A 111,212-nucleotide genomic window follows, 5' to 3' on the forward strand; every position below is an offset into this window, starting at 1 on the left:
GCCAGCTCCCGCGAAACAGGGTCAGTCAAAAACACCGGAATATCTGGCACCGAAATTGCCACCTCATGGGGATAGGCCGAGCTGGTATCGCCTGCGGCACCGGTGGTGTAGCCGGTGGTGGTGGCACTGTAGCTCCCTATCCCCTCAAGGCAGGTGCCCAGATCGGCGCTATCGGCCTGCGACATGTTCGGCAGGCCGGTGAGTTCCGGTGCCAGGATCGGATCACTGTTAGCGGTACCGGCAGCCACCAGCCCGGAGATCGCAAGTTCCACATCAGTGATCGCGCTGCCGGCCATGGTGTCGTAATGCTCGACCAGGCGTGCCACCTTGCCGATAGCCAACATATCGACACTATTCAATGTCACGCCCAGGTCCACATCCAGCAGTGGATTGCTTTGCGCTTTGAATTGCACTCGGGTGGTCCGATGCGAGGCCAGAATCTGGCGACGGGCGATGGCCGCCAGTGTCTGCAGGGCAAGGTTGGCATCTTCGCGGCTGGCCCCAGCCAGTGAGGTCAGGTCCGTGGTCGTAGTGCCGATATCAGGCAGCATGGTGGTCGAGCTAATCCAGCTGCTCGCATCAAACAGGCCAGAGGCATCCATGCTGACTGTCTGGCCCTGGCGCTTCAGCATACCCAGTGCCGCTACGCTATCTGGAGCATGGACCGTAATGCGCCAGCGTTCAGTCATGGACTGCACCACACGCCTGGCAAGTTGCAGGACTGCGCCGGCACAGCGCGGGTCGTCGGCAGCGGGGCCGGTGTAGTCATTGCGGAAGGTCAGGATGGCGACGGCGCTGGAAGACGGGTTGCCTTCAATGATTGCTCCAGAGGCATCCACATAGCCAACGTACTGGGTGCCCTGCAGTGGCGCGGTCCAGGCCTCAGAGCGCAGTTTCCAGCCGCTACTCTCCACAGCTGAACGGAACAGGCTCTTTTCGGGCAGCTTGAACGGCTTGCCATTACGTCCCCGTACAAACTCACCATAGGACAGGCCCATACTCCAGTTGATGACGCGCCGGTACTCATGCAGGCGCGGGTAGCGATACTGCAGGCTGCAATCCACAACCTGCTCCATTGCAGACTCGCTGGTCACCGCACTGCCTTTACCATCTCGTGCCACCTGGAACGGTGTGCCCCACATGATGCATGAGGCTGCGCCAGCACTGAGTGTCACCTGGGGCGTGTAACGGCCATCAGCCAGAACTCTGGTGGTAACGGACCAGGAGCCGGTACTGCCCGCCACGGTGGTTAGCACCTGGCCAGCAATGTCCACACGGATATCCATGCCTGGCACGGCAATACCGGCCAGCGTCGGCTGGGAATTGGTGGTCAGGGTGGTGTTGTCAGCCAGATGGCAAATCGGGGTGGTACTGACTGGCTGGACGCCAATATTGTCATTGGTGACTAGGTTAACCACGGACTGCCGGGCAGCCGGCTGGATAGCAAGCGACCCGTCTGCCAGATCATCGTCCGTCAACGTCAGCCGGGAGGCCAGACCAGCCCACGGCGTCAGCCGGGGTGCGCCATACACATCCAGATCATAGGCGGCGGGCAGCGTGGAGAGCCGGTCCTGGGCGTACTGCAGGCTGTCGGCATAGCGGGCAAACACATGGGGCGACCAGAAGCCACCCAGCAAGGCATCCAGCTCGGTGCGGGTGGCCAAGGCCAGCGAGTCGCGCCGGCCATCGGTACCGTGCAAGGTGGCAATGCCGGTTTCAGCATCAATCTCCGGCAGCGCGACCCGCCCGGTAAACCGCCGTACCCATGCACTAAGGAGCGTGTGTTGCACATCAATGGCCAGGACTGCACTAGACAGGCTGGCAAACGACTCACCCGCGACCAAGAATAGCCTGACCGAGGCAATACGGGCCGTATCTTCTTCGGCTTCGATAGTGACTTCACCGGCAATGCGGTCAGAGACATCGACCCCACCCAGCGTCACCCTGACATCCCATGCCTCCGATGGCAGAGACTGGGCATGTGCTACGGTAATCACTAGCGGCAAGGAAACAGTTTGTCCGGCGTGAACCGTTGAACCCGCTGCAGCCGACGAGAGACCGATTGGGGTCTCACCAAACGGAGACAAACCGAACATCATGATGGCGTGCCGCCACCGTTATTGATGATGGCTGGCATATCAAACCAGTTCAGCTCACCCGTCAGCTTTTGTTCCTGGATGACGACATAGCCACGGCTGGTAAATGCGCAGAGCAATACCAAGCCCTTATCTCCATCCACAATATTGGGGAAAACGTATCTTCTCCCATTGGGGCCGTATGGCTTATTGAAGTGGTAAGTAGTTGCGGAAACCCATGCGTTGTCCTGCACCGTATAAGGCAGCAATACCGGAGAGAAATTAACTAGGAACTGAATGTCAGCGGCCATGAGTGGCATATAAACCCTGGCACCCTTTGGCATCGCCGCACTAGCGCTATCGGTGGCCGGTGCATTGGTCGCCATTCCACTGCCAACCTTTTCTCCATACACACGGCCATCTGCAGCATAGACGACGGCTGGTTGGCGATAGGTCACACCATCAACAGCCCACTCAAGCACGATATTTGCAAAGGCATTGGGAAACTGTAGCAGTACCGTATCCAGGTTGATCCAGCTTTCAAACTGGGGCACTCCCGTTCCACTCCACTCCGCAGCCAATGTGGTTTCCCAGCCATCTAGATAAACGGCCTGACCAGGATTCGGTGCAACACCTGGGAAATAGCTAGTATTCGGGATTGCCATCATTGCTCCTCAAAATGCAGGTTCCAGCCCCAGCTTGCGGAGCGGATATCGGTGTTCTCGGTGATCGTGATAAAGCCGGTCATGCGCGGCCAGTAGTAATACATGCCATTGCGGACCACGCCTGGAATGTCCAGGCGCTCACTGACGACCGTGCCAATTGGCACCGCCCTGGGCGCAGCGCAGTCCAGAATGTGGGGGATTGTTTGATCCAGGGCAGCCAGCGGGGCTGGCATCCAGCCAGTCGCGGCGATATCGGAACGGATCTTCTCCCAGCGGGACTGCATCACGCCCCGACCGGAGCGCATGCGCAGCAGGTTGCGCCCGCCTGCACGGTCATAGGTCTGCGTTAATTTCACGACGGCTTTGACGGGAATTAACGTGCCATCAATGCCCAGCGTCAGTGCGTATTCGTGGACGTTTGCCATGTTCAGCCTTGTTTCAGATTCATCAGGGTCGCGGCCTTCACCAGCTGCTGGACGGCATCGTCATCGCCATAGAGCGGCACGGGGGCGGCCTGGCCTGGCAGATAGATATTGAGCGGGGTCTTTTGGCTGGCCGGGCTGGCGGTCGCAACTGCCTGCATGGTCGGGATGCCCGCCATGGCACGGCTCACTGCCGGCAACTGGCCAACGGCACCGCCTATAGCAAAGCGTGGCAGGCGCATCTGGTTGATGGCCTGCAGCAGGCCGGGACCGTAGTAGCTGGTGGCTGCGGCCTTGACCACAAATTCCCCATCACTCAGCCAGCTGAGGATGCTGTCCGAGGTGCCGGTACCGGGGCCGGAAATGGCACCGCCTTCTGCATTGGACTGGATTTCAGACAAGGGCCGGTCCGCCAGACCCAGTGTGCTGCGGGCATCGGTACGGTACTTGCCATCTGGCCCTACCAGCTCCACGGCAATCTTGATCGGTTTGGCTGTCGCCGCCTGCTGGATACGGTTCATCATGCTGTCCATATCCTGCAGGGCCTGTTGGTCGTTGATGCTGACCGAGATATCCAGCTTTTGTACCGCAGCAGCAGCGGCCTTGATGGCTTCGATCTGCTCAATGGCCTTTTGCATGGTGGACTTGGCCGTTTTCTCCATGCCGGCATCGGCGCTGTCCTGGGAGCGGCCTGCCTGGTCATTCATGAGGTTGAATTCGCCCTCAGTGATCTTGCCGTTCGTGCGCAGCTGGTTGATCACCTCCATTACCCGGCTGAATGCTGTTTCGGCGGCAGCGGCATCCCGTGCAGCTTTCTGGAAGTCACTGTCCAATCCAGTATTGCCTGCCGTCTGCTGGCTGGTGGCGGCTTTACGGGCCAACTCGTTGGCTTTGCGCAGGCTTTCGTAGTAGTCGGTGACACCCTGTGGTTCTGCAGCTTTGGCGGCAGGATCGACTGCCTTGTTGTTGGCCCACACGTCCTGGTGCTTCCTGCGATCAGCAACAGCAGCCTGCAGCTGCTCGTTGGCCTTGTCGTACAGCTTCTGTTCCTTGGCCAGCGCAACTGCCAGCGTCTCCAGTTGGCCGGCCTTAATGGCCTTCACCTGGTTGCCGTAGGTCGTCTCCTGTTTCAGCCGCTGTGCTTGGTAATCGTCCAGCGCCTTGAGCGCTTTCTTGTAGGTGACAGCCTCGGCCAGGTACTTCTGGTATTCGGGGTCTTGGTCAGACCTACCACCGGCACGCGTCACGTCCTGGGCGCGCAGGTTAGCCTGGTCGATCTGGATCTGGTGAGCACGGTCGAGGTTCTCGCGGTAAGTCTTGAGCTGGGCGGTAGTCGCGCTGGCCAGCTCTTCTGCCGTGTAGACCCGCGTTACCGCACCGGTCCCACCAGAGCGGGCTGCCTGCTGCTGCAGACGGTTGATTTCCTCCAGCTTCTGCCGCTTTTGTTCCAGTGCGTCGACTTCCATCTGGTGCAGGTCGACTGCGGCGGGAATAACCTTGGTGACTACGTCGTAGCCCAGCAGCAAGGCCGATGTCACCAGACCAAGTCGGGCGGCAACCGCACCGAACACCGATATCAGACGAGTACCACCAACTGTCATTTCAGCAGACAACCCACCCCATGCCTTACTAGCGGCCTGAGATGCAACTTGCACGGTTTTGCTGGCAGCTTGACCAACCTTGCTGGCGGCATCAGCCGTTTTTGCGCCACCGGCTGCAGCACCAATAGCTGCAACCGTTCCCGTTGCCTCAATTGTGCTGGTCGTGGTTGCTGCTTTAATGGCAGGTGCAGCCTTTTTAACACCACCTTTGCCAACCACCGTGTTAACGATATCGCCCACGGTCTGGGCTTCTTTCAGTGTCCGCAGTGCGGTAGCAGCTTTGGTAGCAGCAGTAGCAAAGGTCACTAGATCGGTAGCCAGTCCAGCAAACAGTTTCTTTGCAGCCAGCGCACCATAAACCGCAGCCACCGCGATGATTGCATCGTGATGCGCAGTAAGGAACTTGGCGGTGCCGATGGCAATCTTGCCCAGGGCCTGCAGCGCGTCTGCGATGTCGTGGGCGATCTGGGATAGCTCGCCGGTTTCCTTCATCTTCTGCAGGGCAGCCGTCAGCTGGTTGATGCTGTCCTTGGCAAACTGCAACAGCCCGGCCTGGCCAATGCTGTCCAGGAACTCCTGCCACAGGTCGGTGGCATTTGACACCACCCCGTTCCAGGTCTGCATCTGGGAGGCGGCCGCACCAGCTGCATCGTTCTCCATCGCCTGCATCAGCGCAGTGATGGCCTCCCGGCCAAGCTGGCCGTTTTCGGACATCTTCATCAGCTCGGCGGCGGACTTGTTCATGGCCTTGGACAGCAGATCCCACACTGGGACACCGGCCTCGTTGAGCTGCATGATCTCTTCGCCCTGCAGCTTCTGCTTGGTCCAGGCTTGGCCCAGTGCCAGGGTGATGCGCTCCAGCATTTCCTGGGACGCACCCAGTTTGGCCGCCTGGTCGATGATGGCCTGCATGCTGCCGGCAGTCGGGTCCAGCCCGTAATTGCGCAACCGGATATAGGTCTGGGTCAGGTTAGTGACCTGAAATGGGGTATTGATCGCCTGCTGCTTGATATAAGCGAAGGCCTCACCACCCTTTGTGGCAGACTTTTCAACGGCGTTTAACTGGGTGCGCAGGGTTTCAAACTGGCCAGCCGTGGACAGAATGCTCCGGGTCAGCGCCAGCGCGGCATTCAGCGATACCACTGCGCTGGCCATGGCCACCAGCTTGCCGGCACCTGTCATCAGGAAGCTGCTGGCGGGCATATTGCCTTGCAGCTCAGCGCGCAGTTCGGCAATCCTGGCCTTGGCAGCCGTGGCCGCCCTGGACAGCTCGGCCATGCTGATAGCCGGGTTCTGGGTCAGGCGCGTGAATGCAGCCGACACCTGCTGGATTTCACGCTGGATATCAGTCTGGGAGCGAATACCCAGCACGTCACGAGCAGCGCTGGTGCGCTGGGCTTGTTTGACTGGTGCTGCAGGAGCTGTAAACAGCTTGACCTCTTCGGCACCGCCACGCAGTTCCTGGCGCAAGGACGCGATCCGGGCCTTGGTCGCAGCAGCCGCCCGGTCCAGCTCGTTATGCGAAACCGTACCGGTGGCAGCAAGGCGGTCATACGCTGCTTGCACCTGGCTGATTTCGCGGGTGATATCCAGCTCGGAGCGGATACCCAGGACATCGCGGGCGGCACCAGTGCGGCGCACCTGGTTGACCGATGCAGATGGGGCTGCAAACAGCTTGACCTCCTCGGCACCGCCGCGCAGCTCCTGGCGCAGTGCGGCAATGCGGGCCTTGGTCGCAGCGGCGGCTCGGTCCAGCTCGTTATGCGAAACCGTCCCGGTGGCTGCGAGGCGGTCATACGCTGCCTGCACCAGGTTAATTTCGCGGGTGATATCCAGCTCGGAGCGGATGCCCAGCACATCACGGGCAGCATTAGTGCGGCGGTTCTGGATGACGCTTGCTGATGCTTTTGCAATCGCGCTGGCCATCTTGCCCTGTTCGACGGCCAGATTGCGGGTATCCACACCGGCAGCGGCCAACGCCTGGCGCATGGTGACCACCGCTGCCACTTGGCCACGCATGGCCGCCTCTGTCTTGCTGATAGCCGCCTCAGTTTGGGCCAGCGTCTGGCTTTGCTGCAGGGTGCCGCCACTATCACCCAGTGCCTTGCGTACCTGCTCAGCCGTGGTCTTCAGCTTGACCAGGGCGGTACCGGTGCTGTCAGCATCGTCCTTGGCCTGTTTAAACAGGCTGATCTGCTTGGCCTTGTCCGCCATGCCCTTGAGTGCCTGGCCATAGATGGTTTCCGCCTTGGTCACCGCAGTGACAAAGTCGGAGCTGTTGGCCTTGATCAGGTATTCCAGGGTTTTCATGTGGTGTTTCGGCTATTCAGATCATCAATGACGGCGGCAAAGAAGCGCAGCGGGTACTGGGCGGCATTGGGGTGGCCCGCTTCAATCAGCCGGCCCAGATTGGTTTCTAGTTGGCGTAGCTGCTCAGCTTGGTCAGGGCAGTTATCTCCGCCCGGTCCTTCGCCTGTTCCAGCCGCGCCTTCATGCCGAAAAAAAGTGGGTTCAGCTCCCGACACTTGGCGCGCAGCTCCTGCAGTTCAGAGTCGGCCAGGCTGTCCAGTACGTCCTGCGCCATCGGAGCCATAACACGCAATTCATCAAGGCGAACATCCGGTAGCAGCATGGTGTTCAAGACAAGGTCAGCCTGCTCCGGGATCAGCACGACATCACCATACTGCTGTATGGATTCCACCAACATGGCGCGAATATCCGCGACGGTCAGTTCGCGGATGGTGATGACGTGGTCACCGATAGGGGTGGATTTTTCGATACGCATGACAAGCTCCAGGGCGCAGCCAAGCTGCGCCCATCGGTGATGGTGGTGGTTTAGCTGAGCAGGGTTTCGCGCACCCACTGCGAGATACCGTCACCGGTCTGCAGCGGGTCTGCCAGTACCTCGAACTTCAGGCCGGCACTGCGGAAATCCTTGCCCAGGATGGAGTACTTGTCGGCAAAGCCGAACTTGCCCCGGAACACCTCCATCACCACCTGCTTGCGGCTGGCCTTGTTCACGCCATGGAAGATCAGGCTGCGCTCTTTCTGGGAGCCGGCCAGCCACTCGACCACATTGGCCTGCAGTGCCTTGTAGCTGACCTTGATCTTTGTGCCGTCCGCGATAGCGCCACCGGCCAGCGGGATGATGCCGGCTGCAGTCGGGAAGTAGTCCTTACCGGCGATATATGGCTGGCCACCGGCATTGGGAGCGACAACAAAATCACCGGCACCGATATTTTCCAGCGGCACCAGCGCGCCCTGGTAAGCGGTCTGGACTTCGTCCGTAATTGCCAACTCAGCACGCTTGTTAGCAACGCCCATGGTCATTTCGGCAATGATTTCCGGCTGGAAGGTAGTCACCTTCAGATCCAGAGATACCGACTTCACCGAGTACAGCTTGTCGTAGTTGCCCTGGCCGGTGTAGGAGTCCGGCAGCTCCTGAGTTTCCTGCTCAATGGTCAGGTCAGCGGTTTCGACCATGGCAAACGGGGTGTATTTGGGGACACCATACTCAGCCATCAGGATCTGGCCGGAGACCGAGTAAGAGTGTTTTTCAGGGGTTAGAATGACTGGTGCGTAGCTCATGCTTCAGGCTCCGAGAGAGTGGATATGGACTGCTTGGCCGTTGCCGGCTTAGCAATGTTGTTGCGGTACAGCCAGGCGGCCGTGCTGGGTGATACGTCCAGCTTTTCGCCGGCTGGGTAGGTCGTGCCAGCGTTCTTGTGCTCCTGGAGCAGTTCGACTTGCTCCTTCTGGGGCGATGCCATGGGGTCTCCTTTCATGCATAGAAATCAGCGGTAAACAGCAGCGGGAAATAGCCCCAATCGCTCACATAAAGGGCGGCGGGTGGCGTGGACGCCTGCAGTGGGTCATACAGCCCGGCATCCGGGGTCCATCCCAGCAGGGCATCGCGCACCCCAGCCAACAGTTCTCCAGCCTCGGCCAGCATCTGATCCGGATCACCCTGAAGAGCCGCCACGACCATCCACTGCTGCAGGATGTGGTTCTGGGCTTCTTGCGACTGACCATCACCCGGCAGCACATCCCGCACGTAGATCACATACAGGGACGGCGAGACTTGCTCGCCACTGGTCACATCGCTCAGCTCACCGCGCTGTACGATCTGGCGGACGTCATTGATCTGGCTTTTGAGCTGGGTGACGATGTGCTTGCCCAGGGCGAGGTGGTCGGGACGCATCAGTAGTCCCTCATGCTGCGGCGGGTAAACTTGCGGCGCGGGCCAGACATGACCACCTTGCCGGTGGAGCTAGCCGGGGTCTCCGGTACTGGCAACCCCAGCGATACCACGCCATTGGCCACATCCTTGAGCCACTTCACCCCGTCGTCGTAGCGCTTGGTCACTTCTTCACCAGGCTGGCTGGAATACAGGAAGTAGCGCACCAAGTCGGCAGCAACACGCTCTAGCGCACCAGGAACAAACGGCACCGGCAGGGTGTAGCGCTTGCCCAGGTAGGAATTAATCAGCTCGGTGGCATCACTGATGGCACGCGTGACCTTGCCCTGGTCGACCTCCCCGGTTTTGGTCGGGTCGGTAACGCGCAGCAGGAACTCCCGCCCGAAGCGGTCTTCCAGTCCTTGCTGGGTGATGTAAGGGGTAGAAGTAGTCATGCCCGCATTGTGCGGGCATGGGGAGTGCAAAAAAGGCGGGAAAGGGTTCGGTAGTAGTCAGTTCTCTGGGTAGAACCAAGTCGGGATAGCTACTGATCTGTCGAAGTAAGTGCCCATGCCATTGTGATAGTATGGCTACTGTCGGCTAGAAGCAGTGATTGCCGAGATATGGGACCGAAGCCTAAAGATCGGCCTCAGCCGTCTATCGCACACCAGATAGAAGAAGGCTGCTGTCATGTTGAAAGCAGCCTAAAACATCTCTATTAAAGCGGGGCCGATTCAGAAGGAAGTCGAGAAGTCTTTCTCCACGAGGCCAATGAGGCCCAACCCTGCGCAATAAAGCCGCGCAGCGCCCCTGGCCTTGGACGTTGGGCATCACCATTACGAGTACTGAGATCACAGGAGTTCTTATGAGCAAGCTTTCCAAAACCAAAGTTCAAGTATTGGATCAATTCGAGGCAAGGACTGATGAATGGTCCTTCGGCGCTTTTGAAAAGGCGCTCGAACAGGCAATGGGTGCCAGATACGGAAATTATCAAACGGCAAAATCGACGATCGCGGAAGCTGATCATGATGGTCGGTGGCCTAATACGGTAAAGAGATACGTATTGTCCAACTACCGAGCTTTCGGAAATTCTCCACTTGTAAGCATTGCCAACCGTATCCTTGCCGGTCTGACTGAGGAAGAGAAGTCATATTGGAAGCCCGCCGCCAACAAGTGATGCCCAACCCATCATTTTTTAGTCCCTCGTAATGGATACCGAAGAACTTCCGCTCCTTGATGCACTGCGCGGCTTGGCCATGCTCCAGCAGGAATTTCTTCGTCTCGCGCTTTTCGTCGCGTCGGAGGGCCCAGCAACCTTCGAAGGGGAAAAGCTAACTTGTACGCTTGGTGACGGACAACGGCGCACAAGCACGTTTCTGGCGATGGCTGCAGGCCAGTCATTTGAAACGTTGCTGCATGTGGCGAAGCTTCGCGGCATCCCGGTTCGAGATGCGTATCCGGTCGCTAGATCGGCAATCGAGTCCTTCGTAAACGCTAGCTATCTCTTGGCCGAATCGGACAATGTTGCCGCACGAGCCATCCGGTACATCGACTTTGCTGCTTGGCGTCACCATAATCGGAAATTTGGGAGCGGTGAGTTCTCGATTGAAGTTCTCTCCGACCCTGATCCCCAGGCCACGCTCACGCAGGAGTATCCCGAGTTCAGTGGTAAGGGTAACGGCTCGTGGACTAAGCTAGATGTGCCTAGCCGCATAAGGAGAGTTGGCGAATTAGCGGGACGGCGGTCTGGGTCACGCCTACTTGCAGCTTATGGTCTGATCTACTCTCTTTCATCCGAGATCATTCACGGTTCTCCCTTCGGTGCAAGCTACTTCTACTCCGCGCATTTGAAGGGCGAAAGAACTACTGAGGCATTTCAAGCTGCGACCGTGCGTCATCTGGAAGAGATATTCATCGGCGTGCTGCACGCTGGTTGCGGCTACCTTGCTGCGTTCTTTGGGCAACAGAACATGCAAGCACCATTGAACGCAGAGGAAAAGATATTTGCGCGGCTCCTAGAGCTGAGTACAAAGCCATCGTCTTCATTTCCGCCTGCCATGCCACAGGCAGCCGACACAGACAGCGAAGGATGAAATGCTGCCCAACTCATCATTCCACCGGACCTGCGAGAAAAGCCGTGCAGGTCCGGTGAATTCAAACGTTAGTGTCCACTTTCTCATAAAGACATCGACTGCTTCGGGTCGTTTTAAGACATTGGGGGTGGGGGCTCTCGGCCTGGAGCAGCCGATCGTCACTCTTCATGACTGGATGGTGTTGGAGGGAGAAGTAGTCATGCCCCCATTGTGTGGGCATGGGGAGTGCAAAAAATGCGGGAAAGGGGCCGGTAGCTGGCGCTAGAAGCCCATATCATTGAGTCGCTTCTGCAGACGGCGCTCCAACCCTTCTCGGTAGAGAATGCCGCCGACTTCAACGAGCAGAGTCATATCATCCTCAGATAACAAGCTCTGGCTCAAGTAAAGCCACGTGGCCAGCTTGACAGTAGCATCATCAATGTTCGTTTGCTGGCCACTGGCATCCAGCATCTGCGCTTGTGCTTCAAATAGGGCAATTATGGGATTCGTATCCATCACCTGCCTCCTGAAGACTACTTAAGGATGATTGTTTTTAAGTGGATCTGCTGTACATGCAGACACACCATCTTTGCGAACTGCCGTGGATAAATAGCGCTTACCTTGAGAATCTTTGCGCAGACAAAATCGTACGTTATGACGGCCATACTGGCCATCCATATCGAAGGATAGTGGCGTATCCAATGGTAGGGATTTGGCTGGGTGGCGGGTTACATCAGACTGCGCTTCCCCATAGGGCACACAGGTAGAGGCTGAGTCCGGTAAGGGTTTTCTCCATACTTTGAACCATGCATCCCAGAGGTATCCTGGTGCGCTTGGAGACTCGCTGAAAACACGGAACGCTAGTCCCATATCCTTCATGTAGTCTTCCGGTTTCTGGGGAAGTGGTCCCTGCGAGAAGATGCACGGCTTACCACTTTGAAGAGTGAGACCAGCCACTGCATCATAGGGTTTGGACATTGCGGTCGCCCATGTCGATATGCTCCCTAGCAACATCAAGAATGCCATTTTTTTTAATGTCATGGCTTTGGCTCCACTTTAGTCGTCTGTGGTAACAAGGTTGGATCTTTCGGAGTATTGATGAAGCGTGTCAATGCAGCTCGTAGACCGGGCAGTCTGTTGGCATACAATGACATACTCAACGCAGTAGCGCCAAAGTAATGGGAAACCAGCTGGGCCTGCTGCTCCATATTGAAATCGGGCATTGTCTTGCCTTTATCCTCGCCATCAAGGTTGTAACGATACGCAGGTGCAGGCTGACCTTTTACGCCATCGTCCGAGTATCCCCCTCTAGTGCTTAGCTTGATGCCCGCCCAAACGACTGAATAGCCAAGCTGGTATTGCCAAACGTGAGTCATCTCATGAATGAACCAGACTTGAGTACCAGGCTCGACGGAAGGAGCAGAAAAATCTGGCTCATACGCGCTCGAGGGGAAGTGAATCTCCCCTTTCGGCGTCATGGCGTTGTCAGAGCGGTCCGGCTGGCCGAAGAGACCACCCTTGTGGATTTTGACCAAGCTATAGTCGATGGCGTCTTTAAAGACTGTCTTCGCCATCGCGATCTCACCTGCTGTCATTGGCCGCACATCAGGTGCGGGCAGGGTGTGATTGACCACGGATGATCCAATCGCTTGCGAGTTGGTCTTAATGCCTTTTAACTCAACCTTCATCGCGGGTGCTGGCGCGCGCCCACCTGCCTCGCACATGTGGTCGGCAGCACAGTCACAGCCATAAAACATGTCCTGATAAAATTCGGCACTGACAATATCTTGCGCACTGTCTGTTTCGATCCGCTGCGTTTTTCCTTCCGCATCAGTCGAGCCCTTGATGACGGAACCATCTGCCAGCGTCAATGCATATGCGGTATTCGCCAAAGCACTATTATTGGGAAGGTCGAATTTGATTTGTTCATCAAATGACGGTGTGGAAGCTGCTGCCTTCTGCAGTACGGATGCGATTAGAGAACCAGCCATCATCGCCTGCCCGCCAGAAGTGACGTCGATAGTCGCTTGACTCTGCGTTGCAATCAAGGTTGCACCACAAGATGTCATCATCCCCTCAACCGCGACGTTTTTACCGAAGTAAGTCACATTCTGCGCGCCAGCAACAATGACGAAGTCCCGCTTGCATTGGGGGCAATGGCCTTTGTGGCCAACACCGGCTGCATTTTTTCCATAGACGGACAGGTGAGGAAATGCTTCCAGCACCGTACCGCCGTGTGATGTTGGATCACCCTCTCGGATAATTGCTTTTCCCATCGCCTGCTCCAGCATGATTCATTGAAGCGAATGATTTTACCATGCCAAGGGCATGATAAAAATTGACCATGGTTCAAGCTGGCTACCAGCTACAAATGACCAGCTCCGCGCTGGCCTTCCCCCTGTTCTGGTTCACGCTGTACTGGATGGCCACTTGCTCCATCCTGAAACCCGCGAACACGTCACGCATATCCAGGTGGTCGTTGATGCTCAAGATCACCTTGCCCTTGCAGCTGCGCATCACCTCGGCCAGCGCCTGATACTCTTCAAACGGAAACGGCACCCCATAGCCTGCGGTCTTCCAGTACGGTGGATCAGCATAGAACAGGGTGTGGGGGCGGTCGTATTTCTGGATACAGGTTTTCCAGTCCAGGTGCTCGACGTAGGTCCGGGCCAGGCGCAAGTGCGCAGCCGACAGTTCCTCCTCAATGCGCAGCAGGTTCATCCGGGGCGGACTGGTGGAGGCGGTGCCGAAGGTCTGGCCACTGACCTTGCCGCCAAAGGCCATCTTCTGCAGGTAGTAAAAGCGGGCTGCCCGCTGGATATCCGTGAGGATGACCTCCGGCGTGATCTGCAGCCATTTGTACATTTCCCGCGAGATCAGCGCCCACTTGAACTGGCGTACAAACTCCTCCAGGTGGTGCTGCACCACCCGGTAGAGGTTCACCAGTTCGCCCGAGATGTCGTTCAACACCTCGACCTTGGCGGGCTTCTTCATGAAGTACAGGGCCGCTGCCCCGCAGAACGGTTCCACATAGCAGGTATGCGCTGGGAACAGCGGCAGGATGTGTTTGGCCAGGCGGCGCTTACCGCCTATCCAGGGAATGATCGGAAAGGTTTGCATCAGGCGATGTCCTGTCTGGCACGCCCTGGTGCACTGGTGGATGGCTCGTGGCCGTGAAATGATTGAGTGTCCGGCAGCGCGGACACTTGATACTGAGGGTAATGTACTGGCCTTCGGCCATTTTCCGGCCGCAATGGCCACAGCGAATATCGGTGTTCATGTCTCTGCAAGGTCGTTAAAACCCGTTAGAATTGCCAGGCTTTCGTGCACGAAAGTGGCAGCCTCGGGTTGGCCTGCAGGTCAGTTCTGCGGTCAGCTGTCCGGGTAGGTGTTAGTAGCACCCACCCGGTCGCTGTCTCTCTATTGCCTTACGGCGTCATCAGGACAGTTTCAATTCCACTAGCACGCCCGGACGGGCGCACAGCGGCAGCGGATTGGACTGGGTATGGACATCAACACCACGGTCAAAATCGGTGTTCTTGATCTTGGCGTAGTACGGCTGTCCCAGGGTGCCGACGGCTTCCATGAAATCACCCGGTGCGTCGTACATCAGGAAGGTCTGGCGGGTGCCCTGCGGATAAGCGTGGCCGGTGCCTGCACTGATCAGCGACACGGTGCTCTTGCCATCAGCCTTCGGCACTTCACCGGTGTATTCCGCAAAAGTCACACCACCGAACTTGAAGCCGGCGCGCACGTCGCCACCAATGTTCTCCTGGGCGGCCATCCAGCCTTGAAATGCCTTTTCCACGTTCGGGTGGGTGGTGAAAGCATCCATAAAGTTGGCATCGACAAATGCTCCAACACCAGTGGAAACATCGCCCAGCAGGTTCTTTTCAACGTGGCGGCATACATCCATGCAGGCTTTTTTCACATTGAATTTCGGGTCAGACAGCTTGAATTCGATCACCGCTTTCTGGATGCCGAACTCTTTGTACAGGTCGTACATCACGTCGCCGTCACCATCCAGAATGATGCCTTTCAGCGCACCCAGCATCATCCATTCCTGGGTCAGGTCGTGGCGAACCTTCATGTCCTGCAGATGGTTGTTCACCACGTTGGCGACGTCTGCTACCGTCAGGGTGTCGTTGCCGCCAAAGACGCGGGAACCCATGATCTCGGCTGCCAGAATGGTGTCGTCGTGCGGAATATGCGGCACCCCGAAGAACCGCACGTTCTTCTTGTCACGCTTGGTGCGCTGGCCCGGACTACCCACGTCCTGATTGGACAGCAGGTGAAGTCGGCCACCGGCATATTCCAGCGCGACGGTGCGGGAATTTACGCCCTTGCGTACAAAGATGCCGGACTGGCCTACCTTGGAATAGGTGTTCGGCAGCAGCTTGGTCGACTCGGTCAGGCTGGCGATGGAGAACGCGGGATCTTTCAACAGATCAGCGATAGATTGAGGCATGGCTCAGTTTTCCTTTGCTTGAAGTCGTGACGGCTGGTGACGCTTAGTCGCCGGCACGCTCGGTGATGCGAATGCCACGGGCCGACAGCTGGCGGTAAACGTGGCGATAGTGGGCGGCGGCAGAGGTTTGTGCAGCCAGCAGCTCCGGTAGCGTGTCGAGCGCGACCAGGCAATCACCGGCTACCGTGCCCACCTCACGGGAGGTGACACCGGCATCGGCTGCCGGCAGTGCATGGCGGGTCACGCCCAGCACGAAAGCCAGCGGGTCATCACCGGCATGCCAGGGAACAGACAGCTCATCGTCCAGCGTGGCCACGCCCAGGATGGTGCCTGCGGGCAATGCTGCCGGGCCGACTGCCAGGGTTTCGCAGCATTCATCCGGCTCACCAACCAGCGGGATCTGAGGCGGCAGGGTCTGATTGATCGTCAGGGAGTCCATGACTTTCCTTTTCTGGCCAAGGGCCGGGTTGGGTTATTTGGTGCCTGCGCGGGCCTTGGCGTTGGCAATCAGCGGGTTTTCGCCAGCCTGCTGGTTTTCATGCTTGCTATTGGCGGCTCGCGTGGTGGTTTCGGTACCGGGCTGGACCACAACCGGGGCCGACTTCACAAAGTCCTGAAAGGCCTTCATGTCGGTACTGCACATGGCTTGGTAGAAGTTGCGACTTGCCGGCGTGATCTTGCCGGCAGCAATCGCTTCATCCAGTACCTTGTCGACTGCGGCGGCAGCGGTACCGGCTTGCAGCTGATGCAGCGAGTTGGCCACGCGCTCGTACTCGGCCTTGGGCACAAAGCCGGTCATGATGCTGTTGGCCACCGTCTTGAGGTCGGCATCGGCCGCAGCACCGGTTGCCTGGCGCAAACTGTTCATGGCGGTCTGGGTGTCGGTACTCGCTGATTTCAGCGCCTTGACCGAGTTGATGGCAGTTGCGGTATCTGCTGCCGGGTCTAGCCCCAGCAGCTCAATCAGTTGTTTCAGCAAGTCCACAGAGGTCTCCATAGTGTTGAGGGCACGTAAAAACAGGTTGGGTTGGTTGGTCAGTCCCACGGCGACCAGGCGGACCACGCGGCCGCTGGCATCAAAATCGAAGACGGGTGACAGGTAGCGCCACTTCTTGTCCGTGATCCGCTGGATGGCATCGGCATTCCATTCAATGCGTGCCCAGGTCTCGCCATCCCGGATTTCCAGCTGCTTGATCCAGCCAGCAGCTTCTGCTTTCTGGCCAGTCTGCAGGCACACCATGCTGAGGTGGTCGTAATCGACCACCGGCTCAATGCCCCGCGTCTGGTTTGCTGCAAAGTCAGTCAGTACGGCGGCAGTGTCGGTATGCCACGGTCCACGGCCATCGCGGCCCATGAACGTGCCAGCCGGAATGACTGGGCACCACTCTGGCGGCTCACCATTCGGTCCCAGCGCCAGGGCGATGGAGAGCGCGATGGCGCAGCTCGCCCGCTGCAGGCCATCAGGCTGCAGACTGTTGAGTGCGCGGATAACGTCGTCGGGAATGAGCTTCATGGGCTGCATTGTGCGCAGCCTGGTGAAGACAAAAACGGAGGAAGGGATTCGGTGAAATGAAAAAGGCACACGGTGATGTGTGCCTTTGAGGTCGAGAGCTATGGTTTATTTTTTTCGGCGTACATCCGTGCTGCATCAGGAGATGATGATTTCCACAAATGTCCACAGCTACGGCATTTGCATTGAAATTTTGCACCTGGCAGCGGAGCAACAACCTCTACATCCCTGAAGCAATCATCAGCCGCTTTATGTCGGGCTCGAGCTTGGCCTGAGTTATCACGGCATTTACTGCAGTAAAGCATGGTCATGACATTCCTCTCTATGAAAGTGACCAGTGACTAGCTTCCCAGAAGTGATTTCTGAAGACAATCACGAAATCCACACCCGCCCATTGTCTTTGCCTCACGAATTAACACGCGTTAACGGGGGTAGACGGCGTTTTACCCCATTGCTACCAACCCTTGCGGTCTTCCTGCACTGCGCATGCGCCAAGGGCGGTTTATGGGGAAAGTCAGGTTTGCTGGAAATGAGTGGCCAGTATGCCCAGCAACTTGGCTTCTGCAGGATCGGCCAGCGTGCCATCGACATCGACCGGCAAGTACTGACGCATCGGAATGGTGACTTTGAGGCCTCGGCCCGCCTGGCCACCAAAGTTCTGGATGGCGGCATAGGCGTCCAGCCCATTGCCCCAAGGACCAAAGCGCAGGCTATCGCTGGTGGCGTCGTAGCTGAAGGCGGCCCGGCGCAGCGTGCCGTCCACCTGCAGGATACGTTTAGCCGCCAGCCGCCTGGTACCTGCCGCACTCAGCTTGCCGTCCTTTTTGTAATTCTTGCTGCCGCCATGGTTGCGCAGATAGTTGGCCAGCGTCAGCTCGGCATTGGGTGCCCAGGGCTGGCCATGCCAGTCCGCCTGGTCGGCAAAGCGCTGGTCCGTCTCGGCCTTGGCCCACTCGGCAAAATCCAGCAGTGCCGGTCGTAGGTTGTGGGCTTGGGCCAACAGTTGGCCCAGTGCCTGGCCGACACTGTCGTTGATGACTTGGATTTCAAAGCTGTTGTCACTCATAATGAATACAAGCCGTGCAGAAGTACGTGAAACAGCGCATTACGTACTGCAACCCCGAAAGGGCGTGCACACGCAGGGGGTGGCGTCCTGCCTGCATGGCTATCCTCCTCATATGATCCGCCGATACATCGCCGGATTATTCAAATCCCGCAAATCCACATAGCCCAAAGTCGTCAGCGTATTGGTCTGTAGTGGTACCCGTTTCCCGGTCTGATCTTTGTCTTTCACGCGGTAATTTGCATTGATCACCGCTTTCATATAGCGCTGGCCATCCTGGGCTTTCCACACGACTAGGTAAACAGGCTCAGGCTGATCATTATTAACCTGCTGATAAACGCGTTCCGGCTCCCACATGCCCACGACGGTCTGCATGGCATCGTCCAGGGCAATCCGCTTGTCAGCCTTGGCCCCGGTATCGCGCAGGGCATGCTTGACCTCTGCATCATCGACCGACACCACCGCCGTGGCCAACGGCTCGCCCGTGGCCTGCTCAATCTTGTCGACCAGTTGCGGTGAGAGCGCACCGATGTGGAAGCGCTGCTTGGTCGGGCGGTAGCTGGCCGGGTCCGGGTAGATCTGCTGCACCAGCGGCTGCCAGCGTTCCTGGATGACCTTGTCCAGGGCATCGATATTGTTGACCGCACTCTGGATGGCATCGGCACCGATCCGGGCCGAGGTGGTCGCCGCTTTGTCCAGTAACAGCTTGCCGACGTAGGACTGACCAGGGGCGTAGTCCCAGCCGAAGTCGATGCCATCCGGCACATAGACCACGCTGCCATCATCCTGCTCAACGCGGCGCGTCTGAATGACCGGTGCCGTATCCGGGCCGTCCTTGCCGTACTTGTCACGCAGCTCCTGCAGCGAAACCGCATGCACGGTGCACTGGCAGCCCCAGCCATTCGGTGGGTAATGGGTCTGCCACCACGGATCATCGGCGCGCAGGATCAGTCCATTCCACGCCTGGTGCTGCGGCCTGGGGCGCAGTACCGAGTCGGAATGCACATAGCGCCAGTACGGCCTCACCTTCAACATGTCCGGGTCGGTCAGTTGCTGGTAGCGGCCAGCGGCATAGCTAGTCTGCAGATTGGTCTGGTAAATGACGCGGGTACGCCAGTTGCGGCCACCTTTGAAGTCCCAGCCATGCGTGGCCACGATCTGGTCAAAGTCGCGCCGGAAGTCAGCCAGCGTGCTGTCGCCTTCAATGGCCTTACCCACCGCCTGGCGCAGATCCTCCAGCAGGTCGCTGGCCATGGCCCCGGCCACCACAAAGGAGCGGTCATGCTGCGCCGTCATGATGTCGGTCCACTGCTCCGTTGGCAGGTTCAGCTTCTGCTGGAAATAGTCCAGCTGCGTCTGCCATGGCTGTTTGAAGACCGCGCTCAGTGGTGCCGCATTATCGGCCATTGCTCACCTCATAGCGCCCGGACAGCTCAGCCAGGCTGAACGCGGTATTCATCACCCGCTGCAGCTGGCTCACCGGCAAGTCACCAAACGCACCGGTCAGCCACGCATGGAAGGACTCAAGATCCGGAGCATCAGCCAGCGCCTGCCGAATCACCTGCAGCATGGCCTCCATCGGGTCGGCGGTCTGGCTGGTTAGTTGTTCCAGGAGCGGTGCCATCGGGTCTGCAGTCTGACCGGGCTGCAGCGCATTCATCGCACGATAGCGATTCATCGCCTGCTGGACTGGGGCATCAACCGGCACCAGTATCGCCTCGCCCGGCTTTGGACGTGCCAGACCGAAGCGGGTGTAAATTGACTCCTGACTAACTGGCAAACCTGCACGTACCAGCTTGTCCACTACCCCAGTCAGGGCAGTCAGGTCTTCTGGTTTGTTGATACGCAGCTTGATGGTGGGATAAGCCGACTGCACGCCTAGATTGAGGTCCACCACCGGCTTGACGTAGTCACGGCTGAGGGTGGCTTCCAGCTGCTGGACATCGGCTTCCAGGATGTCCTCTCGCACCTCGTTGTGAACCTTGCCCAAGGCATAGGCACCGCCGCCATCTGCGCCACCGGTATTGGTCGACAAGGTCTGACCCAGCACGATCTTGCTGGTCTGTTTATCGAAGTACTCCGTCAGCCTGGCATAGATATCAACCGAGGCAGTCTTGTTGCCAGCGTCGACAAAGTCGATCTCCATGTTCTTGGGGATCGCTGCAGCCGCATCGGTACCGAGGCTGCGCAGGGCCATCAGCAGGGTTTCAATGTCATCCGGCGTGGCTGACACATCGTACTTGCCCACGCGCAGCGGCTGGCCATAGGCCTCGGCAAAGGTCACCCAGTCCTTGATTGCGTAATTGCTGAACAGGAATGCCCAGCAGGCCATGCGCGCCAGACCGCCCCGGATCAGCACCCCCGACTTGGCCTTCACCTTGTGGGTGATGAATTTGTACGGGGCCAGCGTCTCACCGTAGATATTGCTGTCCGAGCGCAGGTAGAGCGTTTCCGGCTCCTCGCGCCGGATTTGCAGCCAGTATGGCTGCAGGTAGGACAGGCCGACCGGCATCCACTGCTTGGCGCTGGTTTCCCAGTCAATTTCATGGACGCTGAAACCCTTGCCGATGGCGTCCAGGATATCGAACAGGTTTTCTTTGATCGGGGCCAGTGCATGCTCCACCAGCTCGGCAGCACGCTGGCTGACGGCATCGTCGCCGGCAGGCTCTACATACAGTTCCAGTCCGACCAGGGCGCGCTTACGGGTGGACAGTTCCGAGCCGTAATGCAGGTACTTCTCTTCCATGTCCTCAGCCAGGCGCAGGTATGCGCTGGCATCCCCATTCACAGCCTGGCGCAGCATGTGGCCCAGCAGCTCCGGGTCCAGCCCATGGCTGGCCGAGGCGATGATCTGACGCACCCCGGTGGTGGTTGGGGTAGCGATGGTTGTTTTAAGCAGGCCGGTGTTAATCGGCTGCCCGTTGTGATCCACAATTTGCGGCATGTTTTGCACTCCGTATGGTTACCAGGTACCGCGCCCGAATCGGGCCGACATGGCCATGCTCCCGCGTGGAATGGACTTGTAGCCCCTGGTGGCTAGCGGCGCGGCATCAATCACACGGGACGCATACACGGCCAGGGCTACGCCGACCGCCACGTCACCGTGGCGCTTGCCCTTGTCTTCACCGGTTGTGCGAGTGTCTGGGATACGCGGTACCCCCTTGATGATCTGCACGGCGCGCATATCGGCCAGCACATCCTTGTCCTTCGGCAGCCCGTCCAGGTCGCCGTCTTCCAGGGCGGCTTTGACCGGGGGCATGTGTTCGCGGTACCAGCTTTCAGACAACATCACCTGGTGGATGCGATCCGCCCCGTAGCGCTGCATGGCAACCTCGGCAAGATACTGGCCATTCCCACGCGCATCGAATGCACCACCGGCAAAGCCCGGCAGGTTATCCAGCAGATGGAAGGTGATTTGTTCTTGCTGGCGGAATGGCACGTTGCGCATTTCCAGGATGAAGGGCACGCGCTTGACCAGGTTTTGCATCTCAATCAAGGGGACATGGACCGATAAGTCACCACTGCGGGCAAAGTCCTCACCGTCAAAGCTGCGGACACCCTTGGGCAGCTTGTCCAGCTCCGGCTGCAGCACAGAATCAATCCAGTCCTGGCAGTGGCTGGCACGGACATGATCCGCCTCCAGCTCAAAGCCCAGCGGGCACTCATAGCGCAGCACCGGGGTGTCGGGTGACATGCGCTTTTCAATCAGCATGCTGCTGAGCCAGTTGCCGCCACTGTTCTTGGGGACGCAGCCGTACTCTTCGTCTGCTGACTCAGGGTTCGGGGCATTCTTGTATAGATCGGCCCGCCACTTCGCCTCGGCCTCTGCTGACCATTCCTTATTCGTGACGTAGCAAATACGCTTATACAGGCCATCGGCAATGGCATCGTCAAGCGTGATCCGATGGATGCTGTAGTCACGCTTGCCAGCACGGGCTTCCAGGATCAGCGCATTGAACAGGTTTTCGACCCCGTTATGCGTGCTGATCAGCCGCACCTTGTTGCCCCACATAGTCAGGGCCAGCGCGGCCTTGAGCAGCTCCTCGAGGGACTCATGAAATGCCGCTTCATCAATCACCACGTCACCCTGCAGGCCGCGCAGGTTGGAAGGCCGGCTGGACAGTGCCTGGATTTTGAAACCGGACTTGGGGAAGCGAATCATGTAGGAGAGGATTTCGTCCTGCTTGCCTTCGTCCCAAAAGGTCTGCTCGTATACATCGGCCTTAGCCAGCTCATTGAAGGCCCTAGCGAACAGTGCACAGGCGGCGATGTACTCCAGCGCCATCTCCTTCTTAGAGCCGACATAAAAGGTATTGCAGCCTTGGCGGCGGCGTGGGCGGGCAGCCTTCAATACATTGCGCCCAGCTTCTGCCCAGGTCAGACCGGTACGGCGCGACTTCTCCGCGATCATGATCTGGGACTCGTCATCAAACCAACGCTGTTGGTACGGCAGGAATACCGGCTGATTTTCCGGGATCGCGTCGGCCACTTCCTGCGGTACTACCACCCCGGCCAGCTCCAGCTCCTCGGCCAGGTTAATCTTGCGTGGACTGCCCAGGGCTTTTAACGGGGTTTGCTGCTGTACGGTCTCGGTCATCACTCTTTACCCAGCAGGATACGGCGGATGCTGCTTTCCATCTCTTCGCTCATGCCATCCGCGCCACGTAGTTCTTGCAGCTTCTGCTCCTGTTCGTCCAGCAGCGCAGCACGGGCCTTCTGCTCGATGCGCGCTTGCTCTTCCAGACGGAATTTCTTCTGGTTCACGCTGGCTCGGCTCAGGGTGGCGATGTTCTTGGCCACCTTGGAAAGCAGGCTGATTCGGTCTTCATTAGAGACACCCTCATCACCCGCTTCCTGCAGATCAACAATGGACTCGAACAACTGAGTTTGTACCAGGGCGAGCAAGGCTTCAGAGCGGGTGTCCGTGTCATCCGATGCGCCCTGGGTCAGCAGCTTTGCCGCTTCGGTACTTGCGCGGATCGCAGCAAAGCGGCGTTCGATCTTCTGGCCATAGCGATGGATGGCCGACTTGCTGATGCTGTAGCCCTTGTCGCGCAGCAGCTCCTCCAGTGCCTGGTAGCCACTGAAATTGCCGTCAACCAGGGACTGGTCTAACCACATACGCACATCATCCGGCAGCATGGAAACGCTATTGCGTGCAGCCATATCAGCTCACCAGTACTTTTCGGGGCGGGCGATGCCGGGTTGGCAGTCGATGGTGTACTCAGCAAGGTCGACACCATAACGGGTGATGTCCGCCCACCAATGCCCCGATGGCTCCTTACGCAATTTCACCATGACGCGGTCTTCCAGGTAATCCAGCTCCTTGCGCACCTCCAGTGGCGATACATCAGGGATGATGGTGCGCATGGTTTGCTGGATGACGTCTTCGATGATTTCATTGGGCCGGGCGTTATAGATGGCCAGTATCAGATACCAGCGGATGCTCTCGCGTCGTACTTTGGCGGGATCGATATTCATTGCGGTAGTCCTTTCAATTGGACGTTTTCGATTTTGAGGGCGACCGCATCCAGCTTGGCTTCGATCACGGTCTGGTTACGGACGTAGTCTTGTCTGAGCACGTACTGCAGCGGCAGCTCAGCCTGAAAGCGCAGGAAGTCCTTTTCGATGCGCTGCCAGCCATCGGACTCGCGCCGGTTCTGTTCCATCAGCTCGGCAAAGCGAGTATCCCAGTGGGTGCTGGTGGCCTTGTTCGCCTCATCAATGGCCTTGAAGCGCTGGTCCAGACGCTGCTCAATCTGACCCAGCAACAGCTTGCCGAAGGTGAAGAGCACACTCAGAAATCCCAGTAGCAGGCCGACCAGGTACCAAAAATCAACAGTGACCGTCACCGGTTTCCCCCATTTCGGCGCTCTGACAACGTGTACAACGCAGGCCCGGTGCCGCGACCTGCCGTTCTTGCGGAATCTCGCCCCCACAATCGATGCAATGCGTGGATGGCCGGCCATGCGGAACCAGTGCCTGGCGTTCTGCGATGTGACCTTCGCGCTCGTCCAGCTCCAGCTTCTGGGCACGATCAAACTGATCCATCAAAGGCCCCCATTGCCCGGTCTGCCCAGTACAGTGCTTCAGATAGACGTTTTGCAGCTTCTTTTGCACACTCTGCATCACCACCGAGCCGGGCGATCTGGCCGACTACCGCTGCCAGTTCCGCGCCCTTGATTTCCAGGGCATCCATCAAGTCGCCCTGGCTATGCGTACTGGTCTTGCCTTCTTCGGAAGCCAGGCGGCTAGCAGCCTCGGTAGCTGCCTGCAGCGAGGAAATCCCTTTAACGACATCAAGTTCCTGCTTCATTTCACACTCTCCGTATGCAGGGTGATGAAGGCATCCAGCTGCTGCTCCAGCTTCTGGCACCACTGGCCGTAATCTGCCGAGTGCGTCAGAAGGTCTGTGGGTGATAGCCCGGCTCCGGCGCTGCCGGCTTGATCGGCTTTTGCAGCATCTCCGGGGTTGGCTGCGGGCAGACCCGGATAACCTGCGGCGACGGGGTAGCCGAGGTTCTGGGTGTAGAGGTGCAGGCTTGCAGGGCCAATACCAGTCCAGTGCAGACCATCAGCTTGTACGGCATGGGGAATCTCCTGTTTCAGTTGCTGCTGGGTACGGGCCAGTTGGGCGCGGGTCTCCAGCAGGGCCGTACCGACCTGGTTGGCTTGCTGTTCCAGAAGCTGCTTGTCGCGCAGGGCTGTGGCCAGCTCGGCGGCCCATTGGTCTTTGAACTTGCCCAGCTGCTTCTCGTAGTCAGCCACCAGACGGATACGGACGGTTTCATCGACCTTGTGCTGGTCAGCGGCACCAGACTCAACACCGCGCTGATGCACCTGGTAGGTGATGAAGGCCAGGCCGGCCCCGATGGCCACGGCCTTTACCCAGGTTGGAATGAGTGGGACGGACATCATTGCTCGTCCCCCTTGGGTTGGTTGGTAGGCTGCGGCAAGGCATCACGGGCAATGGCTGCCCGCTTGCTGGCCTGGGCATGGGATACCCATGCCGCCAGATAAAGTCCATACAGCCATTCGGTTGCTCGGCCATGAACCACCTCCCAGACCAGAGAAAAGGTGGTAGCCACCAGAGCGACCGCAATGCAGAACTTGCTTTGCGACAGGCGCTGGGTAACTGGGTTGGTGAGGATGTCAGCGAGTTGCATGGCGGCGGTTCCTTCGCTTTGCTGCTGCGCGCCGGGCCTTGGCCACACCGCTAGGACCACGATGGCCTACCGGTGCAGCCCGGTGCCCCAGCATCCGCCTGGGAAACGGCGGCAGATGGTGGGCTGCCAAGGCGTGCAGCAACAGGTAAATGAGTGGCCGGTGCATTAGCTGGCCAGGACGTTCTTGGCCTGCGGCTTCATGCCGGCAGCCAGCCAGGTGGCGACGGTGAAGCCGGGGCAGGTTTTGGTCCATTCACTGGGTTCCACCGTGCCGTCACCATTCAGGTCCGGGGACAGATCACGATGCCCCACCACCGGCACACCGGGATACTTGGCCAGCAGCGACTTCACCAGGCTAGTCAGTGCCCCCCACTGCGCGGTGCTGTACTGATCCGTGCCCACCATGCAGATACCGATTGAGTTGGCATTGTGGCCAGCCACATGCGCGCCGATTTCATCCAGGGCGCGGCCAGTGGACTTGCTGCCATCAACGTCCAGAACGAAGTGGTAACCGATGGCTTTGAGATCGGGGTTATAGGCGGTAATGGCAGCCGGCTGACGGTGGAAACCACGCTGGGCATGCCACTGGTCAATGACAGCTGCAGCCGTCTTGGACGCAGCGCCAAGTACCTTGCCGTTGGGACTGGCAGCGCAGTGGATAACGATCAGATTGATGGTGCGGGACACGATTTTTCCTCATGCATGACATGAGGCAAATCGTAGGGAAAGTCAGGGGAAGGCCAGATTGGGAAAGGGTTCGGTAACTGTTCACACGTATGCGTAGTTGCGCCTGCGCCTAGGGGGTCTCCTTTACGAGCCAGACTTGACTCTGGCACCTTACTGCGCTAATTGAATTGGCATACTTTCCACTAGGAGTAACCAAGATGCTGCATCGTTACCGTAAGGCTATTTACGCACTAACAGAAATGCTTCGCTCCCTACAGGTTAATCCTGAAGATAGTGCTTTACTGCTCAATATGCAGAAGGTATTGCTTACCAAAATAAAGCACACTGACTCTCTCATCGCCAAACTCAAGAATAAGAGGAAGATACTCGTAAAAATAAAAAAATCCGGCCAGTCGAAAGAGCAATCTCAATCAACAAAAAAGGCTATAGCCAATACTGATGAAGTAATCTCAGATTATCAACAACTTCTTTTCATATGGCGCTGCTTTGGCGATGGGATTGCATTTATTTACATTGACAAACTAGCATTAAAACACATGCTTTACAACGTGCATAATTATGAAATGAAGCCTTCTGCGGGTGCAATTCTTGGCAAAGCAGGCCTTCGAAATGAGTTAAAGTTTTTAAATATTTTATTGAACAATGAGATACCAGCCATTCTTTGCGACCTTACCAATACGATTAGACATGGAGACATCTGTATTCTTATAGGTCCAGATCCTATCCCGGTTGAAGTCAAGTCCAGTAGTAATCGTAATGAAAGAGTTGATAGACAGATCGCAAGTATTTCCGCATTAAATAGTTTTCTCCAAACAGATCAAGCAAGTGATTTTAGAGGCCTAAGCCATGTAGTTAGATTGGAAACGGGGGCTTCCAATAGAAATCATATAAATGCAATCAATGAGTGCATTGTCCAGTCACTGAAAAATGACTTCGCTTATACTCTCCCAGAGCCTGGGGTTACCTATGTCTGCATGCAATCAGAGGAGGCCACATCTCAACTTAATTCTCTGGTAATGCCAAAATCGTTCCTGTGCATTCTAAATGACACGAAAAGTAGTGCCTCGTGGATGCCCTACTATCCATTCGTTCTATCAATTATCCGCAAGGAAGATTTATTCGACTTTATAAATGGAAATCTGACCTTGATGATATTGATAGAAGAGAGTGCCGTCATCAGGGCATTCGCAGCACATGGAATATCTGCTACATTTCTGGATCACCCGCAATATGCGCTAATGCTAACAAGGAAACAAGATAGCTCGAATGAAAAGACGATTGGTTCAATTTCGAATAACTATTTTTCTAGGCTATTTTATGACTTTGACACCATCGAGTCCCTTGTTGATGCTGGGATTGCAAATGCAGATTTTTTGGAGAATCACGCTGAAGAAATTGCAGAGAAATACATTCAGGAAAATGCTTCAAAAGAGAAGGTGGACTTTGTTCCATGGCCTGAATTCAGCCCATTGAACTGGCCAAGCAACTGACAAATTCAACATTTAATCGACTCGGCAATTATTAAGAAATTAATGGAAAATATAAACAATGAAATAAAACCATGTGAAAATGGCCCACACGGGGCCATTTAATTTAGAACAACAAACCTTGTCCAACATCACTCAACGGAGCAAGTTTATCCTCCTTTTCCAGAATCTCTTCTATTCTCCGATCACACAGCCGGTATTTCGGCACCAACACGTTGTTGATCGTGGCGTTGTGACCTAGCTCCAGGCAATGTGCGTCGTAGTCGGCCCGAATGCTGGCATCGCGCAGGGCGCGGATGGCTCTGGCACATTTGGCCACATAGAGACGGGTATTACCGTAATGCTTCACTAACATGGCCGCGGCATCGACCCCCACAGCCTCTGATAGCGCTGCAAAATACTGCCCTTCCTGACGTACTGTCTTGGGTACCGGGAAGTGTGTCCCGCCGTAGGCTTCCACCAATTTGATGGTGGCACTCAGTCCGATCAGATCGATGATGGTGCGGACATTTTCCGGTACAAGGTGCAGAGCACGGGCCATCGCCATTTCGTGGTCATTGCGATTCATGCGGGTCTCCCATTCCGTCTCGCGTCATAGACCAGGGCGACCATCACCCCATTCAACTGCTCGTAGTCCAGCCATTCCAGCTTTTCGATCCGATACATGCGCTTTGCCATAGCCTGGGCGTACTCCCACGACCGGCCAGCGGTAGCCAGCTGGGCCTCAATCTTGGCCATCAGGGTTTCACAAGTGTCCTTCGGCTGCGGGCGGCGGCCATGCTTTTGTGCGGGCTTTTGCACAAAGCCCAAGCGCTTCATTTCGGCCAGCACGTCATCCAGCTGCTGCAAGGTCAGCTTGGTGCTGCTGGTTTTGCCATCAGCCAGGCGTGCCAGCATTGCGCGGTAGCTGTCATCAGCCATCTGCAGCTGCTGCTGGGCGATCTTGATTTTTGCGATCATCGCCTTGCGTCTGTCGGTCATTATTCTTCTCCTGGTCAAACTCAATGCACGCGTGACCGGCCATGCCGGCGTTATCAGAGGACGGCACCCCAGTAAGTGGATCGGGGCTGGCCGGTCACGGCTGCATTGAGGGTTAAAACACGTTGCGGAGCCTGTTAACGCAGGCTCGACACCGGGTTCTATTCCGTTACAAAAGCAGTTCTTGCCTCGGTCTTCTCGGCAAGTTCAACGCTATCGCAGACCTTGTACAGATGATTGATGGCAGCTTTTCCACTGGACCAATCCGGTAGATACAGGGTTACCGATCCGTTGATGAACTTGTCTTTTTGCACCCAGCGCTTGCCGAGCTTTTTCTCAAACTCCTTGCGTTTGACCGGGCTTACATTCGGTCGCACAAACTTGCGTAGGAACTTCTGCTCCGGGAATGGAGTGGCACCCTGTGCCCACTTGTATTCGAATACCCCATCAACGAAAGTGCAGACCCTGTAAGTCATGCCTTTGCTACTACGGCGTACCTCAAGTGTGATACGTCGACCATCACACATCAGATCGGCCTTGCCCCATGGGAAGGACAGATCCGAAATGAGCTTTTCCTTTTGCTCAGCCGTCAGTTTCTTCACGGTTTGCTGATCCATCAGTCTTCCTCCTCTTCATCCCTGCAGGGCGTAACGCTGAATGGGAGTTTTCCCAGTTGATCCATGGCAATACGAACTCCTACACGGATGCCCTTGGCGATATCACTGTCTCCCTTGATCTCAGCATCACCGAGCTTGAGAGTGGACTCCGGGTGATCCAGGATGAGCTGCAGATTGGCGACACGGGAGGCATGCCAGTCCTGAAGCTGCTTGGTGAACTCAATTACTGCGGGGTCGAAAGTTTGCATTGCTGTCCTTTGGCTGCTCATCAGTACCAGGCAACCACGCCTGGCAGACCGCCTCTCGGCGGTTTCGCATGGGTTAGCCTGCTGCAGCCTCTTTCAGACGCTTGGCCGGAGAGAACTTCGCGGCACGCTTGGCAGCAATCTGGATGGTTTCGCCAGTCTTCGGGTTGCGGCCGGTCTTCGCGGCACGCTCCACGCTGCCGAATTTGCCCAGGTCAGTGATCTGCAGCTCACCACCGGCACGGACGGTGTCCAGGATGGTGGTGGTCAGGCTGTTGATCACCGCTTCGGCCTGCTTGGCAGTCACTTCAGCGTGTTCGGCTACGTGTTTGATCAGCTCTTGCTTGTTCATGCTTTTCTCCTTGGTACTACGTTGAAAAAACTGCTTGAAAGGGATGTTTCCGGTTCTGAGGTTGCGGATCAGAAGCCGGACATTTCCGACCTTGACGGCCACTTGCTCAAACGCCAGCCATGTCCAGCGGGATAGGCTGGTACTGGTCGGTATCGCCAATCCGCTCGTACACGCGGATGTACGACTTGGAGCACTGGACCCGTACCGATTCACTGAGGGCATTCATGGCCTGCTGCCATTTCTCGTCTTTGATTTCCAGGCGGCGCAAACTGAGGATGCGACCAGTAGAAATCTTTCCTTCTTTGTCGACATTGAACGCATCATTGATCAGGGTACGGATCTCGCTGCGGGCACCTTCGGTCCACTCATGCACGCACTCGTCAATCAGGGCCTTGGCAGCCTGCAGACCTTCATCAAATGTCAGCGTGTCCGATACGGCCCGCTTGATCATGTAGCGACCATCAAACGTGGTCAGCGATACATTGCCTTTGGCCCCGCCGACCTTGGCTCCGTAGCGCTCCGCCGATAGGTCAATGAAGGCTTGGATATCACCGAAGGTCGTGGCCTTGAATTGAGCCAGCATCTTGTTCACGTCCTGGGCCTTCTTAATGATTTCCACCACCAGGGAATCCCGTGCCAAGTCGATTTCCTTGATCGACTCGACCGGGATCAAACGGCCTTTGCTATCTTTGCGGTAGCCGTCCGGGGTGTTTTGCGTTGCGTTTTGCATTACCTGCTCCTTACTCCAACAATTCGTTTCACTTGCGCCAGTTGCTGCCGGTTTCGCTCAAGCCATTCCGGTGTCAGCCGGGGTTCTTCCTTTGCATTCCAAAACCGGCTGTTTCTTGCTGGTGGCTCCGGGCCGGGCAGAACCGGATCAGGGGCTGGTAGCACGGGGAGTGGTGCTTCCTGCTTCTGGACTGGTTCCGGGTTGGGTGGAGTAGCTACCGGCTTAGCTGCCGCATAGGTGGCCAATTCTTCCAGGTAGTCATCCCACACAATCCTCCGGGCCTTATCCGCTGCCATTCCCATACTCACCAGCCGTGCCACTTCTGCTCGTAGCTTGGCTTTGGTGGTGTCATCCAGCTCGACCAGACTCATCCGTGCTGTAGGGCCTCTGTTTGATTTGCCTGCTCCTGTTTGTCTGCAAGCAAGCGAGAGAGCGAATGGGGCCAGTCATCCAGATCTACATCACCATTTGCGATGAGATTCATCAGTTCCAGGCTGTCGAGCGTGCCCTCCAAAATGGCGCGGATCAGGTCAGCGTTTTTCGGGGTTATCAGGGCAGTATCAATTCCCAGCTCATGGCGCAGACGCACCAGCTCGTCCACCTGAGCAGGAGCCTGGCGGCCACTTTCATAGCGGGAGCCACCCGACTGGGTCACTTTGACGGCACCCCAGAACTGAGCCTGATTCAGGCCCAGCTTGCGGCGCATTACACGGTAGTCACGGTTTACGGTTTGCTCGGTCATGTCGTTCTCCTGGTCATTCATCAATTAGCGTTTTCGGTCCAAACCACACGGCAGCCATCTAGGCAGAATTGGCCTTCGCGAAAGCGGCCAATCTGGCCGAGGCCAAATCCGTAGTAAGCGGCCTGACCAGACTCAATCAGCTGGATGCAGCGGGCACTGGTCTGGATCTGAACCGTCGGACGTGAGGGGCTGCTCATGTCGATGCCGACCACGGCAAAGCCACGACGGCCCAGTTCCTGGATCACCACTTCCACTTTTTTTACGGCCTGCAGCATCAGGGTGTTGATGGGCAGGAAGGCAGCCACTGGGCACTGCGGGTCGGCGGTTTGCATATCACTCTCCTTTGCTGCAGTTTTTGCACTTGCGGCATGTCCGCCAGTGCGTCAGTTTCAACGGGTGGTGAGTCGGTGCCCGGCTGCTACTGAAAGCGCGGCAGTCGGCCATGGTCATTTCCTGGCCATGGAATGGGCAAGTCACGGTGGCCAGGACAGCCAGCACCTGCGTGGCGACCGCATCGGTCCTCCCTGCATATTTGCCAGCCAGAACAAGGCTGATGGTGGTACGGGAGTAGCCCAGCTCAGCGGCAACCGGCCTCTGGCCACGCTGGGCCACGGCGGTGCGCAAGATTTCCAGCCAATCAGCAGTCATGGTCAGGCTCCTCGTTCCACACAACCCGGCCCAAGTTCGGGTCATAGACCACCTTGGTGCGCTGGATCATCGGTGGGCGTGGCCCGGTGTACTTGCTCGGAATCACGCGATAACGGGTCAGGTGGTTGGGGCCAGCCTTTTTAACTACCGCCACATATCCAGCGTGATGCAGGTGTTTCAGGTAGTCCTGTGCCCCACTGAGCACCACCGTGACGTCTGCCGTGGAGGCATGGCCGACCAGCTCATGGCAGTTGAACTCGCACAGGATGCGCATCGTGCGCCACATCAGTTCCTGGGCTGTGGGAGGCATCAGCGTTCCATTGGGAGACAGGCGCGGGGCTTCAATGCCGTTGTCGCGTACCAGGACAAACTGTTTGACCTGACCAACTGCCTGCTGCGTACCAGAGATAAATCCAGCCTTCTGCAGGCGCTCCAGGTATTTCCTGGTACTGGGCAGCTCAATGCCGGTTGCAGCAGCGATGTCCAGACGGGTGAATCCGTCACGACGGGCACGGACAGCCTCCCAAATTCTCTGATTCCCCCCCTTACCCCCCACCATTTCCAAGCGGGAGGAACCACGTTCATTCAGTCTCGTGGTCATGATTAACCCCGTCTCGGTGCATCGCCGGTATACAGCGGCTGAGTGCCCCAGGTAGCACGGTCAATTGCATCCAGGCCGTTCAACATTGCGTGTTCCTGAATGTTCACCAGGTTGATGCACAGCCGGCGTACCGACCCGTGGGCGATATCGACGACATGTGCCATCAGGTCATCAGCGATGGCGATATCCGGGCTGTAGATCGTCTTCAGCTTCATGGCGTCATTCATGGTGACCGGCTGGGCCGGCACCCATGCCAGTACGCGGCCATGAAAGCGCTCAAACTTCTTCAGTTTGTTGGGCAGCATTTCCTCGCCCACCAGCATCAGCGGTGCCTGGCTACCCTCGTAGATATCGCGCAGCAGCTCGACCATGCCGGGGCGGGATGCTGCATGATCAGCCTCGTCCAGAATCAGCGGGCGCTGGCTGGTCGACATCTGCTCGCAGATCAGGTCCAGATTGGCCGACACAGTCGCTGCCGGGCGCATACCCATTTCAAACGCGATTTTTTCCAGCAGGGCTTTTTTGCCCCAGGCGCTGCGCATCTGCACGTAGTAAGCGCGGGTTTCATTGGCTACCGCCACGATGGTGGTGGTTTTGCCAAAGCCGCTGGGGCCGTAATACACGCCCAGGCCAGGGAGGCCATCCTGGCGATTGATCAGCTTGCTCATGGCGATGCTGACAAGATCAAGGTTGGCAATCGGTGCAATGCGATTCACGTTTAGGCTCCTGTTTTTTTGTGGTCTCAGCGTTGGCTAAGGGTTCGGTATTCGTTAGTACGGACGTATTTATTCAGTAGCCAGTCCAGCTCACGCTCACCCAGCGGTTCGCCACGCTGGTGGCGGTCACGCAGGGTGCAGAAATAGCGGTAACGGGCATCTGGGGTATCTGGCAGGCTCAGCACATTGCTGGGCACGGGGATCGGTTCAACATCAATCACCCGCAGATTCGGTGCCTCAGCGGCCTGCGGCTGACGCTTGGCACGGGCCAACGCAGCAGCTTCCGCCAGTTGTTCACGGGTACCGCTGATCAGCCCTGGAATCACGATCTCCTGCTGGGCTTCAATGACTGGTTGGCCTCGGCGTTCTGCCTGCACCTCGTCCAGGTGCACCTGTAGGCGATTGGCACGGCCAGCTGCGCGTCTGTCACGGGCCTGCTCAATCACGGAAACAGGGAAGAAGCTGCGAACGTTGGCATTCCACTCTGCGGTGCAAATAAGCCTGCCATCGTCGGCATAAACCCAAACACGGTGGGCATCGTTCACGTCGTAGCCGATACGCAGGCGCTCGCCATGGAACTCCTCTAGGTCGCGACTGAAGTAGCGATTGCCAAACAGCGAGATTTCACAGCGGCTGATCGTGCGCTCAACTTGTGGCCGAAACAGATAGGCCTCTTCACCTGGACGCAGGTGTGTTGGCTCCCAACCCAGGGCAACAAACTCGGCCAGCTTCATGTCCGGGCTGATGCCATTCAGGCCGCGATGTGGCCGGGCGTTGTAATCGGCAATGCGTTGATTGATAAAGTCGATGAAGTGCGGCCAACTGATCAGGTCCACGCTGCCGCCTTGCCTGATAGCCTTACGGGTCAGCTTGAACTGGCTGAGCTTGGCCTCGCGGTCCATATCGGCACCGATATAGCTCTGCAGCTCACGGGCGGCGCGCACAAAGACGGACTGGTGCAGCCGCTCAACAGCGCCTTTGGCTTGTGAGTTGTAAGGACGGGCAAAGCGCATGTCTGCCCCGAGTCGCCCCATCACACCAGTCGATTCATTGCGCAGCATGTCGTTTTTGTAGCCGGAGCCATTGTCGACATAGAAGATGGCCATCACGCCCTCACGGGTCACTGCATGGGTGATGGCATCCAGCACCGCCAGTCCCGATTCGGCCAGCCCCACGCTCCAGCCGATGATGCGGCGGGTGGCCACGTCGATGATGGCGGTGATTTCCGGGCGGAAAGGCCGACCATGCATCGGGTGCTGCACCTCGGCATCGAAGGTGTGGCCGTCAGCCGTCCACACGTCATTCGGCTGCAGCTGGGTAATGTCACGGCGGACAAAGGGCTTGATGTTTTTCATCTCACGCGGGCCGATCCGGCCGGTTTCTCGCGAGACCGCCCCCAGCTTGCCAATGAAGCGGCGTACCTGGTGAATGGAAGGCAATGTTGTCGTGCTGTTGGTCCAGTCACGAGCAAACTGCTCGTAGGCATGGGAGACGCTGGGTTTGGAGGGCACCTGCCAGTAATCCAGGAAGGACTTGGCCCAGGTAGGGATCTCCCAAACGGCGCTCACCGCAGTTTTCGGGGCAAGCTGCCCTTGTTTTTCCAATGCGCGCCAGCCTTTGATGCTGCGTACAGAGGGATATGGGCTATCGCCCTTGCGGCCACGGCCATCATGGGCAGCGCGTAGCATCCGTTCCAGGTGCGGGTCCAAGGTGCCGGCTTTCGCCTGGGTCAGCAGGGTGTGAATTGCCGCTTCACGGGTGACACCGCAGCCTGCCATCAGGCGCTCAATGGCTACCAGTACACCCTTGCGGGCACCTTCAATGGTTTGCTGCCGACTGGTTAATGCCAGTTCCATCTGCTGTGCCTTCATCGGCAAAACAGGTACGGATACAGCGGGGGCGGCAATCATCGAAGTAACCAGGCGGTCCTTGATAGCACGGACAGCTGCGTCAGGAAGACTAGTGAAGGCATATTCATAGCCACCACCACGGCCTTGGCGCTTTTGTGACTCCCATTGCTCTGTCTTGGCCCGGATACCGATCCCTTGGATGGTTCCTGGCATGCTCGGCAGTTTCATTGCTGCCAGCTCTGCCGCGCTGTAGTGGGTTTTAAGTTCGACCTGGCTCATGCCCGGCCTCCTTGTTGGGTGAGGGCTCTGCCAAACTGGGTAGAATGGCGATGCAGGCATCCCACTTGCATGTCATAAACCTTCATTGGAGAGTCCTCGTGAAAGCAAACAAACTAAGTCCTGAAGAATTCGCAGCGCAGTACATCGAGAGAAACCAAAAGCTCTACCGAGAAATTGCACCCCAGATAATCGAGAGCACGATCGGCAATGCCGTCATTGGTCTGCTTGAACGCGGCGAGAAAATCAGCCATGACGGCTTGCGTCAGGCTCTTCAGCAACTGCACGACAACAGTGCTGCATCAAGCTCAATGCGTCCGGCTTATGAGTTAGCTCTCGAGCTGCTCGACCGGCCAGCGCATTAAAAAAATTGAACATCACCAGTAAGAATTCGACCCCGTGGTCGTCGAGACCAAGAATGAGTTTTTTGACTTCGGCGGGGTCCACTACCTGAATCTGGTTAGCCGCCCACTGCAATGAACTCTTCTCGCCCGACGCTAGGTATTGCGCACGAAGACTTTCTGAGGTGAGGGGTATTGCTTGATTCTTCGGTTGCATCTTCATTACTCACTCCTCAAACAGTTCAAGTTCCGGCTGACCGGTTTTGATGACGTTCTCGCGGTGGAACGCCACCTGTGAGAGCACCTCATTCAGCACGCTAAGGGTTTCCAGCAGGTCAGACTGGCCCCGATAAAACTGCTCCAGGAGCATCACGACCTTGCCAAAGTTGGCCTGCATTTCTCCCAGATCGCTGGAGCTGGCCTTCTTACCTGTCGGGATACTGACAACCAGCTTTCCGCAGGCAATGGCCAGGTACTCAATGACATTGGCCGAGCCGCAAAGCACGGAGAACTGGAGCAGGCGACCTGCAGGCATCTCGCAGTCGGACACCCAACGGGCATAGGTAGATCGGTTGGTACCCATCAGCTCTTCCATCTGCTTACGCGGACGGCGGTGTGCCTTCAGAGCATTTGCCTCATCAAGATCGAATGCCTCGGTAAGGCTGGTAGGTCTGCGGGATTTCCCGCTGTGGTTTCTCATGAGCATTTACTCCTGCGCGAGAATCGGCGCGGTGGTGATTTTCTGCTGGTGCCGCTACGATTTACTCGACAGCTGCAACAGTCCGCCGCGATGCTGCGGGGGTATTTACTGGGGAATGGGAGATAATCGGGAAAACTGGCTTAAAATGGCGCTTTGCGTAGCGGCTCGGCCAGATGATCTCCGGCTCAACGCCGATGGCGGCAGCGATGATTTTTTCCGCCTTCGGCCACGGTCTATCCAGCGCATTGTTCAATGCACTAGGGCTCAAATCAGCCCCGATAGACAGCTTGCGAAGAGACCATCCAGCCTTGCGAACGGCCGCCACGATATCCGCCCGGTGCCAATCCTCGGCGGGTTTTTTTTGGGTTGCGGATGTGCTCATTTCTTAATCTCTTGCGGTGATTAGGTGAGCACATAATACCTGAAAATAAATACTTAACAACCGTTTTCAACTTGCTTTCAGGTTTTGTGATGTTGGAAATCAGACACATAACCAGAAAACTATTAATTTTCAGGCGCTTGCAATGAACTCTAAAACAGGTACTAGTGGTCAGATGTTGCTTTCAGGTTCTTCAGAGCAACCTGAAAGTAACCGGACCGCTCTCGGAAGCCGCATTAGAGAGGCTAGAGAGGCAATGGGAGTGCCTAGAATTGAGGCTGCCAATGTCGTTGGCGTCTCACTATCAACTTTTCAGGCATGGGAGGCTGGAGAGAGAGAGCCCGATGCGACAAAGATCTCGATCTATGCCAAAAAGTATGGCCTTGCGGCTGATTGGCTACTGTTTGGTGAAGGAGAAATGCGCAAAGGGGCTATCGATAAGGGGACACCATCGCCGGACTCAAAATGCCCATGCCACGATACGTTGGGGAACCCTGTTGATCTGGAAGAGTTTGTCTTTATCCCACGCTATGACCTCAAGGCTGCTGCAGGCCATGGGGCAGCTGTTGCTGGTGAAAAGCCTATTTTCTCTATGTCTTTCCGGCGCTACTGGATAGATAACTACTTGAGGATCGATCCCAACAACTTGTCAGTCCTTTCCGTAAAGGGGGACTCAATGGTGGGCGTACTGAACGACAGAGATGTCATCCTGGTGAATCATGCAGATACATCACCAGGAGCTGGTCTGTATGTGCTGCGCATTGAAGGGGACTTGCTTGTTAAGCGTGTACAGAAGCTACCAGGTGGAAAACTTGAGATCATGAGTGCCAATGAAGCATATAGGCCCTTTGAGATTGACCCTGCTAATCCAGGCGGTGATTTTGCAGTCGTTGGTCGCGTGGTTTGGTTTGGTCGCCAACTCTGATACAGAGCATCAGTGCAAATAACTTGCTAAACGTGCCACATCTTGCCTTTCTTGGGCGGATCTTTCGCAAAATTTAAACGGTGGTCGCCCTGGCGCGGTTAGATGGCTGAAACGTTTGCCTGGCGCGGCTGATCCCGTTTCATCCCATCTAGTCCCGCTGGTTTCTCCCGGTGCAATTAACCTCACCACACCACACTCGACGGCGGGGCGAGACCCGCGAAGTTGGTTTTGGCTTTTATGTTTACGGTGATAACCCAGTGTGGGCATCCGCTCACGCGGATGATGATTTGAGTGCCGCTTCCGCGCGGCAGGCGGGAAAGAGGGCTTGCGTGGCCAAGCCCTCCTTCACCTCCAAGGCCACCCCGGCAAGCATGGCCTGCGGCTGCCCGCCAGGCCCCGTCTGGGGCGAGGCGCGCCTGAACTCGCGATTTGCTAACGTCAAATCGCTCAAACAGGCAGGCGCTTAACACCTCGCCCCGGCCACCTGTCGGCATGCTTGATGGGGCCAAGGGTCGCGCTGGTTCGGTGCTTGTTTGGTAATAACACTGGTTGGATCTGCCAGAGCCCTGACCAGCCGCAACCCGCGAAGTTAAACGTATCAGTGCAGGACCACAGTCCAGCGCCGCTACGTAACAAATACAAGATTTACATCAGCAATGCGCACCACGCATTGCCCAGACAAACTTTTGGCAGGCCCCGCCTGCACGCAGCAGAAAGCACAAAACAATGACCGGCAAACTCTATCTTGTCTCCGTCGGCCCCGGCAGCCGCGAACTGATCCCGCCCATGGTGGAACAGGCGCTGGCCGCCAGTGACGTCATCGTCGCCTACGACCTCTACCTCACCTGGATCCAGCCGTGGATCAGCGGCAAGGACATCCGCACCCTGCCGCTTACCCAGGAACGCGACCGTGCCCAGCTGGCACTGGAAGAAGCCCGCGCTGGCAAGACGGTGGCGCTGATTTCCAGCGGTGACATCGGCATTTACGCCATGGCCACGCTGGCTTACGAGGACATGCGCGAGGACGACACCTTTGACGTGCAGCTGATTCCCGGCATCACCTCGGCCAATGCCTGCGCCTCGCTGCTGGGCGCGCCGCTGTCGCACGACTTTGCCACCCTCAGCCTGTCCGACCTGCTGTGCCCGTGGGAGTGGATTGAAAGCCGCGCCCGCCATATTGCAGAGGCTGATCTGGCCGTGGTGTTTTACAACGTGCAAAGCAAGCAGCGGCAGGAAGGCGTGTACCGCATTCTGGACATCATGCTGGAACACAAGCGGCCGGAAACCCTGTGCGGCATCGTGCACAATGCCTACCGCGAAGGCCAGACGGTGGAAATCGTCACCCTGGCCGAGCTGCGCACCCGCCAGTTCAACATGCTCACCTCACTGGTGATCGGCAACCGCTTCACCCGCCGCAAGCGCAACTGGATGTTTACCCCGCGCGGCTATTTCAACTGGCAGAACACCGTCGACACCATTACCGCCGACAGCCTGCCAAGCGCCGCTGCCTGGGTGTTTGCCGGTACCAGCGACGGCAATGCGCTGGCACGCCAGCTGGCAGCAAACGGCCAGCCGGTGATTGTCAGCACAGCCAGCGACTACGGTGCCGAAATCGTCGCCGCCGACAGCCCCGGCCTCACCAGCATCAGCGGGCGGCTGGGTGTGGAGCGTCGCCGCGAGCTGCTGCAACAAAGCCAGGCACGCTGCATTGTGGATGCCACGCACCCTTACGCCACGGAAATGTCGCAGCAGCTGATGGCGCTGGCGCAGGAACTGGCCCTGCCCTATCTGCGTTATGAACGCCCCAGCACGCCAGACCAGCACCCGGCCATCCATTGCAGCAGCATGGCCGCAGCCGCAACGCTGGCCATGCAGCACGGCCAGCGCATTTTCCTGGCCACCGGCAGCAAGGAGCTGGCCAGCTTTGTGCAGGCCGAGGGCGCAGCCGACAAACAATGGTTTGTGCGGCTGGCACCGGACCCGCAACACCTGCAACGCGCCATCGACCTGGGCATTCCGCGAGCGCGGCTGTGTGCGATGCAAGGCCCGTTCTCGCAGGCCGCCAATGAAACCCTGTGGCGCGACTGGCAGATCGACTGCGTTATCAGCAAGCAATCCGGTGATGCCGGTGGCTATGGTGCCAAAGCCGCAGCAGCGGCCGCACTGGGCATCCCCTTCATCGTGGTGGACCGTCCGCAGCTGGACTACCCGGCCAGCTTTGCCGACTTTGCCAGCCTGCAAGCCGCACTGGAGCAACTGGCATGAGCAGCCCGCGCATTCCGGTTACCGTGCTCACCGGCTTTCTGGGCGCGGGCAAAACCACCTTGCTGTCCAATCTGATCCGCGACAGCAAACAACGGCGGCTGGCCATTCTGGTCAACGAGTTTGGCGAGGTGTCCATTGACGGCACCATCCTGCGTACGGACGACAAGGCCGGGGTGGAGATTCACGACCTGGCCAATGGCCTGGTGGCTTACGACGACGACGAGCACTTCCTGCCCACCATGCTGGCCTTGTGGCAGCGCCGCCAGCAGATCGACCATGTGCTGATCGAAACCTCCGGGCTGGCCCTGCCCAGCGCGGTAATGGAGCAGCTGCAAGGCCCGGAGCTGGCAGAACGCTTTGTGCTGGATGCCACGCTGGCCGTGGTGGACACCCCGCTGCTGCTGGCGGGCGATTTTGACAGCGGCCACGGCCAGCAGGACGACGCGGTGGCCAGCCTGTTCCGCCAGCAGCTGGAAAACGCCGACATCGTGGTGCTCAACAAGATAGACCAGTTGGACGATGCCGCCATGCTGCAAGCAGAAAGCACGGTGCGCCAGCTGGCGCCGTCCATCCGCTTTATCGAGCTGGCCTATCAGGCCAAGCTGGATACCCGGCTGACGCTGGGCCTGCATCTGCACGAAGTCAGCGGCAGCGGTCATCGCCATTACGGACCGGTATCCAGCCTGCCGCTGAATCTGCGGCCGCTGGCCAACCAGGCGCTGCTGGACGGCCACAGCCACGGCGGCTTGGCCGCGCACAGCCACGGCCTGGCCACCCACAAGCATTTTCACGAGCAGGACCCGGGCTGGCAGTCGTTTTTGATTCGCAGCAAGGACGCACAGGACCCGGCACGGCTGCTGGCCGCAGTAGAAACCATTGCCCGCGAAGAAGCGCTGCTACGCATCAAGGGCCATGCGGCCAGTGCAGATGGCCAAGGCCGACTGACGCTGCAAGCAGTGCGCCAGCGCGTACAGCTGCAACAGGAGCCTGACACCGCCGCACCACGGCAGGCGCAGCTGGTTTTCATCGGCTATCACCCCAGCCGCCCGCGCATTGTGGAGCGGCTAAGGGCATTGACCGGCACCCACTGGCAGTAAGAGTGGCAGACAAAAACCCTGTAGCTGCGTTGCGCCGCCTTGCCACAGGGACGCTACGCTCTTGTCAGCCACTCCAGCTCTACCCATAAGCAATTACCCGACCGCTGCATCAAGCTAGCAGTCAGAAGGAAACCGCCATGAAAACCGACGCCGCCGCCCACCAGCGCATGGTGGAAAAGCGCAAGGCTGGCTTTGAAAAGAAAAAAGCCGCCGCCACCAAGGAAAAAGGCTTGCTCATCGTCCATACCGGCACCGGCAAGGGCAAGAGCAGCGCCGCCTTTGGCATGGGCCTGCGCATTGTCGGCCACGGCATGCAGCTGGGCGTGGTGCAGTTCATCAAGGGCGCGCTGCACACCGCCGAGCGCGATCTGTTCAGCCGCTTCGACAACTGCCGTTTCCTCACCATGGGCGAGGGCTATACCTGGAACACCCAGAACCGCGAGGCTGACATCGCCACCGCACGCCAGGGCTGGGAAGCCGCGCTGGAAATGCTGAACAGCGGCGACTACGACATGCTGATTCTGGATGAGCTGAACATCGTGCTGAAGTACGACTACCTGCCGCTGGACGAGGTGCTGGCGGCACTGGCTAATCGCCCGGCCAATCTGCATGTGGTGATTACCGGCCGCCATGCGCCGCAGGCGCTGATTGACGCCGCTGATCTGGTCACCGAGATGAAACTGGTGAAGCACCCGTTCCGCGAACAGGGCATCAAGGCGCAACAAGGCGTGGAGTTCTGACATGGCCAGCCGCCACTGCCCGGCGCTGTTCATCAGCGCCCCGGCCTCGCATCAGGGCAAAACGACACTGACGGCAGGCCTGGCGCGCTACCACCGCCAGCAGGGCCGGACCGTGCGCGTGTTCAAAACCGGGCCGGATTTTCTCGACCCCTATGTGCTGGAACAGGCCAGCGGCCACACCGTGTACGCGCTGGATTTGTGGATGAATGGCGAGGACGACTGTCGCCAGCGCCTGTATGCCGCCGCCGCCGAGGCTGACCTGATCCTGATTGAAGGCAGCATGGGCCTGTTCGATGGCACGCCCAGCAGTGCCGACCTGGCCCAATTGTTTGGCGTACCGGTGGCCGCCATCATCGACGCGGCCGGCATGGCGCAAACCTTTGCGGCGGTGGCGCATGGCCTGGCCACCTTCCGCCCCGGCCTGCCGTTTTATGGCGTGCTGGCCAATCAGGTGGCATCAGCCCGTCATGCAGAAATGCTCACCGCCGCCCTGCCCGCCAGCCTCAACTATCTGGGCGCAGTAATGCGCCAGCAGGACATGGGCCTACCAGAGCGCCATCTGGGCCTGGTGCAGGCGCAGGAAGTGGATGATCTGGAAGCGCGGCTGCAGCGCGCCGCCGCCCAGCTGGCCAATACCGCGCTGGCGCAATTGCCGCCAGCCGTCGCCTTCCAGCCTGCCACCGCACCCAGCCTGCCACGCTTGCTGGACGGCGTACGCATCGCCATCGCCCGCGATACCGCCTTCAGCTTTATCTACCCAGCCAATATCCAGACGCTACAGGCATTGGGGGCCGAGCTGTGCTTCTTCTCCCCGCTGGCCGACGACGCCCTGCCCGACTGCGATGCCGTCTGGCTGCCCGGCGGTTATCCGGAGCTGCATCTGGCTACACTGGCCGCCGCTCAGCGCAGCCGCACCAGCCTGCACGCCCATGTGGCAGCAGGCAAGCCGCTGTATGCCGAATGTGGCGGCATGCTTTACCTGCTGGACAGCCTGGCCGACAAGCATGGTCAAAGCGCGCAGATGCTGGGCCTGCTGCCCGGCCATGCCCGGCTGGGTAGCCGCTTGAGCGCACTGGGTCTGCAACAACTGCAACTGGATGGCGAAATACTGCGCGGCCATACCTTCCATTACTCCAGCCTGGATACGCCCATCACCCCGCTCACCCATGCCAGCCGCGCCACAGCTAGCGGGCCGGGCGAGCCGGTATACCGCCACGGCAGCCTGCTGGCCAGTTATCTGCACCTGTATTTCCCGTCCAACCCCTTGGCCTGCGCCAGATTGTTCCTGCCATGAATGCCTACCCCCAAGCTGACATCGACGCCGTCTACCGTGCCATCCGCGAACGGCGCGACATGCGCCACTTCAAGCCGGACCCGGTCGACCCTGCCCTGCTGCAACGCCTGCTGCAAGCCGCTCATCTGGCCCCCAGCGTGGGCTATATGCAGCCCTGGCGCTTTATCCGCATTACCGATACCGCCCTGCGTCAGCAGCTGCATGCCGAGGTAGAGGTAGAACGGGTAGCCACCGCCAAGGCACTGGGCCAGCGCGAAGAAGAATTCATGAAGCTGAAGGTGGAGGGCATTCTCGACTGTGGCGAGGTGCTGGTGGCCGCGCTGATGGACGGGCGCGAACGCCATATATTTGGCCGCCGCACCCTGCCGGAAATGGATATCTGCTCCATCGCCTGCGCCATCCAGAACATGTGGCTGGCAGCCCGCGCCGAAGGCATCGGCCTGGGCTGGGTATCGCTGTTCGACCCGCAGCGGCTGGGCACGCTGCTGGGCCTGCCTGCCGAGGCCAAGGCGGTAGCCATCCTGTGCATCGGCCATGTCGAGGCCTTTTACGACAAACCCATGCTGGAACAGGAAAACTGGGCGCAGCGACAAAACCTGGCCGAGCTGGTGTTTGAAAACGGTTGGGCCCAACCGCACCGCCAGGCGAGTTAACAGCAACTAATAAGCCGGCCTAGCCTCCTGGGCAAGGCCGGCAGTACAAGGCGTAGCGCGCAGCAACAGGCTTTGGTTAATAGCGCGCAGCAGCACTGCGATGGCTGCTGAACGGTGTCATGAACTGCTGGCGGAAATAGTCACGAAACAAGGCGATGGGCTGGCTGATTTCTGCCTGCGCCTTCCACGCCAGCCCCAGTGTCATCGGCGGCACCTGCGCGTGCAGATTGATTGTTTCGATACGCCGCCCCTCCAGCGACCACGGCGGGTACACCATGTCCGACAAAATGCACACCCCGCTGCCATCAAGTCCATTTATAGACTGTTCACGCGCAGTTGCCGCAGCATTCAGATGGTGATTTCAGGCCGCTCCAGCACACCGGATAAGACTAGGCAGCTAGCCTCCAGTTGCATGTGCAGCAGATAAACGGGCTGAAGAGTCACGGCGTGGTGGCACTTGATCGGCGGGCTTGAGCAGCGGATGGGCCGGGCGGGTGACTTCCGGCGGCAGCTCCGGGTTGCGCTGGCCGGGCGGCGGTGGCGGTAAGGGCGGGTCCTGGTAGTGCAGGTCGATATGCTTGCCTGCCTTGTGCAAGCGGATTTCCGCGCTATCGCGCCGGTCGCGGTACCACTTGGCCTTGGCAGGCCAGAAGGCACGCCAGTTGGCGCGGTCTTTTTCTTCGATTTCCGAGCGCAGGTAACTTTCCATGCTTTGGAAGTCGATAGTCAGCAAACCGGTACCGGGCTGCTTGGGGTCCTCCCAGGTGGGGGAGCGGCTGAACTCGATTTGGGCAAACACATTGTCGGCGTAGAACATCCAGGAGGTGCTGGCAATCCAGTCGATGCGTTGCCAGTTATGCGGGCTGAGGTCTATCGCGCCATCTAGTTCAAAACTACGTTTTTGCAAAGCATATTCAAACTGTTCCTGCCCCCTCAGCCGTGGTGCATCATAGTAAAACAGCGGCTGCCAGCCTTTGGCGCGGAATTGTTGCAGCAGGCTGTTGATATGAGTTCGTACATATTCATCGGAATTTTTTACTTCTGCAGAAAGTCCAGCAAAAACAGTTATTTTTGAGATGCCTTCTGATAAATAACGGCCATCTTCTAATCCTGTGGTGCCAATAGAAAATGGAATGTCGAGGCTGTGTTTGCCATGTTCAAAATGCACTGTCACTTTCTGCTCAAGATAGTCAACGTCCAAGTCATAAAAATTAATGCCTGCCGGTTGCTGATTGATATTCACCAGATGGGGAAAGCGTTTGCCAAAGTCGGCACTGCTTTCACCGATTCGAATAACAAGTGGGTCGGGAAATTTTTTTTTGCACATTATTCTCCTCAGTATGGGCAGGTCGGCAGGCAATCAGGAATAGCAATAGCAAAAGAGTCATGGTTTTCATAGCATGCACCATGGGTCGTGTTGGCGTAATACCAGCTCAAAGGTGGTCATCGTCGGCTTATGCCCGTCGGCGATGCTGCGTAATTGCTGGTCCATATACGCAGCTTCTTTATCCATTAAGTTATGAAATTGCTGGGCCGGGCCGCCAGTATGCTGTCTCCCGGCCACTGCACTTGCCATATCCCGGATTGTGGGCAGGTGTCGCCGCTACGACAGCGGGTACCGATGGAGGGAGCGTCTCGGCGTGGTGGCACTTGATCGGCGGGCTTGAGCAGCGGATGGGCCGGGCGGGTGACTTCCTCTGGCAGCACCGGATTCTGTTGGCCGGGCGGCGATGGCGGTAAGGGCGGGTCCTGGTAGTGCAGGTCGATATGCTTGCCTTCCTTGTGTAAGCGGATTTCCGCACTATCGCGCCGGTCGCGATACCACTTGGCCTTGTCCGGCCAGAAGGCACGCCAGTTGGCGCGGTCTTTTTCTTCGATTTCCGAGCGCAGGTAACTTTCCATGCTTTGGAAGTCGATAGTCAGCAAACCGGTACCGGGCTGCTTGGGGTCCTCCCAGGTGGGGGAGCGGCTGAACTCGATTTGGGCAAACACATTGTCGGCGTAGAACATCCAGTAGGGCCTGGCAATCCAGTCGATGCGCTGCCAGTTGTGCGGGCTGAGGTCCATCTCGCCATCTAGTGGCAACAGTGGTTTGGTCACGACATAGTCAAACTGCTCCTGCCCTCGCAGCCGTGGGGCGTCATAGTAAAACAGCGGTTGCCAGCCTTTGGCGCGGAATTGTTGCAGCAGGCTGTTGATATACACCCGTACCGCTTCATTGCTTAAAGTGTCTTGAGCGGTGAGGGCGGCGTACACATGAAACTTATATAGTCCCTCAGAAGGATAATCGGCATTTACTATTCCAGTGGTGCCGAGGGAAAATGGAATATCAAGACTATGTTTGCCGTGTTCTATATGTACAGTAACTTGTTGCCCAAGATAGTCGGCATCCAAGCTGTAGAAATTAATACCTGCCGGTTGCTGATCGATATTCACCAGATTAGGAAAGCGTTTGCCAAAATCGGTGCTGCTTTCACCGATGCGAATAACAAGTGGGTCCGGAAATTTTTTTTGCACCTTGTTCTCCTCGGTATGGGCAGGTCGGCAGGCAATCAGGAATAGCAATAGCAAAAGAGTCATGGTTTTCATAGCATGCACCATGGGTCGTGTTGGCGTAATACCAGCTCAAAGGTGGTCATCGTCGGCTTATGCCCGTCGGCGATGCTGCTTAATTGCTGGTCCATATACGCAGCTTGTGTTTCCATCAATTCATGGAATTGGTTGGCCGCATCTTTAATCCACTTCATTCGGCTGTTTTCGTTTTCCAATACGGTGTCTTTGGGCGCGACGGATTTGAGTTTTGGGTCCTTGGTTTCACAGGCGGCGGCAAACACCAGTTCCAAGGGGGGCAGTATGGTTTTGATGAACAGAGCTGGGGCCTGCATGCTCTCGTCCACGTAGAGCGGGGGCCAGGTTCTGCTTGGTTCCAGCAGTGTGTCTGCTGCGTTTTGCGCGGCGCGTTGGCGTTGCAGCCACACGGCAAAGCCGGGGTCGTTATAAATCAGCTTTTGCAGTACCACTCGTTGTTCGTGATTGGCTATCTCTAATAAATGGGCAAATTGTGCTTGGCGGTATTCTTTTGATCCCGGCGGAAGCTTCTCAATTTCGCGTACCAAACGCATGCCAGTCTGTACATAGGACGACAGTTTCAGGTTTTGTAATATCGGCAGCGCCTGCTTGGCCCAGGGGAGCTGCTTGAGCTTGCTTTCCATCACCTCGTATAGTTTTTCGCCGCGCGTGTTGGCGCAGTGGAAGTAAGCGCTGTCGTCATAGCTGTGCAGCCAGTGAATGGGGGCAATATCCTGAAACAGCCAGAAATTGCCCTTGCCCAGGCCATTGACCACCGCGTCGATGCCCACGGCGTTGGCGGCTCTGAGGGCATTGTTTTTCAGGGAACAGGCCACGGTTTTGCTGGCGAATGCCCCCAGTGCCATCCAGTAGTAGCGGCCCTTGCGTTTTGGGTTGCCAAACTCCTCGGTTTCCAGATAGAAGCGGGCATAAGTGGCGGCCACGATACTGGTGCGCTGTATTTTCTCGTCTATAGATCCTTCTGTCGGTGGGTACCATATCGGGCTGATGGGTATTGTCTTGATCTTTGACGAAAGGGATAGCCATTGCGGCGGGATGGGGAGCAACTTAGGCGGAATGGTTACCATCGTCTTGATCTTTAACGGCTGGGCTGGCTGTTTTGGTTTTGGCTGCGAGCCTGACGAGAGCGGCCTTGGCGGCCTTGGCGGGGTGGAGGGCGACAGCCGCACGATGGCAAACTGCTGCGCCAGGCTCCAGGCGGTTTGGCACGTCCCCTCCAGATAACACACCGAGTTGGGCTTGCTATTGAGCATGCTGGTGGCCGAGAGATTGTCTTTGCTCATGATCTGGCTGCGGGTGAGCGGATTGCCCTGGCTCATGGCTGGTCTCCTGGCTTGACGGCTGGTTGATTGGTTTCTGGTGTGACGGATGCCGGTGCGGTGGCAGCAGGCGGCTGCTTGACCGGAGATGGGGTAATGGAGAGGCTGACGGGCTGGTCGATGAGGGAGACCAGCGGCTGGTCGGCATCGACACAGGTAACGGCGATGGTGAGCTGGCGGGAGTTGGCCATGGGTGGATCCGTGCAGGAGCGATGACATTGGCAATCATCTAAGTGCGCACGGTGTGATGCCAATCAGACGGGGAGGAGTCTGCGTGGCGAAAGATCGAATATCCGAACCAGATGAATTGGTTGGTACTGATCGGGCTGGCCTAGGTGACGAAGGTGCCAGAGCAAGCCATAACCGCCTTGCTGTACAGCCATATCAGCCTGTACAGCACAACTTGACCAGTCGGCGGCTCCTCGGTGATGCGGTTTGTCTGCATCAATAAAATTGATACATTCATCGCAAAATTTAAGACTTTTTCTTTTGCTGCCGCTGGCTAACGTTGTACGTCATGCGTACCTAAGTAGCGCAGTGCCGATTTGGACCTTGTGACGCAATTGCAACCTAATCAAGGCATCACTTTTGCCGCAGTCGACATGCAGCAGGCGCTGCAGTTGCGCTGAACTCAGCGTGCCAGGAAGAGCAGATCAGCCATGGGTGACGATGGTATTGCGCCCGGCCTGCTTGGCCGCATACAAAGCCTGGTCGGCGTGGCGGTAGAGTTCGGGAAACGCAATGCCGGGCTGCCATGCGGCCAGCCCCATGCTGACACTGTAGGGAATGCTGCCGCCAAGCGAGGCGGCCGGCATTGCGCTGGCGCGCAAACGTAAATCCTCTGCCAGCGCCAGCGCCTGCGGTGCCGTGGTCTGCGGCAGCAACAGCGCAAACTCCTCGCCGCCCATGCGCCCTGCCACATCGCCCGGTCGCAAGCCCTGCTGCAACAGGGCGCTGAACGTCAGCAATACCTGATCGCCTGCCTGGTGGCCATGGCGATCGTTAATCTGCTTGAAATGATCCAGATCCATCAACACCAGACACAGGGGAAAGGCGCTGACCTGGGCCTGCTGCAATAACTGCATGCTGCGGGTTTCAAAATACTGCCGGGTGTTCAGCCCGGTCATGCCATCGTGCTCGGCACGCCAGGTAGCTTCGCTCAGCAGGTGTTCCTGCACCATGGCCACAGCCAGCATGGACAGGCCAGGCACCAGCGCGGCGGTCATGCTCATGGAAAAGACATTGGCCACCGTGGTGGCAAACAGGTCGTTGATATCGCCATAGCCACCACCGTAGTAAATCGATCGCGACAGGTGCAACAGGGATGTGACAGCGCTGCAGGCCGCGCCCAGCCAGTAGACTGCAGCCCGGTGCGTGGGCTCGCGGTGGCGGTATAGCAGCCAGGCGGTGGCCGCAAACACGATGCTGATGCCGCCGGAGGAAATCACCACGCGCATCGGTATGCTGTCCAGCACCAGGGTAAAGCCCAGCAAACCGCCAATGCCGGTCAGCACCAGCACCGCCAGTGGCCAGATATGGCTTGGCCTACCCAGAAAACGGGCGCAGCCGATGTAAAACATGCTGGCTGCCACCAGGCCCAGGCCGTTGCTTAACACCACGCTGAATACCAGCGGTAGCGCCATGCGCAGTCCCAGCGACGGCAGATAACCCAGCATGGCAATATTGGCCAGCAGCCAGCTGCGGGTTCCGGCGACACCCGCTTTTTTCAATGACCACAGCTGCACCGTATTACAGGCACACAGCAACTCGGTGACCATAAATACCGGTAAGAGAATGGGAATACTGCCGGGAACCGCCATGAATTGCTTCCGTACAGACATCAAGGCCGCCATGCTATGCCCGGACGGCTAGCTGGCACAAGTCCATTGCATTCGGATGGAATTTTTTTACCCTGAAGCAATGACAAATGTGCCGACCATCTCAGCAAATGCTGGCGATCAACAACGATCCGGACAGCTGATCGCCAGCATTTTCAATCCTTCTGCTGCTGCGCTTGCTCCTCCCAGCCACCCCCCAGTGTCAGGAACAACGCCACCTGATCCTGGGCCAGCTGGCTTTCGGCACTGGCCACGGCCAGATCGCTGCTGACCAAGGTGCGGTCGGCATCCAGGCTGGACAGGTAAGGCGCACGCCCCGCCTGATACAGCCGGCGGTTCTGCGCGGCGGCATCGCGTGCATTGTCGCGGGCGCTACGCAGCAGATTCAGCCGCTGCAAATCTTTGCCATACAGGCTGAGGCTGGTTTCCACTTCACGCAGGGCATTGAGCACCACGCCATCAAAATGCGCCAGGGCGACGGCATTGTCGGCCCGTGCTGCCGTTACACGGGCGCGGCTGCCGCTATCGGGAATGGTCCAGCTGATCAGCGGGCCAAAGCCAAAACGCTGGGTGGAACGCTTGCCCAGGTCTTCCACAAAACCGGTAAAACCGGCAGAAGCCCCCAGCGTGATGCTGGGATACAGCTCGGCGGTGGCCACACCGATCATGGCGCTGGACTGTGCCAGCCGGCGTTCGGCCTGTTTCACGTCCGGACGGCGTGCCAGCAGCGCGCGGCCATCCCCCACCGGAATAGCCTGGGCCAGTTGCGGTTCCTGCGCGCAGGAGAGCGCGGCTGGCGGCAGTGCTTCGCCCGGGGTCTTGCCCAGCAGCATGGCCAGCCGGTAGCGTGCGGCATCACGCTGCGCCAGGTAGGCGGGCAAGCCGGCCTGCACGCTATCCGCCTGCGCCTGGGCGCGCAGTACGTCGGTTGGCGTCAACCGCCCTGCCCGTGCCAGACGTCGCGTCAGATCCACTTGTTTCTGCTGCAGGCCGTATTGCTGCTGCAAAACCTGGTAGCCATGGTTGGCCGAGCATATCTGCAAGTAGCTGCGTACGGTTTCTGCTGTCACGGTGATGCTGGCCAGGTCGCGCGCGGCAGCCACGGCCTCGGTATTGGCTGCGGCGGCTTCTTCGCCGCGCTTGAGTTTGCCAAACAAATCCAGCTGATACGCAACCCGGATGCCCTCATCCCCCAGATTGGTCACCGGCAGCGGTTCTTCCAGCAGCATGCTCTGACCGGAAACACGCGCCCGCTCTGCCGATGCCGATACGGCAGCATGCGGGCCGGCTTCAGCATGCACTTCGGTGGCCACTGCCATGGCTTTTTGCAGGTTGGCGCTAGCAGCACGCAAATCGGTATTGGCGGCTTGTGCTTCAGCCACCAGTTGGTTGAGCACCGGGTCGTGATAAAGCTGCCACCAGCGGCTGGCTACCGGCTGCGGGCTGGTCAGCTTGCCATCTACATTGGCAAAACCGGCCTGCGCGGCCGGGCGCTGCATGGCAGCCTTATCCGGCAGATGGTAATCCGGGCCTACGGTGGTGCAGCCGGCCAAGGCAGTCAGCACCAGCAAGCCGGCAGGACAAAAACGCTTCACGGCTGACCTCCCTTGCCCGCCAGTACCGCCACGGTGGCGGTGCGACCGGCAATCATGCGGAAATCTGCCGGCACTTCATCCAGGGTGACCCGTACCGGTATGCGCTGTGCCAGCCGTACCCAGTTGAAGGTGGGGTTCACATTGGGCAGCAAGGTGGCACCGTTGCTGCGGTCACGGTCTTCGATACCGGCGGCAATGCTCTGCACGTGGCCGCGCAGCTTGCGCGCCTCGCCCATGATCTGGATTTCCACCGGCTGGTTCACCTGTACCCGACCGAGCTTGGTTTCCTCAAAATAGCCGTCCACATGGAAGGAACGGGCATCCACCAGCGACAGCACCGGTTTGCCGGTGCTGACATAGTCGCCCACGCGTGGCATGCGGTCGTTCAGATAACCATCCACCGGGCTGCTTACCACGGTGCGCTGCAAGTTCAGCCGGGCTACGTCCACGGCGGTAGCGGCAGCCGCAACATTGGCCTCGTCCTGCTGCACGCGTGCTTCGCTCTGCTCGATGTTTTCCTTGGCCACCAGGTCGGCCAGGCCACGGTTACGTGCGGCCTCGCGCCGTGCTTGTGCCAGGCCAGCATTCTGCATGGCCAGTGCGGCCTCAGCCTGTTTCAGTGCCAGGGCGTAGCGGGCGCGGTCGATGACAAACAGTATCTGACCGCGCTTTACCAGCTGGTTGTCACTGACCTTCACCTCGGTGATCAGGCCGGAGACATCCGGTGAAATCTGCACCACGTCGGCACGGATGTGGCCATCCCGCGTCCACGGCGCATTGGTGTAGTAATCCCACAGATAGCGCCCTACCAGCACGGCTGCCACTACCACAATCAGGGTCAGGGCCACCGGGCCCGCTTTTCCTGCCAGCTTCTTCATCATTACCATCCGCGAGTCAGCACGACGAAACCGCCGAGCACGATTACATACAAGGCAAAGTTCATCAGCGAACGGTGCCATACCAGTTTGTAGAAGCCCAGCTGACCCAGCAGGATGCGCAGGCCGGCGGTGACGCCAAAGGCCAGTACCATCAGGATCAGCAGGCTGGGGAAGAACACCCCGTAAATTTCGATTTCACCGATCACGGTGTCACACCTCCAGTAGCCAGGGGTAAGGTGTCCGCTGCGGCAAAACTGCCGGCTGCCGGAAACAGGGTAAGCCGCAGTTCCACCAGGGCATTGAGCACGGTCAGCACGTGGTGGTCGCTGCGGCGTGATGTGGACAGCACCTGATCCAGGGCAGTATCGATACGCTGCAGCAGCTGTGCGCGGGTTTGCGGTTGCTGGCGCAATGCCAGCGCCTGCCGGTAATGCACGGCCACGTCGTCCAGCACCTGCTGCACACGCTGGCCTGCCGGGCCGGGTAAGGCATTTTCGTCGCGCTGCAGGTGCAATACGCTAAAGCCGGTACGTAGTTCGCTGAAGGCCTGGGGCAACTGATCGTGGCCGCTGGCGGCCAGGCGCGGAATCAACTGACCCAGTCGGTCCATCATGCGCGCGGTCAACTGCGGATAATCGTCCAGCTCACGTCCTGCCGCCATGCGGGCCAGGTCGTGCCAGCTGGCACGCCGCAGGCGGCGAATGGCCAGCTCGATGCCGAAGGGACGCACCAGCAGGCTGAACAACAGCGCAAACGATACCCCTACCACGGTGGCGACATTACCGTTGAAAAACGCATTGAAATCGGTGTCGTACGCCCCTTGCAGGCTGAGGAAGGTGGCGGTATTCACCGTCAACATCATGGCAATCATGGTGAACTGCGGTCGGGTAAACAGTGTACCCACCAGCAAAAACGGCACCGCCAGCATGGCCACCAGCATTTCAAAGGTATAGGCCGCCGGAATCACCATAAACAGCAATACGGTAGCCAGCACGATACTGACCACGGCCCAGATAAGGAAGATGCGCATCATCGGGGCGGGTTCGTCCAGCGCGGCAAAAAAGCAGGAGGCAATCGCCACCATGATCACGGCACCGGAACCGTCGGTCCAGCCAAGTTGTATCCACAGCTGCGAAGCCAGAAAGATGGCGGTAGACGCCTGCAACGAGGAAAACGCCACCATGCCGTAATCGTAATGCCGTGCAGTGCCTCCCACCGGCCAATGCCGATAGGCTGGTTTCCACTGAAAAGTGGGGTGCTCTTCTGCCAGCAACTGCTGCAATAGCCGACAGTCCAGCCACAAGTTAATCAGCGACTGCACCCGTGCCAGCACATGAGCAGTCAGTAGCGACGGCCAGTCATTGCCATGGGCAATGTCCTGCTTCAACGCCGCCAGCTGGCGCTGCAGCGCTGGCACCGCCTGACGGCTGCGGGCGAGATCCGGGTCTGCCATCCAGTCGGCCACCTGCTGCATCAGCGCCGCCAGCGGTGCGGGCAGCCCTGCCGCCTGCTGCACCAGCGCCTGCCGGGTTTCGGTCAGCGAGGACAAAATGGGCAGCAGCATGCTCATGCGGCCGCGCAGCTCCCGCGCATGCTTCACCATGGCAAAGCTGGTGGTGTCGTAGGAGAGATGGGAAATGAACTGGTCCAGCGCCAGGATATCCGCTGCCAGTTTGTGGCGGCTGGCATGAACTTGCGGCGCAGACTCCCCCTGCGGCGGGGTAAGCAACTCGCAAGCCCAGTCGCACGCATCCTGCATCCAGCTATTGATGCGGGCGCTGAAAATGGGGGCTACCTTGCCTGGCCATACCAGTGCCGACACTACGCTGGCACACAGGATGCCAAGCAGGATCTCCTCGCTGCGCGCCAGTGCTACATCGAAGATGGTTTCCGGATTGTTCAGCGTAGGCAGGGCAATCATCGGCAAGGTATAAGCCGATAGCATGAACAGATAGCTGCGCGGCGTGCGGTCCAGCAGGGAGATGCTCAGCAGGCTGCCAGTCCACAAGGCCACCACCAGACACAGCAAAGTAGGTGCATTGACAAACAACGGTATCAGGATGACGGCGGCAGCAGCGCCCAGCAAGGTACCGCCAATGCGGTACACCGCCTTGGAACGGGTGGCCCCGGTCAGCGGGTGCGACACCACGTATACCGTAGCCATTGCCCAATAAGGCCGTGGCAGCTCCAGTGCCATGGCTACAAAGAGCGCCAGCATGGCTGCAGCAAAAACCTTGGCCGAAAAAAGCCAGTCGCGCCAAGAAGGAAACGTCATGCGCGTTCCTGCCCGGCCATTGCCGCCAGCTCAGCCGCCAGCCCGGGCCGCTGGAATGCATCATCCACCGCAGCAAAAACCCGCAGCGTGGCCTCCAGGTCCGCCGCTGCAACATCCTTGAACACCAGTGCGCGCAAGCCCACCAGTTCAACTTCGATCTTGTTGGTCAGCGCCCTGCCCGCCTCGGTAAACCACAAAGTGTTGGAACGGCGATCCACTTTGTCTTTTTCCCGCCGCACCAGTCCATCCGTTGCCAGCTGGTCAATCACGCGCACTAGCGACGGGCCTTCAATGCCGATTTCCTCGGCCAGCGCCACCTGGTTGATCCCCTCGCCCAAGCGACCGATAAAAATCAGCGCGGTAGCGCAGGGGGCCGTCAGGCCATGACCAAATACCACATCCTGCGAAATATGCCGCCACTTGCGGCCGGCATGCATGATGGCACTGGTAATGCCAAGCCGTAGTAAATCTACACTGTTCATAATGCTTCGCATGTGAATGATTTGATTGCTAATCAATTATAGGGAACAGCAAGCCCGGCAGGCAACCACTTTATCGTCATGCAGATAGCGATAACCGGCCACCATCACCCAGCGGTGCAAAAGTGTGAGCCAGGCCCCGTCGGCTGACCAGAGATCAGTGCATGAGCTGGCCATCCGCCGGACAACATCAGAAACCGTGCTGCCAATCAACACGCCGGGCAATGCACATGGGCTGCGCAAAAAGAAAAAGCCCTGATTGCTCAGGGCTTGCTCTGCGGTGAAAACGTTTAATCGCCGTAACGATAATAGCCGTCGCGCCAGCCACGGCCATGCCAGCCGCGATCATGCCAGTCGCGGTATTCGTCACGGCGGTCATCATGCCAGTGGTGATAGCGCGGCGGCTCGACATAGCGCACAGGGGCAACATAAGTCACGGGCTGGTAAACCGGCACCGGAGCCGGTGCCGGGCGGTATGGGCGATAGTCGTCACGCTGGTAAGCCAGCGCGGTGCCTACGCTGCCACCCACTGCGCCGCCGATGATGGCACCATTGCGGCCGCCAATGGATTGGCCAACAGCGGCCCCTACTGCACCACCCAATGCGCCGCCGAGAATGGCCGAGGCATCGGCATGCGCCAAACTGGTGAACGACAGCGCCAGCAGCGCGGGAATCAGGATGCGGGTTTTCATGGACTGGACCTCCAGTGCGTTGATACACACCCAGCTTATCCAGCCACAAGTAACGGCGTGTAAAACAGTGTGAAGAAGCATTGCACCAGCCGCTCCGGCACATGTTTGTACACATTTTCGCCTTCAGCATTTCGCCTTCTTGCCGCCTCAGCGCACAGAACTCTGCATGTCGTAGTCATGCAGAGCGGCTATAATGCCGCATTTCCCAGCGGCACCCCACTCTCTCATGCGCCAAAGCTTCCCGCGTAAACTCGTGTTCCTGAGCAGCCTGGTTTTTGCCGCGCTGCTGTTTGGCACCAGCGGCTACATGCTGATCGAACACTGGGACTTCTCCGACAGCCTGTTCATGACAGTCATTACCCTGGCCACCATCGGCTATGGTGAAACCCACAACCTGTCGCTGGATGGCCGCTACTTCACCATTGCCCTGATCGTGTTTGGCACCGGCGTAGTCGGTTATGGCATTTCCTCGCTCACCCTGATGCTGTTTCAGGGCGACCTGCCGCTTTATCTGAGACGAAAGAAAATGGAAAAACTGATCACACGCATGCGCGGCCACACCATCATCTGCGGCCTGAGCCATACCGGTCGCTATGCACTGGAAGAACTGCTGGGTACCCAGCATCAAGTGGTGGTGATCGAGAAAGACGAGGCCAATACCATGCTGCTGCAGGAGCTGGAGATTCCCTTTATTGTCGGGGATGCATCCGAGGATGAAAACCTCTCCGCAGCCGGCATTACCCATGCCCGCGCCCTGATTTCCTGTCTGAGTGCCGATGCTGATAATGCCTTTGTGGTCGTTACCGCCAAAAGCCTCAACAGCAAGGTGTTGGCCGTAGCCAAGGCAGAGAACGAAAGCTCGCGCAAGAAGCTGTTGGCAGTGGGTGCGGACAATGTGGTGATTCCATCCCATCTGGGCGGCATGAATATGGCCAATATCGTGGCCCATCCGGAAACCCTGCACTTCTTCGAGCACCTGCACCACCGTTATCCCAACCAGTTTCGCGCCCAAGTGCATGTGCTGGACGAGCGCTGGGAAGGCCTGCCACTGGAGCGTTTCCTGAAAGACGGCTTTGACGGCAAGGCCATGGTGATTGCGCTGGAACGCAGCCCAGGCGAGGTGGAGTTTTCCCCCGGCCCGGAAATCATCATGCACAGCGGGGAATCCTTGCTGCTGATCAGCACCCAGCCCCCCCAGTAACTAGCAGACAGCACAAGGGCCGGGTGTAAACCGGCCCTTGTCACATCCTTTGATTATCAGCACCAGGCCACATGGCAAGCTGCCGCTCTGCCAGCAATCATTCCGGCCTGATCAGGCTTAACGATCGGCGGCCTCACGACGGCTCGACGCCATTGTGGCAGCAGACGGTACCCGGTCCTGCGTGATGCCGGAATACAGCCACTGACGAAAATGATTCAGCGTCATCGGCTTGCCAAAATAAAAGCCCTGCAGAAACTGGAAGCCCTTGACCGACAGATAGTTCTGCTGCCCCTGGGTTTCCACCCCCTTCACGATCACCTGCACGCCCAGCTGATGCGAGGTTTGCAGCAAGCCATCCAGAATATTGGCCTTGAAACTGTCCTTGCCCAGCGCCGACACATAACCCTTTTCCACCTTCAGATAATCAAACCCCCAGCGCCGCAAATAATTGCGGTCGGCATGGCCAATACCAAAATCATCCAGTGCCAGCTTCACGCCCATCTGACGCAGGTCTTGCACCACCCGGTGGGTAACCTGATGCTCGGGCAGTGGAAATCGCTCCGACACTTCCAGCACCAGCACAGCTTTTTTCTCACGCAGTACGGCCAGCAGAATCTTGCAGTCTTCCACCAGATCTGGCATGCCCAGATGCTCGGCCGCAATATTGATGCCAACCAGGAAGCCCGGCGGCAATGCAACTTGCTTGAATTCCTTGCTGACGCGGCGGATCAGGTAACGGGTCAGTGGCACAATCAGCCCGGCATCTTCGGCGGCGGGGATGAACAGGTCGGAACGAATGGCACCCTGCACCGGATGACGCCAGCGCGCCAGCACCTCCACCCCGATGCACTCGCCATGCTCCGCCGTGACAATGGGTTGGTAATGGGTAAAGAACTCACGATTACGAATGCCCTGGGCGATTTCCCAGGAGCTGGAATTACGTGCCAGTTGACGACGCAGCAAAGCCCAGCCCAAAGCTACACCGGCCAGGGCAGCCAGCAACAGCGTATCCAGCCGGCGCAATACGGAATGCCGCAGAACCTCAGCCCAGGATTGTTGCACCACCACTTCCAACAGGCCGTCCTGCGTTGCAGCCTGATAACTCAGCCCTTGCCCGATGGCATCATCCACCGCACGCACCGTACCGTCTGCAGCCAGATATTGCGACCCCATCCTCACCCCGGCCACGACACCCGCACTGCCAGGCTGCAGCAAGGCAGCCAGCGATGCAGCCCCCAGCTCCAGCATGCTGCCGCCATTACCCTGGTGCTGCAGTACAAACACCGGACTACCCGCCTGATTGCTACGCAAAATCAAGCTAGAACCTGCGGCAACCGCAGGGGGATTATCAATACGGGAAATATCCGAGCTGCACACCCGGCCATCCGGGGCAGTACGCAGCGCATAGCGGGCATGCGGCGTAGCCTGGACCACAGCAGCCAGCAAGCGGGAAGTCGGCTCACAATTGCCGCCAGGCACAATTGCATCAATACGGGCCAGGGCGGTATTGGCTTGGGCAAACTGCAGCTCCAGCTGATGCGCGATGGTCACGGCCCGCTGCTGCAGATCAGCCCGGTCTTGCAGATACGCCGCCCCCAGAGCCAGCAGCCAGCCAATCAACAGACAAGCGCATACCGCGACGGGATAAACCACCGCCGGTTTGGCAGACAATGCATGGCGCGACCACTGCGCCCCGAGCCTTTTAAGCATCCACTTGTTCCAGTCACCACGCCCATGGCTGGTTGTTCACGACAGTGTGCCCCCATCGGCCACTATCTGGTTATTGTCATCATAGCTCTTATTACTCCCAACCCAAGCTGGATCGGGCTTGCAAGGATATCCTTTCGGATAAGTGAGGAAAAGCGTAGTTTTGCTTACAACCGCAGGCAAAGATCCGCCACATCACCATGACAAATGCCACACAACCGTGTGCCACAGCCTACCTTAGCGTAGGCAACAACCCTGGCATCGCAGAGATTGCAGCAAGAACAGCACCGAAAAATAGCAGGAAGAGGAAGGACAGCCAGCAACCAGGACGGGGAAAAAGGGCTTTGTATTGTAAGCGACAAGGCTGAATCGCCAGCCCTGGACTACCAGATGACACGGCCTTGCCAACAAGCGTGACAAGGCCGTATGCGGTATCAGATTCAGACGGTGATCATCAGCCGAAGTGACAAACGTAGTGCAGGGTTTCCAGCACTTCAATCTGGAAGGAGCTGTCTCCCGGCACATTGAAGCTCTGGCCGCCCTGATAATCGACAGTTTCGCTGCTGCCGGCCAGGGTGATGCGGCACTTGCCTTCCAGCAGTTCCATGATTTCGGGTGCGCCAGTATTGAACAGCAGCTTGGACGGCAGGATCACCCCTACCGATTTGCTGGTGCCATCGGCCAGCGTAATGCTGTGGCTGACGCATTTGCCATCAAAGTAAACATTGGCACGCTTGGCCACACTGACATTGTCAAACTGATCCATGGGTATCCTTTGCACGTGTTTTTGTTATCAACGATAAAATGATCGGCTAGCATACCCGAATCCACCATTACGGCAAGATGCAGACCCGCCCGCAACCGGCAACGCGCCATCTTGCTTGCCATCTCGATAGGGAGCGAAGAAACATGGCCTTTATCCAGCGCTGCAGCCTGCTGCTGACGCCATTTCTGCTAGCCGCCTGCAGCACCATGGCTGACCGTCTGCAAGGCAGCATTACCCCGCCACCCGGCTATGGCTATGCCATTGTCTCGCTGACGGCCAAGGCTTTTGATCAGGACTCCGCCAATACCGGACTGCATATTGCCGACAGCAGCGGCCATGTAGTAGCCAATGGCCGCGCCAGCATGAATACGGACACCGTGTTCGGAGAAGAAGGCATGAGCCCGGTAGACGGCCGGCTGCTGCTGTTTGCCCTGCCGCCAGGACACTACCAGGTAACCGACGCCTGGGGTAACTGGGTGGAAGAGTCAGGCTGGGGCAGCCAGTGGCGCTCGGTCACGCTGCCGGTTAAGGCTGGTTTTGACATCGGTGCCGGCAACAGTGTCTATCTGGGAGAGGTATTTCTGGATTTGTCCATGCGACCGGAATTGAAGCTGAGCAATCAGCAAAAACGGGACTTCGGCCACATGCAACGAGTTTGGAAGGTCAACAATCTGAGTAGTGTCCGCATCAGCCCCCTGCAAGCCCCCGCTAGCGAACAGACAGCACCGGCCAGCCACTGACAGCCTAGCCCAGTCGCGAGGTCCACAGCCGGGTGAGATAAGCCGGATTGACTGCTGCCGTTGCAGCGGCAACCGGCTCCAGTACCCGGCAATTGCTCTGGCGGGTATCCCGCAGCAAAACATCAGCATAGGGCGGGCCATCCACCTTGCGCAGGGCCGCCACGCGTGGCTGGTTGGCCTTGTCACCGCTGTGGGTAACCACGGCAATCTCGTTACTGGCCAGACGCACGAAACTGCCGGGCGGGTAGATGCCCAGTTCCTTGATCATCAACGCAACCAGCGCTGGTTCAAACCGACCCAGCTCTCCACGGAACAGGCTAGCCATCACTTGTGATGGCAGCACGGCGATATCGCTGTGAAACTGCTCGCACAGCAGGTCGGACAGCGCTAGCAAGCGCGCATCCGGATGGATGTCATCACCATGCAGCCCGGCCGGATAGCCCTGCCCGTCATCTTGCTCATGGTGCGTTTGTACCAGCATGTGCCAGTGCTCATCCGTCACCCCGGCCTCGCGCAAAATCGCCGAACCCAGCACGGGATGCGCCACCAGCGCCTCCTGCTGCAACAGGGTCAGCGCCTGACGCTGGCTTCCCAACTGATTCAGCAACTGGCTGATGGCCACATTCATCGACATGGCAGCACATACCAGGCTATGCAGACGCGCCTGCTCCAGCCCCTGGCGCCGGCCCAGCAGGGCCACCAGCGTGGCCACCTTCAGGCTGTGCGACTTTACCGGCACCAGAAACAGCGATGCCAGCATGCCATCGCGAAAACGCTGGGTAAGCTGCAGCAGCTCGTCCGCCATTTCCTCCAGCCTACCACCCAGGCCAGGTACAGCCAGGCCATGCAGCAGCAAGGCCTCCAGCCGCCCGGCCATGAAGCCCACCTCCACCAGCGGATTTTTCGGTGCCATGGCCGCCGCTTCGCGCTCGCGCTGGGCAGCCCGGTCCAGCCGTTCGCGCTCCAGCCTTACCGCCACGTCCTCTGCATCGCCATGTGCCACATCCATCAGGCGCTCGCGCTGCTCCGGCGTCAGGACGTAATGCCCCTTCTTCAACAGCAAAAAGCCATTCTTGGCATAGACATCAACCGGGAGCTTCTCCCCTACGCGCAAAAAGCTGCTGGGAAGTTTTATCTTGGAAGGTGGCTGGGGCATGGTGGTGACTGAGATAACGTATCTAGACTACAGTTTAGTCAAACAGAGGCCCTTGCACCGACAAAGCAGGCAAGGGGCAGCAAGCGAGCGGCATTGTCGCCAAGCTCGTCGTAAACCACAAGCCCCGGCGGTATGCCGGATCCAAGCACGGGAGCATTCTGTTCATGCAAACATTCGACCCACCACGTCGTGACTTTCTCAAAACAGCCCTGGCTGCCGGCTTCGCGCTGGCGGTACAGCCTGTCGCCGCCAGCAGCATCATCACCGACACTCAGTCGCTGGATACCGGCCTGACTGGCATTGCACTGGGTGATGGCATGCTGCCTGCCTATTTTGCCCGCCCTGCCGGCCAGACAGCCGGTCTGCCCATCATGCTGGTGGTGCAGGAAATCTTTGGCGTGCATGAACATATCCGTGACATCTGCCGCCGTCTGGCCAAGCTGGGCTATCTGGCCATTGCGCCGGAGCTGTATTTCCGCCAGGGCAATCCAGCAGAAAGCAGCAGCATCACCACCATCATCAGTACGATTGTCAGCAAGGTACCGGACCTGCAGGTGATGCAAGATCTGGACGCCACCCTGGCCTGGGCCGGTCTGCATGGCGGAGACGTAAAACGGGCTGCCATCACCGGCTTCTGCTGGGGCGGACGCATCAGCTGGCTGTACGCCAGCCATAACCCCAGCTTGCAAGCCGGCATTGCCTGGTATGGCAAGCTGGTGGGCGAGCACAACCCGATGACGCCAAGCCAGCCCGTTGACCTGGCCGCCAATCTTGCCGTACCAGTACTCGGCCTGTATGGCGGACAGGATGGCAGCATCCCGCAAGACAGCGTCGACACCATGCGCAGCGCCTTGCAACAAGGCCACAGCGGCTCGCAGATCGTGGTGTATCCGGAAGCCGGACACGCCTTCAATGCCGATTACCGCCCTTCATATAATGCAGCGGCAGCCCAGGATGGCTGGCAGCGCATGCGGGCCTGGCTGGACAGCCACGGCATGGCGGTACGCTAACACCGCTCAGCTTGCCGCCGATTCCAGCATACGTCGCAGCACCTGATTGAAAGGATCCAGCCAGGCACGCTCAAATTGATCATCTGCGGCATTCAATTCGGCCGCCGCACGCAATATGGAGCGGCGCTGTCCACGATGGGCATGTTTGAGCATCACCGCCTCGAACGCATCCACCAGCGCCAGGATGCGTGCGCCCTGGCAGATCTCACCACTGACGAGACCGTACGGATACCCCTCACCATCCGGCGTTTCGTGGTGCTGCATCACCATCAGTGCAGCGCCCTCCCAGCCAGGCATGCGCCCCATCAGGCCGGCCACCCAGGCCGGGTGCAGCACCATCAGACGGCGTTCGTTTTCGCTGATGCTACCCAGCTTAAGCCACACTTGCTCGGGCAGAAACATCATGCCGACATCGTGCATGTAGACTGCGGCTTCCAGCTGTTCGGCATCCACCCAGCCTCCCGCCTGGCGATTCAGCTCCAGCGCCAGCCGCAGATTGCGCTCGGTACGGCCAACAAATTCCGGCATGCGCTGCTCCAGCTGGAAAGCCAGCGTACGAAACAGCAGCATGTCCTGCTGACGCGATTGCACCACCGATTTGCCCGCAGCTACCGCCACCGGCGCATCGCTGCTGCCCTGCACGCCAACCATGGCCGCAATCAGCCGCGAACAGGTGGCCAGCACTGAAGGTAATGGCGCACTTTCCAGCGAACACAGGGCATCCAGCAGATTATGCATCTGCACCACATCCACCTGGCGAGAACCGGCAACCTGCGCCATCACCAGGTCCAGCCTGTCCAGCACCAGCAGCAGTACATCACCCATGACTTCCTGATACACCAGCTCGCCACTGCGCAAACGTGCCAGCAAGCCTTCCAGCGCATGGGCAAACGGCACCACAAACATCACCCGGCACAAACCGGCATCGCCTTTGATCGTATGGACCAGACGGAACAGATCGCCAATCAGCTCGGGCGAGCGTGGGTTCTGGCCCAGCTGTGAAGCCAGCTTTTCAATCTGCGGCGCGTAATCGGACAGAACGTCGCGAAAATCCTGGAAGCCTTCCGGATCTTCCCGCACAAACAGCAATTGCTCTTCTTCGCTCATGGCATGCTCACGGTGTGGCCAGATGTCATTGCACTATAAATCATCAGAATGACTCCAGCCGATCCAATCCGTTGCCGCATGTCAAAAACTGCGGAGTATCATGTGCGCCTTTCCCGTGACTTTGCCGGAGTATCCAGCCATGCCCGCCCCCTTCATTGCCTTGCAACAGCAGATTGACTTCATTCTGGAAGTCGACAAACTCAAGTCCGTGCTGCGCAAAACCAAGCCAGTCGGCCTGGAGCGCTATGAAAATTCGGCAGAACACAGTTGGCAGGCTGCCTTGCTGGCCCTGGCCATGGCCGAACATGCACCGGTGGCACTGAATATCGACAAGGTTATCCGCATGCTGCTGATTCACGACCTGGGGGAAATCGATACCGGCGACGTGATTGTCTATGCCGCCACCGACAATGCCGAACGCGAGGCCGAAGAACTGGCGGCCATACGCCGTATCTGCGGCATGCTGCCAGCACAGCAGGCTGAAGGACTGGTAGCGCTGTGGCAGGAATTTGAAGCACGCCAGAGCGCCGAAGCACGCTTTGCCCGTGCCATGGACCGGCTGATGCCCATCCTGCTCAACCTGAACCGCCAGGGGCAAAGCTGGCGTGAAAACGGCGTCAGTAAACAGCAAGTACTGTCCATGGCCGCCAACAAGGTCAGTGACGGCTGTCCGCTGGCAGGGCAGTGGCTGCTACAGGCACTGGACGAAGCGGAAAAACAGGGATTTTTTGGTGCATGAAACCAGTACCGCCCCCAAGAAACCATAATCAATACAATGTTTTTGGCCAGGATTGATCCTGGACGGGGCGGATAGCACGCAGAAAATACTTGCCAACATTCGCAACAATGGGCAGTATGCCTGCCTGCAGGATGCTCAAGTTGTGGATGTGTAGTTGTCGTAGTGGCATTTAGTCCGTACCTCAGTCGCCATTTCCCTTGAACTTCATGCGTTTTATCAACTTGCTCGTTTTGAGGATAAACAAAATGGCAACCGGTACCGTTAAGTGGTTCAACGACTCCAAAGGTTTTGGCTTCATCACTCCGGATGAAGGTGGCGATGACGTATTCGCTCACTTCTCCCAGATCAATGCCAAAGGCTTCCGCACCCTGGCCGAAAACCAGCGCGTAAGCTTCGACATCGTCGATGGCCCGAAAGGCAAGCAAGCCTCCAACATCCAGCCGCTGTAATCTTTTAAAGATTACGCGCTGATGAAAACCCGGACTCGTCCGGGTTTTTTGTTTTCCAAGCCTCACCGCCGTTTACCATCCCAGCCATTCGGACCTAGCACCATGCAAACGCCAACCCACGAAGAAGCCATTGCCAGCACGCGCGAATGGCTGGAAAAAGCCGTCATCGGCCTGAATCTCTGCCCCTTTGCCAAATCGGTTTACGTCAAAAACCAGGTGCGCATTGTCGTTAGCGACGCCACCGACCCGGCACAACTGGCCGAAGAGCTGGCGCAAGAGCTGCGTCTGCTGGCTGATACCAGCCCGGAGGAAACCGATACCACCCTGCTGGTACATCCTTATGTATTGCAGCGCTTCCTGGATTTCAACGAATTCCAGGATATCGCCGACGCCATCATCGAAGAGCTGGAGCTTGACGGAGAGCTGCAAGTTGCCAGCTTCCATCCAAAATTCCAGTTTGATGGCACCGGCATCAATGATGTCAGCAACTACACCAACCGCTCGCCCTGGCCTACGCTGCACCTGATTCGCGAAGCCAGTATCGAACGGGCAGTTGAAGCCTTCCCGGAAGCCGAAGCCATCTTCGAAAAAAATATCGAGACAGTCACCCGCCTTGGCGTAGATGGCTGGCGTGCCTTGTTCACCACCAAGTCCTGACGGACTGCTTGCCTGAGCGCAGGCAACAGGGTAAAACGGCTGATCTTCACTTTTACACGCGCCGCGTGCACCGCCATGAAGATGTTACGCTTTGCCCTGCCCTTGCTGCTGAGCCTGCTACTGGCAGGCTGCAGTAACGCGCCGGTACGCAAACCGGTCAAAGGGGATGATTTCAGCTCAGCCGAACTGGGCCAGAGCGCAGCCAATCGCATGGCCAACCTGGCCATGCGCGACAATCTTGCCAGTCTGCAATCCTTGCTGGACAAGCTTTATCGCCGCAATCCGTCACAATGGCAAAAAGCAGGCTTCAGCAGCCGCGATGCCGCCATCACCCAAGTCATGAGTGCAATCCGGCAGAATCAGCCGCTACCCAGCCTGGGGCAGGTGCATTCCACTGCCGCACTCAGCACGGCCTTTGATCCACAATTTGGCGGAGACCGGGCCGGCACCCTGATATATGGCTTGGGCAGCATGCTGGTGGAGGTTTATGGTGGCCGTACCGAGCTATATCTGGTACACGGGCTGAATGCCCAGCAACTGGCCAATGCCGCCTACAATGTCGAAGTGGCCTCCTGGCTGCTGGGGCGCAGACAGAATCCGGATGGCAGCCCCATGCTGCTGGCCAATGAAATCACACCGCAGCAACGCAACCTGAGCTTCGAGCGCGAAATGTCCAAAATCATTGCGCGGCTGGAGTTGCTGGCTGAACTATCCGATGAGAAGCTGCGCCGCAGCGCCATCGACTTTGGCCAATCCTTGCTGGCTGCCCCCTTCCTGCAGTTTATCCCGGTGCAAGCAGCCACCAGTGCAGCGCCAGCCCCCTGAAGCCGTCACCATGCAACAGGCCCGCAGCAACTGCCTGCGGGCCTGATTCCGATTAATGTGCACAACAGCCAGTACGCTCTCAATGCCGCTGCAGATGGCAAGGGGGGTTTTACGATTACGATACGGCCGAGTACATATCCGGGTATTTACCCACTTTGTCCTGATAAAAAGCCTGGATCTGCGGCATGTCTACCGCGATATCACCGGTTGGATAAAACACCGGGCCAAAGCCGCATACCTTGCGCGCATAATCCATATAAGCCAATACCACCGGCACCTGCGCACCGCAGGCAATATGGTAAAACCCGGTCTTCCATTCCTTGACGCGCTGACGGGTACCTTCCGGCGGAATGGCAACCACCAGCTTATCCGAGCGCTGATACACCGCCACCATCTGCTGCACCAGCGAATTGCTACGGCTGCGCAGCACCGGAATCCCTCCCAGCCAACGCATGAGCGGTCCCAGCGGCCCCCAGAACAAGGTGTGCTTTCCCATCCAGTACAGCTTGGCACGCAGGGCAAAGCACACCCCCAGCGTCAGTGGAAAATCCCAGTTACTGGTATGCGGTGCCGCAATCAGCACGTATTTGGGTAGATCCGGAAAGTTGCCATCAATGCGCCAGCCACGCAGGCGCAACAGGAAAACAGACAAGGCGCGCATCAGGTCGCGCAGGATTGGCGTATCGAAAATGGTGTAGTGCATGAGTCCGGCATAGGGCAGAACGCCCTGGCGAGACGGCTGGCCGCCTCCTGTCAGAGGGCTGCCTTGACGATGGAAAAGGCGGACTGTACCGGATATGGCTACAGGGGTAAATCAGAATGATGCAGCGGACTGCAGCCACGCCGATCCGCCACCATGCACCTTTAGCTGCGCTGCAGGATTTCTTTAAGGTCTTTCTGCACATCCCAGTAGGTGACATCAGCATCATAAACCCCCAGGCAGGTGGGTTTGGCGAGGTAGCGCTGGGCATTACGACTATCCATGGAGCAAAACAGCAAGCGCTCTTTTTCCCAGATCACGATGCACTGGCCTTTTTTGGAAAGGCGGTCAATCAGGGTGCTGATCTGCTCGCTGATCACCCGGGAGGACAGATTGCCGGTTTGCTTACCGACTTTGCACGGTTCTTTATTCATCGCTTCGGACAATCATTTCAGGGTTGTTCAATGACTTACCCGTCGTATTATCCTGAGCTGAGAAACAATACCTATCAGAAGTTTCGGAAAGATAGCCAGAACCTTTAACCCATACCCTGGCTCGCCACCCACCTCAACAAACAGTTAACCCGCGTGCAGCAAACAAGGCCCGTGCCACGTCTACCTCCGTGGCCGTGGCAGCCGGGGTATTGGCCAGCGGGTAGTCCAATCCAAGTTCTGCCCACTTGGCGGCTCCCATCTGATGAAAGGGCAGCACCTCCACCCGCTGCACAATGCTGCCCAGACTGGCCGCATAGTCTGCCAGGCGCGCGATATCCTCCGCGCCATCGGTCAGTCCCGGCACCAGCACATAGCGCAGCCATATTGGCTTGCCCAGCCGCTTCAGCCGCTGGGCAAAATCCAGCGTCGGCTGCAAGGCCTGGCCGGTAATCTCCAGATAGCGCTGTGGGTCGCTGTGCTTGATATCCAGCAGCACCAGATCGACCTGGTCAAACCAGGCATCTTCCACATCGGCATGCAGAAAACCCTGGGTATCCAGCGCGGTATGCAAGCCATAGCGCTGCTTGATGGCGGTGAATAGCGCACCGACAAATTCCGCCTGCATCAGTGGTTCGCCCCCCGAAATGGTGACGCCACCGGCAAATTTGAGAAAGCCAGCATAGGGTGCGACTTCAGCCAATGCCTGCTCTACCGTCAGCTGGCGACCGGCATGCAGCTTCCAGGTATCCGGGTTGTGACAGTACTGGCAGCGAAACTGGCAGCCGGACATGAAATAGACAAAACGCATGCCCGGCCCGTCCACGCCAGCACCGCTTTCGGTGGAGTGGATATAGCCAGTTAGCTGACCGTGGCTGGATGGCGCATGCACCACATGCTGCTGCGTCATGAAAACTCCTGATGAAAAACCCGCCCGCTGACAGTGGCCAACGGGCGGGCGATGACTTGGCTGAAACGAAAGTGTTACAGGCTGCCGTGGAAGGTGCGGTTGATCACATCTAGCTGCTGTTCACGCGTCAGTTTGACGAAGTTCACCGCATAGCCGGACACGCGGATGGTGAGCTGTGGATATAGCTCCGGGTGCTCCATGGCGTCCAGCAGGGTTTCGCGGCGGAACACGTTGACGTTGACATGGAAACCACCGGCAGCGGCAAAGCCGTCCAGGCAATGCGACAGATTGGCAATACGGTCCTGCGCGGTATGGCCCAGTGCATCTGGCGTGGCCGATGCGGTCCAGCTGATGCCATCCAGTGCGGCGGCATAGGGCAGCTTGGCCACCGAGGCACCGGCAGCAACAAAGCCATGCACGTCGCGACCGTTCATCGGATTGGCACCCGGCGCAAACGGCTCACCGGCGCGGCGGCCGCAAGGGGTGTTACCGGTTTTCTTGCCATACACCACATTGGAGGTGATGGTGAGCACCGACTGGGTGGGCGTGGCATTGCGGTAGAAATACGGCTGGGCCTTGATCTTGTTCATGAAGGTTTCGGTCAGCCACACAGCCATGCTGTCCACCCGGTCGTCGTTATTGCCATAGGCCGGATAGTCGCCCTCGATGCGGTAATCCACCGCCAGGCCGTCTTCGTTGCGGATAACGTGCACGCGGGCATGCTTGATGGCCGACAACGAATCCGCTGCCACCGACAGCCCGGCAATGCCGCAGGCCATGGTGCGCAGGATGTCGCGGTCGTGCAGCGCCATCTCGATGCGCTCGTAGGCGTATTTGTCGTGCATGTAGTGAATGCAGTTGAGCGCTTTGACATAGGTGGCGGCCAGCCAGTCCATCATCTTGTCGAACTTGGCCATCACGGTGTCAAAGTCCAGCACATCATCGCTAATCGGGGCAAAGCCGTGCGCCACCACGGCACCGCTCTTTTCATCGCGACCGCCATTGATGGCATACAGCATGGCCTTGGCCAGATTGGCACGGGCACCAAAGAACTGCATCTGCTTGCCGATACGCATGGCCGACACGCAGCAGGCAATGCCGTAATCGTCGCCCCAGTAGGGCCGCATCAGGTCGTCGTTTTCGTACTGGATGGAGCTGGTATCAATCGACACCTTGGTGCAGAAATCCTTGAAGCCCTGCGGCAGCGCGGTGGACCACAGCACGGTAAGGTTGGGCTCTGGTGCCGGACCCAGGTTGTACAAGGTATTGAGGAAGCGGAAGCTGTTTTTGCTGACCAGCGTGCGGCCATCCTCGCCCATGCCGCCAATGGATTCGGTCACCCAGGTAGGGTCGCCGGAGAACAGCTGGTCGTATTCCGGGGTACGCAGGAAGCGCACGATGCGCAGCTTGATCACCAGATCGTCAATCAGCTCTTGCGCCTGTGCTTCGGTCAGCACACCAGCAGCCAGATCACGCTCGATATAGATGTCAAGGAAGGTGGCAATGCGGCCCAGCGACATGGCGGCGCCGTTTTGCTCCTTCACTGCTGCCAGGTAGGCAAAGTAGGTCCATTGCACCGCTTCGCGGGCGTTCACTGCCGGACGGCTGATGTCATAGCCATACTTGGCCGCCATTTCGCGCAACTCATCCAACGCGCGGAATTGTTCGGACAGCTCTTCGCGCTGACGCATGACGTCTTCGGTGAACACCGCATCATCCAGCTCATGGAAGGCTTGCTGACGCTCCTTGCGCAGGAAATCCGTGCCATAGAGTGCAACACGGCGGTAGTCGCCAATGATGCGACCACGGCCATAGGCATCGGGCAGACCGGTGATGATGCCGGATTTACGCGCAGCCAGGATTTCCGGGGTATAGGTATCGAACACGCCCTGGTTATGGCTCTTGCGGTATTTGCTCCAGACTTCCTTGATCACCGGGTCCAAAGTAAAGCCATAGGCGGCCAAACCGGCTTCGACCATGCGCAGGCCACCATTAGGCATGATGGCGCGCTTGAGCGGGGCATCGGTTTGCAAGCCGACAATCAACTCCAGCTGCGGGTCAATATAACCGGCGTCGTGGGCAGTAATGGAAGTCGCCCGGTCAGCCGATACATCCAGCACACCCTTTGCCCGCTCCTGCTTGAGCAATTCGCCCAGCGCAGCCCACAAGGCCTGCGTGCGTTCGGTGGCAGCGGCAAGAAAACTGGCATCGCCGGCATAGGGTTGGTAATTGCGCTGAATGAACTGACGTACATCGACACGGGTCTGCCAGTCACCGGCAGCAAAATTCCGCCAAGGATCAGCTTGTACGGCTTGCTGAGCAATCGATTCCATGACTACCTCCTGAGTTGAAGCCCGAAATTGTTCTCTATGGAAACAATACTACATTCGATATCGAAAATAACAGCTTGATGCAGATCAAACTCCACCCGCACCGGGGTGCATGACTGCGCGACTGTGCACATCGACCACACTGCATTCTGGCAGCGCGCGCAGGCACACTTCAAATTAGCTACCAATAATCAATACCATAGCAGCAAAATACATAAAAACCATGCACAGAATCACAGCGGGCCACACGATACGACAATATCGCCCGCTGCCATCAGCACCACACCCGAAGCAGCCGACCGACAATACCATGGGCACACCGGCAATGCGCATGGATGTTCGTTTTCAAACATCGCTATTTTTCATAGTGAATGTTGATTACAGAGAAAAACAAGAATTAACGTAGCATTATTACAATAAAACGAGGGGAACTCCAACCGCATCCCGTGGCTCTGCCATGACTGCAATCATCAGGAGTATTCATGAACATCCAGAAAAAAATCCTGCCCATGGCAGCGCTCTGCCTACTGTCCGCCTGCAGTCCGCAACAAAGCGAGCAGGCACAACAGCTTGCTTCTGCCGCCATCGGGGTGGCCCACCAGCGCTTGCAAGACAGTAGCGCCCCACTTGCCAAGCTGCGCCTGCAGGCAAGCGATGTGGCTACCGAGGCAAAGCAGCAGCTTGAAACCTTGGCAACCAACAACCCGGCCTTGGGCAGCGCCATCGCCATCCTGAAACCGGCATCCAAAATCGGCAGTGAGAAATCATGGCAGGCGCTGGAAAACAAGGTGGGGAGCTATCCGGCTGAAATCGGCCTGTACCAGACAGGTGCGGTGGCAGAGGCGCTACGGCAGCTGCTGGGGAGCAAATTTGCCGTTTTCCAGCAAAACATGCAGGTCAGCGGCCCACTAAGCCGGGACCAGCTGCTATTTGTCAGCGGCAACAAGCCGCATGAAGGCGGCAGAGAAATGGCCTACTTGCTGCTGGACCCGCCCAGCCGACAACTGGAAGTGGGGCTGATCGAACAAGGCCGGCTTACCGTGTATCGCAGCGGCCCGGCCCTGTACCGTCCGGCGGAAATCAACACCATGCTGGGCAATATCAGCCCCCAGCCCTGAATGCCTGGCCCACGGTTAGCGGGCCAGGCCACGCGGCCACAGCCGGCCAGTGCGCTGCATGTACTGACGATAGGCCTCACCCAGCCACTGCAGCCTCTGGCTTTCCTCGCGCCGGACACTGCGCCCATAGCTGAACAGCAGCGCAAGCACACCACCGCTGCCAGCCAGCACATCCTGCAGCAACAGAACCTGTGCAAAAGCCGCCAGCCACAAGGCGGCATACAAAGGATGGCGAATACGCTGGTACACGCCGCCCCGCCACGGCTCGCAGCCATCCTTGCCCAGCAGCACATCATGCTGGCTGCGCCAGAACAGCCAGCAGGCATAGGCCAGCATCAGACATCCAAGCGGCCCCGCCAGTGGCGACAGGGCCAGCGGCAGCAAATGCTGCCCGCCCACGGCGGCCAGCAAGGGCAGAAGCCCCATCCCGATCAAGACCGGCCACCGCAGAATCCACCGCCCCACCAGCAGGCGGCTATCCCGCTGCAGCAATGGCCGGTAAGCTAGCCGGGTCAATAGCATTAGCCCCATTCCACCTAGCTGAATCGTTGCCCACAGCATGGCACCACCTCACACGCTTGTTAATGACAATCATTATCATTTGCATGCACAATCACTGCAACCGGTATTTACGACTCAGCAGCCTTTCTTTGCATGAATACCGACACATCCTTGACGACTTTCCGGCATGACCTTGTTATTGTTGACTCCCTTCCCCCTCCCAAACCGGGCGACTGGAGAAAATTCATGCGCGCCAGCTACCTGCTTACCCTTGCCCTGCTGCTACTGCCACTCTCGTCAATCGCAGCCAGCAACTGCCCGCAAGCGGTTCCTGCCGGCATGCGGCCCCTGCCTGGCCTGTGTGCCGAAGTGATTGCCAGCGGCCTGAAAATGCCGCGCGGCCTTGCCATCTTGCCCGATGGCAAGCTGCTGCTCACCGAGATGCAACGCTGGGATGCCGCCCAAGGCCGGCTGCTACAACTGGAACACAAAGCCGACGGCTGGCAGCAAACCGTGCTGGCCCGGGGGCTGGATCGCCCGCATGGTGTGGTACAAGGGCCAGACGGCAAGATTTACGTGGGCGAGGTGGGACGCATAGTGTGTTTTGATCCGGCAACACCACAGCAAAGCGAAACCGTGATCACCCTGCCCTTGCGCCAGCGTCATCCACTCACCACCTTTGCCCTGGCAGCCAATGGCGATCTGTATGTCAACATCGGCAGTTCTTCCGACAACTGCGAAACAGCCACCCCGGCACAACTGGCCGCGCTGCGCTGCCCCGAGAGTGAACAAGACCAGGCGGGCGTGGTGTGGCGCTATCACATCGACAAGGATGGCAAGGTAAGTGACAAGGGCGTATTTGCACGCGGCCTGCGCAACAGCATGGCGCTGGGTGTACACCCACGCAGCGGCATCGTACTGCAGGCCGAAAACAGTCGCGATGCCATCCAGCTGAAGCTGCATCTGCCCAATGACAACGAACTGCCCCACGACGAACTGAACCTGCTACAACCCGGCAAGCACTACGGCTGGCCCTACTGCTATGACATGCAGCAGGCCGCACCGGAATACCCGGCTTATGACTGCCGTCAAACCACCGCCCCCTACCGTCTGCTTCCCGCCCACGCCGCACCACTTGGCCTGACCTGGTGGCTGGGGCCAAACACCCCGGCCCGCTTTGCCGGCTGGCTGATCGTGGGCTTTCATGGCTATCGCCAGCATGGCCACCGCCTGATGGCCTACCCGACCGACCGCCAGGGACTGCCCAATGGCAAGGGGGTTGAACTGATCAGCAACTGGAAGGACAGCAAGGGGCCGGGCGGCCCGGTGGAAGTCCGCGTGGGTACAGATGGCGCGCTCTACCTGACTGACGACCGTCACGGCCAGTTGATCCGGCTGTATGCCCAACCATAAACAGCCGCCTGCTTTTCCACTGCCGACAAAGCCCCTATCATCCCACCATCCAACCTGCCACGGCCTGCCATGACCCAACACCAGCAACAACAATGGACTGCCCTGCTGTCCACCCAGCGCTTCAAGGTGGTACAGGGCGAAATCAAACCCACCCACACCCCTGCCACGGATGAGGGCAGTGCCGGCCTGCGCAGCGACTTTCACATCGACCACGACCGGGTGGTGTTTTCCAGTGCCTTCCGCCGCCTGGGCCGCAAAACCCAAGTACATCCACTCGCCCAGAACGACCACACCCACAACCGCCTCACCCACAGCGTGGAAGTGGCCAGCGTCGGGCGTAGCTTGGGCAACCGGGTGGGCGTGATGATGCAGCACGCCGGCGTGATGCCTGGCGGCTACAGCCCGTTTGATATCGGCGCGGTGGTACAGGTAGCCTGCCTGGCGCACGATATCGGCAACCCGCCGTTTGGCCATACTGGCGAAGACGCGCTGCGCGACTGGTTCCGCGATGCCCGCAACGCGCCATACCTGGCCACGCTGGATGCCGCCCAGCTACGCGATGTACAAACCTACGAAGGCAATGCCCACGGCCTGCGCATGCTGGCCACACTGGAAATGTACAGCCACGAAGGCGGCATGCGCCTGACTGCTGCGGCACTGGGCGCACTGATCAAGTATCCGTGGACCGCAGATGCCCCCAAGGCGCTGGAACGTGACAAGTTCAATATCTATCGCACCGAGCTGCCCTATTTCGAGCGCATTGCCGCCGAGCTGCAACTACCACGCAAGGGGCCGCTGGAATGGGGCCGGCATCCGCTGTCCTACCTGATGGAAGCGGCCGACGATATCTGCTATGCCATTCTCGATCTGGAAGATGCGGTAGAAATTGGCATTCTGGACGTACGGGAATTCGAAGGCCTGTTTTCCCGCTTCACCGAATACGAAAAAATATGGAACCTGCATGATGTGAAGCAGAAATGCGCCACCTTGCGCGGCATTGCCATTGGCCGCTGTGTGGCCGAAGTGGCGCAAAAATTCATGCTGCACCACAACGCCTTGCTGGCTGGCGAGTTTCCGGCCAAGGACCTGATCAACCTGACCGACCCCGAGGTACAGGAAGCACTGATCCAGGCCAAGGAACTGGCCAGCAACAAGGTATACCGCCATCGCACCAAGCTGGTGACCGAGCTGGCCTCCTACCCCTGCGTTGCCACCATTCTGGATGTACTGGTTCCAGCCGTGCACGCCCTCATCACCAAAGGGCACGGCCAGCTGACCCCGCGCCAGCATCTGGCCATGGGCCTGCTGGATCAACACGTCAACGCCGAGGACAGCTTGTATCAGGCATACATGAAGGTGCTGGACTTTGTTGGAGGCATGACCGACAACTACGCCGCCAACCTGGCTCGCGAAATATCCGGCGTCGGCATTCTGTAACCCCATCCGGACACCATCCATGCACACCACCCGCTTCTGCCTGATCCGCCACGGCGAAACCGACTGGAACCGCGAGCGCCGCCTGCAAGGCCATTTGGATATCCCGCTCAACCCGCGCGGCCTGCAACAGGCCGAGCAACTGGCGCGGGCACTGGCACAGCAACAGTTGGCGTTCAGCGCCCTGCATGTCAGCGAACTCACCCGCGCCCGCCAGACCGCCACGGCCATCAGCCGCCAGTTGGGCCTGCCACTGCAAACCCACCCGGCGCTAAAAGAACGGCATTACGGTGCCTTCCAGGGCCACACCTTCGACGAAGCGCGTGAACATATCCCGCACGCTTACCGGCTACATCAGGAACGCGACCTGCATTTCGACCTGCAAGGCGGCGAGAGCCTGCACAACTTTCAGCAGCGCATCATGCACTGCATGCAGCAACTGGCAGAGCACCATGCGGGAGAGCAGATTATGGTGGTCAGCCATGGCGGCGTACTGGAGATGGTGCACCGCACCGCCAGTGGCCAGGGCCTGAGCGGCGCCCGCGACTTTCCCATTCCCAATGCCGCACTCAACTGGGTCATCTACCGGGACGGCAACTGGGAAATTGAAAAATGGGCCGATCAATCCCATCTGGACAACAGCCTGGACGAACTATAAGCCTGCCGTGCGTCAGATCACGCCTGCTGCCACGACAAACTGCCACAGCCCACCCCAAGGAATGGCCATGAACAACCCAAAATCCATCAGTGATGCCGAGTGGCGCACCCGGCTCAGCCCGGAGCAATACCGTGTCGCCCGCCAGGGCGGTACCGAACGTCCGTTCAGCGGCGAACATTACCAGCGCACCGAACAGGGTGACTATCACTGCATCTGCTGCGGCAGCCTGCTGTTTCACGCCGACACCAAATTCGACGCCGGCTGCGGCTGGCCCAGCTTCTGGGCCGAAGCCGCTGGCGAGCGCATCAAGCGCCTGCGCGATACATCCCACGGCATGCTGCGTGTAGAAGTACGTTGCGCCAACTGCGATGCCCATCTGGGCCACGTTTTTCCTGACGGCCCGGAACCCACCGGCGAGCGTTACTGCATCAACTCCGTCTGCCTGCGCTTCAAGCCAGCCGACTGATCCCGCAGGCGCATGGACGCCAAGTTATTGAAGTTAATCACTTTACACTTGGAAATTTGCATCAGAATTGGGCGCCCCAAGAGGGCTTGCCCAATTTTTTTGCCGTTTTCTCGCCAGCGCCCCAGGAACGTAGCAGATCGAAAATGTCTTTCCGGACTAGTTAGCCGGCAATAAAATGTGCCACTCAACATAAAAGCCGCACGCTGCGGCTTTTATGTTGTCACCACCATGCGATGGCCTGCGGCCTGGCTGTATTCGGTTAGCAATCCAGGAACAACACGATCTTGCAATGGCTTTGCCGGAAAAACGGCTTTTGCGGACTGCGCTGGCGCTTCCGCAGCGATACTCGTCCACCAGAATGAAAAACCTCACCCATGCTCACGCCACATCCCGACATGGCTCAACCCACCGCCACGGGCACTACGCCAACCGGGCTGACATGGACCCGGTTGCGGCCATTGTTTTTGGCCTCGTACAAAGCCTGGTCGGCACGGCGGCATAACTGATCGAAACTTTCACCACCATGCCAGCCCGCCACACCAATGCTGATGCTGTAGCGACAATCACCAAAACTGCTACTGACCAGATGCTGCTGCGCCTGTTGTCTCAGCCGCTCGGCCACCTGCCATCCGGCCGCCACGGTGGCATCGGGTAACAGAATGGCAAATTCCTCCCCGCCCAAGCGGCCCAAGGCATCCGGCCCGCGCAGATGCCCACGCACCATGTCGGCAAAAGCCCGTAGCACTTCGTCGCCAGCTGCATGGCCAAACGTGTCATTGATGATTTTGAAGTGATCCAGATCGATCAGCAGCAGCGTTAATGGCTGATGCGATGCCGCCGCATGCAGGATTTGCTGCTGCCCGATGGTAAACAGATGCTTGCGTGACAGCGCCCCGGTCATAAAATCGCGATTGGCCGCGTTTTCAGCCTCCGTCTGCAAAGACTCGTGCAGCATCAGCACGGCAGACATCGACAAGGCAGGCATGATGGCTGCGCCAAGGCACAGCAGCATGATATTCCAGCCACTGGCCAGCATCATGCTGGTGGGAGCCGGGTACAGGGTGTAGAAGTAGATGCTGCGTACCAGCTGTGACAAGGCAAAGATACAGGCCAGCCCGGTCAGCAAGCGATAATGCACGCTGCTGCGCCGGCCACGATAATGTTTCAGCATCAGCCAGGCCGTGGCGGTACACACCACGGCACTGTAAACAGAAATGGCCATCACCCGCATGGGGAGGCTGTTGTCCCCATAGCGCCAGTAGCTTACCGCCAGCACCTGCAGCAGCGCACCGCCCAGCAGCCAGTTCCAGCGTGGCGGCTGGCCCAGAAAATGGGCACAGCCTGCATAGTACAGAGCAACAGACAAAGCCAGGATGCCATTGGCGGCCACAATGGAAATACTGTCGGGAACCACCCCACGCAAACCCAACAGCGGCAGATAAACCACAACGGCAATATTGGCCAGCAGCCACTGCGATACGCCGGGCAGGCCACTACGCCGCAGCGAAGCCAGCGCCAAGCACAGCGCCAGACTCAGCAATTCGGTGGTGAGGAAGATCGGGGCCAGAACCAGTACGGGGTCGATAGTCATGATGGGTATCAATACCGGCTTGAGCAGCCGGGAAGCCCGCCTTGCAAACGGATGGGGCCGGATTTGCAAGATGCACTTCAGCTTTATACCAAAAATGACAGCCAACATCAGCATTTAAAACAATTATTCACATTAGGCACAGCAACAGGCAAAATCGCGGCAGTTTCCACTCTGTCCGGCCACATCATGCCCGCTACCGGAAAAGCCCTCCAACCCCGCCGGCAATGCCTGGACTGTCGCCACTACCACATCAGCCATGATGTCCGCTTTCCTTACGCCTGCCGTGCCCTGAAGATCAAGAGCAAGCGCCAACCCTGCCTGGATGTGCTGGAAGCATCCGGCCAACCCTGCCTTTACCGGCAGCAGAAAACCGGGCCGCAGTCTTGAAAGCCCAGCTTAGCGTCACCATTTAGCAATGCTGATTCCGGTTTTTCTTTCCCCGGCCTCTGCGGCGCATTACCATGCAAAACAGGGATTTCAGCGGCAGCACACCAGCATCGCTTGCCACACACATCACGGATAAACAGCGACTGGCAGAAAAACGTCCACGCGCAACAGCCTGCAGCCGGACTGCGCCAGCCATCGAAGATAAAGGCCAAAGCCACCATGAGCAAAACGGATAACAACGCCACGACGACGGATAGCGTTTCCTCCCGCATACGCTACCGTCTGCAGAATGCCGGCGTGCGCTTTCACGCCAACGACAATATTGCCGACTTCATCGAGGGCGATGAACTGGATTTGCTGCAACAGGAAGTGGCAGCCAAGATGCAAGGGGTGCTGGAAAGCCTGGTCATCGACACGGTAAATGACCACAACACCCAGGACACGGCACGGCGTGTTGCCAAGATGTTTGTACGCGAAGTTTTTCGTGGCCGTTATGTTGCCAGCCCGCCGAATACCGAATTTCCGAACATCGAGCAGTTGAACGAATTGATGATCGTCGGCCCCATCACGGTACGCAGTGCCTGCTCGCACCACCTCTGCCCCATCATGGGCCGGGTATGGGTGGGCGTGATGCCCAATGAACACTCCAGCCTCATCGGTTTGTCAAAGTACGCCCGCCTGATTGACTGGGTGATGACCCGACCGCAAATCCAGGAAGAAGCCGTGATGCAGATTGCCGACTTGCTGATGGACAAGCTGCAGCCGGACGGCCTGGCCATCGTCATGGAGGCCGATCATTTCTGCATGCACTGGCGCGGGGTGAAGGACAGTAATTCCAAGATGACCAATAGCGTGATGCGCGGTTCTTTCTTGCGCGACGCCAACCTGCGCCGGGAATTCCTGTCGCTGCTGCACAGAGGAAACTGACATGCTCGTTCGCCTGATTTACGCCAGCCGCAGCACCACCCCCATCAACAGCGAACTGGTGCGGCAGATTCTGGATGCCGCCCATCAACACAACCCCGAACGTGGCATCACCGGCGTGCTGTGCTATGGCGACGGTGTGTTCGTACAGGCACTGGAAGGTGGGCGTGCCGAAGTCAATGCGCTGTATCAGACCATTTGCCGCGATAGCCGTCATGGCGACGTTACCCTGCTTAGCTACGAGGAAGTCGACCAGCGCGAGTTTGCCTGCTGGTCGATGGCACAGGCACCGCTAGACAAGAAAAATGCCGCACTGCTGCTGCGGCACTCTTCCAGCCCGGTGCTGGACCCTTTCCGTCTGAGCGGTAAAACCACCTGCCGCCTGCTCAGCGAACTGGGCAACTCCGGCGGCCTGCGCTCCAAGGGCTAACAAGTTCAGGCTGGCGCCAACGGCAGGGTGATGCTGACACACAGCCCACCCTGCGGCAGATTGCTGGCCTTGATACTGCCATGGTGGGCCTGCACAATGCGGTGCGCCATGGCCAGGCCCAAACCGTAGCCCCCCGGCTGGCTGTTCTGCTCGCTGCGGAAGAAGGGCTCGAAGATGGTTTCCAGCTCGGGTTCCGGCACGCCGAGGCCGCAATCGCACACGTCGATCCTTACCTCCGTAGCCGAACGCACTACCGCCAGTGAAACCGCACTGCCTTTGCGCGTATGGTGAATGGCATTGCGCACCACATTTTCCAGCGCCCGCGACAACAGCTCCGGCTGCATCATGACTTCGGCCATATCGGTCTGTAGCAGCAGAATGCTGCAGTCATTGGCCTCTGCTTCGAATTCGGCGTCGGGAATCAGCTCTTCCAGCAATACATCGATTGCCAGCCGTTCCGGCGGGTGCTGTGCACCTTCGGCATCCAGCCGAGCCAGCGCCAGCACTTCGCCCACCAGCATATCCATGCGGCCGGACTCACGTTCGATCCGTCCCAGCCATTCATCCAGACGCTCGGGCTGCTGTCGCGCCAAATCGACTGCCGCATTCAGCCGGGCCAGCGGCGAGCGCAGTTCGTGCGATACATCGTGAAACAAGCGGCGCTGACCCACGATCAGCTGCTTCAGCCTTTGCGCCAGACTGTCGAAGTCACGGCCAAGATCGGCCAGTTCATCGCGGCGTCCGCCAATGCGGCTGGCCAGATTGACATCCATATTGCCCTTGGCTACCGACTGAAACGCTTCGCTCATCAGGTGAATGGGCTTGGACAGATAGCGCGCAAGAATGGCACCAAACAACAGGCTGCCCAACAAAGCCCCCACCACGGGAATCAGCGGAATCGGGCCTGGATCATCCGGGCCACCGTGCCCAGGCCTGCCAGGGTCTCCAGGCAGGCCTAGCGGCGGACCGGGTGGCAGCAGCACCAGCCGGTAATGGCTACCATCCGGCAGGCTTACCTCACGGGTGGGACGGTGGGCCAGATGGTCTGCCGCCGGGACTGCACGACCCAGCAATTCATGCCCGTGATCGTCCACTATGTACAGATAGTCGCGTCCGCGCGCGCGCATGCCTTCCAGCTGCCTGCGCAAACCGGCACTACCTTCATGGCGCAGCAAGCTGGCTGCCAGATCCAGCACCGTACCGTCCATGGGATGGCGTTGCTCGATAACGGCGGCTGTCTCGTTACGATGCTTGATCCAGAATACCGCCCCCACCCCGACCACGGTGCAGATCTGCGCCAGCCACAGAATGAGAAACAGCTTCCAGAACAAACGTCCCATGTTCAGGCCTTGATGAACTGGTAACCGCGACGTACCACGGTCTGGATGCAGATGCGGCCCGGAGCCACGCGTGACAGCTTCTGCCGGATGCTGCTCATGTGTACATCCACGCTGCGGTCAAACCGGGCCAGCGGACGGCCCAAGGCCTGCTTGGACAACACGTCCTTGCCAACTGGCTGGCCGGCATGGCGCACCAGCAGTTCCAGCAGGCTGTATTCGGTACTGGTTAGCTCCAGCGGGTCTTCACCCCAATGGGCACGGCGCTCGCCCGGCCACATGGTGAGCGGGCCTTCGCGCAGGACGTCGGTTTCATGCGCCGGCTGCGGTTGGTTGCCAGTGCGGCGCAGGATGGCCCGAATGCGTGCCAGCAGCTCGCGCGGCGTGCAGGGTTTAGGGACATAGTCATCGGCACCCAGCTCCAGCCCCAGCACGCGGTCGGTATCGTCACCACGGGCCGTCAGCATCAGCACCGGCAGCATGCTGTGCTCGCGTACGCGCCGCAGCACTTCCACCCCGCTGAGCCCAGGCATCATGACATCCAGCACCATCAGGTCGAACTGACCGGACAGCGCTTGCACCACCGCGCTGGTGCCGTCACTCACTTTCTGTACCAGGCAGGACTCCCGCTCCAGGTAGCTGCCCAGCATGTCGGCCAATTCAATATCGTCATCCACCAGCAGTATTCTCATTTTCCATCCTGATTTATTGCATTACCCCCCTCTCCCGGGGGCTGTCGGCAGACATAATCCACATCGCAGCCGGTTGCGGGTGAAGTTTTACTGCCATTTACACTGATTTATAGCGCTTTACCCGGCGCTAACCGCTTTTAACGGATCAGCCGCGCATGATGGCAAGCGGTAGCCGCCTGCCCGCTTGCCCCGGGTCCCTCTCTCATTCGGGCGGCTGCCATCAGCACCAAGCGGCAAAAATTGCCTGGCGGCAATCTGAAAACAGTGGCAAGCCACTGTCTGCAATGAATATTTACCATTTTGCGGCGGCAGCCTATTGCCGGTGACGGCAATTTTTTCCATTCCGTGCAACAGGCCACAAGCCAACGCAGGCCACACCTTAGCAGAGCATGGGCGTTTTTCCGTACACCACGACAATCACTAACATTTTCTAACATGTTTTTACATTTACACCGTCACTTACTGGCCTGAAACTTGCCTAGCTGCAGCATCGCGCTTGTCGCCGGCTGCAGCACCCATGGCGACACCGCACCGCTCAATTGCAAGCATCAGGAGCCGTCATCATGAGCATTTCAGGTATTAGCAGCAGCACATCCATTTACGGCAGCCTGTCAGGCAGCAGCCAGACCAGTACAACATCAAGCAGCAGTGAAGCCCGCCATCATGGCAAGCACCGTGGTGGCAATGATGCCTTCATGCAAAGCGTGGAACAGGCATTAAGCCAGCTGGGTATTTCCTTGCAGCCGCCCTCCTCCAGCAGTAGCAGCAATGGCACGGGCAACAGCAGTAATGCTTCGCTTGCCGGCATGCCGCCTCCGCCGCCAGATGACGACGGTGACAGCAACGACAGCGTCAGCAGCACGGGCACTACCCAAAACCCGATGCAGGCCATGCACACATTCATGCACGACCTGTTTGCCGCGCTGAAGTCCACCAGTACGTCGACCAGCAGCACCGATAACAGCAGCAGCGACAGCAGCACCAGCGCTTACGGTAATGCCGAAAGCCAGTTGCAAAGCCTGATCCAGCAGCTATCCAGCGCATCTGGCAGCACCAGCAGCTCCAGTGCGCTCAGCACCCTGCAAAGCGATTTCAACAATCTGCTTAGCAGTGTCCCGCAGGCCACTGGCAGCAGCGCCAGCGACAGTGCGACGTCCGGCAGCAATACCTCGGCTAACTTGCAATCTTTCCTGAGCGCCCTGCTGCAAAACCTGCAGCACAGTCAGAGCAATAGCTACACCAGCTCAGTCGGGAGCCTGTTGAGCACGCAAAGTTGAGGTTGACGGATCAGGACGGATCAGATGCGGACTACAGCGGTGCGTCCACGTACTGCTGCAGGCGCAGCTGTAGAAATTCGCGCAGGCGGACGACCAGTGGCGACAGCATCATGCGATGCGGGCAGACCAGATACAGCGGCGCACGCTCGGTCTGGTAGTCGGGCAGCAAGGGCAGCAAGCGGCCGGCACGCACATCGTCCAGCACATCCAGTCGGGATTTGTAGGCTATCCCCTGTCCGTCCACCGCCCAGCGCCGGACGATTTCCCCATCGTCGCTATTGCGGCGCCCGCTGACCATGACCGTGCTCCACTCGCCTTGCCGGACAAAGCGCCAGCGTTCATGCAGTGCATCTCCCAGCACCAGCCGCAGGCAGGCATGGGCAGCGAGATCTTCCGGCTGCTCAGGCCAGCCGTGGCGCTCCAGATAGGACGGTGCAGCGCATAGTAGACGCCGGTTATCCGGCAACATGGGCAGGGCGACCAGGCTGGAGTCTTCCGGCACGCCGTAGCGCAGCGCCACATCGACCGGCATGCGGTACAGATCGGCCAGACGGTCGCTGATATGCAGTTGCAGCCGCACCCCCGGATGCTCATCCAGAAACACATCCAGCCAGGGACGCAGCAATTGCCTGCCAATATCGGAGGGCATGGACAGGCTGAGCTGACCTTGCAGGGTCTGCCGACCAGCAGCCAGCGCCTGGGCACCGGCCTGCAAGGCATCCAGCGCACTGCGGGCATGCTCAAGATAGCGCTCGCCATCCGCAGTCAGGCGCAAGCTGCGCGTTGAGCGAACCAGCAGATGAGTACCCAGCTCACCCTCCAGCCGCTTCAGGGCGGCACTGGCCACTGCCGGGCTGATGTCCAGCGCGCGCGCAGCGGCGGACAGGCTGCCCAGTTGCGCGGTATGCAGCAGGATTTGTATGTCTTCCAGCCGAACCATGCTTCCTCCTGCGACAGTCGTCGTATCCGGTGAGAAAAAATGCGGCCACAAGGACGCAGGCAGCCGTCCCCTGCGGCTTAGGGCAGGAAGGGCTTCATATTGTATTTGCGTACCAGTTGCTGATACGCCGGGCTTTGCCGGAAGCTGCCCAGCGCACCGACATAGGCATCAATCCGCTGCGCCGACATGGCCTTGCGCGAGAATCCAAGGTAGAAATCGCCAATCAGCCAGCGCGGCTCGCGCAGGGCAACCACCTGGGATTGCAACTCCGGCATCTGGGCATCCAGCGATTGCAAGGAAGTGCCATAAGCCACCGCGATATCGATACGCCCGGCCAGCAGCTTGGAGAACACCTCTTCCTTGGAGCTGGCCGTCATGTCGATCTGCCAGCATTCACGCATCGCTTGCTGCACGATGTCGCCATAAAAGTAGTTGCTGGCCGCTGCAATGTGATAACCCGCATAAGAGCAAGGCTTGGCGGTATCGGGAAAATGCTGGCGCTGGGAGCGCCGCACAAACAGGCCGGCAAACTGGCGATGCTGAATGGCAGCCGGCAGAAATACGGCATAGGCATCACGCTCCGGCGTGCGCGCCAGATAGCTGAGCGCATCCACCCTACCTAATTGCAGGCTGCGCAGGGCACGCTGCCAGGGCATGGGCTTGTACACCACATGCCAGCCCAGCTGGGCGGCAACCTGATCAATCACGTCCAGATGAAAGCCACCGTGCGTCTTGCCATCCCCTTGCACAAACTCAAAGGGATGGTTGTCGGACTCTTCCACCGCCACAGTAAAATCCTGCGCCGCCACGGATTGCCACAGGCAGAACCCAGCCAGCAGCAACAGCCACCGGCCAGATGCCAGGCCGGTCTTTGCTTGTGTCATGAATGCCAGCTACCCTGTCAGCCGCCGGTACCGCCAACCGTCAGCCCGCCATCAATACGCAAGGTAGGCTGGCCTACCCCCACAGGTACGCTCTGCCCTTCCTTGCCGCACACGCCCACGCCCTGATCCAGGGCCATGTCATTGCCTATCATCGACACATAACCCAGCACATCTGGGCCATTACCGATCAGCGTGGCCCCCTTGATCGGGTAAGTCAGCTTGCCGTCTTCGATGCGCCAGGCTTCCGAGGCAGAGAACACAAACTTGCCGCTGGTAATGTCCACCTGCCCGCCACCAAAATTGGCGGCATACAGGCCGTCTTTCACCGAGGCAATGATTTCTGCCGGATCATGCTGGCCGCCCAGCATATAGGTGTTGGTCATGCGCGGCATCGGGATGTGGGCATAGGATTCGCGTCGGCCATTGCCAGTGGGAGCCACCTGCATCAGACGGGCGTTCATCGCATCCTGCATATAGCCCTTGAGAATGCCATCTTCAATCAGCACGGTACGGTTGGTCTGATTGCCTTCGTCGTCGATGGCCAGCGAACCGCGACGGCCATCCAACGTACCGTCATCCACCACGGTCACCCCGGCGGCGGCCACACGCTGGCCCAGCTTGCCGGAGAAGGCCGACGTGCCCTTGCGGTTGAAATCGCCTTCCAGACCGTGGCCGATGGCCTCGTGCAACAGCACGCCCGGCCAGCCGGACCCCAGCACCACCGTCATCTGACCGGCAGGTGCCGGACGGGCTTCCAGGTTGATCAGCGCCTGATCCACGGCCTGACGCACATACAGTTCCACCAGCGCATCGTCAAAGCGGGTCAGGTCAAAGCGGCCACCGCCGCCGCCCGAGCCCTGCTCGCGCCGGCCATTGTGCTCGGCAATCACATGCACCGACAGCCGCACCAGCGGACGCACATCGGCGGCGCGGACGCCATCATGCCGCGCGACGTAAACCACGTCATATTCCGAAGCCACACCGGCCATCACCTGAATCACGCGCGGGTCCATGGCACGGGCCAGCTTTTCCACCTTTTCCAGCAGGGCTACCTTGGCAGCCGCTTCCAGGCTGTGACAGGGGTCGATGGCCGGATAAAGATCGCGCGCGCGCTGCGGCGACTGGCGGCCAGCACTGCCATCCCCACCCACGAGGCCGATGGCGCGCACGGCATCTGCCGCCCGATTGATGGCATCCGCGCCGATGTCGTCGGAATAGGCAAAGGCGGTCTTGTCGCCGGAAACAGCGCGTACCCCCACCCCCTGATCAATGCTGAAGCTACCGGATTTGACGATACCCTCTTCCAGACTCCAGCCCTCGCTGCGGGTGTACTGAAAGTAAAGGTCGGCATAGTCGACGGCATGCTGACGCATGCGGGCAAAGGTTTTCTCGATCATGGCTTCGTCTACGCCATAGGGCGCAAGCAACAACTGATCGGCAATACTGAAAGCGTCTTGCATGGTGGGTCTTTCTGTCAAAGCACACGGTGCGCCAGGGCCGGCAGGCCACTGCGTACCGAATGCAGCAATGCGGGGTCAATCTCGACCAGTACGACACCTTCGCCACTGGCCTGCTGCGCCAGAATGCGCCCCCAGGGGTCGATGATCATGGACTGACCATGGGTTTTGCGGCCGTTTTCGTGAGTACCGCCTTGTCCGGAGGCAATCACATAACACTGGTTTTCGATGGCGCGGGCGCGCATCAGCACCTCCCAGTGGGCTTCGCCGGTGGCTGCGGTAAACGCTGCCGGCAGAATCATCACATCAAATGGTGCCAACTGGCGGAACAGCTCGGGAAAGCGCAGATCGTAGCAGATACCGCAGGCTACTTCTGCCAGACCGATATCCACCTTGACCGGCGTACTGCCGGCCAGAATACTGTCAGACTCGCAATAGCGCTCGCCATTTCCGGTATAGCCAAACAGGTGGATCTTGTCGTAACGCGCCTGTACCACGCCATCGGGGTCGAATACCAGGGTGGTATTGAATACCTTGCCCGGCTCCGGGCTGCGCAGCGGAATGGTGCCGGCAGCCAGCCAGACCTTGTTGTCACGCGCCATGGCGGCCAGCGCCGTCTGCAGCGGGCCACTGCCCGCCTCTTCGCAGATGGCCACCTTGTCGCCATCCTTCCTGCCCATCAGGCAGAAGTATTCGGGCAACACCACGAAGGCGGCTCCGGCAGCCGCAGCCTGCGCCACCAGCACGGCAGCACGGGCCAGGTTGGCAGCGACATCGGTACCGGACACCATCTGTACGGCGGCAGCGATAAATTTCTGTTTCATGGCGTGATGATCCGTTTGCTGTTTCTCAAAGGTTCCGCTGCCTTTTTTTCCACCTTGGGATTGGCAAAGGAACCGGTCAGGTCATACTCGACCGACAAAATCTTGCCGACCGGATCTTGCAGTACTTTCTGTGCCGCCAGCGCCGCCACCCCCACCACCGGGTTGAGCAGCGCCGCGCCCGCAGCCAGCGCCACGCTCTCGGCCAGATGAGGCTGTACCTTGATATGCACGTCCTGGGTTTCATTGGCCAGACTCACCTGGCCACGCAGGTAGACATCTGCCGCCGGGCCTTTCATGTGCACATTATCAGAAACAAACACACCCTTGCTGATACGGGCATCGCCGGTGATGGAGTCAAAAGCAAAGCCGTCGCTGAATACATCGGTGAAATCCAGCTTTACCCGGCGCGTCAGCGACTGCAGGCTCAATACGCCAAGCAGGCGCGCCACTCCCGGGTCCACCTTGGCAAAACGACCATTCTTGAGCGCCAGCGTCATCTCGCCGGAAAGCTGACTGGCGCTGACATCAAACAAACCGCCCGGCCAACTCATATTGCCGGTGAGTGTGCCTTCACCCTTGCGGAAGGTATCCTGCAGGCCAACGCGGGCCAGCAGCTTGCCCACATCGCTGCTATCCAGTTGATAACGGGTTTGCACTTCCTTGCCGCTGTCGCTGCGACGCACGCGCGCACTGCCTTGCAAGCTGCCTTCCGGTGCCACCAGACGCAGCGGATTGAGCACCCAGTCACGCCCTTCGCGGCGTGCGCGCACTTCCAGCTTGCCGACTGATCTGTTCTGATAAATCAGGTCACCCACGCGAATATCCAGTGCGGGCCAATCGCCCTTGTCAGCCATGGCGGCGTCGCCATCTGCTGCACTGCCCTTTTCCGGTGGATTGAGCTGGGCATAGGCCAGATTGGCACGCACCAGCCCATTGCCCTCGGGCAGGTAATCGATGCTGCCGCTCAGTTCATGCGCCCGCACCTCCAGCGACCAGCCATTGCGGATGCGCCGATTCCCCAGCGTGGCCGTTACCTTGTGCAGGCTACCACCCCAGCTGTCCAGTTCCGGGGTTTGCAGGTCGATCAGCAAAGGCAGGTCAAACTGCAGCGATTTGCCGGCGGCAGCCGTATTGCCATGCAAGCCGGAAGGCCCGGTGATGGCATCCACCCAGCGCGGCAAATCCACCTTGGGCGCAGCCAGCCGCAATACCAGGCCTTCGTCCGGCTGCTTGCCCTGCGGGCGACCAGAGGCAATGACCCCGGTTTTGAGATTGCCATGCTCATCCAGTACCAGGCTGCCACTGGCCACCGTACCCACGTCCAGATCCAGCCGTACCGGCTGCTGAGCGGTCTTTCCAGGCGTTACCCGCAATGACAGCGGCAACACATCGGCCGCAGGTTTGCCAGCCGGCGCCGGAGCCAGAATACTGACACCCTGCAAACTGGAGCTGACGACCAGGTTTTCCAGCCCCTTCTGCACCACAAACTGCACCGCAAACGGTGAGTGGCCACTGACATAGGGCGACAAGATGGGCAAATAGTGGTCCAGCGCCTGCTTGCTGTCGGCTTCGCCATGAATATCAAAACTCATGCGTCCGGACTGGGTGCTGGCTGCTTTCAACAGGAAAGGCCCGCCCAGGGCATTGAAACTGACACCATTGGTTTCGACACCGTGTTCGGTAAAAGTCAGCGTACCGCGCGCATCACGCAAGGTGGGAATGGGCAGGGTGCGAAAGCCCAGTTGATTACCCGCCAGCAGGATGTCACCCCTAACCCTGACCGGCTCCTTGCCTGACAGGGGAATGCCCAGCTTCAGGTTCAGCTCAGCATTGCCTGCCCCTTGCAGATTGCCGGTAAAACCATCCAGCCAGCCGTCTACCGGGCTGTTGGTAGTGAATTTCAACATGCTGGCCAGCGGCCCCCGGGCGCGTCCCAGCACCGTCAGCACCGGCTGAGCCGCACCCAGATTGTCTATACCCACTTGTACGGCGGACAGCGGCACACCCAGCGTAGTGGCGGAGCGCGCGGCAATCAGCATTTTTTCATTATGGAAACCCAGATCAGCCTGGATGTTGTCGATGGTGGGCCAGCCTTTTTCGTACAGCAACTTGCCCTGCTCCACCTTGGCGTCCACGCTGAACTGCCCGTTCTTGCCTCCGGCAAAGGGAAAGTCGGCCAGATCACCTTTCAGAATCATGCGTACATCACTGGCCGTACCACCTTGCAGCGCCTGCGTGAGCCAGCGCAGGGTATCTTGGCCCACCGCGTGCGGCAGATAAGCGGGCACCCGGACGGCAGCTACCTTGTCCACGTTGGCGGTGAAATCCACCACGCCCGGTCCCTTGTCGCCATGATGGTAATGCCCGCCAAAGCGGCCATTCAGATCGGCATTGGCAAAACGGACCTCATGAAACTCCACGTCAGTCTCATTGCCCTGGTTTTTCCAGTCCACACGGGCATTAAGCTGGTCGAAGTTGAGCAACTGCGGGAAAACTGCCGGGTAATTCAGTGTTGCATGATGGCTGTCCAGTTGCAGGCTGCCACCCTGCTCGCCAAAACGTAGCGAACCGCTGACCCCGCTGATACCCGGCACGGTGGCAAATGCTTGCCAGGCCAGAGAATCAAAACGGGTTGCCACCGTATATTGACGCGGCGACTGCAACGGCCCCTTCCAATTGAGCGACAGGTTTTTCAACTGTCCGCTGGGGGCAAAGCGCGAAAACAGCGAATTGCCATCCCCGCCCAGTGCGTGCAGAAAAGGCGTCAGGTGCGCCACATTGACATTATCCAACGTCAGTTGACCATGGCCCTGCTCGCCCGGCAGCCAGTTACCACGAATGCTGGAATTGTCGAACGCCAGGCCGCTGGCACTGGCCAGCGTCAGCTTGGATGCATTGATGGCATAAGTACCATTGCCAGAGCGCTCCAGTTGCAGCTTGCCGCTGATAACCGGCAAAACCAGGGTGTGCGCATCCCGTGGGGTATAGGCCGCATTGCGGATGCTGACATCGGCATTCAGACTGTTGATATAACCATCGGAAAAATCTGCCTCCAGCGTGCCACTGCCTTCACCGCTATTAACCAGACCAACCTTCTCCATGTAGCGCGACAGCATGCCGGCCTGCGCGCCATTGAGCCGCACCCGCGCACTGCCAGCCCAATTCCGCCACTGACGAAAATCATTGCCACGCCATGACAACTCCATGTCAAAGCCCTTGCCCAAGGTGGCAACCGGCTTGCCCGACAAGGTCAGGCGATGGCCCAGCAGGGTCTTGCCCAGAATCAGCTGGCCTTGCTGTAAATCCAGCCGGGGCAAGCCCAGCAGCTTGTCTTCCCAGCTGATATGCGCCTGGCTGATTTCAATATGCTTCTGTTGCAGCAGCCAGTTGGCGGCAGGTTCGCTCTCTGTGGCTTGCGGCTGGTCCGGCTTGGCTGACAGGTCGAAACCATTCAGCAGGATATGACCATCAGCATTACGCACCAGCGCCACACTCGGCCCTTGGATGATGATGCTGGAAAACAGCGGTTGCCAGGTCAGCAGCGACCACCATGAAGGCAGCACCGTCACCTGCTGCAACGTCAGTGCTTCTCCGGTAACCGGGTTGGCAATACGCAGACCGCCCAGTTGCAGCCGTGGAGCCACGCCCTGCCACTGGCCGGACAAGGTGGCTACACGAACCTGTCGGCCCGAAGCCTGAGACAGGCTGGCTTCCAGCTCGGGACGAAATTGTTCCAGCCGTGGCAGAAACCACCAGTTGAATACCGAAAAAGCGCTGCCCACCACGATAGCTGCCAGCAACAGCAACAGACCGCCGACGCGCAACATTTTGCGCAGCAGGCGAATGACGTGGATTCTGGCAAGCAGGTGCAGGGGCTTTTCCAAATGAGCTAAACCGATACAATGAGGTGTTATCAGGACCAACCAGCGAGTGCAGCGCCATTATGCCAGCAAACCCGGAGCATGCCATTGCCCACAGTCGTGCCTTTTCACTTTATCTGGACCGGCTGCTGACTGCCCAGCCCGAACAGCATGCCCTGCTGCTCAGTCGCCTGCAGCATGCGCTGGATGCAGAAGAAATGGCCAACTTCGCCGACTGGGACGCCCTGGACGAGCCAGACGGCATGGCCTCAGCCCTGCGTCGGCTGCGTCAGGCGGTCATGGCACGGCTGATCACGCGCGACCACAACGGTCTGGCTACGCTCGACGAGGTGGTCTGCACCATCAGCCTGCTGGCCGAGTTTGCCGTACGGCAATCACTGGCCTGCGCCTGCCGCTCGCTGCCGCAATACGGCCAGCCCATCGGCGAGGACAGCGGCGAAGTGCAACAGCTCATCGTCATCGGCATGGGCAAGCTGGGCGGTGGCGAGCTAAATGTCTCCTCCGACATCGACCTGATTTTCATCTATCCCGAAGGCGGCGAAACCAGCGGCCCACGCAAAATCAGCAATCACGAATACTTCAGCCAGGTGGGCAAGCGCATCATCAGCCTGATCAATGACGTCACGCTGGATGGCCAGGTATTCCGTGTCGACATGCGCCTGCGCCCTTACGGCGACTCCGGCCCGCTGGTGATGAGCTTTGCGGCACTGGAAAACTACCTGCTCACCCAGGGCCGCGAGTGGGAACGCTATGCCTGGATCAAGGCCAAGGCACTGACCGGAGATATTACCGGCTTGGCCGATATGGTACGCCCCTTCGTCTACCGCAAGTATCTGGATTACAACGCCTACGGTGCCATGCGCGAGCTGCACGCCCAGATTCGCCGTGAAGTGGCCCGGCGCGACATGGCCGACAATATCAAGCTGGGGCCAGGCGGCATCCGTGAAGTGGAATTCATCGCCCAGGTATTCCAGCTGATTCGCGGTGGCCGCGACAAAAGCCTGCAACTGCGCAGCACCCGCGCCACGCTGGAGCGGCTGGCCGAACTGCGCCTGCTGGAACCCGCCGCCGTCACTGAGCTGCAGGAGGCTTACGCCTTTTTGCGCAATCTGGAACATCGCCTGCAATACCTGGACGACCAACAAACCCAGACGCTGCCCACCAGCGAGGAAAACCAGGCCCGCATAGCCGCCAGCATGGGCTTTGGCAACTGGCATGACTTTCTGGACGCACTGAATGCCGAGCGGCGCAAAGTAACGCGCCACTTTGAACAGGTATTCATCCTGCCCACCGAAACTGCGCCGGATCACCCGCTATCCTGCCTGTGGCGCGATATTTGCGAACAGGACCCCGCCGAGCAACTGACCACCCTGGGTTTTGATGATGTGCCCGCAGTGGCCGGACAACTGCGCGCACTGGCGCAAAGCCAGCGCTATCAGCAGATTCCGCTGGCCGGACGCAAAAAATTCGACGCCCTGATTCCGCCGTTGATCGAGGTATCCACCCACTTCCCCAACCCGGCAGCCACCCTGTCGCGCATCATCAGCCTGATGGAAGCCATCAGCCGCCGCGCGTCTTATCTGGCCCTGCTGACCGAATATCCGCAAACCCTGCAACGGCTGGCCACCCTGTGCTCGGCCAGCGCCTGGGTATCTACTTACCTGACACGCCACCCCATCCTGCTGGATGAACTGCTGGATGCCCGCGTGCTGTACGCCACCCCGGACTGGCCAGCGCTGACTGCCCAGCTGGAAGAACAGATGGCGCAGTGCGATGGCGACATCGAGGCCAAAATGGACACCCTGCGCCACTTCCAACATGCCCAGGCCTTCCGCCTGGTGGCGCAGGACATTGCCGGCATGTGGACGGTGGAAGCACTGTCCGACCAGCTTTCGCTGCTGGCCGATACCGTGCTGGATGCCACACTGCGCCATGCCTGGCGCGACATTCCCAGCCGCCACACTGACACGCCGCGCTTTGCCATCATCGGCTATGGCAAGCTGGGCGGCAAAGAACTGGGCTATGCCTCGGACCTGGATATCATCTTCCTGTACGACGACGAACACCCTGACGCTACCGAGCTGTACTCAAGACTGGCACGCAAGATGTCCACCTGGCTGACCAGCGCCACCAGCGCCGGCATTCTGTACGACATCGACCTGCGTCTGCGCCCCAATGGCGCCAGCGGCTTGCTGGTCAGCTCCATGCAGGCATTTCGCAGCTATCAGGAAAAACAAGCCTGGGTATGGGAACACCAGGCCCTCACCCGGGCGCGTTATGTCGCTGGCGACCCCGCCATTGGCGAAGACTTCGAAACCGTGCGCCATGATGTCCTTACCCTGCCACGCAATGCCGATACGCTGCGCGACGAGGTCATCCATATGCGCCAGCGCATGCTGGAAAGCCATCCGCCACACGAATACGACATCAAAAATGCACGCGGTGGCATCATCGACATCGAGTTCATCGTGCAGTACCTGATCCTGGCCCACGCCGGCCAGCTCCCTGCCTTCACCCGCAACACCGGCAATATCGCCCTGCTGGCCGTTGCAGCTGAAGCCGGGCTGATCAGCCCCGAACTGGCAGAACAGGGACGCGCCGCCTACCGCCACTACCGCAAGCTACAGCATGCGGCCAGACTGAACGAAAGCAGCAAGGTGGAAGTCAACGAAACGCTGCGCCAGCACTACCGGCAGGCGCAAGCACTGTGGCAGCAGGTTTTCGGTACAGACAACACGGCCTGAAGCGGTTTTTCGCTAACGACGGTTCACAAGACCACAGCTGACGGTATAATCGCCAGCTACGCAAAACATAATGACGGAGAGCTCCAAGATGTCGATGGCAGATCGTGACGGATTCATCTGGTATGACGGCAAACTGGTTGACTGGCGCGATGCCACCACCCATGTACTGACCCACACCCTGCATTACGGCATGGGCGTGTTCGAAGGCGTGCGTGCATACGAAACCCCCAAGGGCCCGGCCATTTTCCGCCTGCAGGACCACACCGATCGTCTGTTCCGCTCCGCCAAGATCCTGGGCATGAACCTGCCGTTCAGCAAGGACGACATCAACCAGGCCCATCTGGACGTGGTCAAGGCCAACAAGCTGTCCTCCTGCTACTTCCGCCCGATGGCCTTTTACGGCTCCGGCAAACTGGGCGTGGCGCCGAAAAAGGACGACGTGCGCATCATCGTGGCCGCATGGCCGTGGGGTGCTTATCTGGGTGAAGAAGGCCTGGAAAAAGGCATTCGCGTGAAGACATCGTCCTTCACCCGCCACCACGTCAACATCACCATGTGCAAGGCCAAGGCTAACGGCAACTACATGAACTCCATCCTGGCCAACAACGAAGCCACCGCAGACGGCTACGACGAAGCCCTGCTACTGGACGTGGACGGTTTCGTGGCCGAAGGCTCGGGTGAAAACATCTTCATCGTGCGCAAGGGCAAGCTGTACACCCCGGACCTTACCTCCGCCCTGGAAGGCATCACCCGCGACACCGTGGTGCAGATTGCCCAGGAGCAAGGCCTGGAAATCATCGAAAAGCGCATCACCCGTGATGAAGTCTACAGTGCCGACGAAGCCTTCTTCACCGGCACCGCCGCCGAAGTCACCCCGATCCGCGAGCTGGATCGTCGCGCCATCGGTGAAGGCACACGCGGCCCGATCACCGCCGCCATCCAGCAAAAGTACTTCAATATCGTGAAGGGCCTGGATGCCGAGCACGAACACTGGCTAACCTACGTCAAGTAAACACACCCAGCAGCAAAGGCCGGCGCAGCCGGCCTGACAAGGAAAGACAATGGCTGAACTCAAAGAAAATACCCGTCGCGTCATCGAAGTCACCGCCAAGGACCTGCCCCTGCACTGCCCGATGCCGGACATGGTGGCCTGGAACTCGCACCCGCGCGTTTTCCTGCCGGTACACAAAACCGGCGAAGCACTGTGCCCTTACTGTGGCACCCAGTACAAGCTGGTTGGCCCGGTCGGACATCATCACTGAGTCATTGCCTGACCGACGGCATGTGAAAGGTGCGGGCTTCCGCACCTTTTTCGCTTGCCCGCTCACCAAATCAACGCCAGCTTGCCATTGCCAAGCACACAGGATGGCGCTGATTTGGAAGCGGAAACCTTCATGAAGAAAAAAATACTGGTCATCGGCCCCTCATGGGTCGGCGACAGCGTCATGGCCCAGCCGCTATATCAGCGGCTGCACCAGCGCCATCCCGCCCTGGAGCTGCATGTATTCGCCCCGGCCTGGACCCTTCCCCTGCTAGAACGCATGCCGGAAGTAGCCAAAGCGCATCTCAACCCGTTCGGCCATGGCGCACTGCGCCTGCGCCAACGCTGGGAAACCGCACGCAAGCTCAAGGCCGAAGGCTTCGATCAGGCCATCGTACTGCCCAACTCCATCAAATCAGCCCTGATCCCGTTCTTCGCCGGCATTCCGCTACGCACCGGCTTCATTGGCGAATCGCGCTACTGGATACTCAACGACACCCGCGAGCTGGACGAACAAGAGCTGCCGATGATGGTGGAGCGCTTCTGTGCACTGGCCGAAACACGCAATACGCCGCTGCCACGCCCCATCGCCCATCCGGCGCTGGTGACCAACCCACAAAGCCAGCTGGAAACCGCCCGCCGCCTGCAACTTGATACCAGTCGTCCCATCGTCGCCTTCTGCCCCGGTGCCGAATACGGCCCGGCCAAACGCTGGCCGGCGCGTCACTTTGCCGAACTGGCCAAGCGCTTTGCGGCTGCAGGCTTTGCAGTCTGGCTGTTTGGCTCTGGCAAGGACAAGGAAATCGGCGATGACATCGCCCGCCTGGCAGAAGGCGCAGCCATCAATCTGTGTGGCAACACCGGACTGGAAGAAGCTATCGACCTGATGGGACTCACCCGCCTGGCCGTATGCAACGACTCCGGCCTGATGCACGTTGCCGCCGCCCTGGGCAAGCCACTGGTAGCGCTGTACGGCTCATCCAGCCCGGACTTCACCCCGCCGCTGTCGGATCAGGCCGCCGTGGTCAGCCTTAATCTGGATTGCAGCCCCTGTTTCGAACGCAAGTGCCCCTATCAGCACACCAACTGTCTGGAGCAACTGGGCCCGGACTTGGCCTGGCAGGCTGCACAGCGTTTTCTGCCCGAACTGGGCAATACCACCATTCCATTTATCCGCAGTACATAGGCTGAACCATGAGCGTACAAGACAAGAACAATCAGCCCGAAGAAAACAGCCGCCGCATGGAGCTGGTGCGCGCCGCCGCCAAACTGTTCCGCGACCAGGGCTATGAGCGCACCACAGTACGGGACCTGGGCAATGCCGTCGGCCTGCAATCCGGCAGCCTGTTTTATCACTTCCGCACCAAGGAAGAGATCCTGGTGGCCGTCATGGCGCTGGGCATCACCGCCACGACCGAACAGCTGGGTGAAGCCATTGCTCGGGCACGTCACCCGCGAGAAAAGCTCTCGGCCCTGTTTCATGTACACCTGAGTTCACTGCTGGGTGACAACCAGGCCGCACTGGAAGTGATGCTGTACGAATGGCGCAGTGTTTCTGCAGCGGCAAAGCCGGGCCTGATCGTACTGCGCGATCGCTACGAAGCGCTGTGGCAAGAGGTACTGGACGAAGCCGCCGCAGCCGGGCTGGTCAAGCAGGATACCCGCCTGCTGCGCCGTACCTTGCTGGGCAGCCTGCATTGGTCAGTGCAGTGGTATAAATCCGACGGAGAACTGAGCGTGGACGAGCTGGCAGAGCGCATGCTGGCCCTGGTACTGTTGAAGTAAATCCACACCATGGTGCAGCACTGACTGATTTATCTGCAAACCCAAGCTAAAATGTTCTAAAATCACAGGGTTAGCCTATTTCTCAGGAGTTGCGCCATGGACAGCATCTCTCGCCTGCAAAGCAGCAGTGCCAGCACCACGGCCAGACTGTTGCAGCAGAGCCGCAACAGCCGCGCAGCCAGCAGCAGCCAGGCCACAGGCACAAGCGATACCACCACAGCCGCTTCTACTCGCAATCAGAGCAGCACGGAACAACTGCAAGCCAGTGGTCAGCAGACTGCAACGGCCAGCAGCCGGTCACAACAAAGCCAAAACCGGCAGCAAGTGGAACAGCAACTGGCAAGCCAGCTCTCTTCCAGCCAAGCAGCCAGCATCAGCAGCGAAAGCACCCGGACCGTCAATGCCAGCCGGGCCAGCAGCGAATCAGACTCCACCAGCAACAGCACCACAGCGGCCATCAGCAACCGCAATCGTGACAACAACACAGCCAGCAGCCGCAGCAATGCACGCGCCAGTGCAGACAGCAACGAAACCACTGCCAGCAGCCAGTCGGCCCCGGTTCGCAATCAGGCCCAAGTCACACTGGAAAGCCAAAAGAGCAGTGGCCAGACAGCAGTCGCCCAGTACCAGAACAACCAGTCGCTACTGGAGAGCTCCACCCAGGCAAGCAGCCGCAGAGTCAGCGAACAAGCCTGAGCTGCTCATCATTAAAATTTACCCCCAAAAGAGTACGAGGGCCTGCCCCTTGTACTCTTTTTTGATTGCGGACAGGCTATCTGACACCATGTTGCGCGGCCAGGGCCTTGGCTTTCAGCAAGCCGGCCTGATCTCCCTGCTGCCCGGCAAGCGCATACCAGCGCACGGCCTCTCGCCAGTCTTCCTTCAGCCCCAGCCCATGTTCGTACTGGCTGGCCAGCAAATACTGCGCCCCTACATCGCCCTGCTCTGCAGCCGCACGATACCAACGCGCTGCACGGCCATAGTCCTGTGCCGCACCTCGGCCAAGGTAATACTGCGTGGCCACGCTCACCTGCGCATCCCGGTGCCCCTGCCTGGCTGCAGCCTCGAACAGACGAGTGGCCTGCTGCAGATCACGCGGCAAGCCATCGCCACTTTCATATACCTGGCCCAGTACAAACTGGGCCGAAGACAACTGCGCATCAACCGCCTTTTGCAGCCACTTCAATGCAAGCGGGCGATTGCGCGGCACGCCCTCACCACGCCAATACAGCATGGCCAGATCATATTGCGCCACCCTGTCGCCATGCTCCGCTCCCGCTTTGAACAAGGCAAAGGCAGCCGCATAGTCTCCAGACTGATAACTGGACCAACCGGGCAGCGGTGGCGGCCCTGCCACGGCCAAGACCGGCAAGAGCAACACGCACAACAGCAGGGCAAGACTTTTTCCGGGATTCATATGCCACCTCCTGCTGATTGGTCGTGATGACAGTGCATTTCTTACAGACGTAAAAAAAGCGGCCATCGCCGCTTTTCCAATCAGGCCTGCTCAGGCCCGTACATCAATGCCCTGCCCTAAATGGGCCGGATTCGATGCTGTCTGGCTGATTTGCGTGCCGGCATCGCTGGCACCCTGCACCAGCGACAGAACCGACTGGCCTTCTGCCTGCAGCGACTTTTTCAGGGCGAATACCTGCGTCGCCGATGAAACATTCTGTCCGCTTACTTGACTTATTCCGTCCATGCCCCCACCTCCGCACTCATTACACGATTTAACAAGTCCAGTTTAGACCGCATGCGCCATTCTGTCATGGCAAAGCTGCTAAAATGACTGTTCAACGACCTAAAACAGGAACAACACGATGAGCAACACCCGTCACAGCCCCCTCCTGATCCTTGGTTCCGGTCCTGCTGGCTACACCGCCGCCGTTTACGCAGCACGTGCCAACCTCAAACCGGTACTGATTACCGGCCTGGCACAAGGCGGCCAACTGATGACCACCACCGAAGTGGACAACTGGCCTGCTGATGCCAGCGGCGTGATGGGTCCCGAACTGATGCAGCGCTTCCAGCAACATGCCGAGCGCTTCGGCACGGAAATGATCTTCGATCACATCCACACCACACACATGAACGAAAAGCCGATTCGGCTGGTGGGTGATGCTGGTGAATACACCTGCGACGCGCTCATCATTGCCACCGGCGCGTCCGCCAAATACCTGGGCCTGCCGTCCGAGCAAGCATTTGCTGGCAAGGGCGTGTCCGCCTGCGCCACTTGCGATGGTTTCTTCTACCGCAATCAGGACGTGGCCGTAGTTGGCGGCGGCAATACTGCCGTGGAAGAGGCACTGTACCTGGCCAATATCGCCAAACACGTGACCCTGATCCACCGTCGCGACAGCTTCCGTGCTGAAAAAATCATGATCGACAAGCTGATGTCGCGCGTGGCCGAAGGCAAGATCACCCTCAAGCTGAATGCTAGCCTGGATGAAGTACTGGGTGACGATAGCGGTGTAACTGGTGCTCGCCTCAAATTTACCGATGGCAGCGTGGAAGACATCAAGCTGATGGGCGTGTTCATCGCCATCGGCCACCAGCCGAATACCGACATCTTCAAGGGTCAACTGGAGATGGATGCCACCGGCTACCTGATTACCCGTGGCGGTCGCGAAGGCAATGCCACCCTGACCAGCGTAGAAGGCGTATTTGCTGCCGGCGACGTGCAGGACCACATTTACCGTCAGGCCGTGACCAGCGCCGCCTCCGGTTGCCAGGCCGCCCTGGATGCCGAACGTTATCTGGACAGCCTGAAGTAATATCTTGAAGGCCTTCAAGGATACATTGAAGGAAATCCGCCGGCAGGCACGTCGTACTAATGTGCCTGCCGTGCGTCCGACTGCCCCCGTTCCGGCACCAGCACCTGAACCAGACTTCAAGCAGCTGTTCAGTGATGTCATCCCGCTGAAAAGCCCGCCGCGCCACATTCCCCAGCACAAGAAACCCAGCCCTCATCCACGCCGTCGCCATGGCCAGCATGTCTTATCGGCACAAACCGAAATGGAAGTACTGCGGCACATGACCGGCCTGTTCGAGCCCCAGGACAGCCAGAACCAGTACGCCCGTCCCGGCATGCCAAGCCAGACACTCAAACGCTTGCGCAATGGCCATTGGCCGGTTGCCTGCCAGCTGGATTTGCACGGCATGGACCGCTATCAGGCCCAGGATGCATTGGCCCTGTTTTTGCACCGCGCACGACACCGTGGCCCCTGCTTGCGCATCATCCACGGCAAGGGTTTTGGCTCCAATGGCCAGCCGGTGCTGAAAAAGCTGGTACGTACCTGGCTGAGCCATCACCCGGAGGTACTGGCTTTCTGTCAGGCCAGCGAGACGATGGGCGGTGAAGGCGCCTTGCTGGTGCTGATAAGACGTGGTCATCATGAAGAAAGCGGCTCAGAATAAGGATGACAACAGTAAGAAATTTCCGCTAAGCTCAAAGCAAGGCGGTTGCATTCCCACCAACCTCCACTGTCAGGAGTCTTGCATGTCAGGCACACCCTGCCCCGACTTCACCCTGCCCGGCACGGCCGGCACCACCTTCTCTCTTTCTGCCGCGCCCAAGCCACTGGTGATCTACTTCTACCCCAAGGACAACACCCCAGGCTGCACCAACGAAACCATGGATTTCCGCGATCTGCATGCGCAATTTGCTGCGGCTGGGGCCAGTATTGTCGGTATCTCGCGCGACAGCATCAAATCGCATGAAAACTTCAAGGCCAAGCTGGAATTGCCGTTTGAATTGCTATCGGATGCGGAGGAAACTGTTTGTACCCTGCTTGACGTCATCAAAATGAAAAACATGTACGGCAAACAGGTAAGAGGCATTGAGCGCAGCACCTTCGTGATCGATGCCTGCGGTGTGATCGTGCGCGAGTGGCGCAAAGTAAAAGTGCCCGGCCATGCCGCAGAAGTTCTTGCCTTTGTAAACACTCTCTAACGCAGCAGCCCGGTCTGCCGACCGGGCACTGCATCGCCAAGGGGTCCATCATGGTAAGCCGTAAAAAAAGCAAAACCACCAAGCTGTTCGTTCTGGACACCAATGTATTGCTGCACGACCCTACCAGTTTGTACCGCTTTGAAGAGCACGATGTTTTCATCCCCATCATCACCCTGGAGGAGCTGGACGCCCACAAGAGCGGTATGTCGGAAGTGGCGCGCAATGCCCGCCAGACCAGTCGCTTTCTGGACGATATTGTCAGCGGCTGTGAAAACAAGATCGAAGCCGGCATTACGCTGAAGAACGCCAGCCGTGATGCCGCCACCGGCAAGCTCATCCTGCAGACCCAGGCCATCCACAGCGTATTGCCCCCTTCTTTGCCAGTGGGCAAGGCAGATAACCAGATTCTGGGCATCGTGATGGCGTTGAAGGAGCTGCACCCGGAGCGCTCCGTCATTCTGGTGTCCAAGGACATCAATATGCGCATCAAGGCGCGCGCATTGGGCCTGGATGCCGAAGATTACTTCAACGACAAGGTGCTGCAGGACTCAGACCTGCTGTACACCGGCACCCGTGAAATCGACGAAACCTTCTGGGAGCGCAATGGCAAGGACATGAAGTCCTGGCAGGAACAAGGCCGCAGCTTCTATCAGGTAAAAGGGCAGGATGTTCCCAACCTGCTGATCAACCAGATGCTGTGGCAGGAGGGGCCGCAGCCCCTGCAAGCGCGCGTAATCAATGTTGAAGGCAAGAGTGCCGTCATCCAGACCCTGAAGGACTACAGTCATCACAAGAATAATGTGTGGGGCATTACCGCCCGCAATCGCGAGCAGAACTTCGCACTAAACCTGCTGATGGACCCAGAGGTAGACTTCATCACCCTGCTGGGTCAGGCCGGTACCGGCAAAACCCTGCTCACCCTGGCCGCAGGCCTGGCCATGACGCTGGAACAAAAACTGTACTCGGAAATCATCATGACTCGCGTCACCGTACCGGTGGGCGATGACATCGGTTTTCTGCCGGGTACCGAAGAAGAAAAAATGGCCCCGTGGATGGGCGCGCTGGAAGACAACCTGGACGTACTCAACAAGAGCGACGACGATGGCGGCGACTGGGGCCGTGCCGCCACTCGCGATCTGGTACGTTCGCGCATCAAGGTGAAATCACTCAACTTCATGCGTGGCCGCACCTTCCTCAACAAATACCTGATCATCGACGAGGCACAGAACCTGACGCCCAAACAGATGAAGACACTGATCACTCGTGCAGGTCCGGGAACCAAGGTAGTCTGTCTGGGCAATATTTCGCAAATCGACACGCCCTACCTGACTGAAGGCAGTTCCGGCCTCACCTACGTGGTGGACCGCTTCAAGGGTTGGGAACATTCCGGCCATATCACCCTGCAACGCGGGGAACGTTCACGACTGGCAGACCATGCCGGAGAGGTACTCTGATTCAATGCAACCACGCCTCGAACTGATTCATGAGGCAGCAACAGGGACGGCGCGCAACGCGCCGCCCCTTTTGTTTGTCCACGGCGCATTCTGCGCCGCATGGTGCTGGCAGGAAACCTTCCTGCCCTGGTTTGCCCGCCTGGGCTATGACTGCTGGGCACTCAGCCTGGAAGGACATGGCGACAGCGACGGGCGGCAGTATCTGGCCGCCATCAGCATAGACGACTATGTGCGCAACCTTGGCACCGCCATCAAACGCATCAAGCGAACGCCCATCGTGATCGGGCATTCGATGGGCGGCTTTGTGCTGCAGCAATACCTGATCCGCCATCGCCTGCCCGCAGCCGCCTTCCTGGCATCGGTCCCGCCAACCGGGCTGGCCTCTTCCAGCCTGCGTCTGCTCACCCAGGCACCGGGCCTGTTGCTTAATCTGAATCTGTATCAGCAAGGCAGCTACAACCCGGCCCAGGACGAGCTGCGCGACCTGCTGCTCTCCGCCGATGCGCCGGACAGCACCACCGACTTGCTGGTACGGCGTTGCCAGCTGGAGAGCCAGCGCGCGGTGATGGACATGACCCTGGTCAATCCGCTGGGCATTGCTGCCATCCCGCCCTTGCCAGCCCTGGTGCTGGGAGCCGCCGAGGACATGCTGATCTCGCCGGAAGACGTGGTGGCCACTGCCGAACGACTGGATGTGAATGCGGAAATCCTGCCACACATGGGTCACATGATGATGCTGGACACCCGCTGGGAACGCACGGCAGAGCGTTTGCAGCAGTGGCTGGAGGACTTGCCTGCCGAAGTGCTTGCCAGCACAGACAGCCACGTCGCCGCCTGAGCGGGCATAAAAAAAGCCGCTGGAATCCAGCGGCTGCAGGCTGCGGGCAAAGAGATTTGGTGCGATTGCACGGGACCCGGCACAGCCGGGCCTTTCGACTAAGTCATTACTTCCGCAGCCTTCCCGTCTATTCCCTACCCCCCCGCCCTTTCCCTGAAAGGGAGCCTCGCTTTCCTTTCAGAACGCGAGAGGGGTTTAAAAAATATGAAGCCGCTGGAATCCAGCGGCTTCATTTGTTTAGCGATATTTGTCCGTGTTGATGATCAACCGTGTCGCTTGGGCTGCCACAGCACATCTGGCTGGCCCAGCGCCTTGTTGAGGTGACGCGCCAGAATGAACAGGGCATCAGACAAACGGTTCAGGTATTGGCGCGCCGACTGCGAAATCTCCCCTTCTCGCGCCGCCGCCACCACGGCGCGCTCGGCACGCCGGCAGACTGAACGGGCCTGATGCGCCAGGCCCGCCGGCCGTGAACCACCCGGCAGGATAAACTCCTTGAGCATGGGCAAATCGGCATTCATCTGGCTTACCCACTGCTCTAGCGTCGCCACGTGCTCCGGCTTGAGTGCGGTATAACCCGGCACCGCCAGCTCTGAGCCCAGGTCAAACAAGTCGTGTTGCACCGCAAGCAAGCTCCGGGAAACATCCTCCGGCAAGTCCTCCGCCAGCAGGACGCCAAGTACCGAGTTGAGTTCATCCACCTCACCCAGCGCATGCACGCGCATGCAATCCTTGGTCACCCGGCTGCCATCACCCAGACCGGTTGTGCCATCATCCCCGGTACGGGTGACAATGCGGGATAGACGGTGTCCCATCAGTCTTCTCCTCTGGAAGGGCCATGCTGGCCCTGCTGCTCGCGCCCGAGGGCCAGAATGGCCTGCCGCAGGCTTTCCTTGAGGGTTTCGCCAAACAGCATGTCGTAGTCTTCCTTCAGTTGCTGCATCACCCCGGAAAGCATGTTCTTGGCCTGCAGTTCCAGTGCATCCTGCAACCACAGCGAGAGTTCCACCTTCATGCGCGGCAGCAGCTTTTCATACATGGCTTCCACCAGTGCACGCTCGTCCACCACTGCCACGGTTTCGTCCTTGTGACCGGCAGGATTCATCAATGCAGCGGATGCCGATGCCGTGGTAACGGCCGCAACGTTAAGCACCTCCACGGCCTTGCCACTATCGGGCAGCACAGCTTGCGAACCTGTTTGCGGCATGGCGGCAGCAAAGCTGGCTCCGGTCAGGGTCTCCAGCGCGGCTGGCTGGGCTGCTGGCAGATTGTCGGGCGTCGGCAGCTGCGCCGTGGCGGCAACTGATACCGGCTCGATATCGGTCAGTACCGGCAAGTCTGGCGCAGCATCTGGCACGGCAAGCGGCTGCAGCGGCGACGGTAAGGCAGGCTCGGCAAGCGGCGTGCTCCCTGGCGCGCGCTCACTGGCAAACGGCGACTCAGCAAACAATGCCGCCACCGGTGTGGTAACCGGCTGGGCGGTAACCGGTGCCGCTTCGCTGGCGCTGGCAATCACGTCCTCTGCATCATCGGCAGGCGTGGAGTACGCCTCCACATCCAGTACGGGCAGCTCCTGCCGTAGCGCATCCGGATGACCCTCCAGCGGCGGGCTGATTTCCGGCTCATCCGGCAGGCTTAACTCGGTTTCATTGGCACGATCGACATCGCCCAGGCCCGGCCAGCTTTCTTCCATTTCAACCGACAGTGCATCATCCCTTGCCAGCACCGGCAGCTCATCTGCCTGCGACGGCAGCACATTGGCGTATTCATCCGCCGATGCATCCTGCAGCAAAGGCGAGGCCGCCAGAATGTCCGCCTCAGTCTGCTCGGCTGATAGCGCAGCGTCTGGCAGCATGGTTTCGCCCAGTCCCGGCCAGTCCTGCTCCATCAGTCCGGCGGACTGCATGCCGGGCAAGGTGGCCATGGCTTCCAGCAGCTCGGCTTCGCTCAGAGAAGTGAATGACTTGGCCTCCGGCGCCACAGCGGGGGTCAAGGAGGACAGTAATGCATCCTGCTCAGCGACGGTTTGCTCTGCCAGTGTCTGTTCTGCTGCGCGCAAGACGTCATCAAGCGAGCCCGGCGTGGCAGCAACCAGCGCCTGCGCCCGTGCCAGCAACTCGCTGGCCGAAGGTGTTTCTTCCTCCAATCGTCCGATACCGCCGCCCAGCACTCCTGCCGGCAGGCTATCCAGGGAAATGGACAGGCCACCAGGCAAGGCCGGCGGCATATCCACCACCGGAGGCGATGGCTGCGCTTCATCAGAAGCCGCAGCTGCGGCTTCCTTGACGTCTTCAGCCGGGATGGGCTGATGATGCTCGCTGTCGGCCTGCGCTATAGGCTCCTCAAGCACCGCCGGTTCGGCCATGCTGCCCCAGTCAATGTCCAGATCATCGGACAGGTCAGGAATCTGCAGTTCGTCTACCACCGGCACGGCTGCAGGCTCCGCTTCCGGTGCCGCCGACATGGCAAGTGCTTCGGCAGTTGGCGGCGGCAAGGGCTGCACCGCCGGCTCAATGGCTGGTGCTGGTGCTGGTGCTGGTGCTGGTGCTGGTGCTGGTGCTGGTGCTGGTGCTGGTTCATCCAGCATGAATTCAAAGCCATCCACTGCCAACAAGGGGGCTTCCGGCCTTGCCTGTGCCTGCGACTCCGGTGTAGCGGCAACTGCCCGCCCCTGATCGCCATGCAGCACCTGGGCAAGATCCAGCTCGCCGGTGGGTTCAGTCAGATCCAGCGAAGGCAGGCTGGCCAGATCCAGTGCCGCAGCCCCTCCCGTCGACGGCGTAACATCCAGATCTTCCAGTGTCAGTTCCGGTATTTCCAGTTCCGCCACCCCCTCTGCCGGCATGGGCAAACCACCCTTGACGGCCTCCATCTCGCTGGAAAAATCAAAATCCGGGACGTCCAGCACTTCCTCCGCCAATACCGGTATGGCGGATTCATCCACCACTTCGTCCAGTACTGGCAGGTCCAGCTCGTCCCAGGAGGGCAGATCAGGCGTTGGCGACTGGTTCATGGTCACTTGTGGCTCATGTCATGATGTTGAATGGCGTAACCCAGAGCGCGATAAGCCTTGAAGCGGTGGCGGGCGGTATCCAGCGCGGCCTCATCGGTTCCGACAATCTCCAGAATACGGGAAAACTGCGCCGGCGCGGGCGGTAATTCTGGCCCCAGATTCAACAACACCGGGTGCTGCAAGTCTGCCGGCAGTGTGGCGGTAAGCCAGATCGGGGTTTGTGCCGCCTCAGCAGCGCCCAGTCGGCAGTGGGCAATGAACTGGATGTCACTGATGCACCACAGCCGGTTACTGAAGGTATCGAGCGCCCGCTCGTCCTCCAGCCACACCAGCAGGCGCTCCTGTTTGCGAAATACCGTTGCAGCCAGCTTGCAGGCAAACTCCTGCGGCTGGGCCACATTGGTATAAAAATCAATCCGCGTCATCTTCTACAACTTCTGGCGACTCACGGCGCGGGCGGCCACGGCGCACCACATTACCCAGGGCGATGTCGGCACGATCCTGCAGAAACTGCACCAAGAGCGGCACCGGACGGCCGGTAGCGCCCTTGTCCTTGCCGCTCTTCCATGCCGTGCCGGCGATGTCCAGATGCGCCCAGTCGTAAGCCTTGGCAAAGCGCGACAGGAAGCAGGCGGCGGTGATGCTGCCCCCCGGACGGCCACCGATATTGGCCATGTCGGCAAACGGGCTCTTGAGCTGTTCCTGGTATTCATCCCACAGCGGCATGTGCCAGGCACGGTCGGCTACTTCCTCACCGGCGGCCAGCAGTTCACGCGCCAGGCTGTCCTGATTGCTGTACAGACCGGTAGCAATATGGCCCAGCGCAATGACGCAGGCACCGGTCAGGGTGGCGACATCAATCACGGTTTCCGGATTAAAGCGCTCGGCAAAGGTGAGGGCATCGCACAGGATCAACCGGCCTTCGGCATCGGTATTCAGCACTTCGATGGTTTGTCCGGACAGGCTGGTAATGATGTCACCCGGCTTCACTGCATTGCCGGCTGGCATGTTCTCGCAAGCTGGCACGATGGTAATCAGATTGATCGGCAGCTTCATTTCCACGGCAGCGCGGAAAGCCCCCAGCACCGAGGCCGCTCCGCACATATCGTATTTCATCTCATCCATGCCTTCGCCGGGCTTGAGCGAAATGCCACCGGAATCAAACGTGATACCCTTGCCTACCAGCGCCAGCGGGCGGTCGTTCTTGTCCTTGGCACCCTGGTAGTGCAGCACGATCAGTTTGGGTTCCACCACGCTGCCACGCGCTACCGACAGGAAGGAGTTGAGCCCAAGCGCTTCCAACTGGCTTTGGCCGTAGATTTCCACACCGGTGCCGAATTCGGCGGCAATACGCTCTGCTTCTTCGGCCAGATAAGCCGGTGTGCAGACATTGGGCGGCAGATTGCCCAGGTCCTTGGCCAGCTTCATGCCGTTGCCAATGGCCAGGCCGCGCAGCAGGCCTTTTTCGCCATCGGCCAGATCGCTGCGCCGGGGCACGGCCAGGGTGAGCTTGCGCGGTTCGCGGGCGCTGTCATCCTGCTTGCTCTTGAAGCGGTCGAAGCGGTACAGCACGTCCAGCGTTACCACGGTAGCCTGTTCGATCATCCATTCGACATCGTGTTTCTTCACCGTCAGCTCAGTCAGATAGCTGACGGCTTCGGTGGCGGATGTCTGGGTCAGGCTGCGCACCGAGCTGCGCACGGCCTCTCGGTATTCCTTGGCACGGAAGTCGCGTTCCTTGCCAAGACCAACCAGCATCACCCGGTCGCACAGGGCATGCGGCACGGAGTGCAAAATCAGCGTGCTGCCCAGTTTGCCTTCCATATCGCCACGGCGAATGACGTCGCTGATAAAGCCGTTGGAGATGCGGTCAAGCAGATCAGCGGCAAAGGTCAGCTTGCGCGATTCATAGACACCTACTATCACGCAGGCAACGCGCTGTTTTTCCGGGCTGCCGCTTTTTATGTTAAATTCCATCTTGTACTCCCGTGTAATGCGAGTGTCAGTTATTCCACTTCTTTGCAGGCTGCCAGCAGTGCCTGGCGTGCCGGAAAGCCCTGCCTGTAGCAGGCGAAGACAGAAGCTGCGTCCATCCCGAAATTTGCCGGAAACGGCGTTTCAGAGTTATCAAATCAAATTATCACTACGCAAGTCATAAAAAGTCAAAAAGGCACTGATAAATGGTTTTTCGTAAAAGCCTGACCCGAGAATTGACTTTTACCGCCCTGGGCGTTTTTGTCGTCCTGCTGGCCATCATTCTCTCCACCCAGGCCATCAACCTGCTAGGCCGTGCGGCCGAAGGGCAGATTGCCAACGAGGCAGTTACCGCGCTGATCGGTTTCTGGGCGCTGGGCCTGTTTCCCCTGCTGATGATTCTCACCGTATTCGTCACCGTACTGGTGGTGATGACCCGTATCTGGCGTGATCACGAAATGGCGGTATGGTTGTCATCCGGCCTGTCGCTGCGTGACTGGATATGGCCGGTCATGCGCTTTACCATCCCGCTGGCCCTGCTGGTGGGCATTGTGTCGCTGTTCATTGCCCCGTGGGCAGAAGAGCGCAGCCAGGTATATGCCGAAATTCTCAAGCGGCGTGAGGAAATCAGCGCCATCGCTCCTGGTGTGTTCAAGGAAACCGGTTCGGGCAGCAAGGTTTACTTCATCGAAAGCTATGGTGGCCAGCATGGTGCTGCCACGCGCATCTTCATGCAGGACCTCAGCGAAGGCAAGGTTTCCAGCATTTTCGCCCAGCGCGGCTACATTACCGTCAATAATGACAACGAACGCGTGCTGGTACTGGAAGATGGCCGGCGTTATGTGGGTGAGCCAGGCCAGTCCAATTATGAAGTGGGCAGTTTCAAACGCTACAGTGTGCTGATTGGCACCAACCAGAAGCTGGCGGCTGCGCCAAACAATCGCCAGGCGCAAAGCACCAGTACGCTGATAGGCAGTAGCGACCCGGCCTTCCGCTCAGAGCTGGTTTGGCGGCTATCCATGCCGCTGAGCTGCCTGGTGCTGGCGCTGCTTGCCATTCCACTGTCGTACTACAATCCGCGCAGCGGCCATGCCTACAACCTGGTAGTGGCCTTGCTGGGCTTCTTCCTGTATCAAAACAGCCTTACGCTGGTACGCAACTGGATCACGCAGGGCAAGGTAGGCATGGCCAGTATTCTGGCGGTGCATGTCATTGTGCTGATCATTGCCGTTCTGCTGCTGAAATACCGAGACCGCCCGGCCAGTTCGGTGGGCCAGACCCTGAAATACTTCCTGCACAAGCACTGAACCCGATGAAACTGATTTATCGCTACATCATCAGCGCGCTGACCCAGTCTACGCTGTTTACCCTGGCAGCCTTGCTGGGCCTGTATGGTTTCTTCGATATCATTCACGAAGTGCCAGACCTGAACCACGGCAACTACACCATCACCAAGATGCTGAGCTACATTGCCCTGCAGGCACCTGGCCATGCCTATGAGCTGATGCCGCTGGCCGTGCTGATTGGCGGCATGGTGGCCATGACCCAACTGGCCAGCTCCAGTGAATACACCGTCATCCGCACCTGTGGCATCACGCTGGGCCAGATCGCCCGTACCCTGCTGCTGTTTGGCCTGGGTTTTGCCCTGCTGACCACGGCGCTGGGTGAGTTCATCAGCCCCTACTCTCTACAGCAGGCCGAGCGCATGAAGCTGTCGGCAATGCGCTCCATGGTGGCGCAGGAGTTTCGCTCTGGCATCTGGGTGAAGGACAACAACAACTTCATCAATGTGCACGAGATGCTGCCGGACACCACCTTGCTGGGCGTGCGCATCTATACCTATGACGACAACTACCAGCTGATTACCACCCGCTATGCCGAGCGCGGCAACTACCAGCGTGCTGCCCACGTATGGCAATTGCACAATGTGGTGGAAACCCGCCTGTTCCCGGACCACGTGGAAAGCAAGTCAGTAGCGCTGGCGCAGTGGACCTCCATTGTTGAGCCGGACATCCTGAATGTGCTGCTGGTGGTGCCGGAACAGATGTCAGCCATGAACCTGATCAAGTACATCGAACACCTGAGCGCCAACAAGCAGCAAACGCAGCGTTACGATATTGCGCTGTGGAGCAAGCTGTTCTACCCGCTGGCCTGTGTATCCATGGCGCTGGTGGCACTGGCGTTTACCCCGCAGCAGCGCCGTCACGGCCAGTTGGGCGTGCGACTGTTTTCCGGCATTTGCCTGGGGGTGGGTTTCCACTTCATCAACCGCCTGTTCGGCCACCTGGGCTTGCTGTACAGCTGGAACCCGATCATTTCCGCTACGGTACCGACATTGATGTTCCTGTTTGCCGGCATCGCCATCATCCTGAAACAGGAAAGACGCTGACATGGACCAACACGCTAGCGACCCGACGCAAGACCTGCGCAAACAACTGGCCAGCCAGCGCCAGCAGCTGGTTGAACAATATCGGGTCGGGCGTGACCCCCAGCACTATCTGGGCCAGCACAGTCTGCTGGTGGACAGCGTGCTGCAGCAATTGTGGCAACAAGCCGACATGGGTGAGCGTGCCACCCTGATTGCCGTTGGCGGCTATGGCCGTGGGCAATTGTTTCCCAGCTCGGACATTGATGTGCTGGTGCTGCTGCCCAGCCCTACTCCGCCGGAATTGCCGGAACGTGTTGCCGCACTCATCGGCCGCATGTGGGATATCGGCCTGGAAGTGGGCCACAGCGTGCGCACTATCGAAGAATGCCTGCAGGAAGCCGCAGGTGACATCACCATCGAAACCAATCTGCTGGAAAACCGGCTGATTGCCGGTGCTGCCACGCCCTATCAGCAGTTGATCCATAGCCTGGACTGCCAGCGCGATCCGCTCGCCTTCTTCGAAGGCAAGACGCTGGAACAGCAGCAGCGCCACAATCGGCACTTTGGCGTTACCAACAATCTGGAACCCAATATCAAGGAAAGCCCCGGCGGCCTGCGCGATCTGCACACCATTCTGTGGATCAGCAAGGCCATCGGCCTGGGGGAAAACTGGAGCGACCTGGCCCAGCGCGGCATCCTGACCCAGGCCGAAGCACGGCTGATCCACCACAGCGACCGACAGTTGCAGCGGCTGCGCATCGACCTGCACATCCTGGCACGCCGCCGCGAAGACCGGCTGATTTTCGATCTGCAACAAAGCATGGGCCTGGCCTTCGGCCTGCAAGACACACCGGCCAAGCGCGCCAGCGAGCAAGTGATGCAGCTGTATTTCCGCGCCGCCAAAACCGTCAGCCAGCTCAACGGCATTCTGCTACCCAATCTGCGCGCCCGGCTCTACTCGCAAGTGCCGCGCATCACGCAAAACCTGAACGAGCGCTTTTACTCGGTCAACGGCATGCTGGGCATTCGCCGGCCTGATGTCTTCGAAAAAGAACCTTCCGCCATTCTGGAGGCTTTTTTCATGCTGCAACGCAATCCGGAACTGACCGGTTTTGCGCCACGCATGCTGCGCGCCTTGTGGCATGCCCGCAGCCACATCAACGACCGCTTCCGCAAGAACCCGGAAAACCGCCGCCTGTTCATGCAGATGCTGCGCGAACCCGGCCTCACCCGCTGCCTGCGCCGCATGAACCTGTACGGCGTGCTGGGGCGTTATCTGCCGGGCTTTGGCCGCATTGTGGGCCAGATGCAGCACGACCTGTTCCACGTGTATACCGTGGACGAACATATCCTGATGGTGGTACGCAATCTGCGCCGCTTTGCCATCAGCGCCTTCAATCACGAATACCCTTTCCTGTCGAAGCTGATCAACGACTTCGAGCGCCCGGAAGTGCTGTACGTGGCCGGCCTGTTTCATGACATTGCCAAGGGCCGTGGCGGCGACCACTCCACCCTGGGCATGGTGGATGCGCGCGAGTTTTGCGAACAACACGAGCTGTCGGCCGAGGACACCGAACTGGTGGTGTGGCTGGTGGGCCAGCATCTCACCATGTCCAGCATTGCGCAGAAGCAGGATATCTACGACCCGGATGTGATCCAGCGCTTTGCCGAGCT

General features: G+C 58.9%; 120 protein-coding genes and 1 other RNA gene (2 of these 121 cut by a window edge). 41 read left to right on the plus strand and 80 right to left on the minus strand.

All coding sequences use genetic code 11. The annotated features are described in order from the left end of the window. The 9 genes from ACODR9_RS02225 to ACODR9_RS02265 form a co-directional block, all read right to left on the minus strand. Positions 1-2,006 carry the 5' portion of an Ig-like domain-containing protein gene (locus ACODR9_RS02225; protein ID WP_488807375.1) on the minus strand. 49 nt of this gene lie to the left of the window's left edge, so the window shows 2,006 of its 2,055 coding nt (coding positions 1-2,006); the start codon lies at positions 2,004-2,006; the stop codon falls past the left edge of the window. Positions 2,007-2,095: 89 nt separating this feature from the next. Next, positions 2,096-2,740 (minus strand): hypothetical protein, encoded by a 645-nt coding sequence (locus ACODR9_RS02230; protein WP_488807376.1) that lies wholly within the window; start codon positions 2,738-2,740, stop codon positions 2,096-2,098. Beyond that, positions 2,740-3,165 carry a hypothetical protein gene (locus tag ACODR9_RS02235; RefSeq protein WP_488807377.1) on the minus strand — a complete coding sequence of 142 codons (426 nt, stop codon included), beginning with the start codon at positions 3,163-3,165 and terminating at the stop codon, positions 2,740-2,742. Before ACODR9_RS02235 ends, ACODR9_RS02230 begins: the two co-directional genes overlap by 1 nt. A gap of 2 nt (positions 3,166-3,167) precedes the next feature. Then, complete coding sequence (locus tag ACODR9_RS02240) at positions 3,168-7,073, minus strand: tape measure protein (protein WP_488807378.1); 3,906 nt, start codon at positions 7,071-7,073, stop codon at positions 3,168-3,170. A 106-nt stretch (positions 7,074-7,179) separates the two neighbouring features. Beyond that, a complete protein-coding gene (locus ACODR9_RS02245) occupies positions 7,180-7,548 on the minus strand; it encodes a hypothetical protein (RefSeq protein WP_488807379.1) in 369 nt (122 codons plus the stop codon). 50 nt (positions 7,549-7,598) lie between these two features. Then, positions 7,599-8,351: a phage tail tube protein gene (locus tag ACODR9_RS02250; RefSeq protein ID WP_488807380.1), complete on the minus strand. Its 753-nt coding sequence runs from the start codon at positions 8,349-8,351 to the stop codon at positions 7,599-7,601. Further along, a complete protein-coding gene (locus ACODR9_RS02255) occupies positions 8,348-8,533 on the minus strand; it encodes a DUF7210 family protein (protein ID WP_488807381.1) in 186 nt (61 codons plus the stop codon). The genes ACODR9_RS02250 and ACODR9_RS02255 overlap by 4 nt, the downstream gene beginning before the upstream one ends. An 11-nt stretch (positions 8,534-8,544) precedes the next feature. Beyond that, positions 8,545-8,964, minus strand: coding sequence for a phage tail terminator protein (locus tag ACODR9_RS02260; protein WP_488807382.1), 420 nt, complete (start codon positions 8,962-8,964; stop codon positions 8,545-8,547). Beyond that, positions 8,964-9,395, minus strand: coding sequence for a gp436 family protein (locus ACODR9_RS02265; protein WP_488807383.1), 432 nt, complete (start codon positions 9,393-9,395; stop codon positions 8,964-8,966). The genes ACODR9_RS02260 and ACODR9_RS02265 overlap by 1 nt, the downstream gene beginning before the upstream one ends. 410 nt (positions 9,396-9,805) lie before the next feature. Here ACODR9_RS02265 and ACODR9_RS02270 point away from each other — a divergent pair, with 410 nt between their 5' ends. Both ACODR9_RS02270 and ACODR9_RS02275 read left to right on the plus strand, forming a co-directional pair. After that, entirely contained in the window at positions 9,806-10,117 is a 312-nt protein-coding gene (locus ACODR9_RS02270) for a hypothetical protein (protein WP_488807384.1), read from the plus strand. 31 nt (positions 10,118-10,148) lie between these two features. Further along, on the plus strand, positions 10,149-11,033 hold the full coding sequence (locus ACODR9_RS02275; RefSeq protein ID WP_488807385.1) for a DUF5677 domain-containing protein: 885 nt from the start codon (positions 10,149-10,151) through the stop codon (positions 11,031-11,033). A gap of 261 nt (positions 11,034-11,294) precedes the next feature. Here ACODR9_RS02275 and ACODR9_RS02280 read toward each other — a convergent pair whose 3' ends face one another. From ACODR9_RS02280 to ACODR9_RS02375, 20 genes are all read right to left on the minus strand, one after another. After that, complete coding sequence (locus tag ACODR9_RS02280; RefSeq protein ID WP_488807386.1) at positions 11,295-11,528, minus strand: hypothetical protein; 234 nt, start codon at positions 11,526-11,528, stop codon at positions 11,295-11,297. A 21-nt stretch (positions 11,529-11,549) separates the two neighbouring features. Continuing rightward, positions 11,550-12,053: a hypothetical protein gene (locus ACODR9_RS02285; RefSeq protein ID WP_488807387.1), complete on the minus strand. Its 504-nt coding sequence runs from the start codon at positions 12,051-12,053 to the stop codon at positions 11,550-11,552. Continuing rightward, on the minus strand, positions 12,050-13,303 hold the full coding sequence (locus ACODR9_RS02290; RefSeq protein ID WP_488807388.1) for a PAAR domain-containing protein: 1,254 nt from the start codon (positions 13,301-13,303) through the stop codon (positions 12,050-12,052). Before ACODR9_RS02290 ends, ACODR9_RS02285 begins: the two co-directional genes overlap by 4 nt. 67 nt (positions 13,304-13,370) lie before the next feature. Beyond that, positions 13,371-14,132, minus strand: coding sequence for a DNA adenine methylase (locus ACODR9_RS02295; RefSeq protein WP_488807389.1), 762 nt, complete (start codon positions 14,130-14,132; stop codon positions 13,371-13,373). Then, a complete protein-coding gene (locus ACODR9_RS02300; RefSeq protein ID WP_488807390.1) occupies positions 14,095-14,292 on the minus strand; it encodes a Com family DNA-binding transcriptional regulator in 198 nt (65 codons plus the stop codon). Before ACODR9_RS02300 ends, ACODR9_RS02295 begins: the two co-directional genes overlap by 38 nt. A gap of 159 nt (positions 14,293-14,451) precedes the next feature. Further along, entirely contained in the window at positions 14,452-15,480 is a 1,029-nt protein-coding gene (locus ACODR9_RS02305) for a major capsid protein (RefSeq protein WP_488807391.1), read from the minus strand. A 43-nt stretch (positions 15,481-15,523) separates the two neighbouring features. After that, complete coding sequence (locus ACODR9_RS02310) at positions 15,524-15,919, minus strand: hypothetical protein (protein WP_488807392.1); 396 nt, start codon at positions 15,917-15,919, stop codon at positions 15,524-15,526. 33 nt (positions 15,920-15,952) lie between these two features. Further along, positions 15,953-16,993: a phage protease gene (locus ACODR9_RS02315; RefSeq protein ID WP_488807393.1), complete on the minus strand. Its 1,041-nt coding sequence runs from the start codon at positions 16,991-16,993 to the stop codon at positions 15,953-15,955. Between the two features lie 511 nt (positions 16,994-17,504). Continuing rightward, positions 17,505-18,056 carry a phage virion morphogenesis protein gene (locus tag ACODR9_RS02320; protein WP_488807394.1) on the minus strand — a complete coding sequence of 184 codons (552 nt, stop codon included), beginning with the start codon at positions 18,054-18,056 and terminating at the stop codon, positions 17,505-17,507. Between the two features lie 108 nt (positions 18,057-18,164). Then, positions 18,165-19,460 carry a phage head morphogenesis protein gene (locus tag ACODR9_RS02325; protein WP_488807395.1) on the minus strand — a complete coding sequence of 432 codons (1,296 nt, stop codon included), beginning with the start codon at positions 19,458-19,460 and terminating at the stop codon, positions 18,165-18,167. Then, positions 19,450-20,997 carry a DUF935 domain-containing protein gene (locus tag ACODR9_RS02330; RefSeq protein WP_488807396.1) on the minus strand — a complete coding sequence of 516 codons (1,548 nt, stop codon included), beginning with the start codon at positions 20,995-20,997 and terminating at the stop codon, positions 19,450-19,452. Before ACODR9_RS02330 ends, ACODR9_RS02325 begins: the two co-directional genes overlap by 11 nt. 18 nt (positions 20,998-21,015) lie before the next feature. Continuing rightward, positions 21,016-22,650 carry a hypothetical protein gene (locus tag ACODR9_RS02335; protein ID WP_488807397.1) on the minus strand — a complete coding sequence of 545 codons (1,635 nt, stop codon included), beginning with the start codon at positions 22,648-22,650 and terminating at the stop codon, positions 21,016-21,018. Then, positions 22,650-23,219 carry a DUF3486 family protein gene (locus tag ACODR9_RS02340; protein WP_488807398.1) on the minus strand — a complete coding sequence of 190 codons (570 nt, stop codon included), beginning with the start codon at positions 23,217-23,219 and terminating at the stop codon, positions 22,650-22,652. Before ACODR9_RS02340 ends, ACODR9_RS02335 begins: the two co-directional genes overlap by 1 nt. A 6-nt stretch (positions 23,220-23,225) precedes the next feature. Next, positions 23,226-23,534: a hypothetical protein gene (locus tag ACODR9_RS02345; protein ID WP_488807399.1), complete on the minus strand. Its 309-nt coding sequence runs from the start codon at positions 23,532-23,534 to the stop codon at positions 23,226-23,228. Then, the gene (locus ACODR9_RS02350; protein WP_488807400.1) at positions 23,531-23,905 is read right to left on the minus strand and encodes a hypothetical protein; all 375 of its coding nucleotides are present in this window, start codon (positions 23,903-23,905) and stop codon (positions 23,531-23,533) included. The genes ACODR9_RS02345 and ACODR9_RS02350 overlap by 4 nt, the downstream gene beginning before the upstream one ends. Continuing rightward, positions 23,889-24,104, minus strand: a complete 216-nt coding sequence (locus ACODR9_RS02355) for a TraR/DksA C4-type zinc finger protein (RefSeq protein ID WP_488807401.1) — start codon at positions 24,102-24,104, stop codon at positions 23,889-23,891. Before ACODR9_RS02355 ends, ACODR9_RS02350 begins: the two co-directional genes overlap by 17 nt. Next, a complete protein-coding gene (locus ACODR9_RS02360) occupies positions 24,091-24,369 on the minus strand; it encodes a hypothetical protein (RefSeq protein WP_488807402.1) in 279 nt (92 codons plus the stop codon). Before ACODR9_RS02360 ends, ACODR9_RS02355 begins: the two co-directional genes overlap by 14 nt. After that, a complete protein-coding gene (locus ACODR9_RS02365) occupies positions 24,366-24,968 on the minus strand; it encodes a hypothetical protein (protein WP_488807403.1) in 603 nt (200 codons plus the stop codon). Before ACODR9_RS02365 ends, ACODR9_RS02360 begins: the two co-directional genes overlap by 4 nt. Then, complete coding sequence (locus tag ACODR9_RS02370; RefSeq protein WP_488807404.1) at positions 24,968-25,219, minus strand: DUF2644 domain-containing protein; 252 nt, start codon at positions 25,217-25,219, stop codon at positions 24,968-24,970. Before ACODR9_RS02370 ends, ACODR9_RS02365 begins: the two co-directional genes overlap by 1 nt. Positions 25,220-25,384: 165 nt before the next feature. Continuing rightward, positions 25,385-25,906, minus strand: coding sequence for an N-acetylmuramoyl-L-alanine amidase (locus tag ACODR9_RS02375; RefSeq protein WP_488807405.1), 522 nt, complete (start codon positions 25,904-25,906; stop codon positions 25,385-25,387). A 197-nt stretch (positions 25,907-26,103) separates the two neighbouring features. On the opposite strand from ACODR9_RS02375, the gene ACODR9_RS02380 reads away from it, so the two are divergent. Then, positions 26,104-27,396 carry a hypothetical protein gene (locus ACODR9_RS02380; RefSeq protein WP_488807406.1) on the plus strand — a complete coding sequence of 431 codons (1,293 nt, stop codon included), beginning with the start codon at positions 26,104-26,106 and terminating at the stop codon, positions 27,394-27,396. 103 nt (positions 27,397-27,499) lie between these two features. Here ACODR9_RS02380 and ACODR9_RS02385 read toward each other — a convergent pair whose 3' ends face one another. From ACODR9_RS02385 to ACODR9_RS02450, 14 genes are all read right to left on the minus strand, one after another. After that, positions 27,500-27,961, minus strand: coding sequence for a Mor transcription activator family protein (locus tag ACODR9_RS02385; protein ID WP_488807407.1), 462 nt, complete (start codon positions 27,959-27,961; stop codon positions 27,500-27,502). Beyond that, on the minus strand, positions 27,958-28,374 hold the full coding sequence (locus ACODR9_RS02390) for a gp16 family protein (protein ID WP_488807408.1): 417 nt from the start codon (positions 28,372-28,374) through the stop codon (positions 27,958-27,960). Before ACODR9_RS02390 ends, ACODR9_RS02385 begins: the two co-directional genes overlap by 4 nt. Positions 28,375-28,532: 158 nt before the next feature. Continuing rightward, complete coding sequence (locus tag ACODR9_RS02395) at positions 28,533-28,988, minus strand: hypothetical protein (RefSeq protein WP_488807409.1); 456 nt, start codon at positions 28,986-28,988, stop codon at positions 28,533-28,535. Further along, entirely contained in the window at positions 28,988-29,236 is a 249-nt protein-coding gene (locus tag ACODR9_RS02400; protein ID WP_488807410.1) for a hypothetical protein, read from the minus strand. The genes ACODR9_RS02395 and ACODR9_RS02400 overlap by 1 nt, the downstream gene beginning before the upstream one ends. A 7-nt stretch (positions 29,237-29,243) precedes the next feature. Continuing rightward, an RNA gene (locus ACODR9_RS02405) (hammerhead ribozyme type II) lies at positions 29,244-29,306 on the minus strand. A gap of 3 nt (positions 29,307-29,309) precedes the next feature. Continuing rightward, positions 29,310-29,807 carry an HU family DNA-binding protein gene (locus ACODR9_RS02410; protein ID WP_488807412.1) on the minus strand — a complete coding sequence of 166 codons (498 nt, stop codon included), beginning with the start codon at positions 29,805-29,807 and terminating at the stop codon, positions 29,310-29,312. Further along, positions 29,692-30,315, minus strand: a complete 624-nt coding sequence (locus tag ACODR9_RS02415; RefSeq protein WP_488807413.1) for a DUF3164 family protein — start codon at positions 30,313-30,315, stop codon at positions 29,692-29,694. Before ACODR9_RS02415 ends, ACODR9_RS02410 begins: the two co-directional genes overlap by 116 nt. Next, positions 30,315-30,686, minus strand: coding sequence for a hypothetical protein (locus ACODR9_RS02420; protein ID WP_488807414.1), 372 nt, complete (start codon positions 30,684-30,686; stop codon positions 30,315-30,317). The genes ACODR9_RS02415 and ACODR9_RS02420 overlap by 1 nt, the downstream gene beginning before the upstream one ends. Then, positions 30,683-31,057 carry a helix-turn-helix domain-containing protein gene (locus ACODR9_RS02425; RefSeq protein ID WP_488807415.1) on the minus strand — a complete coding sequence of 125 codons (375 nt, stop codon included), beginning with the start codon at positions 31,055-31,057 and terminating at the stop codon, positions 30,683-30,685. Before ACODR9_RS02425 ends, ACODR9_RS02420 begins: the two co-directional genes overlap by 4 nt. A gap of 20 nt (positions 31,058-31,077) precedes the next feature. Further along, the gene (locus tag ACODR9_RS02430) at positions 31,078-31,389 is read right to left on the minus strand and encodes a hypothetical protein (protein ID WP_488807417.1); all 312 of its coding nucleotides are present in this window, start codon (positions 31,387-31,389) and stop codon (positions 31,078-31,080) included. Between the two features lies 1 nt (position 31,390). Next, positions 31,391-31,705 (minus strand): XRE family transcriptional regulator, encoded by a 315-nt coding sequence (locus ACODR9_RS02435; protein ID WP_488807418.1) that lies wholly within the window; start codon positions 31,703-31,705, stop codon positions 31,391-31,393. Beyond that, positions 31,695-32,306: a hypothetical protein gene (locus tag ACODR9_RS02440; RefSeq protein ID WP_488807419.1), complete on the minus strand. Its 612-nt coding sequence runs from the start codon at positions 32,304-32,306 to the stop codon at positions 31,695-31,697. The genes ACODR9_RS02435 and ACODR9_RS02440 overlap by 11 nt, the downstream gene beginning before the upstream one ends. 2 nt (positions 32,307-32,308) lie before the next feature. Then, positions 32,309-33,022: an AAA family ATPase gene (locus tag ACODR9_RS02445; RefSeq protein WP_488807420.1), complete on the minus strand. Its 714-nt coding sequence runs from the start codon at positions 33,020-33,022 to the stop codon at positions 32,309-32,311. A gap of 26 nt (positions 33,023-33,048) precedes the next feature. Next, complete coding sequence (locus ACODR9_RS02450; RefSeq protein ID WP_488807421.1) at positions 33,049-35,151, minus strand: transposase; 2,103 nt, start codon at positions 35,149-35,151, stop codon at positions 33,049-33,051. Between the two features lie 98 nt (positions 35,152-35,249). Here ACODR9_RS02450 and ACODR9_RS02455 point away from each other — a divergent pair, with 98 nt between their 5' ends. Then, positions 35,250-35,513 carry a hypothetical protein gene (locus tag ACODR9_RS02455; protein WP_488807422.1) on the plus strand — a complete coding sequence of 88 codons (264 nt, stop codon included), beginning with the start codon at positions 35,250-35,252 and terminating at the stop codon, positions 35,511-35,513. A 202-nt stretch (positions 35,514-35,715) separates the two neighbouring features. Here ACODR9_RS02455 and ACODR9_RS02460 read toward each other — a convergent pair whose 3' ends face one another. Continuing rightward, the gene (locus tag ACODR9_RS02460; RefSeq protein WP_488807423.1) at positions 35,716-36,189 is read right to left on the minus strand and encodes a hypothetical protein; all 474 of its coding nucleotides are present in this window, start codon (positions 36,187-36,189) and stop codon (positions 35,716-35,718) included. Between the two features lie 61 nt (positions 36,190-36,250). Beyond that, positions 36,251-36,571: a helix-turn-helix domain-containing protein gene (locus ACODR9_RS02465; RefSeq protein ID WP_488807424.1), complete on the minus strand. Its 321-nt coding sequence runs from the start codon at positions 36,569-36,571 to the stop codon at positions 36,251-36,253. A 142-nt stretch (positions 36,572-36,713) separates the two neighbouring features. Here ACODR9_RS02465 and ACODR9_RS02470 point away from each other — a divergent pair, with 142 nt between their 5' ends. From ACODR9_RS02470 to bluB, 7 genes are all read left to right on the plus strand, one after another. Beyond that, the gene (locus ACODR9_RS02470; protein WP_488807425.1) at positions 36,714-37,493 is read left to right on the plus strand and encodes an XRE family transcriptional regulator; all 780 of its coding nucleotides are present in this window, start codon (positions 36,714-36,716) and stop codon (positions 37,491-37,493) included. Positions 37,494-37,822: 329 nt separating this feature from the next. Continuing rightward, entirely contained in the window at positions 37,823-37,960 is a 138-nt protein-coding gene (locus tag ACODR9_RS02475; protein WP_488807426.1) for a hypothetical protein, read from the plus strand. Positions 37,961-38,219: 259 nt separating this feature from the next. Then, a complete protein-coding gene (gene cobJ / locus ACODR9_RS02480) occupies positions 38,220-39,758 on the plus strand; it encodes a precorrin-3B C(17)-methyltransferase (protein WP_488807427.1) in 1,539 nt (512 codons plus the stop codon). Beyond that, complete coding sequence (locus ACODR9_RS02485) at positions 39,755-40,855, plus strand: CobW family GTP-binding protein (RefSeq protein ID WP_488807428.1); 1,101 nt, start codon at positions 39,755-39,757, stop codon at positions 40,853-40,855. The genes cobJ and ACODR9_RS02485 overlap by 4 nt, the downstream gene beginning before the upstream one ends. A gap of 137 nt (positions 40,856-40,992) precedes the next feature. After that, a complete protein-coding gene (gene cobO / locus ACODR9_RS02490) occupies positions 40,993-41,595 on the plus strand; it encodes a cob(I)yrinic acid a,c-diamide adenosyltransferase (protein WP_488807429.1) in 603 nt (200 codons plus the stop codon). Position 41,596: 1 nt separating this feature from the next. After that, positions 41,597-42,889 (plus strand): cobyrinic acid a,c-diamide synthase CobB, encoded by a 1,293-nt coding sequence (locus ACODR9_RS02495; RefSeq protein ID WP_488807430.1) that lies wholly within the window; start codon positions 41,597-41,599, stop codon positions 42,887-42,889. Beyond that, a complete protein-coding gene (bluB, locus tag ACODR9_RS02500; RefSeq protein WP_488807431.1) occupies positions 42,886-43,542 on the plus strand; it encodes a 5,6-dimethylbenzimidazole synthase in 657 nt (218 codons plus the stop codon). The genes ACODR9_RS02495 and bluB overlap by 4 nt, the downstream gene beginning before the upstream one ends. 76 nt (positions 43,543-43,618) lie before the next feature. Here the strand turns inward: bluB and ACODR9_RS02505 are convergent, their stop codons facing one another. The 12 genes from ACODR9_RS02505 to ACODR9_RS02560 form a co-directional block, all read right to left on the minus strand. Beyond that, on the minus strand, positions 43,619-43,828 hold the full coding sequence (locus ACODR9_RS02505; RefSeq protein ID WP_488807432.1) for a hypothetical protein: 210 nt from the start codon (positions 43,826-43,828) through the stop codon (positions 43,619-43,621). Between the two features lie 111 nt (positions 43,829-43,939). Beyond that, entirely contained in the window at positions 43,940-44,902 is a 963-nt protein-coding gene (locus ACODR9_RS02510; protein WP_488807433.1) for a hypothetical protein, read from the minus strand. 152 nt (positions 44,903-45,054) lie between these two features. After that, positions 45,055-46,059 carry a hypothetical protein gene (locus ACODR9_RS02515; protein WP_488807434.1) on the minus strand — a complete coding sequence of 335 codons (1,005 nt, stop codon included), beginning with the start codon at positions 46,057-46,059 and terminating at the stop codon, positions 45,055-45,057. 68 nt (positions 46,060-46,127) lie between these two features. After that, positions 46,128-47,414, minus strand: a complete 1,287-nt coding sequence (locus ACODR9_RS02520) for a DUF2515 family protein (protein WP_488807435.1) — start codon at positions 47,412-47,414, stop codon at positions 46,128-46,130. A 32-nt stretch (positions 47,415-47,446) separates the two neighbouring features. Then, positions 47,447-47,641, minus strand: a complete 195-nt coding sequence (locus ACODR9_RS02525) for a hypothetical protein (protein WP_488807436.1) — start codon at positions 47,639-47,641, stop codon at positions 47,447-47,449. A gap of 462 nt (positions 47,642-48,103) precedes the next feature. Next, the gene (locus tag ACODR9_RS02530; RefSeq protein WP_488807437.1) at positions 48,104-49,270 is read right to left on the minus strand and encodes a GGDEF domain-containing protein; all 1,167 of its coding nucleotides are present in this window, start codon (positions 49,268-49,270) and stop codon (positions 48,104-48,106) included. A 173-nt stretch (positions 49,271-49,443) separates the two neighbouring features. Then, the gene (locus ACODR9_RS02535; protein WP_488807438.1) at positions 49,444-50,883 is read right to left on the minus strand and encodes an efflux transporter outer membrane subunit; all 1,440 of its coding nucleotides are present in this window, start codon (positions 50,881-50,883) and stop codon (positions 49,444-49,446) included. Then, positions 50,880-51,764, minus strand: a complete 885-nt coding sequence (locus ACODR9_RS02540; RefSeq protein ID WP_488807439.1) for an efflux RND transporter periplasmic adaptor subunit — start codon at positions 51,762-51,764, stop codon at positions 50,880-50,882. The genes ACODR9_RS02535 and ACODR9_RS02540 overlap by 4 nt, the downstream gene beginning before the upstream one ends. After that, positions 51,764-51,967, minus strand: a complete 204-nt coding sequence (locus ACODR9_RS02545) for a DUF1656 domain-containing protein (RefSeq protein WP_089086263.1) — start codon at positions 51,965-51,967, stop codon at positions 51,764-51,766. Before ACODR9_RS02545 ends, ACODR9_RS02540 begins: the two co-directional genes overlap by 1 nt. After that, positions 51,964-54,036: an FUSC family protein gene (locus tag ACODR9_RS02550; RefSeq protein ID WP_488807440.1), complete on the minus strand. Its 2,073-nt coding sequence runs from the start codon at positions 54,034-54,036 to the stop codon at positions 51,964-51,966. Before ACODR9_RS02550 ends, ACODR9_RS02545 begins: the two co-directional genes overlap by 4 nt. Then, positions 54,033-54,518, minus strand: coding sequence for a MarR family winged helix-turn-helix transcriptional regulator (locus ACODR9_RS02555; RefSeq protein WP_488807441.1), 486 nt, complete (start codon positions 54,516-54,518; stop codon positions 54,033-54,035). Before ACODR9_RS02555 ends, ACODR9_RS02550 begins: the two co-directional genes overlap by 4 nt. Positions 54,519-54,805: 287 nt before the next feature. After that, entirely contained in the window at positions 54,806-55,207 is a 402-nt protein-coding gene (locus tag ACODR9_RS02560; RefSeq protein ID WP_488807442.1) for a YMGG-like glycine zipper-containing protein, read from the minus strand. Positions 55,208-55,433: 226 nt separating this feature from the next. Here ACODR9_RS02560 and ACODR9_RS02565 point away from each other — a divergent pair, with 226 nt between their 5' ends. Then, on the plus strand, positions 55,434-56,408 hold the full coding sequence (locus ACODR9_RS02565) for a potassium channel family protein (RefSeq protein WP_488807443.1): 975 nt from the start codon (positions 55,434-55,436) through the stop codon (positions 56,406-56,408). Positions 56,409-56,525: 117 nt separating this feature from the next. Here the strand turns inward: ACODR9_RS02565 and ACODR9_RS02570 are convergent, their stop codons facing one another. Both ACODR9_RS02570 and ppnP read right to left on the minus strand, forming a co-directional pair. Then, on the minus strand, positions 56,526-58,118 hold the full coding sequence (locus ACODR9_RS02570; protein ID WP_488807444.1) for an EAL domain-containing protein: 1,593 nt from the start codon (positions 58,116-58,118) through the stop codon (positions 56,526-56,528). A 451-nt stretch (positions 58,119-58,569) separates the two neighbouring features. Continuing rightward, a complete protein-coding gene (gene ppnP / locus ACODR9_RS02575) occupies positions 58,570-58,881 on the minus strand; it encodes a pyrimidine/purine nucleoside phosphorylase (protein ID WP_488807445.1) in 312 nt (103 codons plus the stop codon). A gap of 143 nt (positions 58,882-59,024) precedes the next feature. Between ppnP and ACODR9_RS02580 the strand changes: the two genes are divergently transcribed. Further along, positions 59,025-59,621 carry a hypothetical protein gene (locus tag ACODR9_RS02580; RefSeq protein WP_488807446.1) on the plus strand — a complete coding sequence of 199 codons (597 nt, stop codon included), beginning with the start codon at positions 59,025-59,027 and terminating at the stop codon, positions 59,619-59,621. 4 nt (positions 59,622-59,625) lie between these two features. Here the strand turns inward: ACODR9_RS02580 and ACODR9_RS02585 are convergent, their stop codons facing one another. Continuing rightward, positions 59,626-60,777, minus strand: a complete 1,152-nt coding sequence (locus tag ACODR9_RS02585) for an HD-GYP domain-containing protein (RefSeq protein ID WP_488807447.1) — start codon at positions 60,775-60,777, stop codon at positions 59,626-59,628. Between the two features lie 164 nt (positions 60,778-60,941). Here ACODR9_RS02585 and ACODR9_RS02590 point away from each other — a divergent pair, with 164 nt between their 5' ends. After that, positions 60,942-61,787, plus strand: a complete 846-nt coding sequence (locus tag ACODR9_RS02590; RefSeq protein ID WP_488807448.1) for a dienelactone hydrolase family protein — start codon at positions 60,942-60,944, stop codon at positions 61,785-61,787. Positions 61,788-61,793: 6 nt separating this feature from the next. Here the strand turns inward: ACODR9_RS02590 and ACODR9_RS02595 are convergent, their stop codons facing one another. Continuing rightward, positions 61,794-62,894, minus strand: coding sequence for an HD-GYP domain-containing protein (locus ACODR9_RS02595; protein ID WP_488807449.1), 1,101 nt, complete (start codon positions 62,892-62,894; stop codon positions 61,794-61,796). A 139-nt stretch (positions 62,895-63,033) separates the two neighbouring features. Between ACODR9_RS02595 and ACODR9_RS02600 the strand changes: the two genes are divergently transcribed. The 4 genes from ACODR9_RS02600 (at position 63,034) to ACODR9_RS02615 (ending at position 65,564) form a co-directional block, all read left to right on the plus strand. Beyond that, on the plus strand, positions 63,034-63,633 hold the full coding sequence (locus ACODR9_RS02600; protein ID WP_488807450.1) for an HD domain-containing protein: 600 nt from the start codon (positions 63,034-63,036) through the stop codon (positions 63,631-63,633). Positions 63,634-63,878: 245 nt separating this feature from the next. Next, positions 63,879-64,082, plus strand: a complete 204-nt coding sequence (locus tag ACODR9_RS02605; protein WP_045845074.1) for a cold-shock protein — start codon at positions 63,879-63,881, stop codon at positions 64,080-64,082. A 102-nt stretch (positions 64,083-64,184) separates the two neighbouring features. Further along, the gene (locus tag ACODR9_RS02610) at positions 64,185-64,739 is read left to right on the plus strand and encodes a DUF1415 domain-containing protein (RefSeq protein WP_488807451.1); all 555 of its coding nucleotides are present in this window, start codon (positions 64,185-64,187) and stop codon (positions 64,737-64,739) included. 75 nt (positions 64,740-64,814) lie between these two features. Then, a complete protein-coding gene (locus ACODR9_RS02615; protein ID WP_488807452.1) occupies positions 64,815-65,564 on the plus strand; it encodes a hypothetical protein in 750 nt (249 codons plus the stop codon). 115 nt (positions 65,565-65,679) lie between these two features. On the opposite strand, the gene ACODR9_RS02620 is transcribed toward ACODR9_RS02615, so the two are convergent. From ACODR9_RS02620 to pflB, 4 genes are all read right to left on the minus strand, one after another. Beyond that, complete coding sequence (locus ACODR9_RS02620; protein ID WP_488807453.1) at positions 65,680-66,267, minus strand: lysophospholipid acyltransferase family protein; 588 nt, start codon at positions 66,265-66,267, stop codon at positions 65,680-65,682. A 161-nt stretch (positions 66,268-66,428) separates the two neighbouring features. After that, positions 66,429-66,698, minus strand: coding sequence for a hypothetical protein (locus tag ACODR9_RS02625; RefSeq protein WP_488807454.1), 270 nt, complete (start codon positions 66,696-66,698; stop codon positions 66,429-66,431). A 133-nt stretch (positions 66,699-66,831) separates the two neighbouring features. After that, a complete protein-coding gene (pflA, locus tag ACODR9_RS02630) occupies positions 66,832-67,605 on the minus strand; it encodes a pyruvate formate-lyase-activating protein (protein WP_488807455.1) in 774 nt (257 codons plus the stop codon). Between the two features lie 74 nt (positions 67,606-67,679). Then, positions 67,680-69,938, minus strand: a complete 2,259-nt coding sequence (gene pflB, locus ACODR9_RS02635; protein ID WP_488807456.1) for a formate C-acetyltransferase — start codon at positions 69,936-69,938, stop codon at positions 67,680-67,682. Between the two features lie 479 nt (positions 69,939-70,417). Between pflB and ACODR9_RS02640 the strand changes: the two genes are divergently transcribed. Further along, on the plus strand, positions 70,418-71,053 hold the full coding sequence (locus tag ACODR9_RS02640; RefSeq protein WP_488807457.1) for an Ivy family c-type lysozyme inhibitor: 636 nt from the start codon (positions 70,418-70,420) through the stop codon (positions 71,051-71,053). A 15-nt stretch (positions 71,054-71,068) separates the two neighbouring features. Here the strand turns inward: ACODR9_RS02640 and ACODR9_RS02645 are convergent, their stop codons facing one another. Next, positions 71,069-71,575 (minus strand): hypothetical protein, encoded by a 507-nt coding sequence (locus ACODR9_RS02645; protein ID WP_488807458.1) that lies wholly within the window; start codon positions 71,573-71,575, stop codon positions 71,069-71,071. A gap of 225 nt (positions 71,576-71,800) precedes the next feature. Between ACODR9_RS02645 and ACODR9_RS02650 the strand changes: the two genes are divergently transcribed. The 4 genes from ACODR9_RS02650 to msrB all read left to right on the plus strand — a co-directional run bounded on the left by ACODR9_RS02650 (position 71,801) and on the right by msrB (position 75,525). After that, a complete protein-coding gene (locus ACODR9_RS02650; RefSeq protein WP_488807459.1) occupies positions 71,801-72,967 on the plus strand; it encodes a PQQ-dependent sugar dehydrogenase in 1,167 nt (388 codons plus the stop codon). 69 nt (positions 72,968-73,036) lie between these two features. After that, entirely contained in the window at positions 73,037-74,404 is a 1,368-nt protein-coding gene (locus ACODR9_RS02655; RefSeq protein ID WP_488807460.1) for a deoxyguanosinetriphosphate triphosphohydrolase, read from the plus strand. A 19-nt stretch (positions 74,405-74,423) separates the two neighbouring features. After that, the gene (locus tag ACODR9_RS02660; RefSeq protein ID WP_488807461.1) at positions 74,424-75,059 is read left to right on the plus strand and encodes a histidine phosphatase family protein; all 636 of its coding nucleotides are present in this window, start codon (positions 74,424-74,426) and stop codon (positions 75,057-75,059) included. Between the two features lie 67 nt (positions 75,060-75,126). Continuing rightward, a complete protein-coding gene (gene msrB / locus ACODR9_RS02665) occupies positions 75,127-75,525 on the plus strand; it encodes a peptide-methionine (R)-S-oxide reductase MsrB (protein WP_488807462.1) in 399 nt (132 codons plus the stop codon). A 400-nt stretch (positions 75,526-75,925) separates the two neighbouring features. Here msrB and ACODR9_RS02670 read toward each other — a convergent pair whose 3' ends face one another. Next, entirely contained in the window at positions 75,926-77,116 is a 1,191-nt protein-coding gene (locus ACODR9_RS02670; RefSeq protein ID WP_488807463.1) for a GGDEF domain-containing protein, read from the minus strand. 63 nt (positions 77,117-77,179) lie between these two features. Between ACODR9_RS02670 and ACODR9_RS02675 the strand changes: the two genes are divergently transcribed. From ACODR9_RS02675 to ACODR9_RS02685, 3 genes are all read left to right on the plus strand, one after another. Next, the gene (locus ACODR9_RS02675; protein WP_488807464.1) at positions 77,180-77,503 is read left to right on the plus strand and encodes a hypothetical protein; all 324 of its coding nucleotides are present in this window, start codon (positions 77,180-77,182) and stop codon (positions 77,501-77,503) included. A gap of 219 nt (positions 77,504-77,722) precedes the next feature. Beyond that, entirely contained in the window at positions 77,723-78,430 is a 708-nt protein-coding gene (gene folE, locus ACODR9_RS02680; RefSeq protein ID WP_488807465.1) for a GTP cyclohydrolase I, read from the plus strand. A gap of 1 nt (position 78,431) precedes the next feature. Then, positions 78,432-78,857, plus strand: coding sequence for a BLUF domain-containing protein (locus tag ACODR9_RS02685; RefSeq protein WP_488807466.1), 426 nt, complete (start codon positions 78,432-78,434; stop codon positions 78,855-78,857). Positions 78,858-78,862: 5 nt separating this feature from the next. On the opposite strand, the gene ACODR9_RS02690 is transcribed toward ACODR9_RS02685, so the two are convergent. Continuing rightward, on the minus strand, positions 78,863-80,197 hold the full coding sequence (locus ACODR9_RS02690) for a HAMP domain-containing sensor histidine kinase (RefSeq protein ID WP_488807467.1): 1,335 nt from the start codon (positions 80,195-80,197) through the stop codon (positions 78,863-78,865). Between the two features lie 2 nt (positions 80,198-80,199). Beyond that, a complete protein-coding gene (locus ACODR9_RS02695) occupies positions 80,200-80,886 on the minus strand; it encodes a response regulator transcription factor (RefSeq protein ID WP_488807468.1) in 687 nt (228 codons plus the stop codon). A gap of 563 nt (positions 80,887-81,449) precedes the next feature. Here ACODR9_RS02695 and ACODR9_RS02700 point away from each other — a divergent pair. Beyond that, entirely contained in the window at positions 81,450-82,163 is a 714-nt protein-coding gene (locus ACODR9_RS02700) for a hypothetical protein (protein WP_488807469.1), read from the plus strand. Positions 82,164-82,194: 31 nt separating this feature from the next. On the opposite strand, the gene ACODR9_RS02705 is transcribed toward ACODR9_RS02700, so the two are convergent. From ACODR9_RS02705 to ACODR9_RS02725, 5 genes are all read right to left on the minus strand, one after another. Next, positions 82,195-83,103 carry a LysR family transcriptional regulator gene (locus ACODR9_RS02705; protein ID WP_488807470.1) on the minus strand — a complete coding sequence of 303 codons (909 nt, stop codon included), beginning with the start codon at positions 83,101-83,103 and terminating at the stop codon, positions 82,195-82,197. 77 nt (positions 83,104-83,180) lie between these two features. Then, the gene (locus ACODR9_RS02710) at positions 83,181-83,987 is read right to left on the minus strand and encodes a substrate-binding periplasmic protein (RefSeq protein WP_488807471.1); all 807 of its coding nucleotides are present in this window, start codon (positions 83,985-83,987) and stop codon (positions 83,181-83,183) included. Positions 83,988-84,004: 17 nt separating this feature from the next. Then, positions 84,005-85,384 (minus strand): metalloprotease TldD, encoded by a 1,380-nt coding sequence (tldD, locus tag ACODR9_RS02715; RefSeq protein WP_488807524.1) that lies wholly within the window; start codon positions 85,382-85,384, stop codon positions 84,005-84,007. A 77-nt stretch (positions 85,385-85,461) separates the two neighbouring features. Then, the gene (locus ACODR9_RS02720) at positions 85,462-86,268 is read right to left on the minus strand and encodes a carbon-nitrogen hydrolase family protein (RefSeq protein ID WP_488807472.1); all 807 of its coding nucleotides are present in this window, start codon (positions 86,266-86,268) and stop codon (positions 85,462-85,464) included. After that, the gene (locus ACODR9_RS02725; RefSeq protein ID WP_488807473.1) at positions 86,265-90,152 is read right to left on the minus strand and encodes a YhdP family protein; all 3,888 of its coding nucleotides are present in this window, start codon (positions 90,150-90,152) and stop codon (positions 86,265-86,267) included. The genes ACODR9_RS02720 and ACODR9_RS02725 overlap by 4 nt, the downstream gene beginning before the upstream one ends. 59 nt (positions 90,153-90,211) lie before the next feature. Here ACODR9_RS02725 and glnE point away from each other — a divergent pair, with 59 nt between their 5' ends. From glnE to ACODR9_RS02755, 6 genes are all read left to right on the plus strand, one after another. After that, the gene (gene glnE / locus ACODR9_RS02730; RefSeq protein WP_488807475.1) at positions 90,212-92,893 is read left to right on the plus strand and encodes a bifunctional [glutamate--ammonia ligase]-adenylyl-L-tyrosine phosphorylase/[glutamate--ammonia-ligase] adenylyltransferase; all 2,682 of its coding nucleotides are present in this window, start codon (positions 90,212-90,214) and stop codon (positions 92,891-92,893) included. Positions 92,894-92,981: 88 nt separating this feature from the next. Further along, complete coding sequence (locus ACODR9_RS02735) at positions 92,982-93,905, plus strand: branched-chain amino acid transaminase (RefSeq protein WP_488807476.1); 924 nt, start codon at positions 92,982-92,984, stop codon at positions 93,903-93,905. Positions 93,906-93,954: 49 nt separating this feature from the next. Continuing rightward, positions 93,955-94,155 (plus strand): zinc-finger domain-containing protein, encoded by a 201-nt coding sequence (locus ACODR9_RS02740; RefSeq protein WP_045845093.1) that lies wholly within the window; start codon positions 93,955-93,957, stop codon positions 94,153-94,155. 132 nt (positions 94,156-94,287) lie between these two features. Next, positions 94,288-95,340, plus strand: a complete 1,053-nt coding sequence (gene waaF, locus ACODR9_RS02745) for a lipopolysaccharide heptosyltransferase II (protein WP_488807477.1) — start codon at positions 94,288-94,290, stop codon at positions 95,338-95,340. 8 nt (positions 95,341-95,348) lie between these two features. Continuing rightward, positions 95,349-95,939 (plus strand): TetR/AcrR family transcriptional regulator, encoded by a 591-nt coding sequence (locus ACODR9_RS02750; protein ID WP_488807478.1) that lies wholly within the window; start codon positions 95,349-95,351, stop codon positions 95,937-95,939. Between the two features lie 96 nt (positions 95,940-96,035). Next, positions 96,036-96,635, plus strand: a complete 600-nt coding sequence (locus ACODR9_RS02755; protein ID WP_488807479.1) for a hypothetical protein — start codon at positions 96,036-96,038, stop codon at positions 96,633-96,635. A 76-nt stretch (positions 96,636-96,711) separates the two neighbouring features. Here the strand turns inward: ACODR9_RS02755 and ACODR9_RS02760 are convergent, their stop codons facing one another. Next, a complete protein-coding gene (locus tag ACODR9_RS02760) occupies positions 96,712-97,356 on the minus strand; it encodes a tetratricopeptide repeat protein (protein ID WP_488807480.1) in 645 nt (214 codons plus the stop codon). 90 nt (positions 97,357-97,446) lie between these two features. Continuing rightward, entirely contained in the window at positions 97,447-97,641 is a 195-nt protein-coding gene (locus ACODR9_RS02765; RefSeq protein ID WP_488807481.1) for a hypothetical protein, read from the minus strand. Between the two features lie 118 nt (positions 97,642-97,759). Here ACODR9_RS02765 and trxB point away from each other — a divergent pair, with 118 nt between their 5' ends. The 5 genes from trxB (at position 97,760) to ACODR9_RS02790 (ending at position 102,183) form a co-directional block, all read left to right on the plus strand. Beyond that, the gene (trxB, locus tag ACODR9_RS02770) at positions 97,760-98,713 is read left to right on the plus strand and encodes a thioredoxin-disulfide reductase (protein ID WP_488807482.1); all 954 of its coding nucleotides are present in this window, start codon (positions 97,760-97,762) and stop codon (positions 98,711-98,713) included. 4 nt (positions 98,714-98,717) lie between these two features. Further along, a complete protein-coding gene (locus ACODR9_RS02775; RefSeq protein WP_488807483.1) occupies positions 98,718-99,356 on the plus strand; it encodes a Smr/MutS family protein in 639 nt (212 codons plus the stop codon). 82 nt (positions 99,357-99,438) lie between these two features. Beyond that, positions 99,439-99,891: a peroxiredoxin gene (locus ACODR9_RS02780; RefSeq protein ID WP_488807525.1), complete on the plus strand. Its 453-nt coding sequence runs from the start codon at positions 99,439-99,441 to the stop codon at positions 99,889-99,891. Positions 99,892-99,941: 50 nt separating this feature from the next. Continuing rightward, a complete protein-coding gene (locus ACODR9_RS02785) occupies positions 99,942-101,345 on the plus strand; it encodes a PhoH family protein (RefSeq protein WP_488807484.1) in 1,404 nt (467 codons plus the stop codon). 4 nt (positions 101,346-101,349) lie between these two features. After that, positions 101,350-102,183: an alpha/beta hydrolase gene (locus tag ACODR9_RS02790; protein WP_488807485.1), complete on the plus strand. Its 834-nt coding sequence runs from the start codon at positions 101,350-101,352 to the stop codon at positions 102,181-102,183. A 263-nt stretch (positions 102,184-102,446) separates the two neighbouring features. Here the strand turns inward: ACODR9_RS02790 and ACODR9_RS02795 are convergent, their stop codons facing one another. From ACODR9_RS02795 to ACODR9_RS02810, 4 genes are read right to left on the minus strand one after another with little or no spacing between them, the layout of a single operon-like run. Next, positions 102,447-102,998, minus strand: a complete 552-nt coding sequence (locus ACODR9_RS02795; RefSeq protein WP_488807486.1) for a cob(I)yrinic acid a,c-diamide adenosyltransferase — start codon at positions 102,996-102,998, stop codon at positions 102,447-102,449. Beyond that, positions 102,998-105,196: a hypothetical protein gene (locus ACODR9_RS02800; RefSeq protein ID WP_488807487.1), complete on the minus strand. Its 2,199-nt coding sequence runs from the start codon at positions 105,194-105,196 to the stop codon at positions 102,998-103,000. The genes ACODR9_RS02795 and ACODR9_RS02800 overlap by 1 nt, the downstream gene beginning before the upstream one ends. A gap of 2 nt (positions 105,197-105,198) precedes the next feature. Continuing rightward, on the minus strand, positions 105,199-105,621 hold the full coding sequence (locus ACODR9_RS02805) for a DNA polymerase III subunit chi (RefSeq protein WP_488807488.1): 423 nt from the start codon (positions 105,619-105,621) through the stop codon (positions 105,199-105,201). Further along, on the minus strand, positions 105,608-107,173 hold the full coding sequence (locus tag ACODR9_RS02810) for a leucyl aminopeptidase (protein WP_488807489.1): 1,566 nt from the start codon (positions 107,171-107,173) through the stop codon (positions 105,608-105,610). The genes ACODR9_RS02805 and ACODR9_RS02810 overlap by 14 nt, the downstream gene beginning before the upstream one ends. 203 nt (positions 107,174-107,376) lie before the next feature. Here ACODR9_RS02810 and lptF point away from each other — a divergent pair, with 203 nt between their 5' ends. The 3 genes in view from lptF to ACODR9_RS02825 are tightly spaced (at most 5 nt apart) and all read left to right on the plus strand, a layout consistent with a single transcriptional unit that may run on beyond the window. Further along, positions 107,377-108,477 (plus strand): LPS export ABC transporter permease LptF, encoded by a 1,101-nt coding sequence (gene lptF / locus ACODR9_RS02815; protein WP_488807490.1) that lies wholly within the window; start codon positions 107,377-107,379, stop codon positions 108,475-108,477. Between the two features lie 5 nt (positions 108,478-108,482). After that, on the plus strand, positions 108,483-109,559 hold the full coding sequence (lptG, locus tag ACODR9_RS02820; protein ID WP_488807491.1) for an LPS export ABC transporter permease LptG: 1,077 nt from the start codon (positions 108,483-108,485) through the stop codon (positions 109,557-109,559). 1 nt (position 109,560) lies between these two features. Next, positions 109,561-111,212, plus strand: the 5' portion of a protein-coding gene (locus ACODR9_RS02825; protein WP_488807492.1) for a [protein-PII] uridylyltransferase. It continues 919 nt past the right edge of the window; only the first 1,652 of its 2,571 coding nucleotides appear in the window; the start codon lies at positions 109,561-109,563; the stop codon falls past the right edge of the window.

Source organism: Aquitalea sp. FG25, from assembly GCF_057809375.1.

Excerpts from the sequence above, each read along its gene's own strand:
- ACODR9_RS02240 (WP_488807378.1), bottom strand. The coding sequence starts at position 7,073 with ATGAAAACCCTGGAATACCTGATCAAGGCCAACAGCTCCGACTTTGTC.
- ACODR9_RS02615 (WP_488807452.1), top strand. The coding sequence starts at position 64,815 with ATGAAGATGTTACGCTTTGCCCTGCCCTTGCTGCTGAGCCTGCTACTG.
- msrB (WP_488807462.1), top strand. The coding sequence starts at position 75,127 with ATGAACAACCCAAAATCCATCAGTGATGCCGAGTGGCGCACCCGGCTC.
- ACODR9_RS02285 (WP_488807387.1), bottom strand. The coding sequence starts at position 12,053 with ATGACATTAAAAAAAATGGCATTCTTGATGTTGCTAGGGAGCATATCG.
- ACODR9_RS02245 (WP_488807379.1), bottom strand. The coding sequence starts at position 7,548 with ATGCGTATCGAAAAATCCACCCCTATCGGTGACCACGTCATCACCATC.
- ACODR9_RS02415 (WP_488807413.1), bottom strand. The coding sequence starts at position 30,315 with ATGCAAAACGCAACGCAAAACACCCCGGACGGCTACCGCAAAGATAGC.
- ACODR9_RS02395 (WP_488807409.1), bottom strand. The coding sequence starts at position 28,988 with ATGGATCAGCAAACCGTGAAGAAACTGACGGCTGAGCAAAAGGAAAAG.
- ACODR9_RS02370 (WP_488807404.1), bottom strand. The coding sequence starts at position 25,219 with ATGCAACTCGCTGACATCCTCACCAACCCAGTTACCCAGCGCCTGTCG.
- ACODR9_RS02300 (WP_488807390.1), bottom strand. The coding sequence starts at position 14,292 with ATGAACACCGATATTCGCTGTGGCCATTGCGGCCGGAAAATGGCCGAA.
- ppnP (WP_488807445.1), bottom strand. The coding sequence starts at position 58,881 with ATGGATCAGTTTGACAATGTCAGTGTGGCCAAGCGTGCCAATGTTTAC.
- ACODR9_RS02385 (WP_488807407.1), bottom strand. The coding sequence starts at position 27,961 with ATGAATCGCAATGACCACGAAATGGCGATGGCCCGTGCTCTGCACCTT.
- ACODR9_RS02685 (WP_488807466.1), top strand. The coding sequence starts at position 78,432 with ATGCTCGTTCGCCTGATTTACGCCAGCCGCAGCACCACCCCCATCAAC.
- ACODR9_RS02305 (WP_488807391.1), bottom strand. The coding sequence starts at position 15,480 with ATGCCTCAATCTATCGCTGATCTGTTGAAAGATCCCGCGTTCTCCATC.
- ACODR9_RS02690 (WP_488807467.1), bottom strand. The coding sequence starts at position 80,197 with ATGGGACGTTTGTTCTGGAAGCTGTTTCTCATTCTGTGGCTGGCGCAG.
- ACODR9_RS02360 (WP_488807402.1), bottom strand. The coding sequence starts at position 24,369 with ATGAAGCAGGAACTTGATGTCGTTAAAGGGATTTCCTCGCTGCAGGCA.
- ACODR9_RS02400 (WP_488807410.1), bottom strand. The coding sequence starts at position 29,236 with ATGCAAACTTTCGACCCCGCAGTAATTGAGTTCACCAAGCAGCTTCAG.
- ACODR9_RS02485 (WP_488807428.1), top strand. The coding sequence starts at position 39,755 with ATGAGCAGCCCGCGCATTCCGGTTACCGTGCTCACCGGCTTTCTGGGC.
- ACODR9_RS02290 (WP_488807388.1), bottom strand. The coding sequence starts at position 13,303 with ATGCTGGAGCAGGCGATGGGAAAAGCAATTATCCGAGAGGGTGATCCA.
- ACODR9_RS02735 (WP_488807476.1), top strand. The coding sequence starts at position 92,982 with ATGTCGATGGCAGATCGTGACGGATTCATCTGGTATGACGGCAAACTG.
- ACODR9_RS02255 (WP_488807381.1), bottom strand. The coding sequence starts at position 8,533 with ATGGCATCGCCCCAGAAGGAGCAAGTCGAACTGCTCCAGGAGCACAAG.
- ACODR9_RS02450 (WP_488807421.1), bottom strand. The coding sequence starts at position 35,151 with ATGAGCCAGGTCGAACTTAAAACCCACTACAGCGCGGCAGAGCTGGCA.
- ACODR9_RS02705 (WP_488807470.1), bottom strand. The coding sequence starts at position 83,103 with ATGGTTCGGCTGGAAGACATACAAATCCTGCTGCATACCGCGCAACTG.
- ACODR9_RS02390 (WP_488807408.1), bottom strand. The coding sequence starts at position 28,374 with ATGACCGACAGACGCAAGGCGATGATCGCAAAAATCAAGATCGCCCAG.
- ACODR9_RS02720 (WP_488807472.1), bottom strand. The coding sequence starts at position 86,268 with ATGAAACAGAAATTTATCGCTGCCGCCGTACAGATGGTGTCCGGTACC.
- ACODR9_RS02330 (WP_488807396.1), bottom strand. The coding sequence starts at position 20,997 with ATGCCGCAAATTGTGGATCACAACGGGCAGCCGATTAACACCGGCCTG.
- ACODR9_RS02345 (WP_488807399.1), bottom strand. The coding sequence starts at position 23,534 with ATGAATATCGATCCCGCCAAAGTACGACGCGAGAGCATCCGCTGGTAT.
- lptG (WP_488807491.1), top strand. The coding sequence starts at position 108,483 with ATGAAACTGATTTATCGCTACATCATCAGCGCGCTGACCCAGTCTACG.
- ACODR9_RS02640 (WP_488807457.1), top strand. The coding sequence starts at position 70,418 with ATGAACATCCAGAAAAAAATCCTGCCCATGGCAGCGCTCTGCCTACTG.
- pflA (WP_488807455.1), bottom strand. The coding sequence starts at position 67,605 with ATGACGCAGCAGCATGTGGTGCATGCGCCATCCAGCCACGGTCAGCTA.
- folE (WP_488807465.1), top strand. The coding sequence starts at position 77,723 with ATGAGCAAAACGGATAACAACGCCACGACGACGGATAGCGTTTCCTCC.
- cobJ (WP_488807427.1), top strand. The coding sequence starts at position 38,220 with ATGACCGGCAAACTCTATCTTGTCTCCGTCGGCCCCGGCAGCCGCGAA.
- ACODR9_RS02800 (WP_488807487.1), bottom strand. The coding sequence starts at position 105,196 with ATGAACCAGTCGCCAACGCCTGATCTGCCCTCCTGGGACGAGCTGGAC.
- ACODR9_RS02780 (WP_488807525.1), top strand. The coding sequence starts at position 99,439 with ATGTCAGGCACACCCTGCCCCGACTTCACCCTGCCCGGCACGGCCGGC.
- ACODR9_RS02655 (WP_488807460.1), top strand. The coding sequence starts at position 73,037 with ATGACCCAACACCAGCAACAACAATGGACTGCCCTGCTGTCCACCCAG.
- ACODR9_RS02710 (WP_488807471.1), bottom strand. The coding sequence starts at position 83,987 with ATGACACAAGCAAAGACCGGCCTGGCATCTGGCCGGTGGCTGTTGCTG.
- ACODR9_RS02280 (WP_488807386.1), bottom strand. The coding sequence starts at position 11,528 with ATGGATACGAATCCCATAATTGCCCTATTTGAAGCACAAGCGCAGATG.
- ACODR9_RS02380 (WP_488807406.1), top strand. The coding sequence starts at position 26,104 with ATGCTGCATCGTTACCGTAAGGCTATTTACGCACTAACAGAAATGCTT.
- ACODR9_RS02580 (WP_488807446.1), top strand. The coding sequence starts at position 59,025 with ATGGCCTTTATCCAGCGCTGCAGCCTGCTGCTGACGCCATTTCTGCTA.
- ACODR9_RS02570 (WP_488807444.1), bottom strand. The coding sequence starts at position 58,118 with ATGCTTAAAAGGCTCGGGGCGCAGTGGTCGCGCCATGCATTGTCTGCC.
- ACODR9_RS02700 (WP_488807469.1), top strand. The coding sequence starts at position 81,450 with ATGAGCATTTCAGGTATTAGCAGCAGCACATCCATTTACGGCAGCCTG.
- ACODR9_RS02750 (WP_488807478.1), top strand. The coding sequence starts at position 95,349 with ATGAGCGTACAAGACAAGAACAATCAGCCCGAAGAAAACAGCCGCCGC.
- ACODR9_RS02790 (WP_488807485.1), top strand. The coding sequence starts at position 101,350 with ATGCAACCACGCCTCGAACTGATTCATGAGGCAGCAACAGGGACGGCG.
- ACODR9_RS02275 (WP_488807385.1), top strand. The coding sequence starts at position 10,149 with ATGGATACCGAAGAACTTCCGCTCCTTGATGCACTGCGCGGCTTGGCC.
- ACODR9_RS02785 (WP_488807484.1), top strand. The coding sequence starts at position 99,942 with ATGGTAAGCCGTAAAAAAAGCAAAACCACCAAGCTGTTCGTTCTGGAC.
- ACODR9_RS02365 (WP_488807403.1), bottom strand. The coding sequence starts at position 24,968 with ATGTCCGTCCCACTCATTCCAACCTGGGTAAAGGCCGTGGCCATCGGG.
- ACODR9_RS02555 (WP_488807441.1), bottom strand. The coding sequence starts at position 54,518 with ATGAACAGTGTAGATTTACTACGGCTTGGCATTACCAGTGCCATCATG.
- ACODR9_RS02335 (WP_488807397.1), bottom strand. The coding sequence starts at position 22,650 with ATGACCGAGACCGTACAGCAGCAAACCCCGTTAAAAGCCCTGGGCAGT.
- ACODR9_RS02410 (WP_488807412.1), bottom strand. The coding sequence starts at position 29,807 with ATGCCCTCAGTGAATCGGTACGGGTCCAGTGCTCCAAGTCGTACATCC.
- ACODR9_RS02325 (WP_488807395.1), bottom strand. The coding sequence starts at position 19,460 with ATGGCCGATAATGCGGCACCACTGAGCGCGGTCTTCAAACAGCCATGG.
- tldD (WP_488807524.1), bottom strand. The coding sequence starts at position 85,384 with ATGATCGAGAAAACCTTTGCCCGCATGCGTCAGCATGCCGTCGACTAT.
- ACODR9_RS02625 (WP_488807454.1), bottom strand. The coding sequence starts at position 66,698 with ATGAATAAAGAACCGTGCAAAGTCGGTAAGCAAACCGGCAATCTGTCC.
- ACODR9_RS02810 (WP_488807489.1), bottom strand. The coding sequence starts at position 107,173 with ATGGAATTTAACATAAAAAGCGGCAGCCCGGAAAAACAGCGCGTTGCC.
- ACODR9_RS02670 (WP_488807463.1), bottom strand. The coding sequence starts at position 77,116 with ATGACTATCGACCCCGTACTGGTTCTGGCCCCGATCTTCCTCACCACC.
- ACODR9_RS02805 (WP_488807488.1), bottom strand. The coding sequence starts at position 105,621 with ATGACGCGGATTGATTTTTATACCAATGTGGCCCAGCCGCAGGAGTTT.
- ACODR9_RS02295 (WP_488807389.1), bottom strand. The coding sequence starts at position 14,132 with ATGCAAACCTTTCCGATCATTCCCTGGATAGGCGGTAAGCGCCGCCTG.
- ACODR9_RS02465 (WP_488807424.1), bottom strand. The coding sequence starts at position 36,571 with ATGAGCACATCCGCAACCCAAAAAAAACCCGCCGAGGATTGGCACCGG.
- ACODR9_RS02645 (WP_488807458.1), bottom strand. The coding sequence starts at position 71,575 with ATGCTATTGACCCGGCTAGCTTACCGGCCATTGCTGCAGCGGGATAGC.
- ACODR9_RS02695 (WP_488807468.1), bottom strand. The coding sequence starts at position 80,886 with ATGAGAATACTGCTGGTGGATGACGATATTGAATTGGCCGACATGCTG.
- ACODR9_RS02265 (WP_488807383.1), bottom strand. The coding sequence starts at position 9,395 with ATGACTACTTCTACCCCTTACATCACCCAGCAAGGACTGGAAGACCGC.
- ACODR9_RS02235 (WP_488807377.1), bottom strand. The coding sequence starts at position 3,165 with ATGGCAAACGTCCACGAATACGCACTGACGCTGGGCATTGATGGCACG.
- ACODR9_RS02270 (WP_488807384.1), top strand. The coding sequence starts at position 9,806 with ATGAGCAAGCTTTCCAAAACCAAAGTTCAAGTATTGGATCAATTCGAG.
- ACODR9_RS02760 (WP_488807480.1), bottom strand. The coding sequence starts at position 97,356 with ATGAATCCCGGAAAAAGTCTTGCCCTGCTGTTGTGCGTGTTGCTCTTG.
- cobO (WP_488807429.1), top strand. The coding sequence starts at position 40,993 with ATGAAAACCGACGCCGCCGCCCACCAGCGCATGGTGGAAAAGCGCAAG.
- ACODR9_RS02660 (WP_488807461.1), top strand. The coding sequence starts at position 74,424 with ATGCACACCACCCGCTTCTGCCTGATCCGCCACGGCGAAACCGACTGG.
- ACODR9_RS02565 (WP_488807443.1), top strand. The coding sequence starts at position 55,434 with ATGCGCCAAAGCTTCCCGCGTAAACTCGTGTTCCTGAGCAGCCTGGTT.
- ACODR9_RS02340 (WP_488807398.1), bottom strand. The coding sequence starts at position 23,219 with ATGGCTGCACGCAATAGCGTTTCCATGCTGCCGGATGATGTGCGTATG.
- ACODR9_RS02590 (WP_488807448.1), top strand. The coding sequence starts at position 60,942 with ATGCAAACATTCGACCCACCACGTCGTGACTTTCTCAAAACAGCCCTG.
- ACODR9_RS02230 (WP_488807376.1), bottom strand. The coding sequence starts at position 2,740 with ATGGCAATCCCGAATACTAGCTATTTCCCAGGTGTTGCACCGAATCCT.
- ACODR9_RS02765 (WP_488807481.1), bottom strand. The coding sequence starts at position 97,641 with ATGGACGGAATAAGTCAAGTAAGCGGACAGAATGTTTCATCGGCGACG.
- waaF (WP_488807477.1), top strand. The coding sequence starts at position 94,288 with ATGAAGAAAAAAATACTGGTCATCGGCCCCTCATGGGTCGGCGACAGC.
- ACODR9_RS02310 (WP_488807392.1), bottom strand. The coding sequence starts at position 15,919 with ATGGACTCCCTGACGATCAATCAGACCCTGCCGCCTCAGATCCCGCTG.
- ACODR9_RS02795 (WP_488807486.1), bottom strand. The coding sequence starts at position 102,998 with ATGGGACACCGTCTATCCCGCATTGTCACCCGTACCGGGGATGATGGC.
- ACODR9_RS02260 (WP_488807382.1), bottom strand. The coding sequence starts at position 8,964 with ATGCGTCCCGACCACCTCGCCCTGGGCAAGCACATCGTCACCCAGCTC.
- ACODR9_RS02550 (WP_488807440.1), bottom strand. The coding sequence starts at position 54,036 with ATGACGTTTCCTTCTTGGCGCGACTGGCTTTTTTCGGCCAAGGTTTTT.
- ACODR9_RS02315 (WP_488807393.1), bottom strand. The coding sequence starts at position 16,993 with ATGAAGCTCATTCCCGACGACGTTATCCGCGCACTCAACAGTCTGCAG.
- ACODR9_RS02425 (WP_488807415.1), bottom strand. The coding sequence starts at position 31,057 with ATGACCGAGCAAACCGTAAACCGTGACTACCGTGTAATGCGCCGCAAG.
- ACODR9_RS02600 (WP_488807450.1), top strand. The coding sequence starts at position 63,034 with ATGCCCGCCCCCTTCATTGCCTTGCAACAGCAGATTGACTTCATTCTG.
- ACODR9_RS02470 (WP_488807425.1), top strand. The coding sequence starts at position 36,714 with ATGAACTCTAAAACAGGTACTAGTGGTCAGATGTTGCTTTCAGGTTCT.
- ACODR9_RS02620 (WP_488807453.1), bottom strand. The coding sequence starts at position 66,267 with ATGCACTACACCATTTTCGATACGCCAATCCTGCGCGACCTGATGCGC.
- ACODR9_RS02495 (WP_488807430.1), top strand. The coding sequence starts at position 41,597 with ATGGCCAGCCGCCACTGCCCGGCGCTGTTCATCAGCGCCCCGGCCTCG.
- ACODR9_RS02540 (WP_488807439.1), bottom strand. The coding sequence starts at position 51,764 with ATGATGAAGAAGCTGGCAGGAAAAGCGGGCCCGGTGGCCCTGACCCTG.
- ACODR9_RS02530 (WP_488807437.1), bottom strand. The coding sequence starts at position 49,270 with ATGGCGGTTCCCGGCAGTATTCCCATTCTCTTACCGGTATTTATGGTC.
- ACODR9_RS02250 (WP_488807380.1), bottom strand. The coding sequence starts at position 8,351 with ATGAGCTACGCACCAGTCATTCTAACCCCTGAAAAACACTCTTACTCG.
- ACODR9_RS02605 (WP_045845074.1), top strand. The coding sequence starts at position 63,879 with ATGGCAACCGGTACCGTTAAGTGGTTCAACGACTCCAAAGGTTTTGGC.
- ACODR9_RS02435 (WP_488807418.1), bottom strand. The coding sequence starts at position 31,705 with ATGACTGCTGATTGGCTGGAAATCTTGCGCACCGCCGTGGCCCAGCGT.
- ACODR9_RS02585 (WP_488807447.1), bottom strand. The coding sequence starts at position 60,777 with ATGCCCCAGCCACCTTCCAAGATAAAACTTCCCAGCAGCTTTTTGCGC.
- ACODR9_RS02525 (WP_488807436.1), bottom strand. The coding sequence starts at position 47,641 with ATGGCCAACTCCCGCCAGCTCACCATCGCCGTTACCTGTGTCGATGCC.
- trxB (WP_488807482.1), top strand. The coding sequence starts at position 97,760 with ATGAGCAACACCCGTCACAGCCCCCTCCTGATCCTTGGTTCCGGTCCT.
- ACODR9_RS02520 (WP_488807435.1), bottom strand. The coding sequence starts at position 47,414 with ATGAGCAAAGACAATCTCTCGGCCACCAGCATGCTCAATAGCAAGCCC.
- ACODR9_RS02560 (WP_488807442.1), bottom strand. The coding sequence starts at position 55,207 with ATGAAAACCCGCATCCTGATTCCCGCGCTGCTGGCGCTGTCGTTCACC.
- ACODR9_RS02440 (WP_488807419.1), bottom strand. The coding sequence starts at position 32,306 with ATGACCACGAGACTGAATGAACGTGGTTCCTCCCGCTTGGAAATGGTG.
- ACODR9_RS02355 (WP_488807401.1), bottom strand. The coding sequence starts at position 24,104 with ATGGATCAGTTTGATCGTGCCCAGAAGCTGGAGCTGGACGAGCGCGAA.
- ACODR9_RS02610 (WP_488807451.1), top strand. The coding sequence starts at position 64,185 with ATGCAAACGCCAACCCACGAAGAAGCCATTGCCAGCACGCGCGAATGG.
- lptF (WP_488807490.1), top strand. The coding sequence starts at position 107,377 with ATGGTTTTTCGTAAAAGCCTGACCCGAGAATTGACTTTTACCGCCCTG.
- bluB (WP_488807431.1), top strand. The coding sequence starts at position 42,886 with ATGAATGCCTACCCCCAAGCTGACATCGACGCCGTCTACCGTGCCATC.
- pflB (WP_488807456.1), bottom strand. The coding sequence starts at position 69,938 with ATGGAATCGATTGCTCAGCAAGCCGTACAAGCTGATCCTTGGCGGAAT.
- ACODR9_RS02595 (WP_488807449.1), bottom strand. The coding sequence starts at position 62,894 with ATGAGCGAAGAAGAGCAATTGCTGTTTGTGCGGGAAGATCCGGAAGGC.
- ACODR9_RS02460 (WP_488807423.1), bottom strand. The coding sequence starts at position 36,189 with ATGAGAAACCACAGCGGGAAATCCCGCAGACCTACCAGCCTTACCGAG.
- ACODR9_RS02420 (WP_488807414.1), bottom strand. The coding sequence starts at position 30,686 with ATGAGTCTGGTCGAGCTGGATGACACCACCAAAGCCAAGCTACGAGCA.
- ACODR9_RS02740 (WP_045845093.1), top strand. The coding sequence starts at position 93,955 with ATGGCTGAACTCAAAGAAAATACCCGTCGCGTCATCGAAGTCACCGCC.
- ACODR9_RS02755 (WP_488807479.1), top strand. The coding sequence starts at position 96,036 with ATGGACAGCATCTCTCGCCTGCAAAGCAGCAGTGCCAGCACCACGGCC.
- ACODR9_RS02320 (WP_488807394.1), bottom strand. The coding sequence starts at position 18,056 with ATGAGTGACAACAGCTTTGAAATCCAAGTCATCAACGACAGTGTCGGC.
- ACODR9_RS02430 (WP_488807417.1), bottom strand. The coding sequence starts at position 31,389 with ATGCAAACCGCCGACCCGCAGTGCCCAGTGGCTGCCTTCCTGCCCATC.
- ACODR9_RS02650 (WP_488807459.1), top strand. The coding sequence starts at position 71,801 with ATGCGCGCCAGCTACCTGCTTACCCTTGCCCTGCTGCTACTGCCACTC.
- glnE (WP_488807475.1), top strand. The coding sequence starts at position 90,212 with ATGCCAGCAAACCCGGAGCATGCCATTGCCCACAGTCGTGCCTTTTCA.